At 34.1% G+C, this 115,343-nt stretch carries 100 protein-coding genes and 4 tRNA genes (2 of these 104 running past the window's edge); 62 read left to right on the top strand and 42 right to left on the bottom strand.

Annotation, left to right across the window (positions count from 1 at the left end; genetic code table 11):
- The 12 genes from rpoD to H3T80_RS06635 form a co-directional block, all read left to right on the top strand.
- Positions 1-1,196, top strand: partial view of an RNA polymerase sigma factor RpoD gene (gene rpoD, locus H3T80_RS06690; RefSeq protein ID WP_110447167.1) — the 3' portion only. 643 nt of this gene lie to the left of the window's left edge; 1,196 of the gene's 1,839 nt are visible here — the last part of the coding sequence; its start codon lies beyond the left edge, outside the window; its stop codon occupies positions 1,194-1,196.
- A 62-nt stretch (positions 1,197-1,258) separates the two neighbouring features.
- Positions 1,259-2,230, top strand: coding sequence for a bile acid:sodium symporter family protein (locus tag H3T80_RS06685; RefSeq protein ID WP_198200883.1), 972 nt, complete (start codon positions 1,259-1,261; stop codon positions 2,228-2,230).
- Between the two features lie 68 nt (positions 2,231-2,298).
- On the top strand, positions 2,299-3,813 hold the full coding sequence (gene pitA, locus H3T80_RS06680; RefSeq protein WP_110447169.1) for an inorganic phosphate transporter PitA: 1,515 nt from the start codon (positions 2,299-2,301) through the stop codon (positions 3,811-3,813).
- 64 nt (positions 3,814-3,877) lie between these two features.
- Positions 3,878-4,330 (top strand): universal stress protein UspA, encoded by a 453-nt coding sequence (uspA, locus tag H3T80_RS06675; RefSeq protein ID WP_034901127.1) that lies wholly within the window; start codon positions 3,878-3,880, stop codon positions 4,328-4,330.
- 122 nt (positions 4,331-4,452) lie between these two features.
- Entirely contained in the window at positions 4,453-5,205 is a 753-nt protein-coding gene (locus tag H3T80_RS06670) for an SDR family oxidoreductase (protein WP_198200881.1), read from the top strand.
- 143 nt (positions 5,206-5,348) lie between these two features.
- Entirely contained in the window at positions 5,349-5,678 is a 330-nt protein-coding gene (locus tag H3T80_RS06665) for a hypothetical protein (RefSeq protein WP_034901131.1), read from the top strand.
- Positions 5,679-6,000: 322 nt separating this feature from the next.
- Positions 6,001-8,457 carry a bifunctional aspartate kinase/homoserine dehydrogenase I gene (gene thrA, locus H3T80_RS06660; protein WP_198200879.1) on the top strand — a complete coding sequence of 819 codons (2,457 nt, stop codon included), beginning with the start codon at positions 6,001-6,003 and terminating at the stop codon, positions 8,455-8,457.
- Positions 8,458-9,396 (top strand): homoserine kinase, encoded by a 939-nt coding sequence (gene thrB, locus H3T80_RS06655; RefSeq protein WP_086363837.1) that lies wholly within the window; start codon positions 8,458-8,460, stop codon positions 9,394-9,396.
- Positions 9,397-9,473: 77 nt separating this feature from the next.
- On the top strand, positions 9,474-10,763 hold the full coding sequence (gene thrC / locus H3T80_RS06650) for a threonine synthase (RefSeq protein WP_198200877.1): 1,290 nt from the start codon (positions 9,474-9,476) through the stop codon (positions 10,761-10,763).
- Positions 10,764-10,924: 161 nt separating this feature from the next.
- Positions 10,925-11,377: a transcriptional regulator NrdR gene (gene nrdR / locus H3T80_RS06645; RefSeq protein ID WP_086363835.1), complete on the top strand. Its 453-nt coding sequence runs from the start codon at positions 10,925-10,927 to the stop codon at positions 11,375-11,377.
- 20 nt (positions 11,378-11,397) lie between these two features.
- A complete protein-coding gene (gene ribD / locus H3T80_RS06640; RefSeq protein WP_110447174.1) occupies positions 11,398-12,501 on the top strand; it encodes a bifunctional diaminohydroxyphosphoribosylaminopyrimidine deaminase/5-amino-6-(5-phosphoribosylamino)uracil reductase RibD in 1,104 nt (367 codons plus the stop codon).
- 33 nt (positions 12,502-12,534) lie between these two features.
- Positions 12,535-13,008, top strand: a complete 474-nt coding sequence (locus H3T80_RS06635; protein ID WP_110447175.1) for a hypothetical protein — start codon at positions 12,535-12,537, stop codon at positions 13,006-13,008.
- A 445-nt stretch (positions 13,009-13,453) separates the two neighbouring features.
- Here the strand turns inward: H3T80_RS06635 and H3T80_RS06630 are convergent, their stop codons facing one another.
- Complete coding sequence (locus H3T80_RS06630) at positions 13,454-14,038, bottom strand: PfkB family carbohydrate kinase (RefSeq protein WP_198200875.1); 585 nt, start codon at positions 14,036-14,038, stop codon at positions 13,454-13,456.
- Between the two features lie 144 nt (positions 14,039-14,182).
- The gene (locus tag H3T80_RS06625; RefSeq protein WP_110447176.1) at positions 14,183-15,037 is read right to left on the bottom strand and encodes a tagatose bisphosphate family class II aldolase; all 855 of its coding nucleotides are present in this window, start codon (positions 15,035-15,037) and stop codon (positions 14,183-14,185) included.
- Positions 15,038-15,372: 335 nt separating this feature from the next.
- Here H3T80_RS06625 and H3T80_RS06620 point away from each other — a divergent pair, with 335 nt between their 5' ends.
- Positions 15,373-16,191: a DeoR/GlpR family DNA-binding transcription regulator gene (locus tag H3T80_RS06620; RefSeq protein WP_198200874.1), complete on the top strand. Its 819-nt coding sequence runs from the start codon at positions 15,373-15,375 to the stop codon at positions 16,189-16,191.
- A gap of 5 nt (positions 16,192-16,196) precedes the next feature.
- Positions 16,197-17,162, top strand: a complete 966-nt coding sequence (locus tag H3T80_RS06615; RefSeq protein ID WP_198200873.1) for a sugar kinase — start codon at positions 16,197-16,199, stop codon at positions 17,160-17,162.
- Between the two features lie 229 nt (positions 17,163-17,391).
- Here H3T80_RS06615 and hemW read toward each other — a convergent pair whose 3' ends face one another.
- Positions 17,392-18,525: a radical SAM family heme chaperone HemW gene (gene hemW, locus H3T80_RS06610; RefSeq protein WP_198200872.1), complete on the bottom strand. Its 1,134-nt coding sequence runs from the start codon at positions 18,523-18,525 to the stop codon at positions 17,392-17,394.
- Positions 18,526-18,712: 187 nt separating this feature from the next.
- On the opposite strand from hemW, the gene H3T80_RS06605 reads away from it, so the two are divergent.
- The 21 genes from H3T80_RS06605 to yfbR all read left to right on the top strand — a co-directional run bounded on the left by H3T80_RS06605 (position 18,713) and on the right by yfbR (position 41,429).
- Positions 18,713-19,585 carry a D-hexose-6-phosphate mutarotase gene (locus tag H3T80_RS06605; protein ID WP_198200871.1) on the top strand — a complete coding sequence of 291 codons (873 nt, stop codon included), beginning with the start codon at positions 18,713-18,715 and terminating at the stop codon, positions 19,583-19,585.
- Between the two features lie 186 nt (positions 19,586-19,771).
- A complete protein-coding gene (rplY, locus tag H3T80_RS06600; RefSeq protein WP_198200870.1) occupies positions 19,772-20,056 on the top strand; it encodes a 50S ribosomal protein L25 in 285 nt (94 codons plus the stop codon).
- Between the two features lie 193 nt (positions 20,057-20,249).
- Entirely contained in the window at positions 20,250-21,710 is a 1,461-nt protein-coding gene (gene zwf / locus H3T80_RS06595; RefSeq protein ID WP_198200861.1) for a glucose-6-phosphate dehydrogenase, read from the top strand.
- 13 nt (positions 21,711-21,723) lie between these two features.
- Complete coding sequence (gene pgl, locus H3T80_RS06590; protein WP_198200859.1) at positions 21,724-22,422, top strand: 6-phosphogluconolactonase; 699 nt, start codon at positions 21,724-21,726, stop codon at positions 22,420-22,422.
- A 381-nt stretch (positions 22,423-22,803) separates the two neighbouring features.
- Positions 22,804-23,250, top strand: coding sequence for a division/cell wall cluster transcriptional repressor MraZ (gene mraZ / locus H3T80_RS06585; RefSeq protein WP_110447183.1), 447 nt, complete (start codon positions 22,804-22,806; stop codon positions 23,248-23,250).
- A 15-nt stretch (positions 23,251-23,265) separates the two neighbouring features.
- Positions 23,266-24,201 (top strand): 16S rRNA (cytosine(1402)-N(4))-methyltransferase RsmH, encoded by a 936-nt coding sequence (rsmH, locus tag H3T80_RS06580; RefSeq protein WP_232350106.1) that lies wholly within the window; start codon positions 23,266-23,268, stop codon positions 24,199-24,201.
- Positions 24,194-24,574: a cell division protein FtsL gene (gene ftsL / locus H3T80_RS06575; protein ID WP_198200857.1), complete on the top strand. Its 381-nt coding sequence runs from the start codon at positions 24,194-24,196 to the stop codon at positions 24,572-24,574. Before rsmH ends, ftsL begins: the two co-directional genes overlap by 8 nt.
- Positions 24,574-26,352: a peptidoglycan glycosyltransferase FtsI gene (gene ftsI / locus H3T80_RS06570; RefSeq protein WP_198200855.1), complete on the top strand. Its 1,779-nt coding sequence runs from the start codon at positions 24,574-24,576 to the stop codon at positions 26,350-26,352. The genes ftsL and ftsI overlap by 1 nt, the downstream gene beginning before the upstream one ends.
- A 13-nt stretch (positions 26,353-26,365) precedes the next feature.
- Complete coding sequence (gene murE / locus H3T80_RS06565; RefSeq protein WP_198200853.1) at positions 26,366-27,913, top strand: UDP-N-acetylmuramoyl-L-alanyl-D-glutamate--2,6-diaminopimelate ligase; 1,548 nt, start codon at positions 26,366-26,368, stop codon at positions 27,911-27,913.
- A complete protein-coding gene (murF, locus tag H3T80_RS06560) occupies positions 27,910-29,274 on the top strand; it encodes a UDP-N-acetylmuramoyl-tripeptide--D-alanyl-D-alanine ligase (protein WP_198200851.1) in 1,365 nt (454 codons plus the stop codon). The genes murE and murF overlap by 4 nt, the downstream gene beginning before the upstream one ends.
- 4 nt (positions 29,275-29,278) lie before the next feature.
- Entirely contained in the window at positions 29,279-30,361 is a 1,083-nt protein-coding gene (gene mraY / locus H3T80_RS06555) for a phospho-N-acetylmuramoyl-pentapeptide-transferase (RefSeq protein WP_065578128.1), read from the top strand.
- Between the two features lie 24 nt (positions 30,362-30,385).
- Positions 30,386-31,720 (top strand): UDP-N-acetylmuramoyl-L-alanine--D-glutamate ligase, encoded by a 1,335-nt coding sequence (murD, locus tag H3T80_RS06550; protein WP_198200849.1) that lies wholly within the window; start codon positions 30,386-30,388, stop codon positions 31,718-31,720.
- Entirely contained in the window at positions 31,717-32,868 is a 1,152-nt protein-coding gene (gene ftsW, locus H3T80_RS06545) for a cell division protein FtsW (RefSeq protein WP_198200847.1), read from the top strand. Before murD ends, ftsW begins: the two co-directional genes overlap by 4 nt.
- Positions 32,868-33,920 (top strand): undecaprenyldiphospho-muramoylpentapeptide beta-N-acetylglucosaminyltransferase, encoded by a 1,053-nt coding sequence (murG, locus tag H3T80_RS06540; protein ID WP_198200845.1) that lies wholly within the window; start codon positions 32,868-32,870, stop codon positions 33,918-33,920. Before ftsW ends, murG begins: the two co-directional genes overlap by 1 nt.
- Positions 33,921-34,062: 142 nt before the next feature.
- The gene (gene murC, locus H3T80_RS06535; RefSeq protein WP_198200843.1) at positions 34,063-35,511 is read left to right on the top strand and encodes a UDP-N-acetylmuramate--L-alanine ligase; all 1,449 of its coding nucleotides are present in this window, start codon (positions 34,063-34,065) and stop codon (positions 35,509-35,511) included.
- A 2-nt stretch (positions 35,512-35,513) separates the two neighbouring features.
- Positions 35,514-36,422 carry a D-alanine--D-alanine ligase gene (locus H3T80_RS06530; protein WP_110447192.1) on the top strand — a complete coding sequence of 303 codons (909 nt, stop codon included), beginning with the start codon at positions 35,514-35,516 and terminating at the stop codon, positions 36,420-36,422.
- A 14-nt stretch (positions 36,423-36,436) separates the two neighbouring features.
- A complete protein-coding gene (locus tag H3T80_RS06525; RefSeq protein ID WP_110447193.1) occupies positions 36,437-37,270 on the top strand; it encodes an FtsQ-type POTRA domain-containing protein in 834 nt (277 codons plus the stop codon).
- A 21-nt stretch (positions 37,271-37,291) separates the two neighbouring features.
- Complete coding sequence (gene ftsA / locus H3T80_RS06520; protein ID WP_110447194.1) at positions 37,292-38,545, top strand: cell division protein FtsA; 1,254 nt, start codon at positions 37,292-37,294, stop codon at positions 38,543-38,545.
- Positions 38,546-38,625: 80 nt separating this feature from the next.
- Positions 38,626-39,774, top strand: coding sequence for a cell division protein FtsZ (gene ftsZ, locus H3T80_RS06515; RefSeq protein WP_110447195.1), 1,149 nt, complete (start codon positions 38,626-38,628; stop codon positions 39,772-39,774).
- 66 nt (positions 39,775-39,840) lie between these two features.
- Positions 39,841-40,755: a UDP-3-O-acyl-N-acetylglucosamine deacetylase gene (gene lpxC / locus H3T80_RS06510; protein WP_086363868.1), complete on the top strand. Its 915-nt coding sequence runs from the start codon at positions 39,841-39,843 to the stop codon at positions 40,753-40,755.
- An 80-nt stretch (positions 40,756-40,835) separates the two neighbouring features.
- On the top strand, positions 40,836-41,429 hold the full coding sequence (gene yfbR / locus H3T80_RS06505) for a 5'-deoxynucleotidase (protein ID WP_198200841.1): 594 nt from the start codon (positions 40,836-40,838) through the stop codon (positions 41,427-41,429).
- A gap of 64 nt (positions 41,430-41,493) precedes the next feature.
- On the opposite strand, the gene H3T80_RS06500 is transcribed toward yfbR, so the two are convergent.
- The 9 genes from H3T80_RS06500 to H3T80_RS06460 all read right to left on the bottom strand — a co-directional run bounded on the left by H3T80_RS06500 (position 41,494) and on the right by H3T80_RS06460 (position 50,393).
- Complete coding sequence (locus tag H3T80_RS06500) at positions 41,494-42,165, bottom strand: response regulator (RefSeq protein ID WP_110447197.1); 672 nt, start codon at positions 42,163-42,165, stop codon at positions 41,494-41,496.
- Between the two features lie 4 nt (positions 42,166-42,169).
- Positions 42,170-43,786, bottom strand: coding sequence for a DcuS/MalK family sensor histidine kinase (gene dcuS, locus H3T80_RS06495; protein WP_255547863.1), 1,617 nt, complete (start codon positions 43,784-43,786; stop codon positions 42,170-42,172).
- A 117-nt stretch (positions 43,787-43,903) separates the two neighbouring features.
- Positions 43,904-45,061 (bottom strand): NADP-dependent malic enzyme, encoded by a 1,158-nt coding sequence (locus tag H3T80_RS06490; protein ID WP_198200837.1) that lies wholly within the window; start codon positions 45,059-45,061, stop codon positions 43,904-43,906.
- Between the two features lie 120 nt (positions 45,062-45,181).
- Positions 45,182-46,477 carry a 2-hydroxycarboxylate transporter family protein gene (locus H3T80_RS06485; protein ID WP_198200835.1) on the bottom strand — a complete coding sequence of 432 codons (1,296 nt, stop codon included), beginning with the start codon at positions 46,475-46,477 and terminating at the stop codon, positions 45,182-45,184.
- A gap of 431 nt (positions 46,478-46,908) precedes the next feature.
- Entirely contained in the window at positions 46,909-47,565 is a 657-nt protein-coding gene (locus tag H3T80_RS06480; RefSeq protein ID WP_198200833.1) for a DUF799 domain-containing protein, read from the bottom strand.
- Positions 47,566-47,568: 3 nt separating this feature from the next.
- A complete protein-coding gene (locus H3T80_RS06475; RefSeq protein ID WP_198200831.1) occupies positions 47,569-47,928 on the bottom strand; it encodes a DUF4810 domain-containing protein in 360 nt (119 codons plus the stop codon).
- Positions 47,929-47,959: 31 nt separating this feature from the next.
- A complete protein-coding gene (locus H3T80_RS06470) occupies positions 47,960-48,631 on the bottom strand; it encodes a CsgG/HfaB family protein (RefSeq protein WP_232350105.1) in 672 nt (223 codons plus the stop codon).
- A 282-nt stretch (positions 48,632-48,913) separates the two neighbouring features.
- Positions 48,914-49,498, bottom strand: a complete 585-nt coding sequence (locus tag H3T80_RS06465; RefSeq protein WP_198200827.1) for a hypothetical protein — start codon at positions 49,496-49,498, stop codon at positions 48,914-48,916.
- Between the two features lie 190 nt (positions 49,499-49,688).
- Positions 49,689-50,393: a lipopolysaccharide core heptose(II) kinase RfaY gene (locus H3T80_RS06460; RefSeq protein ID WP_198200825.1), complete on the bottom strand. Its 705-nt coding sequence runs from the start codon at positions 50,391-50,393 to the stop codon at positions 49,689-49,691.
- Positions 50,394-50,661: 268 nt separating this feature from the next.
- On the opposite strand from H3T80_RS06460, the gene H3T80_RS06455 reads away from it, so the two are divergent.
- The gene (locus H3T80_RS06455; protein WP_110447203.1) at positions 50,662-50,967 is read left to right on the top strand and encodes a GIY-YIG nuclease family protein; all 306 of its coding nucleotides are present in this window, start codon (positions 50,662-50,664) and stop codon (positions 50,965-50,967) included.
- Between the two features lie 13 nt (positions 50,968-50,980).
- Here the strand turns inward: H3T80_RS06455 and H3T80_RS06450 are convergent, their stop codons facing one another.
- The 3 genes from H3T80_RS06450 to H3T80_RS06440 all read right to left on the bottom strand — a co-directional run bounded on the left by H3T80_RS06450 (position 50,981) and on the right by H3T80_RS06440 (position 53,867).
- Entirely contained in the window at positions 50,981-51,967 is a 987-nt protein-coding gene (locus tag H3T80_RS06450; protein WP_198200823.1) for a serine/threonine protein kinase, read from the bottom strand.
- 9 nt (positions 51,968-51,976) lie between these two features.
- Positions 51,977-52,579 carry a ribosome biogenesis GTP-binding protein YihA/YsxC gene (gene yihA / locus H3T80_RS06445; RefSeq protein WP_198201180.1) on the bottom strand — a complete coding sequence of 201 codons (603 nt, stop codon included), beginning with the start codon at positions 52,577-52,579 and terminating at the stop codon, positions 51,977-51,979.
- Between the two features lie 76 nt (positions 52,580-52,655).
- Positions 52,656-53,867, bottom strand: coding sequence for an aspartate aminotransferase family protein (locus H3T80_RS06440; RefSeq protein WP_198200816.1), 1,212 nt, complete (start codon positions 53,865-53,867; stop codon positions 52,656-52,658).
- A 193-nt stretch (positions 53,868-54,060) separates the two neighbouring features.
- Between H3T80_RS06440 and H3T80_RS06435 the strand changes: the two genes are divergently transcribed.
- The 5 genes from H3T80_RS06435 (at position 54,061) to pflA (ending at position 59,766) form a co-directional block, all read left to right on the top strand.
- Positions 54,061-54,330, top strand: coding sequence for an oxidative damage protection protein (locus H3T80_RS06435; protein ID WP_110447206.1), 270 nt, complete (start codon positions 54,061-54,063; stop codon positions 54,328-54,330).
- 8 nt (positions 54,331-54,338) lie between these two features.
- The gene (gene mltC / locus H3T80_RS06430; RefSeq protein WP_110447207.1) at positions 54,339-55,409 is read left to right on the top strand and encodes a membrane-bound lytic murein transglycosylase MltC; all 1,071 of its coding nucleotides are present in this window, start codon (positions 54,339-54,341) and stop codon (positions 55,407-55,409) included.
- Between the two features lie 193 nt (positions 55,410-55,602).
- Entirely contained in the window at positions 55,603-56,451 is an 849-nt protein-coding gene (gene focA / locus H3T80_RS06425; protein WP_232350103.1) for a formate transporter FocA, read from the top strand.
- A gap of 64 nt (positions 56,452-56,515) precedes the next feature.
- Positions 56,516-58,798, top strand: a complete 2,283-nt coding sequence (pflB, locus tag H3T80_RS06420) for a formate C-acetyltransferase (protein WP_086364102.1) — start codon at positions 56,516-56,518, stop codon at positions 58,796-58,798.
- Between the two features lie 191 nt (positions 58,799-58,989).
- On the top strand, positions 58,990-59,766 hold the full coding sequence (gene pflA, locus H3T80_RS06415) for a pyruvate formate lyase 1-activating protein (RefSeq protein WP_232350102.1): 777 nt from the start codon (positions 58,990-58,992) through the stop codon (positions 59,764-59,766).
- A gap of 48 nt (positions 59,767-59,814) precedes the next feature.
- Here the strand turns inward: pflA and rarD are convergent, their stop codons facing one another.
- A complete protein-coding gene (gene rarD, locus H3T80_RS06410) occupies positions 59,815-60,711 on the bottom strand; it encodes an EamA family transporter RarD (protein ID WP_198200814.1) in 897 nt (298 codons plus the stop codon).
- A gap of 71 nt (positions 60,712-60,782) precedes the next feature.
- A complete protein-coding gene (gene serS / locus H3T80_RS06405) occupies positions 60,783-62,075 on the bottom strand; it encodes a serine--tRNA ligase (RefSeq protein ID WP_198200812.1) in 1,293 nt (430 codons plus the stop codon).
- A 757-nt stretch (positions 62,076-62,832) separates the two neighbouring features.
- Here serS and H3T80_RS06400 point away from each other — a divergent pair.
- Positions 62,833-63,102, top strand: coding sequence for a DUF4190 domain-containing protein (locus H3T80_RS06400; protein WP_198200810.1), 270 nt, complete (start codon positions 62,833-62,835; stop codon positions 63,100-63,102).
- A gap of 628 nt (positions 63,103-63,730) precedes the next feature.
- Here H3T80_RS06400 and H3T80_RS06395 read toward each other — a convergent pair.
- The 8 genes from H3T80_RS06395 to recA all read right to left on the bottom strand — a co-directional run bounded on the left by H3T80_RS06395 (position 63,731) and on the right by recA (position 68,948).
- Positions 63,731-63,807: transfer RNA gene (locus H3T80_RS06395), tRNA-Arg, on the bottom strand.
- Between the two features lie 19 nt (positions 63,808-63,826).
- Positions 63,827-63,903 (bottom strand) — tRNA-Arg (locus H3T80_RS06390).
- 18 nt (positions 63,904-63,921) lie between these two features.
- Positions 63,922-63,998: transfer RNA gene (locus tag H3T80_RS06385), tRNA-Arg, on the bottom strand.
- 17 nt (positions 63,999-64,015) lie between these two features.
- Positions 64,016-64,108 (bottom strand) — tRNA-Ser (locus H3T80_RS06380).
- A gap of 123 nt (positions 64,109-64,231) precedes the next feature.
- A complete protein-coding gene (csrA, locus tag H3T80_RS06375) occupies positions 64,232-64,432 on the bottom strand; it encodes a carbon storage regulator CsrA (RefSeq protein WP_110447211.1) in 201 nt (66 codons plus the stop codon).
- A 144-nt stretch (positions 64,433-64,576) separates the two neighbouring features.
- Positions 64,577-67,210 (bottom strand): alanine--tRNA ligase, encoded by a 2,634-nt coding sequence (gene alaS, locus H3T80_RS06370; protein WP_198200808.1) that lies wholly within the window; start codon positions 67,208-67,210, stop codon positions 64,577-64,579.
- A 191-nt stretch (positions 67,211-67,401) separates the two neighbouring features.
- Entirely contained in the window at positions 67,402-67,863 is a 462-nt protein-coding gene (locus H3T80_RS12240; protein WP_198200806.1) for a regulatory protein RecX, read from the bottom strand.
- A 38-nt stretch (positions 67,864-67,901) separates the two neighbouring features.
- Positions 67,902-68,948, bottom strand: a complete 1,047-nt coding sequence (gene recA / locus H3T80_RS06360; protein ID WP_110447214.1) for a recombinase RecA — start codon at positions 68,946-68,948, stop codon at positions 67,902-67,904.
- Positions 68,949-69,384: 436 nt separating this feature from the next.
- Here recA and H3T80_RS06355 point away from each other — a divergent pair, with 436 nt between their 5' ends.
- Genes H3T80_RS06355 through H3T80_RS06345 form a run of 3 tightly spaced genes read left to right on the top strand, consistent with a single transcriptional unit; the run spans position 69,385 to position 72,866 of the window.
- A complete protein-coding gene (locus H3T80_RS06355; RefSeq protein WP_181414622.1) occupies positions 69,385-70,629 on the top strand; it encodes a PqiA/YebS family transporter subunit in 1,245 nt (414 codons plus the stop codon).
- A gap of 15 nt (positions 70,630-70,644) precedes the next feature.
- The gene (gene pqiB, locus H3T80_RS06350) at positions 70,645-72,282 is read left to right on the top strand and encodes an intermembrane transport protein PqiB (RefSeq protein ID WP_198200804.1); all 1,638 of its coding nucleotides are present in this window, start codon (positions 70,645-70,647) and stop codon (positions 72,280-72,282) included.
- A complete protein-coding gene (locus H3T80_RS06345) occupies positions 72,282-72,866 on the top strand; it encodes a membrane integrity-associated transporter subunit PqiC (RefSeq protein WP_198200802.1) in 585 nt (194 codons plus the stop codon). The genes pqiB and H3T80_RS06345 overlap by 1 nt, the downstream gene beginning before the upstream one ends.
- 61 nt (positions 72,867-72,927) lie before the next feature.
- On the opposite strand, the gene pabB is transcribed toward H3T80_RS06345, so the two are convergent.
- Both pabB and H3T80_RS06335 read right to left on the bottom strand, forming a co-directional pair.
- The gene (gene pabB, locus H3T80_RS06340) at positions 72,928-74,667 is read right to left on the bottom strand and encodes an aminodeoxychorismate synthase component I (protein WP_198200800.1); all 1,740 of its coding nucleotides are present in this window, start codon (positions 74,665-74,667) and stop codon (positions 72,928-72,930) included.
- 1 nt (position 74,668) lies between these two features.
- Positions 74,669-75,241: an aminodeoxychorismate/anthranilate synthase component II gene (locus tag H3T80_RS06335; RefSeq protein WP_198200798.1), complete on the bottom strand. Its 573-nt coding sequence runs from the start codon at positions 75,239-75,241 to the stop codon at positions 74,669-74,671.
- A 300-nt stretch (positions 75,242-75,541) separates the two neighbouring features.
- On the opposite strand from H3T80_RS06335, the gene manD reads away from it, so the two are divergent.
- The 5 genes from manD to yccX all read left to right on the top strand — a co-directional run bounded on the left by manD (position 75,542) and on the right by yccX (position 80,877).
- Positions 75,542-76,756 carry a D-mannonate dehydratase ManD gene (gene manD, locus H3T80_RS06330; RefSeq protein ID WP_034902860.1) on the top strand — a complete coding sequence of 405 codons (1,215 nt, stop codon included), beginning with the start codon at positions 75,542-75,544 and terminating at the stop codon, positions 76,754-76,756.
- A gap of 22 nt (positions 76,757-76,778) precedes the next feature.
- A complete protein-coding gene (locus H3T80_RS06325) occupies positions 76,779-78,113 on the top strand; it encodes an MFS transporter (RefSeq protein WP_110447220.1) in 1,335 nt (444 codons plus the stop codon).
- 51 nt (positions 78,114-78,164) lie between these two features.
- Positions 78,165-79,673, top strand: a complete 1,509-nt coding sequence (locus tag H3T80_RS06320; protein ID WP_198200796.1) for a mannitol dehydrogenase family protein — start codon at positions 78,165-78,167, stop codon at positions 79,671-79,673.
- Between the two features lie 158 nt (positions 79,674-79,831).
- Positions 79,832-80,515 (top strand): GntR family transcriptional regulator, encoded by a 684-nt coding sequence (locus H3T80_RS06315; protein WP_110447222.1) that lies wholly within the window; start codon positions 79,832-79,834, stop codon positions 80,513-80,515.
- 83 nt (positions 80,516-80,598) lie between these two features.
- Positions 80,599-80,877, top strand: a complete 279-nt coding sequence (yccX, locus tag H3T80_RS06310) for an acylphosphatase (RefSeq protein ID WP_198200793.1) — start codon at positions 80,599-80,601, stop codon at positions 80,875-80,877.
- A gap of 98 nt (positions 80,878-80,975) precedes the next feature.
- Here the strand turns inward: yccX and H3T80_RS06305 are convergent, their stop codons facing one another.
- Positions 80,976-81,569: a CHAP domain-containing protein gene (locus H3T80_RS06305; protein ID WP_198200791.1), complete on the bottom strand. Its 594-nt coding sequence runs from the start codon at positions 81,567-81,569 to the stop codon at positions 80,976-80,978.
- A 415-nt stretch (positions 81,570-81,984) separates the two neighbouring features.
- Between H3T80_RS06305 and lptC the strand changes: the two genes are divergently transcribed.
- The 4 genes from lptC to H3T80_RS06285 are packed head-to-tail and all read left to right on the top strand — an operon-like array spanning position 81,985 to position 85,257.
- Positions 81,985-82,551, top strand: a complete 567-nt coding sequence (gene lptC, locus H3T80_RS06300; RefSeq protein WP_198200787.1) for an LPS export ABC transporter periplasmic protein LptC — start codon at positions 81,985-81,987, stop codon at positions 82,549-82,551.
- A 3-nt stretch (positions 82,552-82,554) separates the two neighbouring features.
- Positions 82,555-83,109 carry a lipopolysaccharide transport periplasmic protein LptA gene (lptA, locus tag H3T80_RS06295; protein ID WP_198200785.1) on the top strand — a complete coding sequence of 185 codons (555 nt, stop codon included), beginning with the start codon at positions 82,555-82,557 and terminating at the stop codon, positions 83,107-83,109.
- Entirely contained in the window at positions 83,110-83,835 is a 726-nt protein-coding gene (gene lptB, locus H3T80_RS06290; RefSeq protein WP_110447227.1) for an LPS export ABC transporter ATP-binding protein, read from the top strand.
- Between the two features lie 6 nt (positions 83,836-83,841).
- Positions 83,842-85,257 (top strand): RNA polymerase factor sigma-54, encoded by a 1,416-nt coding sequence (locus tag H3T80_RS06285; RefSeq protein WP_198201172.1) that lies wholly within the window; start codon positions 83,842-83,844, stop codon positions 85,255-85,257.
- 38 nt (positions 85,258-85,295) lie between these two features.
- On the opposite strand, the gene H3T80_RS06280 is transcribed toward H3T80_RS06285, so the two are convergent.
- The 6 genes from H3T80_RS06280 to H3T80_RS06255 all read right to left on the bottom strand — a co-directional run bounded on the left by H3T80_RS06280 (position 85,296) and on the right by H3T80_RS06255 (position 92,878).
- On the bottom strand, positions 85,296-86,060 hold the full coding sequence (locus tag H3T80_RS06280; RefSeq protein WP_198200778.1) for a class I SAM-dependent methyltransferase: 765 nt from the start codon (positions 86,058-86,060) through the stop codon (positions 85,296-85,298).
- A gap of 39 nt (positions 86,061-86,099) precedes the next feature.
- Positions 86,100-86,705 carry a 3-isopropylmalate dehydratase small subunit gene (leuD, locus tag H3T80_RS06275; protein WP_367274774.1) on the bottom strand — a complete coding sequence of 202 codons (606 nt, stop codon included), beginning with the start codon at positions 86,703-86,705 and terminating at the stop codon, positions 86,100-86,102.
- Positions 86,706-86,713: 8 nt separating this feature from the next.
- On the bottom strand, positions 86,714-88,123 hold the full coding sequence (gene leuC / locus H3T80_RS06270; RefSeq protein ID WP_086363823.1) for a 3-isopropylmalate dehydratase large subunit: 1,410 nt from the start codon (positions 88,121-88,123) through the stop codon (positions 86,714-86,716).
- A 65-nt stretch (positions 88,124-88,188) separates the two neighbouring features.
- On the bottom strand, positions 88,189-89,268 hold the full coding sequence (gene leuB / locus H3T80_RS06265) for a 3-isopropylmalate dehydrogenase (RefSeq protein WP_086363822.1): 1,080 nt from the start codon (positions 89,266-89,268) through the stop codon (positions 88,189-88,191).
- Between the two features lie 69 nt (positions 89,269-89,337).
- Positions 89,338-90,885 (bottom strand): 2-isopropylmalate synthase, encoded by a 1,548-nt coding sequence (gene leuA, locus H3T80_RS06260; RefSeq protein ID WP_198200776.1) that lies wholly within the window; start codon positions 90,883-90,885, stop codon positions 89,338-89,340.
- A 346-nt stretch (positions 90,886-91,231) separates the two neighbouring features.
- On the bottom strand, positions 91,232-92,878 hold the full coding sequence (locus H3T80_RS06255) for a hypothetical protein (protein ID WP_198200775.1): 1,647 nt from the start codon (positions 92,876-92,878) through the stop codon (positions 91,232-91,234).
- A gap of 374 nt (positions 92,879-93,252) precedes the next feature.
- On the opposite strand from H3T80_RS06255, the gene nfsB reads away from it, so the two are divergent.
- Positions 93,253-93,897, top strand: coding sequence for an oxygen-insensitive NAD(P)H nitroreductase (gene nfsB / locus H3T80_RS06250; RefSeq protein WP_110447232.1), 645 nt, complete (start codon positions 93,253-93,255; stop codon positions 93,895-93,897).
- 622 nt (positions 93,898-94,519) lie between these two features.
- On the opposite strand, the gene H3T80_RS06245 is transcribed toward nfsB, so the two are convergent.
- Entirely contained in the window at positions 94,520-94,822 is a 303-nt protein-coding gene (locus H3T80_RS06245; protein WP_198200774.1) for a hypothetical protein, read from the bottom strand.
- A 221-nt stretch (positions 94,823-95,043) separates the two neighbouring features.
- On the opposite strand from H3T80_RS06245, the gene ettA reads away from it, so the two are divergent.
- Entirely contained in the window at positions 95,044-96,711 is a 1,668-nt protein-coding gene (gene ettA, locus H3T80_RS06240) for an energy-dependent translational throttle protein EttA (RefSeq protein ID WP_198200773.1), read from the top strand.
- Between the two features lie 71 nt (positions 96,712-96,782).
- Here ettA and H3T80_RS06235 read toward each other — a convergent pair whose 3' ends face one another.
- The 4 genes from H3T80_RS06235 to H3T80_RS06220 form a co-directional block, all read right to left on the bottom strand.
- On the bottom strand, positions 96,783-98,405 hold the full coding sequence (locus tag H3T80_RS06235; protein ID WP_198200772.1) for a DUF2813 domain-containing protein: 1,623 nt from the start codon (positions 98,403-98,405) through the stop codon (positions 96,783-96,785).
- A 15-nt stretch (positions 98,406-98,420) separates the two neighbouring features.
- A complete protein-coding gene (gene rfaP, locus H3T80_RS06230) occupies positions 98,421-99,224 on the bottom strand; it encodes a lipopolysaccharide core heptose(I) kinase RfaP (RefSeq protein WP_198200771.1) in 804 nt (267 codons plus the stop codon).
- Positions 99,217-100,338 carry a glycosyltransferase family 4 protein gene (locus H3T80_RS06225; protein ID WP_198200770.1) on the bottom strand — a complete coding sequence of 374 codons (1,122 nt, stop codon included), beginning with the start codon at positions 100,336-100,338 and terminating at the stop codon, positions 99,217-99,219. Before H3T80_RS06225 ends, rfaP begins: the two co-directional genes overlap by 8 nt.
- Before the next feature lie 580 nt (positions 100,339-100,918).
- The gene (locus H3T80_RS06220; RefSeq protein WP_198200768.1) at positions 100,919-101,845 is read right to left on the bottom strand and encodes a TIGR01212 family radical SAM protein; all 927 of its coding nucleotides are present in this window, start codon (positions 101,843-101,845) and stop codon (positions 100,919-100,921) included.
- Positions 101,846-102,215: 370 nt separating this feature from the next.
- Here H3T80_RS06220 and glyA point away from each other — a divergent pair, with 370 nt between their 5' ends.
- Positions 102,216-103,472, top strand: a complete 1,257-nt coding sequence (gene glyA, locus H3T80_RS06215) for a serine hydroxymethyltransferase (protein ID WP_198200766.1) — start codon at positions 102,216-102,218, stop codon at positions 103,470-103,472.
- A 60-nt stretch (positions 103,473-103,532) separates the two neighbouring features.
- Here the strand turns inward: glyA and H3T80_RS06210 are convergent, their stop codons facing one another.
- Complete coding sequence (locus H3T80_RS06210; RefSeq protein WP_198200764.1) at positions 103,533-105,704, bottom strand: phage holin family protein; 2,172 nt, start codon at positions 105,702-105,704, stop codon at positions 103,533-103,535.
- Positions 105,705-105,903: 199 nt separating this feature from the next.
- On the opposite strand from H3T80_RS06210, the gene H3T80_RS06205 reads away from it, so the two are divergent.
- Positions 105,904-107,838, top strand: a complete 1,935-nt coding sequence (locus H3T80_RS06205; protein WP_198200762.1) for an ABC transporter ATP-binding protein — start codon at positions 105,904-105,906, stop codon at positions 107,836-107,838.
- A 27-nt stretch (positions 107,839-107,865) separates the two neighbouring features.
- On the opposite strand, the gene H3T80_RS06200 is transcribed toward H3T80_RS06205, so the two are convergent.
- A complete protein-coding gene (locus H3T80_RS06200) occupies positions 107,866-109,032 on the bottom strand; it encodes a sugar transporter (RefSeq protein ID WP_370548269.1) in 1,167 nt (388 codons plus the stop codon).
- A 190-nt stretch (positions 109,033-109,222) separates the two neighbouring features.
- On the opposite strand from H3T80_RS06200, the gene H3T80_RS06195 reads away from it, so the two are divergent.
- Both H3T80_RS06195 and H3T80_RS06190 read left to right on the top strand, forming a co-directional pair.
- Entirely contained in the window at positions 109,223-109,579 is a 357-nt protein-coding gene (locus tag H3T80_RS06195; protein WP_367274773.1) for a DMT family protein, read from the top strand.
- 268 nt (positions 109,580-109,847) lie between these two features.
- Positions 109,848-110,588 (top strand): phosphatase PAP2 family protein, encoded by a 741-nt coding sequence (locus H3T80_RS06190; protein WP_198200758.1) that lies wholly within the window; start codon positions 109,848-109,850, stop codon positions 110,586-110,588.
- A gap of 76 nt (positions 110,589-110,664) precedes the next feature.
- On the opposite strand, the gene apbC is transcribed toward H3T80_RS06190, so the two are convergent.
- A complete protein-coding gene (apbC, locus tag H3T80_RS06185; RefSeq protein WP_198200756.1) occupies positions 110,665-111,732 on the bottom strand; it encodes an iron-sulfur cluster carrier protein ApbC in 1,068 nt (355 codons plus the stop codon).
- Between the two features lie 253 nt (positions 111,733-111,985).
- Here apbC and metG point away from each other — a divergent pair, with 253 nt between their 5' ends.
- On the top strand, positions 111,986-114,013 hold the full coding sequence (gene metG / locus H3T80_RS06180; RefSeq protein ID WP_198200755.1) for a methionine--tRNA ligase: 2,028 nt from the start codon (positions 111,986-111,988) through the stop codon (positions 114,011-114,013).
- A gap of 830 nt (positions 114,014-114,843) precedes the next feature.
- On the top strand, positions 114,844-115,343 hold the 5' end (the start) of the coding sequence (locus tag H3T80_RS06175; RefSeq protein ID WP_198200753.1) for a hypothetical protein. 1,003 nt of this gene lie beyond the right edge of the window; 500 of the gene's 1,503 nt are visible here — the first part of the coding sequence; the start codon lies at positions 114,844-114,846; the stop codon falls past the right edge of the window.

Raw genomic sequence — 115,343 nt, 5'->3', positions numbered from 1 at the left:
AAGTGGCAAGAGCGAAATTTTCTGAACTTAAAGAACAACATGATAAAACCTCAGCTGCAATAAAAAAATATGGCCGAGCCCATAAAAAAGCACAACAAGAAATTGAAAATTTATCTGAAGTTTTTAAACAATTCAGATTAGTTGGTAAACAATTTGATATTCTTGTTAATAACATGAGAAGCATGATGGATCGCGTAAGAGCACATGAACGTGTCATTATGAAGATCTGTGTTGAGCAGTGCAAAATGCCGAAAAAACAATTTATGACGCATTTTAGTGGCAACGAAAATAACATGAGTTGGTATAAAAAAGCCGTTACTGGTAAAGGCGCTTTTGCTGCTAATTTAATGGAATTTGAAGCACCAATTGAGGCTGAAATTAATTGTTTACAACAAATAGAAACAGAAACTAATCTTTCTATTGAGCAAATTAAAGATATTAATAGACGAATGTCTATTGGTGAGGCAAAAGCTCGACGAGCTAAGAAAGAGATGGTAGAAGCCAACTTACGTTTGGTAATTTCAATAGCGAAAAAATATACCAACCGAGGCTTACAGTTCTTAGATCTTATTCAAGAAGGTAATATTGGCCTGATGAAGGCTGTTGACAAGTTCGAATATCGCCGAGGATATAAATTCTCTACATATGCGACTTGGTGGATTCGACAAGCAATTACACGTTCAATTGCTGACCAAGCAAGAACAATACGTATACCAGTGCATATGATTGAAACAATCAATAAGCTAAATCGAATTTCACGTCAGATGTTACAAGAAATTGGTCGTGAACCAACGCCAGAAGAACTATCTGAACGCATGCAAATGCCTGAAGAAAAAATTCGTAAAGTATTGAAAATTGCTAAAGAGCCTATTTCAATGGAAACACCAGTAGGTGATGATGAAGATTCACATTTAGGTGATTTTATTGAGGATACAGCTCTTGAGCAACCATTAGATGCCGCTACATCTGAAAGTCTGCGTAGTGCAACACGTGATATTTTATCAGGCTTAACACCGCGCGAAGCGAAAGTATTACGCATGCGATTCGGTATTGATATGAATACTGACCACACTCTTGAAGAAGTTGGTAAACAATTTGATGTAACGCGTGAACGTATTCGTCAGATTGAGGCTAAAGCATTACGTAAATTACGTCATCCAAGCCGATCTGATGTACTACGAAGCTTCCTAGAATAACAGCATAACTTTAGATATATCGCCACTTTTGTGGCGTTTTTTTTACTAATCAAACTAATATCATGAATATACTTCAACGTTTTAAAATTGATTCATTCTTGCTGATTTTGATTTGTGTTGTGATGACGGCAAGTATTTTTCCATGTGAAGGACAAGCTAAGGTTGTTTTTGAGGATCTCACCACTTTTGCTATTGGTCTATTATTTTTTATGCATGGAGCAAAATTGTCATTTGATGCAATAGTTATTGGTATAAAAAATTGGCGATTGCATTTATTGATATTTGTTATTACTTTCGTGGTGTTCCCTATTCTAGGGATGATGATGCAACTACTTGTACCAACTTTTTTATCTGAAGATCTTTATCTAGGTTTTGTTTACCTTTGTGTTTTACCCGCTACGGTCCAGTCTGCAATTGCTTTTACATCAATAGCAAAAGGTAATGTAGCTGCAGCAATTTGTAGCGCATCGGCATCGACATTATTAGGTGTATTTATTACCCCTGTATTAGTCGGCCTATTAATGCATACTCAAGCGGCTGACTCGATGAATATTTTAGATGCTATAGAATCTATTATGCTTAAACTAATGTTACCTTTTGTGGTTGGTCATTTATCTAGACGTTTTATTGGCAAATGGGTGGATAAATATAAAAGTGTTATTTCAAAAACTGATCGTATATCAATATTATTAGTTGTTTATGTTGCTTTTAGTGATGCGGTAGTTAATGGTATTTGGGCAAAAGTTAGTTTGTTATCTCTTTTAGAAATTATTTTTTATTCAATAATTTTGTTAACCATCGTATTATTAATTACTACTTACAGCTCGCGATTATTCGGCTTTAGCAAAGAAGATGAAATCACAATTGTATTTTGTGGTTCTAAAAAAAGCCTCGCAAGTGGTATTCCTATGGCTAGTGTAATTTTCCCTATGTCTATAACTGGAATAATTATTTTGCCGTTAATGATTTTTCATCAAGTTCAATTAATGATTTGTGCTGTATTGGCTTCCCATTATGCGAAACGAAAAATGTAAAAATTGTTTTGCTCATTATGGTATTCTCAAGGATAATAGAGCCGCTATTAACAACAGAAAGATATATTATGTTTCATCTATTTGCTGATTTAGACTTTTCAACCATTATATTACTAGTTTTAGCACTATTTTTTGTTCTTTTTTACGAGGCAATTAATGGCTTTCATGATACCGCAAATGCAGTTGCGACAGTAATATATACTAGAGCATTAAAAGAACAGCTTGCTGTTTTTATGGCTGGCATGTTTAACTTTTTTGGGGTATTGCTTGGTGGACTTAGTGTTGCTTATGCAATTGTGCATCTTTTACCAACTGATTTATTATTGAATGTAAGTTCTGCACATGGTCTGGCAATGGTATTTTCGATTTTATTTGCCGCTATTATATGGAACTTAGGTACATGGTATGTAGGTATACCTGCATCAAGCTCACATACTTTAATTGGTGCAATTATTGGTGTAGCATTGGCTAATGCATTTATTATGGATACTTCTATTATTGATGCACTTAATATTCCTAAAATGATCCAAATCTTTTTATCATTAATCATTTCGCCTGTTGTTGGTCTTGTGATAGCTGGATTAATGATTTTTTTACTGCGAAAATATTGGACTCGTAAAGGTCAAAGTAAAAAACGTAGTAAAAAAAGAGAGCGTATTTTTATGACGCCAGAACAACGCGAAAAACTCTATGGTAAGAAAAAACCACCATTTTGGATTCGTATAATGTTGATCATTTCTGCTGCTGGGGTAAGTTTTTCTCATGGCGCTAATGATGGACAAAAAGGTATTGGTTTATTAATGCTAGTATTGATGGGAATTGCGCCTGCTGGCTTTATTGTAAATATGGGAGCATCAACCTATGAAATTACTAATACTAGAAATGCCATTCATAATATTGAAGAATATTTTATTACTCATAATGATGAACTTAATACTGTAATAGGAAAACAGTCTGTTGCAGATACTTCTATTCCTGTAAATGATTTGAATCAATATCATTGTGATTACTCTCGTTCGTTTACTACATTAGGGATTGCTAATAATTTGTTTAATAAAATGAATGATTATGGTTCTCTTAATGTAGATCAACGCTCTCAGGCTAGACGTATTTTATTATGTTTATCCGATACGGTATCTCATGTTGCTAAACAACCAAATGTCCCTGCAGAAGATAAGCAATACTTAAAATCGCTAAATAATGATTTATTAAAAACTGTAGAGTACGCGCCAGTTTGGATTATTATCGGCGTAGCTTCAGCGCTTGCTGTAGGTACTATGATAGGTTGGCGACGGGTTGCAGTAACCATTGGTGAAAAAATCGGTAAAAAGGGGATGACTTATGCTCAAGGTGTCTCTGCACAAATTACGACTGCGTTATCAATCGGTATAGCCAGTTATACTGGTATGCCTGTATCAACAACCCAAGTCCTTTCCTCATCTGTCGCTGGTACGATGATTGTTGATGGTGGTGGGGTACAAAGTAAAACAATTAAAAATATTGCATTAACTTGGATTCTTACTTTGCCAATTTCAATTTTGTTATCTGGGTCACTATTTTGGCTTGCTCAAAAATTAATTTAGTAGTAAAAAGGAAGTATAAATTCTAATTTAATTAGAGCGTCAAAAATAGGAAGGAGTGAATATTATGGCTTATAAACATATTTTAGTCGCAGTGGATTTATCACCAGAAAGTGAAGTTCTTGTTGAAAAAGCAGTCTCTATGGCTAGACCATATAATGCTCAAATATCACTAATTCATGTTGGTATCAACTATTCAGACCTTTATACTGGTTTAGTTGATATTAATATGAATGATATGAAAGATCGTATCACTGAAGATGCCCATATTGCATTGAATAAACTTGCTGATGATGCCGGTTATCCAATTGCACATACTCTTTCTGGCAATGGTGAATTCGGCCAAGTATTAATTGAAGCTATCCATGAATATGGCGCAGATCTGGTTGTTTGTGGTCATCATCAAGATTTCTGGAGTAAATTAATGTCTTCTGCTCGACAATTGATTAATAATACCCATATTGATACGTTGATTGTTCCTTTGAAAGATGAAGAGCCTTCCGAAGAACCGGCTAAATGAAATATTGGATGTCAACCCGCTACGTAGCGGGTTTTTTTATATTTAATGCAGAATAATTTATCATTTATTTCAATATTATAAAGGTAAATTCAGACAATTATCATGAGTAAAGGGGATTGAATATGAATATCGCTTTAGTTACTGGGGCTTCTTCTGGTTTTGGTCAAGCTATTTGTCGAAAGCTTATTGCTGACGGTTATAAAGTAATAGGTGCAGCTAGACGGAGTGATAAATTACAGAAACTTGCTGATCAGTTGGGGGATAATTTTTTACCTTTAACGTTTGATGTCACCAAAAAAGATGCAGTCGAAACTATTTTGTTGCAACTACCAAAAGAATTTCAACCAATTGATATATTAATCAATAATGCTGGATTGGCATTGGGATTAGAACCTGCTTATGAGGCGAACTATAATGATTGGGAAACCATGATTCAAACAAATATTATTGGTTTAATTCACCTAACACATCAAATTTTACCGAGTATGGTTGAACGTAATTATGGTTACATAATAAATCTTGGATCGGTGGCGGGTACTTATGCTTATAAAGGTGGTAATGTTTATGGTGCCTCTAAGGCATTTGTTAAGCAATTTAGTGCTAATTTACGGACAGATTTACTGGGTAAAAGAATCAGAGTAACAAATATTGAACCAGGATTATGTGGTGGAACAGAATTTTCAAATATACGATTCCATGGTAATGATGAACAAGCTGCGACAGTTTATAAAAATGTTGATTATGTTACTCCTGAGGATATTGCTAATACGGTGTCATGGTTAGTAAATACACCTAATCATTTTAATGTGAATTCAATTGAAATTATGCCAGTTGCCCAAGCTTCGGCAGGATTATCTGTTTGTAAGCAAGTTTAACATTTAACAAAACTTACATTGATATATATCAATGCGTTAAACAAAAAATAATAAAAAAATAGAATTGAAAATCAAAATAGACTTGCACTTATGTTAATGGATTGCTATTCTTTTCGCTTGTGATTTTGATTGAGGTTTTAGCAATGACATTTTCAGACGTAACAAAAACATTTGCGACAAGCTTACCTGGTACCGATTCGTATGTAAAATTACGTAAGGCTATGAGGACTTTAATCCAAGATGATCCAAAAAATGCATCAGTTTATTTTTTGATCTTTGGATTTGCGCGTACTTATGTCATGTTATATGAAGATCAGGAAGTTTCGCCACAATTTGCTGAAGATAATCAAAAACTAATGTTATCGTATCTCAATATACTTGATGAAGCATTAAAAAAACAGGATGCAGAAAGTATCTACCAAGCTTTAAATAAGGTAGTGAATGAATACGAAAACAGCAAAAAAGTTTTTTAATTTTTACAGCCTGACATGAAAATGTCGGGCTGTTTTGTTTAGGGATTTTTTAGGAAAAATAATGAAAACTGTGATGATGATGATTTCAGGTATTATTGGCACCACCGGCACTATTATTAATTATAGGGCGGGTTGATTTTTCCTTAAAAAATATCGAAAAACCCGCCCCAAAAGGCGGGTTTTTTGTTTTATAAAATAAAAAATATTCAAAAACATTAATAACAGAAAAAAAGAATTCAAAATATTGATTTTATAGGTAATTTAAAAAAATTGCATTTTGAATTGTCATTGGCATAAATTAGAAAAATAAGTAAGGTGTGATATGAAAGTTTTAAAATTTGGAGGAACATCTGTTGCCAACGCAGAACGCTTTTTGCGTGTAGCAGAGATTGTTGAGAATAATGCTAAACAAGAACAAACAGCAACAGTTTTATCTGCACCAGCTAAAATTACCAATCATTTAGTCGCAATGGTTGAAAAAACTGTAGCACGGCAAGATATACAAACAAATATTTATGATGCAGAAAAAATCTTTGCGGATCTCTTAGCAGGAATATCACAAGTACTGCCTAATTTTGCCTATGAAGAGATGAAAAAATTTGCACTCAATGAGTTAAATAATGTCAAACAATTGTTAGAAGGTATTCGATTATTAGGTCAATGTCCTGATAGTATTAATGCTACTATCATTTGCCGAGGTGAAAAACTTTCAATTGCAATCATGCAAGAGGTGCTAAAAGCAAAAGGTCATGCAGTGACCGTAATTAATCCGGTAGCAATGTTAATTGCCGAAGGTGATTATTTAGAATCAACGGTTGATATTGTTGAATCATCTCATCGCATCAGCGAGATGCGTATTCCACCAGAAAATATTATTTTGATGCCAGGTTTTACTGCTGGAAATGAAAAAGGTGAATTAGTTGTTCTTGGTCGTAATGGTTCTGATTATTCGGCATCAGTTTTAGCAGCATGTTTACGTGCAAATAGCTGTGAAATTTGGACCGATGTTGATGGAGTTTATACTTGTGATCCTAGAATTGTACCTGATGCCAAATTACTAAAAACCATGTCTTATCAAGAAGCAATGGAGTTATCTTACTTTGGTGCTAAAGTACTTCATCCAAGAACAATTTTGCCAATTGCCCAATTTCAAATTCCATGCTTAATTAAAAATACCAATAATCCAGATGCTCCAGGGACTTTAATTGGTGCAAATGTTGTGGATAGTTCAACTCCAGTAAAAGGTATAACCAATTTAAATAATATGGCGATGATTAATGTATCAGGACCAGGATTAAAAGGTATGGTTGGTATGTCTGCTCGAGTATTTTCTGCTATGACTTATGCTGGGATTTCGGTGGTACTAATTACCCAATCATCATCTGAATATAGTATTAGTTTTTGTGTTCCTCAAACTGAACTATATCGTGCTGAAGAGGCATTAAGTGATGAATTTTATTTAGAATTAAAAGATGGCTTACTTGAACCTATCGAAGTGATTGACAAATTGGCAATTATTTCTGTTGTTGGTGATGGTATGCGTACGTTACGTGGTTTATCTGCTAACTTCTTTACTGCATTAGCTCGAGCCAATATTAACATCGTGGCAATTGCACAAGGTTCATCAGAGCGTTCAATTTCGGTTGTGGTTGATAATGATGTTGCTGTAATGGGGGTACGTGTAACGCACCAAATGCTTTTTGGTACAGATAAAATGCTAGATGTGTTTATTATTGGTGTTGGTGGTGTTGGTGGTGCATTGGTTGATCAAATTGGTCGCCAACAAAAATGGCTCAAAAATAAACAGATAGATTTACGGGTTTGTGGTTTATTCAATTCCAAACATTCTGTACTGAATCGTGATGGTATTGATTTAGCTAATTGGCGTGATCAAATAAAACAAAGTGATACAGATTATACTTTAAATAGTATTATTGAATTTGCTAAAAACAATCGATTACTTAATCCAATCTTAGTTGACTGCACTTCAAGTAGTGACGTATCAGATAAATATGTTGATTTCCTTGCTAATGGCTTCCATGTGGTTACACCAAATAAGAAAGCTAATACAAGTTCAATGGCTTATTACCTTCGCTTACGGCAAGAAGCGGCCAATAGTAAGCGTAAGTTTCAATATGATACCAATGTTGGTGCTGGTTTACCTGTAATAGAAAATTTACAAAATCTGCTTAATGCAGGTGATGAACTGATCAAGTTTTCCGGCATATTATCTGGATCGTTATCTTTTATTTTTGGTAAATTAGATGAAGGTATGTCATTATCAGAAGCGACTAAATTGGCGAAAGAAAAAGGCTTTACCGAACCAGATCCTCGTGATGACTTATCTGGGACCGATGTAGCCAGAAAATTATTGATTTTAGCTAGAGAAGCAGGATTACAACTGGAATTAGATCAAATTAAAGTTGAATCTGTTCTTCCTGCGGAATATTCTCAAGGTAATATTGATGAGTTTATGTCAAAACTGCCACAACTAGATGCTGAATTTAAAGAAAAATCAGAAAAAGCAGCCAAAGATGGGAAAGTATTACGGTATGTAGGTAGTATTGATGATGGTAAATGTAGCGTCAAAATAGAAGCTGTTGATGCAGATGATCCACTTTATAAAGTTAAAAATGGTGAAAATGCGTTAGCATTTTATACTAGGTATTATCAACCAATTCCATTAGTATTACGTGGTTATGGCGCTGGTAATGATGTAACTGCAGCAGGTGTTTTTGCTGATATTTTACGAACCACATCGGGAAAAATTGGAGGCTAAATGAGTCATAAATCATTAACTGTTTATGCTCCTGCATCAATGGCAAACATTAGTGTTGGTTTTGATATTTTGGGGGCGGCAATCAATCCAATTAGTGGTGCAATGTTAGGTGACTGTATTACTATTGAGTCTGCAACTGAGTTTAACCTTACTTGCAAAGGGCAGTTTGTCAAAAAACTGCCAAAAGATCCCAAGTTCAATATTGTTTATCAATGTTGGCAGCGTTTCTGTAAGGCTATGAATAAAACATTACCTGTGAGTATAACTCTTGAAAAAAATATGCCAATTGGTTCTGGTTTAGGCTCAAGCGCTTGCTCAGTAGTTGGTGCTTTTGTTGCATTAAATAAGTTTTTCAATGAACCATTTAATGAGTTTGAGATGCTTTCGATGATGGGAGAGCTAGAAGGGCGTATATCTGGTAGTGTGCATTATGATAATGTGGCACCTTGTTATTTAGGTGGTATGCAACTTATTTTAGATGAAATGGGTGTTATCAGTGAGTCGATTCCTCACTTTGAAAATTGGTATTGGGTAATGGCCTATCCTGGTATTAAAGTTTCTACAGCAGAAGCCAGAGCTATTCTGCCTGCTCAATACCAAAAAGCTGATTGTGTTGCTCATGGTCGCTATGTCGGTGGTTTTTTACATGCTTGCTATACTAAACAACCTAAACTTGCTGCGGCAATGTTAATTGATAATATTGCTGAACCTTATCGTAAACAATTGCTACCTAATTTTGACGAAACACAAAAGAAAGTAAAACAACTTGGCGCATTAGCTTCAGGGATATCAGGATCTGGACCGACGATGTTTGTTGTGGCGGATAATCTTGAAACGGCACAGCAGATAGAGTCATTATTAAAAAGCTCTTATCTACAAAATGAAGATGGTTTTACCCATATTTGTAAAATAGATCCACAAGGTGCAAGAGTGATTTAAGTTAATTGTTATTAAATTGGACAATAAGATTAAATCAAAAAGAAAACAATTAAAGTATAAAATAGTTGGAACAAATTATGAAACTGTATAACTTAAAAGATCATTCTGAACAAGTTAGTTTTGCTCAGGCCGTACAACAAGGATTAGGTAAAGGGCAAGGATTATTTTTCCCAGAGCAATTACCAAAATTTTCAGATGCAGAAATAGAGTCATTGCTAAACATGGATTTTGTTACTAGAAGTGCCAAAATATTATCGGCTTTTATTGGTAATGAAATTAGTGATAACGATATGCATCGATTAGTACAAAATGCCTTCCAATTTCCAGCTCCAGTCAAATCAGTAGAAGATGATATTGGTTCACTTGAACTCTATCATGGTCCAACATTAGCATTTAAAGATTTTGGTGGCCGCTTTATGGCACAAGCATTAGTTCAAGTCGCTGCGGATAAAAAAATCACAATCTTAACGGCAACCTCTGGAGACACAGGTGCAGCTGTTGCGCATGCTTTTTTTCACTTACCTAATATTCGCGTAGTGATTCTATATCCAGAAGGTAAAATTAGCCCTTTACAAGAAAAACTATTTTGTACTTTAGGTGATAATATCCACACCATTGCTATTCAAAGTGATTTTGATGCTTGCCAAGCATTAGTTAAAAAGGCGTTTGATGATGAAGAGTTAAAAAATATTATTGGTTTAAACTCAGCAAACTCCATTAATATAAGTCGGCTTTTAGCTCAAATTTGCTATTATTTTGAAGCTTATGCTCAATTGACAGCGGAACAACGAAAACAATTAGTTATTTCTGTGCCAAGTGGTAACTTTGGTGATTTAACTGCCGGATTGCTGGCTAAAACTATGGGGTTGCCAATTAAACGTTTTATTGCAGCAACTAATGCCAACGATACTGTTCCTCGTTATTTAGAAACCGGTAAATGGGAGCCACATAAAACTGTAGCTACACTATCTAACGCTATGGATGTAAGTCAACCTAATAACTGGCCAAGAATTGAAGAAATTTATCAACGAGAAGGTTGGGTATTAAAATCATTAGGTCATGCAGCTGTTTCTGATGAGGTTTCTGTACAAACTGTTCAAGAATTGGATAAAAAAGGTTATTTATCTGAGCCTCATGGTGCTATTGCTTATCGAGCTTTACGCGATCAATTGCAAGAAGGGGAGTATGGTTTATTTTTAGGAACTGCACATCCAGCCAAGTTTAAAGAAGTGGTAGAAGATATTCTTGGTAGGTCTATTCCATTACCACCAGCATTAGCTGAAAGGGCTGAGATGCCATTGCTTTCTCATTATATGCCTGATGATTTTGCAAAATTACGCGATTTTTTAATCTCATTAACATGGTAAATCAATTTTCCGTCACCGAATAGGTGGCGGAAATTTAACATTCATTTGAGTTTACTTCCATTAGAAATAGTATGCAGAATTTATATTACTTAGCTTAAATCTTGTTTAAAATAATAATTTCGGCTATTGTAATGTAAGTTAAACGTTTTCAGGATATATTTATGCACTGTCCGTTTTGTAATGCTGATGATACAAAGGTTATTGATTCTCGATTAGTTGGTGAAGGTTTTCAAGTTCGTCGTCGTCGACAATGTGTGGAATGCAATGAGCGTTTCACAACCTTTGAAGTGGCTGAATTAATTATGCCTAATGTTATTAAAAGTAATAAGGTTCGAGAACCTTTTAATGAAGAAAAACTTCGTAATGGTATAAAACGAGCTCTTGAAAAACGTCCGGTTAGTTTTGATGCAATTGAAGATGCTATTACACGTATTAAATCAAAACTTAGAGCTACAGGCGAACGTGAAGTGCAAGCAAAATTAATTGGTGATTTTGTAATTGAAGAGCTCAAAAATCTTGATAAAGTTGCTTATATTCGCTTCGCTTCTGTTTATTTCAGTTTTGATGATATTGAACAATTCAGTAATGAAATAGCGAAGTTGCAACAAAAATAATCTTAATTTAAAAGATAGCTATGGATAAAGATCTATATTATATGCAGCAAGCTATTGAGCTTGCTGAACTCGGTCGCTTTACCACTACCCCTAATCCTAATGTTGGTTGTGTTATTGTTAAAAATGATCAGATCATTGGCAAAGGTTATCATCAAAAAGCTGGCCAACCCCATGCCGAAGTTTATGCATTAAGAATGGCTGGTGACCAATCAAAAGGGGCAACGGCTTATGTAACATTAGAACCTTGCAGTCATTTTGGTCGAACTCCACCTTGTGCTGATGCTCTTATTCAAGCTGGCATAACGCGGGTAATTATTGCTATGCAAGATCCTAATCCTAACGTTGCTGGTAATGGCATTAAACGATTAAAAGATGCTGGAATTGAAGTTCAAGTTGGCATTTTAACTGAGCAAGCTGAGGCAATTAATAAAGGTTTTTTAAAACGCATGCGGACCGGCCTGCCATACGTCCAACTTAAAATGGCCGCTTCATTGGATGGTAAAATTGCTATGGCCTCCGGTGAAAGCAAATGGATCACATCAGCATTAGCAAGACAAGATGTACAACAATATAGAGCTCAAGCTAGTTGTATATTGAGCACCAGGAAAACAGTTCAAGCTGATAATGCCAGTTTAACTGTTAGATTTAATGAATTGCCTGATTCAATTAAAGAAATTTATCCTTTCGATGAAGTTCGTCAACCCGTACGAGTGATAATCGATAGTCAAAATCAAATGATTGGTAATGAAAATATTTTCAACAATTCTGGTGAAAATTGGATTGTTCGTAAGCAAAATCTGCCAATATTATCTTCAAATAGCAAACTTATCATTGAATCATCAACTAATCATCAAGTTGATTTATCAGAGTTGTTATCCATATTAGCTAAGCAACAAATGAATTCTGTATGGGTTGAAGCTGGATCTCATTTAGCCGGTGCGCTAATCGAACAAGATCTGGTTGATGAATTAATCATATATTATGCTCCTAAATTGCTAGGTCATAATGCCCAAGATATGTGCGTATTGCCTAACCTACAAAAACTTTCATTCGCGCCTCAATTCCAATTTGAGTCTGTTGACGTTGTCGGTGATGATTTACGAGTGGTATTAAAAAGAAAATAATAACCTATTTTCGCTGAAAATAAGGATTAAAAAATGAATCGTGATATTGGCAATATGTATGAAAAGCAACGGTTTACAACTCTTGATATTGAGCAATTTCTTAACACAAATGAATACCAGGTAATTGATGATTTTTCTTATGCCGAAATAGAAGGTATTGCCAAGGTCTGTGGTTATCAAATTGTATTTTTTTATCTTTCAGACAATATCGCGGTATTATCGATTGATGATGTTGTAGGGAATCCTTTTTTAGTTGATAAAGCCAATCAAATTTTAAGTTACCTTGACTTTGAGTTTAAAATTGGTCACCCATTTGAATTAACAGAACAATTTAATCATAATTACATATTTAAATATTCTATTTATGAAGATGAAATGAATTATTACTATGACTTTCAAGGAATGTTGTTAGTTTTAGGCATCAATTGGCAAGGTGATTTAGTTTCATTTGAATTAGTTAAGGATGAAAGTATTATCAATAATCGTCTAGAGATTTTTGCTACTTAAAGGGATTTTAATTTCTTTAAATCTAAGCACCATTTTGTTAACAGGTATCATTGATATCGAGTTTAATAGTATGTGGCAAAAAGATTTGCATATTCTTTTTATTAATAATTAATTTTCTTCAAATATTATTTACCTTATTTTGTATATTGCTATATTGATTAAATTATCTAATAAAAACATGGAACTAATCACTGAACTATAAAAATGGATTAACTAATTACCATGGTTTTAATTTTGCAACCTATTATTTTATCTGCATTACTTCAAGTTGATTGATATAGAGACTAATTTTAGCTAGTAGCCCTAAACCATCTGATTCGGCAACATTGGTACCAGTTGCTGATGCTTTTTTTCATAGCTAGTTCATAGTTGCTTTGAGCAGGAAGCCATTTGCTAAGAAATGCGGCCAGTGATGCATCTCCTGTACAAGCTGAACTTAATTGTTTTATGGATACTGAATTACAGAACCAAATATTCTTGCATTTGAAAAATAAAGTCCTTTTGAGCCCATCGTTAATAATATATTTTGTGCGCCTTTCGAATTTATATATTCTAAGGTTATAATAATTCGTTTAGTTGTTTCAATGGTTAAACCAAAAATCTCTGTCAATTCATCATTATTAGGTTTGATAAGTAGAGGTTTATATGTTAATAAATCTTGTAATATAGGATGACTAATATCTAGAATTATTTCGATATTTTTACTTTGGAAAATTTTTAAAATGGATTGAAAATATTCTGGTTTGATATTTTGCGGTAAACTTTTACTAATAACTAAATAGCTATCATTATTGAGAGACTCAATAATAGTTAGCATTTCGGTTTTTTTGTGGTCGGGAACGAAAGGTCCTTTTCCTACCAATTTGTATTCATCTTTCCCATTGCTAATGAAAACATTAATTTGAGTAATATCATCAATTAAGCAAGGGATAGTTTGTATTTGCATCTTGGCTAATTCATCGAGAATATACTTCCCCGAAAATTCCCCAAAAAAACCTAATGCACGACTCGTTTTATTAAATTTATGCAATACAATTGAAACATTGATTGCTTTACCATTTAGGACTATATTCAGTATATGATGTTCGGTTTACTGAATTAGGTTTTAGGTCGTTGCAATAAATATTCATATCAATTGCAGTATTCAGCGTTAAAGCATATATCATTTAACCCTCTATAATTTACCTGCACATCCACAAGTTGTAATGATCTTTTTAACAATTTCTTTCATTGCCGCTTTAGCAGGTTTCATATAGTGCCGAGGATCATTAGCATCTGGATTTTCAATAAAGTATTGTTTTAGGGCATCAGAAAAAGCAATTTTTAATTCTGTTGCAACATTAACTTTACAAATACCACGTTTTATACATTCACGAACATCTTTATCAGGAACGCCTGAAGCGCCATGTAAAACTAATGGAATATCTACTACTGAACGAATTTCTGATAAACGTTCAAAATCAAGTTTTGGTTCTGATTTATACATTCCATGTGCTGTACCTATCGCAATAGCTAACGAGTCTATGTTTGTTTTCTTAACAAATTCTATAGCTTGTTGTGGATTTGTATATAATGCATCTTTAGCATCGACAACAAGATCATCTTCGACACCACCAAGGCGACCGAGTTCAGCTTCAACACTTACATCATATCGGTGAGCATAATCAACAACCCGTTTTACAAGGGCAATATTTTCATCGAAAGGAAAGTGTGAACCATCAATCATTACCGATCTAACACCGGCATTTATTTTGTTAGTTATATCATTGAATTCTTCATGGTGATCTAAGTGTACAGCTAATGGAACATTATGTTTTCTTGATAATTCATTAGCAATAGCAATGATATTTTCAGTTCCTGCATAACTATATGTTCCTGGCGTACCAGCTAAAATGACCGGAGATTGACATTCAGCCACTGTTTCAACAATTACTTGCATTGTTTCTAAATTATGGATATTGAAGGCGGGAATAGCATACTGCTCTTTTTGGGCTTTTTTTAACATATTATGACTTGAGATAATACTCATTTTACTGCTCCTTAACTATAGTGAACCTCATAATCTTTAGTTTCTTTCAAATTGGAATTATTTTTTGTTAATTATGATTGCAAAATGAAAGTTATACTAGTGTAAATATTGTGAGATGGATCACAAATACTGACTTTTATCTCTGAATAAGAAATGTAATTGAGTATTTTTTTTGTCAAATATTTTCGATTAACCTAGAATAGAGAATAACTCTTCATATATATGAAAATTATATAGTTACAGTTTTAAACGGTTATGGTTTGTTGTAGATCATTTATATGATGAGGTTTATGAGTCTTGTACGAAGTATTTACCATTAACATAGGAAGTGAAAATTGGCTAAAGCATCTTCAGCTCTATTGAAACGTCGATTGGATATCGCAAAAATTGTACGCCAAAATGGTGAAGTAAAAGTTGATGAGTTGTCTGATCAGTTAAAGGTTTCTCATGTTACTATCCGACAAGATTTAACTTACCTTGAACAACAAGGATATTTAAAACGTTCATTTGGTGGCGCTATTTATATTTCTCCTGAGGGGCAAGTTCACAATTCTGTTGCATTAAATTCAAGTCAAACTAAGGGCAATTCTGATATTGATTTAGCAAAAGCGTGTTTAAGTTATATTAATGATGGTGATACTATTTTTTTAGGACATGGTTTTTTAACTCGGAAACTAATTCCTTTTTTACATAAAAAAAAATCATTACGTATCATTATGAATGATATAAGAAATGCACAATTAGTACGTGAATTTTCCGATGCAGAAGTCATTTTAATTGGTGGCGTTTTATGTGAAGGAAATATTATAAAAAGCTGTAATGAATTGATTAGCATTGGCAATAAGTATGCCATTTCTCATTTCATTATCGAATTAGCAGCCATAGATGGAGATAATTCTCTGATTATTGAAAATTGTGAACAAAAAGAAATATATCAACAAATCTTAAAATATTCTCAACATACTATTGGCCTTTTATTAGAAAGATCTTTACTTGCTGATAATCATAGTATTGGTAAATTAAAACATATAGATGTCACAATATTATCTAAAGCAGCGGTGACTGAGTATCATCACCAATTGTTAAATTCTAATTTTAAACAAATTGCGATTAATAAATATTGTATGACTTATCATAATCTATTGGGGACATAACTAATATGGAATTTAAAATTTGTACTGTAGGTGAATTGCTGGTTGAATTTTTGGCAAAGGAAAATAATCAACGCTTTGATCAAACAGGTGAATTTATTGGTCCTTATCCAAGTGGTGCTCCAGCAATATTTGCTGATCAAGTCGCTAAATTAGGTTTTCCTGTCATTTTATTTAGCTGTGTGGGAAAAGATAGCTTTGGAAAAATGTGCATTAATCGGCTTAAAAAAGATGGGGTGATTATTGACGGTATTACTTCACATAGTATGGCTAATACTGGTAGTGCATTTGTTAGTTATCAAGACCATAGTGACAGAGATTTTATTTTTAATATTCCTAATAGTGCATGTGGTTTACTATCATTTAATCATATTGATGAAAAATTGTTAAAAGATTGTAATCATTTGCATGTTATGGGGTCTTCGTTGTACTCTTTTCGAGCTATTGATGCGATGAGAAAAGCCTTGGATCTCATTAAAAATAAAGGTGGAACAATTTCGTTTGATCCTAATTTACGCAAAGAGATGTTTAACATTCAAGAAATGGAACAATCTTTTGGTTATATTATGGAGTATACCGATATTTTCTTACCTAGCGAAAATGAGGTTTGTTATTTTGCTCAGAATGATGAAAGTGAACAACAAACTATGTCAAATTTGCTAAACAATGGTATTAAGCATATTGTTGTAAAAGGTGGTGCTAAAGGAGCCAATTATTATGGTTTAGATGAACAAAAATGCTTAAAAATGATTCATGTAGATGGTTTTAATGTCGATTCTGTTGATCCAACCGGCGCTGGTGATTGTTTTGGTGCGACATTTGTGAGTTTATTATTAGCAGGGTACCCTGTTGAAACCGCACTACAATTTGCTAATGTGAGCGGTGCATTGGCTGTATCAAAACAAGGGCCGATGGAAGGAACGTCTTCACTTACCGAAATCCAACAGTTTTTATCAAAACATACAACTATTTAATTTGGTAACGAAAACTTAATTTTCCTTATTACAAAAAAATCCCAATAACATTGTTATTGGGAAAACATAAGGAATAGGAAAAACAATGAAATAAATGCATTGTAGAAGTTAGTATGCTCTTTTTTTGAAAAAATGTAAGTAAAGAAATTTATATGTTTGTTTAAATAGTTAGTATTTTTTTTGTTAATATATAGTAAAGAAAATTGTTGTCTTATTTTAATTAATTTTGTTATAAGAAAATTTCTAGCAATGAATTTAAGAATAACTTGCCGTGATCTGTTATTTGCCAAGTTTTGTCATCTTCAACTAAATAATTTTTTTCTATAGCAAGAGAAATCGGTTGATCAATAGATTGCATAGGTAAAAATGTTCTTTGCTCAAACTCGATTTTAGGTGTTGGTTCAAATAGTCTGAATCTATTCATAAAAAATTCAAAGGCTAATTCATCTTTAGCTACAGTATAAGAGCGCTCTAAATAACGTCCTTGCATATATCCTTGTGGATGTTTTGTTTTCACCGTACGAATAATGGTACCGTCATTTTGTGTTAGTTTGCCATGAGCACCACAACCAATACCGATATAATCGCCGAATCGCCAATAATTTAGATTATGTTGGCATTGATAATTTGGTTTTGCATAAGCCGATGTTTCATATTGCTGATATCCATGGTTAGTTAGCAATTGGTGTCCTTGTTGATAAATATCCCAGAGCATATCATCATCAGGTAAAACAGGAGGTTTAGAACCAAACAAGGTATTCGGTTCAATTGTTAGTTGATACCAAGATAGATGTGGTGGAGCGATTGCAATTGCCTGTTTAAGATCATGCAATGCATCCTGAATTGTTTGATTTGGCAAGCCATGCATTAAGTCTAAATTAAAGCTTTTTAAATTTAAATCATGGGCTAACTTTCCTGCATCTATCGCTTCTTGTGGATTATGAACTCGTCCTAATTTCTGAAGTTTATCTGATTGAAAGCTTTGTACTCCAATCGATATACGGTTGATACCTGCTTGCTGATATCCTTTGAATCTTTCAACATCAACGGAATTAGGATTTGCTTCAATAGTAATTTCTGCATCATGATTAATTGGTATTATTTTGTTTATATTTGCCAATAAGTTATTAATTAATTCTGCAGAAAACAGGCTTGGGGTTCCACCACCTATGAAAATTGAATGAATGGAACGATCATGAGTAAGCAATACATCTTGTTTTAAATCATTAATTAAATGATCAATATATGCAGAGTAATCCGGCGCACTCTTCATTTTGTGTGAATTAAAATCGCAATATGGACATTTTTGCACACACCATGGCATATGTATATATAAACTCAGTGGAATTTTATACTGAAACATATGCCTTTCCTCAAATTTTTTACAAAGCGTGAGTAACTGATAAGAAATAGCTGGCTATATTACTCCAATTTAGTAAAAAAAGCTTTTATTGTCTGTATTCCGTTTTTATAATTCGAGTAATATGCGTACAATTAGATATAGATTATAGGCAGTATTCGCCAAGCAAATTAAATAGTTAGGAGTAAATATGAGTATTATTAAGCAGATTTTAGATAGTTATGCTACCGGTTCGTCATTGAGTTTATCAGTCCATCAAAATATATTTGGTGAATTACCTGTCCTAGTGATTAAACATCCTACATGTTCAGCAGCAGTATCGTTACAAGGTGCTCATTTACTATTTTGGCAACCTTCAACAGAAACTACACCGGTTATTTGGTTGAGTCAAAAAGCGAATTTTAAAAAAGAAATGGCAATTAGAGGTGGAGTGCCAATTTGTTGGCCATGGTTTGGTAAATTGGGTGATCCAATGCATGGTTTTGCTCGTTTAGTTGAATGGCAATTAGATTCTTGTAAAGAAGACAATAATGGTGTGGATTTAACTTTATCATTAACTAATAACCAACAGACAGAACGTTTTTTCACAAAACCTTTTAATGCAAGGTTAACCATCCATGTGGGACAAACTTGTGAAGTGACATTATCTTGCCAAGGAGATTTTGAAGCAACAAGTGCATTACATACTTATTTTGGTATTAATAATATTGATAATGTTACTGTTAAAGGTTTAGGGGATTCTTATCAAGATCGCTTACCAGTTGAAAATAAACCGGCTATTTTAGGACAACTAACCTTTAATCAAGAAGTCGATCGTGTTTATACTGATGCTGATGAAGCAATCACCGTCTTTGATGGTAAGCGAACCATTAAATTAACTAATATTAATGCAAGTGATGTCGTTACTTGGAATCCTTGGATAGATAAAGCCAGAGCAATGGCTGATTTCGCTGATCAAGAATATCAATCTATGGTATGCGTTGAGACCTGTCGTATTAATAAACCGTTAAAATTATCGACAAAACAAAAATCAGTATATGGGTTTAAGATTGAAGTGATTTAAGTATTATATTTTGCTTATTATAAATGCAATCAATATGTGACTTTATCTTTGTAGAGTTGATTATTTGATTGCGTTTACTAACATAACACTTTATAATCCCTAGCGCTTTTTGGAGCACTAATTTTATAACCAACTACTGGGTCGCCTGTAATTGGTTTTTATTTTGAATAAATAAGAGAAATCAATATGTTTACATTTAAAGCTGAAGTAAGAAAAGAGCATGGTAAGGGTGCGAGCCGCCGCCTGCGTCACGCTGGTCAGTTCCCAGCTATTGTTTATGGTGGAATAGAACCTGCAGTTTCTATCGTGTTAGATCACAACCAAGTATTCAATATGCAAGAAAAACCAGAATTTTATTCTGAAGTATTAACTATTGAAATTGATGGTAAAGCAGTTAAAGTTAAAGTACAAGCAGTACAACGTCATCCATTTAAACCAAAATTAGTTCATATGGATTTTGTACGCGCATAATTACTTATTTGTTGAATTGTTATTCAACACATTTTTAGATAAAAGGTCACCAATATGGTGGCCTTTTATTTTTTTATTAGAGTCTAAAAAAAGACAAATATCTATTATTATGATTGATTCTATTAACTTGATGTATACTGGTAATCAAACATAATGAAATAAATTGTAGATGACACCATTTTAGGAGAACTTCATGTCTGATATCCCAGCTTGCGATTTAGTTATTTTTGGCGCTAAAGGGGATTTAACGAGGCGTAAACTTTTACCGTCTTTATATCAATTAGAAAAATATGGAAAGTTACCAAAACAGACAAAAATTCTAGGTGTAGGCCGTGCTGATTGGGATCAAAAGGCTTATGCTGAAGTAGCTAAAGATGCGTTGACCTCATTTATGTCCGAGCCTTTAGATGAAAGTGTTTGGCAACGACTTAGTCAGCGTCTAAACTTTCATAAATTAGATGTTAATGATATATCAGGCTTTGATTCTTTGAAAAATAAACTTGAAAAATCGCATCCTGCTATTTTTTATTTTGCTATGCATCCGAATGCATTTGGGACTATCTGCCAAGGCTTAGCAGCTGCAGGTTTGAACCAATCTCAAAGTCGAATTGTCATGGAAAAGCCATTAGGTTTTGGTTTACAATCATCGAGAGAGATTAATGATTCAGTTGCAAAATTTTTTAGTGAGTCACAAGTTTATCGTATTGACCACTATTTAGGTAAAGAGTCAGTTTTAAATTTACTTGCATTACGCTTTGCTAACCCTGTGTTTGCTGCATTTTGGGATAGAAATTCAATCGATCATGTTGAAATAACTGTTGCCGAACAAGTTGGAATTGAGGGCCGCTGGGGGTACTTTGATAAAGCTGGACAAATGCGCGATATGGTGCAGAATCATTTATTGCAAATTCTTACTATGATTGCCATGTCTCCTCCAGCAAATCTTGACGATAATAGTTTGCGTAGAGAAAAGATTGCTGTACTTAATGCATTACGTCCAATTAATAAAGCTAATATTCGTGAAAAAGTAGTTAGAGGACAATATACTGCCGGATTTGTTAACGGTATCAATGTCCCCGGTTATTTAGAAGAAGATGGCGCAAATAAGCAAAGTAATACTGAAACATTTGTTGCTATTCGTGTAGATATAGACAATTGGCGTTGGGCTGGGGTTCCTTTCTATTTAAGGACAGGTAAACGCTTACCGAGTAAATGTTCTGAAGTAGTCGTTTATTTTAAATCTTTGCCTCTTAATTTATTTAGCGAGTCTTATTCAGAATTACCACAAAATAAACTAACCATCCGTTTACAACCAGATGAAGGTATGGACATTGAAATTTTAAATAAAGTACCTGGATTAGATAGTACTCATAATTTACAAACCACTAAACTCGACTTAAGTTTTAGAGAAACATTTCATCAACATAGTGCTGATGCCTATGAGCGTTTACTATTAGAAGTGATGCGTGGCAGACAAGCTTTATTTGTTCACCGTGATGAGGTTGAAGCAGCATGGAAATGGGTTGATTCAATTATTAGTGCTTGGAATGTAGATAATGAATCACCAAAAAACTATCCTGCAGGTACTTGGGGACCTGTCGCTTCAGTGGCTTTGATCACCAAAGATGGTCATTCATGGCATGAATTTGAATAGAGGAATTACGAAAATGTTTACATTAAATAAATACTCAAACAATCAACTATTGATTGAAGATTTAGCCTCCCATATTGTTAAAGAACTAAAAAAGGCTATTGAGAAAAAAGGACATGCTTCTATTGCCGTGTCTGGTGGAAAAACACCTATACCACTATTTAAATTATTAAGCCAACAAGATTTAGATTGGCATAAGGTTTTTATTACATTAGTTGATGATCGATGGGTAGCTGATACTGATGATGCGAGTAATGAGAAGTTAGTATTAACTTATTTACTACAAAATAAGGCTAAATTAGCTAATTTTGTCGGCTTGAAAAATAGTTGTGATAATCCATTCGACGGCGCAGAAATTACCGATAAAATATTAAATAAAATTCCGATGCCATTTGATGTGTTAATTTTGGGAATGGGTGAAGATGGACATACTGCCTCGCTTTTCCCTGGTGCAGCTAATTTAATGGCGGGCTTAGATATGAAATCCGGTCGCAAAGTTATCGGTATGACACCATTAACCGCTCCACTTGATCGTATTACCTTAACATTACCTACTATTTTAGATAGTGAAAATATCTATTTACATTTAGTCGGTGAAAGTAAGATGCAAGTGCTTGAGCAAGCAGAACAAGGTGATGATATTAATCAAATGCCTATTCGTGCAGTCTTGCAGCAGAATAGAGTCAATGTTATTGGTTTTTGGACCGCTTCTTAACTAAATCAACCTTGCTAGTTTTGACTGGTAAGGTTCTAATTGACAGTCAGGTACTAAAACCTCTTGTTACCTAAATCATTGGCTCTTTATATCTATAATATATTGATAAATAGAATTTTTTATTAGAAAGCATCAATTTTGTATTAAAAACTATATCCATAATTCCTTTTAATATTCTTTACTACTTTATTTCAGTTGTTAGGATTTACTAACAGTTATATACATTTTTTACATTGGTAGAAATAAATTAATTAAACATCTATTATTTTATTAACTTTTGTGGTAAAAAGTGGGGTAAAGTGGTAAAAAATAGGATTGCAATTAACATATTGATTTTTTTATAATTTAAAAATAATAAAAATTGTTAATAATGGTGCTTTCATGTTTAGTGGTGCAATTTTAGTCAGTTTAGATAGTAAAGGGCGAATAGCAATTCCTACTCGCTATCGTGATTTTTTGTCTGACGGCTTAGTTTGTACCATTGGTTTATATCATCCTTGTTTAACACTTTATTCAATGTCTGAATGGCAAAAAATTGAATTACAACTATCAACATTGTCAACTATTGTTGAAGTAGAAAGAAGAATTAAAAGGCTACTATTAGGTTATGCAACGGAATGTAATTTAGATAATGCTGGACGTATTTTACTACCACCAACTTTACGTACTTATGCAAAACTAGAAAAACATACTATGTTTGTCGGCCAATCCAATAAATTTGAGATTTGGGATGAAGGAATATGGTATCAACAAATTAGTGATGATATTGCTGCGTTACCAACAGATATTGAAAACTTATCAGATAATTTAAAAAATCTAACAATTTAATAAGAGTAAATAACAATGGATTATCAACATAAAACAGTTTTGTTAAATGAAGCTGTAACGGCATTGAATTTAAAAAAAAACGGTATTTATGTTGATGGGACTTTTGGTCGTGGCGGTCATTCTCGTTTGATCCTCGAACAATTAGGGGTTAAAGGGAAATTAATTGCAATTGACCGTGATGAGCGAGCTGAACAAGCAGCAGCTAAGATAAATGATCCTAGATTTACTTTTATTCGTGGTGAGTTTTCTAATGTTTATCAATATATTAATGAATTAGGGTTGTTAGGCAGCGTTGATGGTTTTTTGTTAGATTTAGGTGTGTCATCACCTCAATTAGATGATCCAGAAAGAGGATTTTCGTTTATGAGAGATGGACCACTTGATATGCGAATGAATAATCATAAAGGTGTAACTGCAAGTGAGTGGTTACTAAATAGTGATGAAAATGATATTGCATGGGTATTAAAAACTTTTGGTGAGGAAAAATTTGCTAAACGTATCGCACGTGCAATTGTTGAGCAAAATAAGGTGGCACCAATCACTCGAACTTTAGAGTTAGCGAGTTTAATTGAAAAAGCGACCCCGAAGAAAGATAAAAATAAACATCCTGCAACACGATCATTTCAAGCTATTAGGATTTACATAAATAGTGAACTAGAGGAAGTTGAACAAGCATTAAATAGCAGTTTATCGATATTGGCTAATCAAGGTAGACTGGCTGTGATTAGTTTTCATTCCTTAGAAGACAGAATTGTAAAACAATTTATTAATAAACAGAGTAAAGGCCCAGATTTACCTGCAGGGTTACCATTAACAGAACAACAAATTAAACAATATGGTAATGCTAAACTAAAATCACTTGGCAAAATTAAGCCGAGTAATGATGAAATATATGGTAACCCGCGTTCACGTAGCGCGATATTAAGGGTAGCAGAAAGGAAAAATGAATAGTAATCAAAACAATGAAATTTACAATAGAACTGATGTAGAAAAACACAATCAAAAAAGACCAAGCAAAAGTTTATTTGGATTAATCCTTAATGATTTGCTTGGTCATCAAAAAATTTCATTATTGTTATTGTTACTTATTATTATTTCTGCTGGTGCTGTATTAATAACTACTCAGCAGGTACGTAAACAATTATTTGAACGTGAACAATTATTGCTTGAACAAGATGTATTAGAAAGTGAATGGCGTAATTTAGTTATTGAAGAAAATGTTCTTGCAGATCCCAAACGGGTTGAAGAAAAAGCTAAAAATCAATTAGGAATGTCTTATGTGACACCACAAAATGAAACCGTTATTGTGATAAAGAGTAAATAATGAAGTTTGCCAATAAAAATAAAAAAGATAACGTAAGACTTAATACGAAATCGAATAAAGGGAATAAATTAAACAGTAAAAAACAAGTTTTTACGCTTAATAGATTCTACCTTGTATATGGCTTTATTATTTTAGCAATTATTGGTTTGTTGGTGAGATTGGCTGTTTTACAAATAATAGAACCCGATAAACTTATTGCTGAAGCCAATAAACGTTCAATTCGTCATCAAGAAATGATTGCGCCGAGAGCTATGATTACTGATCGTAATGGAAGAGCTTTGGCCGTTAGCGTTCCAATGTATGATGTTTGGGCTGATCCGAAAATAGTTGTGCAAAAAGGTGGTGTTGATGCCAATGATATTCGCTGGCAAGGATTAGCGAAAACGTTAAATATTCCAATATCGACATTAGAACAAAAATTGAGTAATCCATCGATGCGTTTTGTTTATTTATCTAAACAAATTACACCAACCATATCGGATTATTTAAAAAAATTAAAATTACCTGGAATATCGTTTGCTAAGACTTCAAAACGTTATTACCCTGCAGCAGAAAATATTGCCCAATTAATTGGCTTAACTGATATCGATGAGAACGGTACTGAAAAAGGTTCTGAAGGTATTGAAAAAAGTTTTAATAAATGGCTTATTGGAGAATCGGGACAACGTATAGTTAGACGAGATAGAGTTGGTCGTGTTATTGAGGAGCTCGAAAGAACAGAAAGTGAAATTGCCTCTGATTTAACGTTAAGCATTGATGAGCGTTTACAGTCGCTAGTTTATAGCGAGCTTAGCCAAGCAGTAGCATTTAATAAAGCTGATAGTGGTACAGCTGTTTTGATCGATGTTCATTCTGGTGAGATTTTAGCGATGGCAACCAGTCCATCCTATAATCCAAATAATCGAACTTCAATTGATTATAATTTGTTACGAAATCGGGCCATAACAGATGCATTCGAACCGGGTTCAACAGTTAAACCTTTAGTTGTTATGGCTGCATTAGAAAAGAAAATAGCCGACTTGAACACTATCATAGATACTAGACCTTTTTTAGTTAACCGCTATGAAATAAAAGATGTCTCTTATCAAAAAGCACTAAATTTGGCTGGTATTTTGGAAAAATCAAGTAACGTAGGGGTAAGTAAATTAGCACTACAAATGCAATCAGGTGATCTGGTTGAGTTTTATAGTCGTTTTGGCTTAGGTCAACCAACAGAACTTGGTTTAGGTGGTGAAGTTAGTGGTTCTATTGCTGCCGATAGAACAAGAAAATGGGCTGATATAGAGCGTGCAACATTTTCTTTTGGTTATGGTTTAAGCGTTACTCCATTACAATTGGCGAGAGCTTATGCAACTATTGGTAGCTATGGTGTTTATCGACCAGTTTCAATATTGAAAGTGAACGAACCAGTAGAAGGTAAACGGGTTGTAAGCGAAAAAATAGCTAAAACTGTAGTGCAATTGATGGAAGCTGTAGCCGTAACCGGTGGCGGTACTAAAGCTTCTGTTCCAGGGTATAGTGTCGGTGTTAAAACAGGGACAGCTAAAAAATTAGCTGGTGGTCGATATGTTAACCAGTATTTAGCTTATACCGCAGGTATTGCACCGGCAACAGGGCCAAAATATTCACTAGTTGTGGTAATTGATAATCCAAAAGCAGGGCAATATTATGGTGGCTCTGTTTCCGCACCTGTTTTTAGTCGAATTATGGGAGGCGTTCTTAGAACAATGAACGTTAAACCAGATCGCCAAGTAGATGGCCAAATGATCGTATATTAGTAGGTAACAAATAATGGTAACAAACACATTTAAAACGTTATATAAATTATTAGGTGGGAGTGATCTGGAAATAGATGATTTCTCACTTAATCATTTGGTTATTGATAGTCGAAAAGTAAATAAAGATGATGTTTTTATTGCTATTAAAGGGTATACCGTTAATGGTCGGGATTTTATTCCGCAAGCTATCTCATCTGGTGCTGCTGTAGTTCTAATTGAAACAAATAGAAAATCAAATGATTTGAAAATTGATTATCTTAAACAAAAAAATAAGAAGGTTATTCCACAAATTAGTATATTTCAGCTTTCTCAAAAATTATCAAAAATTGCAAACGATTTTTATTTTTCACCATCTAAAAATTTATCGGTTATTGGTGTAACTGGAACTAATGGTAAAACAACGGTAACTCAGCTTATCGCACAATGTGTAACTTTATTAAATCAAAAAGCTGCGTTATTGGGTACGATAGGTAATGGTATTTATAATCAACTTGAACCTTCAGTAAATACGACTTTATCTGCTATTGAAGTTCAATCAGCTTTAGCCGAATTTGTTACGCAACAAGTTCAAGTTGTCGCCATGGAAATTTCGTCCCATGGTTTAGCGATGAATCGAGTAAAAGCACTAAATTGTGCGGCAACAGTGTTTACTAATTTAAGCCGTGATCATCTTGATTATCATAAAACCATGAATAAATATGCTAAAGCAAAATGGTCATTATTCAGCGGTGATGAACACGAAAAGCAAGTTGCTAGTTCAGGTAAATCAATTATTAATTATGATGATGAATACGGACGGCGTTGGATAGATAAATTATCAAGTGTTACGGTTGTGTCATGTCAGCCTAAATCATTGCGCCGTTTAAAAACATTAGATAAAACCTATGTTGGTGTATCAATGATTGAATATCATGATAAAGGGGCCAAAATTCATATGGAATCGAGTTGGGGTAATGCTATTATTCACAGCCGATTATTAGGCGAATTTAATGTATCAAATGTACTGTTAGCAATCGCAACCTTGTTGACTCTTGATTATCCATTTTTTGCTGTTGTTAATATGGCATCATATCTTAAGCCGATCTGTGGTCGTATGGAAGTGATACATATAAAAAATAGTCCAACAGTCATTATTGATTATGCACATACCCCAGATGCATTACAAAAAGCATTACAAGCAAGTCGTATTCATTGTAAAGGCCAATTATGGGTGATTTTTGGTTGTGGTGGCGATAGAGATACCGGTAAAAGACCTTTAATGGCCGAAGTCGCGGAACAATTTGCTGATAAAATTGTATTAACAAATGATAATCCACGTACTGAAGATGAGACTAAAATTATTCATGATATAGAGCAAGGTTTAAGCAATATTAAAAATATACAAGTTATTACTGATAGAGTTACAGCTATTCGAGAAACGCTTGCTCAGGCTAAACCTGATGATGTTATCTTAATCGCCGGAAAAGGACATGAAGATTACCAAATTATTGGTAAAACCAAGCATCATTATTCAGATCAAGAAACGGTAAAACAGATTTTAGGAGTAGAGAATCTATCATGATTCCTTTAGTTATTAAACAAATTGCAACAATCGTCAATGGTACATCTTATCATCTTCCAGATGAAGAATTGGCTATTAATGAAATTTGTACTGATTCACGAAAAATTACTGATCAATCACTATTTATTGCATTGGTAGGTGAAAAATTTGATGGTCATTTATTTGCTAAACAAGCTATTGACGATGGTGCTATTGCGGTAATTGTAAATCGTAAAATCGATGATGATATTCCTCAAATAGTGGTCAATGATACTTATATAGCATTAGGTCAACTAGCTGAATTTGTAAGAGATCAAAGTTCAGCAAAATTTGTTGCGTTAACTGGTTCATCGGGCAAAACCTCCGTCAAAGAAATGACTGCCAATATTTTACAACAATGTGGTGAGACTCTTTATACTCAAGGTAATTTTAATAATGATATAGGAGTGCCACTAACTTTACTACGATTAAAGAAGCAAGATCAATTTGCGGTTGTTGAGTTAGGTGCTAATCATATAGGTGAAATTGCTTATACTACACGCTTAGTTAAACCAAACAGTGCACTAATTAATAATATAGCTTTGGCGCATATTGAGGGATTTGGTTCTCTTGATGGTGTAGCAACAGCTAAAGGTGAAATTTTTGAAGGATTAGCTGATAACGGAATTGCAATTATTAATTTGGAAAGTTGTTCTGATAAATGGTTAGCAATGCTCAAAAATAAAACTGTCTGGACCTTTTCGATACATAATTCTGCTGCTGATTTTTATGCTAGTAATATTGAAATTATGGATCAGACTACTTTCACATTACATACACCAATTGGTGATAGTGGAATTACCTTACCATTAGTTGGTGAGCATAATATATCAAATGCCATAGCTTCGTCTGCTTTAGCAATATCTGTAGGAGCAACGTTAACACAGGTTAAAAAAGGTTTAGCTGCGTCAAAATCGGTAAAAGGACGATTGTATCCTGTTAGGTTAAATCAAACACAGTTAATTTGGGATGATTCTTATAATGCTAACGTAGGCTCAATGTCTGCTGCTATTCATGTTTTAGCAACACAGCCCGGATATAAAGTATTAGTCGTTGGTGATATGGCTGAATTGGGTAACGATGCAAGCATTTATCATCAACAAATCGGCGAGTTAGCTAAACAACAAAATATTGATTGTGTTGTTAGTGTCGGCCAGTTAAGTGAATTAATCAGTCAATTTAGTGGTGTTGGTCATCATTTTATTGATAAACAAAGTGCTGTAGATTATTTATTAAACTTACTACGTCTATATCCAACTTTAACTATGTTAGTCAAAGGATCACGTAGTGCAAAAATGGAAGATCTTATCGTGGAAATTCAAACAAAAATAGGTCGGGATTAAAATTATGTTGGTGTGGATATCAGAATATTTAGTTAAATATTTTACTTTCTTTAATGTTATTTCTTATCTTACGGTAAGGGCTATTTTAGCGCTATTAACTTCATTGACCATTTCGCTAATTATGGGGCAAAAAGTCATTGATTGGTTACAAAAATTGCAGATTGGTCAAGTTATCCGTAATGATGGTCCGGAATCTCATTTAAGTAAAAAAGGAACACCAACAATGGGGGGAACGCTTATATTGGCCTCCATTTCAATTTCCGTATTTTTATGGGCTGATCTGCGAAATCCTTATGTTTGGGTAACATTATTTGTATTACTTGGTTATGGTATTGTTGGTTTTGCAGATGATTATTTAAAAGTTATACGCAAAAATACTGCGGGGCTAATTGCTCGATGGAAATATTTTTGGCAGTCAGTTATTGCATTAATTGTTGCTTTTGGTCTTTATGCTTATGGAAAAGATAGTTCTGTTACAGTTCTAGTTGTTCCATTCTTTAAAGATGTGATGCCACAATTAGGATTGTGGTTTATTTTACTAACTTATGTCGTCATAGTTGGCGCTGGTAATGCAGTAAATTTGACCGATGGTCTCGATGGATTGGCAATTATGCCAACAGTTTTTGTTGCTGCTGGTTTTGCACTTGTTTCTTGGGCAACTGGTAATGTTAATTTTGCTGCCTATTTACATATTCCATATATTAAATTTAGTGGTGAATTAATGATTGTTTGTACTGCAATTATTGGTGCTGGCCTTGGTTTTTTATGGTTTAACACTTATCCGGCAATGGTCTTTATGGGCGATGTCGGTTCATTAGCTTTAGGTGGTGTGTTTGGCATTATTTCTGTTTTACTTAGACAAGAGTTCTTATTGTTAGTTATGGGAGGTATTTTTGTTATTGAAACCTTATCTGTAATTTTACAAGTAGGATCCTTTAAATTAAGAGGGAAACGAATTTTTCGAATGGCACCAATTCATCATCACTATGAATTAAAAGGTTGGCCTGAACCAAGAGTTATTGTTCGGTTTTGGATTATTTCACTGATGTTAGTGGTAATTGGGTTATTAACTTTGAAATTACGCTAAAGAATATTAGAGCAGGATTAAATCATGGTTGATTATCAAGGTAAAAAAGTTGTTATTATCGGATTAGGTATTACAGGATTATCCTGCGTTGACTATTTTCTTGCTCAAAATGTTATACCAAAAGTAATTGATACTCGTACATCTCCTTCTGGATTAGAACAACTAGATGAGCGTGTTAGGTATCATTTAGGTAATTTAAATACTGATTGGTTGTTTGAAGCTGACTTGATTATTGCCAGTCCTGGTATTGCTTTATCTACACCTGAATTACAAAAAGCAGCAGAACTCGGTATTGAGATTATTGGCGATGTTGAACTTTTTTGCCGTGAAGTCAATCAACAAAAAAATAAAAAAGTTATTGCTATTACCGGGGCAAATGGTAAAACGACTGTCACAACTTTGGTTGGTGATATTGTAAAAGCCGCGGATATAAAAGTTGGTGTGGGTGGCAATATTGGTGAACCCGCTTTATCATTATTGCAACAAAACTGTGATGTTTATGTTCTCGAACTATCAAGTTTTCAATTAGAAACAACATCAAGTTTACAAGCTTCTGTGGCAACGATTTTGAATATTTCTGAAGACCATATGGATCGTTATCCACTAGGATTGATGCAATATACTGAAGCGAAACAACGAATTTATCATAATGCAAAATGTTGTGTTATTAACTATGATGATAAATTGACTAAACCGTCTGGTAAACAACACCATTGTGTCTCATTTGGATTAAATAGTGGAGACTATCATTTAGATGAGAATTATGAACATTTAATTGCAAAAAATCAGCCTGTTTTATCAACTAAATCAATGAAACTAATCGGCTGTCATAATTATCTGAATGCATTAGCAGCCTTAGCTATTGCTGATAATTTACAGATCCCACGTGATTCAAGCTTACAAACAATTTCTAATTTTCAAGGTTTACCACATCGTTTTGAATTAGTCTTTGATAGCAATAATGTCAAATGGATTAATGATTCTAAAGCCACTAATGTAGGTAGTACCGAAGCGGCATTGAAAAGTGTTATATGTAATGGAAAACTATTTTTATTGTTAGGTGGCGATGGTAAATCAGCAGACTTTACCCCTTTGATTCCTTATTTAAAAAGTAGGAATATCGAAATTTTCTGTTTTGGCCGAGATCGAGATTTGCTAGCAAATTTAGCTCCTGAAATCACAACTGTTACGTTAACTATGTCCGAAGCCATGCAGTGTATAGCTAAAAAAATAGTCGCAAATGATGTTGTATTACTCTCACCGGCTTGTGCAAGTTTAGACCAATTTAAAAATTATATTGAGCGTGGAAATCTATTTGCACAACTTGCCAAACAGTACGGTTCAAGGAGTGATGAATGACATTATTTTGGATAAAAAAACAAGTGAATCCAAATATTCCATTTGATAACCAATTACTTTGGACTGTAATTGGTTTAATGGTATTTGGTTTAATTATGGTGACATCTTCATCAATGGCGTTTAATGAGAGTGATCCATTCTTCTATACGCAACGAGAGTTGATTCAAATTGGAATGTCGCTCTTTTTAATGTGTATAACGTTATATATTCCGATGCAACGTTGGCAACAATTTGGATCAGTTTTATTAATTCTTTCAATTGTTATGTTGATAGTTGTTTTAGGGATTGGCTCTTCAATTAACGGTGCGTCTCGTTGGATCCCATTAGGTGTTTTTAATTTTCAGCCAGCTGAACTTTCTAAATTATCGTTATTTTTATTTTTAGCTGGTTATTTGGCCCGTAAGTCAGAAGAAGTCCAAAGTGGCTTTTGGGGCTTTTTTAAACCTATGGTTGTTATGGCGGTTTTGTCAATTTTGTTACTCAAACAACCTGATTTAGGTACTGTAATTGTATTATTCATGGTAACAATAGGCATCTTGTTTATTGCTGGCGCTCAATTATGGCAATTTATTGCGATTTTACTAACTGGAGTTGGGGCTGTAGTTTGCCTTATTTTATATGAGTCTTATCGTTTAACACGTTTAATGACTTTTCTTGATCCGTGGCAAGATGCAACTGGTGCTGGTTATCAGCTAGTTGCATCGTTAATGGCAATTGGTAATGGTGGTATTACTGGACAAGGCATTGGTAATTCTATTTTTAAATTACGTTATTTACCTGAATGTCATACCGATTTTATTTTCTCAATTATTTCAGAAGAGTATGGATATATTGGTGTTGCTGCATTATTGTTATTACTCTTCTTTTTAACTTTTAAAGCATTAGCAATCGGTTATCGAGCTTTGAATGAAGGTTCCCAATTTTCAGGCTATTTGGCTTGTGAAATTGGTATTTGGTTTGGATTTCAATCTTTTGTTAATGTCGGTGTCACCTCCGGTATGTTACCGACAAAAGGTTTAACCTTGCCGTTTATTAGTTATGGAGGCTCAAGCCTTATTGTGATGAGTATTGCGGTTGCAATATTACTGAGAATAGATTTTGAGTTTAGACAACAACAAACTCAAGCAAGAATAAGGTCGATAAAATAATGAAAAAATTATTAGTCATGGCAGGTGGAACAGGTGGTCATGTATTTCCAGGTATTGCCGTTGCTCATTATTTAATGAAGCAAGGTTGGCAAGTGAGATGGCTAGGCACTGCTGATCGTATGGAAGCACATTTAGTGCCAGAAAATGGTATTGATATTGATTTTATTCAAATATCAGGCTTACGAGGAAAAGGTAAAATGGCCTTATTAAAGGCGCCTTACAAAATATTAAAAGCGGTTTTGCAAGCAAGAAAGATCTTAAAAAATTATCGTCCTGATGTCGTTTTAGGTATGGGAGGATATGTTTCCGGACCGGGAGGAATTGCGGCTAAATCTCTAGGTATTCCAGTTGTATTACATGAACAAAATGGTATAGCAGGTTTAACTAATAAATCCTTAGCTAAAATTGCGACCAGAGTTTTACAAGCTTTTCCAACAGCATTTCCTAATGCAGAAGTTGTTGGAAATCCTGTTCGTAGTGATTTATTAACAATTGAAGAACCACGCGAAAGATTTAAAGATCGACAAGGCCTAATTAGAGTTTTGATTATGGGCGGAAGTCAAGGAGCTAAGGTCATTAATGATGTTGTACCTCAAGTAATTACAAGATTATCTGATAAGTATGTTGTTTGGCATCAAACAGGAAAAGGTATGTTAGATGAAGTACTTAAATCATATCAGCATTATGATATGACAAATAATCGTGTGACAGAATTTATAACAGATGTAAAAGAAGCTTATGATTGGGCTGATATCGTAATTTGCCGTAGTGGAGCATTAACTGTAAGTGAGATTGAAGTTGTTGGTATTGGAGCTATTTTTGTACCATTTATGCATAAAGATCGCCAACAATTTTGGAATGCGAAATCTTTAGCAGATATTGGTGCGGCAAAGATAATTGAACAACCAGATTTCAATGTTGATTCTCTATTTACGTTACTTGAACATTTGAGTCGCGAAGATTTAGTTGAAATGGCTATTAAAGCAAAAAGTTTATCAATTATAAATTCGACGGAAAGAGTAGCCGAAACGCTTATTTCGGTGGTAAAATAGTGAATTTTATATATAATTTTAAGTAATTGTCTTGTTGATGTGTTTAATATTTAATCTTAATTTGTTTGATAAATGATTGTCCAATAAATTTTTAAATACCAAATACTAAACAAGAAGTAACTAACTAGTTAGGGGTTTAAGTGTGAATACTAAGGAATTAGCTGAATTAAGAGCAATCATTCCAGAAATGAAACGAGTCAAACATATCCATTTTGTTGGTATTGGTGGCGCGGGCATGGGCGGTATTGCTGAAGTTCTTGCTAATGAAGGATATCAAATTAGCGGTTCAGATATTGCTGAAAATCCTGTAACTCAGCATTTAGAAACATTAGGCGCTAAAATTGTCATTGGTCATGCTGCTGAAAACGTCCTGAGTGCTAGTGTTGTGGTTATCTCTTCGGCGATTTCTCAGGATAATATAGAAGTTATTGCAGCTAGAGAGGCTCGGATACCAGTGATTCAAAGAGCTGAAATGTTAGCTGAGTTAATGCGTTTTCGATATGGTATTGCTATCGCTGGTACCCATGGTAAAACAACCACTACAGCAATGGTTACTTCTATATATGCAGAAGCTAAACTTGATCCAACTTTTGTTAATGGTGGATTAGTAAAAGCGGCAGGAACACATGCTAGACTAGGTAGTAGCCGTTATTTTATTGCTGAAGCGGATGAAAGTGATGCTTCATTTCTACATTTACAGCCTATGGTCTCTATAGTTACTAATGTCGAACCTGACCATATGGATACCTATCAAGGAAGTGTAGAAAATCTTAAGCAAACCTTTATCTCTTTTTTACGCAATCTTCCTTTTTATGGTTTAGCCGTAATGTGTTATGACGATCCGATTAATCGCGAGTTATTACCAGTGGTTGGTCGTAAAATTATCACCTATGGATTTAGCGAAGAAGCCGATGTAGTAATTAAAAATTATCGCCAAGAAAGAGGTGTTAGCTATTATACCGTTTGCCGTCCAGATAGAGATGATTTACACATTGAATTGAATGCTCCAGGCAAACATAATGCTTTAAATTCTGCGGCAGCGATTATTGCGGCAACAGAGGATGGAATTGATGATGATTCAATTGTACGTGCGCTGGCTAAATTTGCCGGTACTAGTCGACGTTTTGATCTATTAGGTATTTTTCCTTACGGAAATGATAAAGATATAATGATGGTTGATGATTATGGACATCACCCTAGCGAAGTTAATGCTACAATTCAAGCGGCTAGAAATGGCTGGCCAGATCGGCGTTTAGTTATGTTGTTTCAACCGCACAGATATACACGAACTAGGGATCTATTTGATGATTTTGCCCAAGTACTTTCTCAAGTTGATGCATTAGTGATGTTAGATGTTTATTCTGCCGGAGAACAACCTATTGCTGGTGCTGATAGTCGTTCACTTTGTCGTTCAATTCGTAATCGAGGGAAAGTGGATCCAATTTATGTTTCAGATTTAGATCTTCTACCGGAAATTATGAAAGAAATATTACAAGGTGGAGATTTGTTATTAACACAAGGCGCTGGTAGTGTTGGTCGGATTGCCCGTCAATTAGCTGGCAGCCAATTATTTTCAAAAGGGGTTTTATAATAATGGTTGATAAAGTTGCTGTATTGTATGGAGGAACCTCTGCTGAACGTGAAGTATCACTAAAATCAGGACAAGCTGTTCTAGCAGGATTAAAAGCAAATGGTATTGATGCTCATCTTGTTGATACAAAAGAGTATTGTATAACTAATTTAAAACAAGATGGTTTTTCAAAAGCATTTGTTATTTTGCATGGACGAGGTGGTGAAGATGGTATTACCCAAGCTATTTTAACTTATCAAAATATTCCTTATACCGGAAGTGATGTTTTATCCTCAGCATTAACTATGGATAAGTTAAAAACCAAACTAGTGTGGAAATCACTTGGTTTACCTGTTGCTGATTATGTAATGGTTGATAAATCACAATCAATTGATGTTGATAATATAATTAAACAACTTGGCTTACCATTGTTTGTTAAACCTAGCCATGAAGGTTCAAGTGTCGGTATGTCAAGAGTTAATCAAGCAGATGAATTAAAAGCAGCTGTTGATATTGCCTTTAAATATGATAATACTGTAATGATCGAATCATTTTTAGCTGGTCCAGAGTTTACTGTAGCTATTGTTGGTGATGATGTTTTACCTGCAATTTACATTAAACCGGCTACTAATTTTTATGATTATGATGCAAAGTATTTGTCAGATAAAACCCAATATTTTTGTCCAAGTGGATTAAGTGATGCTAAAGAGCAAGAAATTCGTAAATTGGCATTAGACGCTTATAAAGCCGTAGGATGTAGAGGTTGGGGGCGAGTCGATATTATGTTTGATGAAAATGAAAAGCCATATTTGCTTGAGGTAAATACAGCTCCAGGCATGACAGATCATAGCTTGGTTCCAATGGCGGCAAAAGAATATGGCTGGTCATTCAGTGATTTGGTTAACCGTATTTTACAATTAGCAACCATTTAATTGGCTTTATTTTTATGAAAAAAGTCCGACAAGCAGCGCATAAACATCAAAACCAGAGTAGAAGAAAGTTGCTTGTTTTTCGCAATACAGAACAAATGCTAGGCTTTTTGTTCTTACTTGTAATAGTTGTTATTTGTGGATGGGCTGTCAATTGTATTAAAGATTGGATGGAAGATCCTGATCAGATGGTATTATCACAATTGACCTTAAGTGGTGATTATACTTATACGACAGAAGATGATCTTAGACAAGCAATTCTGGGATTAGGTTTACCAAATACTTATATTGGCCAAGATGTTGATGATATTCAGCAAGAAATTATGCGATATCCTTGGGTAAAACAAGCAAGTGTTCGTAAACAGTGGCCCGACAGGTTGATTGTATACATTGAAGAATATAAACCTGCGTTTTACTGGAATGATTTATATTTACTTGATAAAAATGGTAGTACTTTTAGTGTGCCATTGGATCGTTTGAAAGATTTATCATTGCCGAGACTTTATAGTCCTGAAGGTAAAGCCAAGTCAATGTTAGAAACTTATTTTAGATTAGAGGATATCTCTAAAAAATGGGCTAATAATAAATCTACTTTGACAATTCAGGCGGCAATATCGGATGAACGTAATGCATGGCAATTAATGGTAAAGCAATGTAAAGTTGATTTATGTTCTGAAAATGAGGAAATAAAATTGATATTAGGTAGTGAAAAAATAGAACAACGTTATCAACAATTTATCAAATTATTTCCAGAAATTCAGTCAAGAATACCCGATGGTGAAAAAATAACGGCTGCTGATTTACGTTATGAAAATGGTATTTCAGTGCAACGAGAAAAAATCTCTCAATAAGGAATAAACAAAGGCTGAAGTATGAAAGCAACAGAGAAAAAATTGGTTGTTGGACTTGAAGTTGGCACCTCGAAAGTTCTTGCCCTCGTTGGTGAAGTTCTTCCTGATGGTATTGTCAACATTATTGGTGTTGGACATTGTCCATCAAAAGGCGTTGATAAAGGTGGTGTGAACGATCTTGAATCAGTGGTTAAATCAATCCAACGGGCCGTTGATCAAGCTGAATTAATGGCTGATTGCCAAATATCTTCTGTTTATTTAAGTCTGTCAGGTAAACATATCCGTTGTCAGAATGAAATTGGAATGGTGCCGATTGCAGATGAAGAAGTGACAGCAGAAGATGTTGAAAATGTTGTTCATACCGCTAAATCTGTGCGTATTTTAGATGAACACAGAATTTTACATGTTATTGCCCAAGAGTACTCTATTGATTTACAAGAAGGTATTAAAAACCCAATTGGATTATCTGGTGTAAGAATGAAAGCGAAAGTTCATTTGGTCACCTGCCATAATGATATGGCAAGAAATATAGTTAAAGCAGTAGAACGTTGTGGATTAAAAGTTGATCAGCTTATTTTCTCTGGTTTAGCATCGAGTTATGCTGTATTAACTGATGATGAAAAAGAGTTAGGTGTTTGCGTCATAGATATAGGTGGCGGAACAATGGATGTCTCTGTTTATACTGGTGGAGCATTACGTCATTCTGTAGTTATTCCTTATGCTGGTAATGTTGTTACCAGTGATATTGCTTACGCATTTGGTGCACCACCAATGGATGCAGAAAATATTAAAATTCGTTATGGATGTGCTGTTGGTTCACTAGTAGGTAAAGATGAAGTTATTGATGTTCCAAGTGTGGGTGGACGTCCGTCTCGTTCATTACAGCGACAAACATTAGCTGATGTCATTGAGCCTCGTTATTCAGAGCTTTTATCACTAGTCCAAAAAGAGCTATTAGTATTACAAGACGAGCTTAAAAGACAGAATGTTAAATATCAATTGGCAGCAGGGATTGTGTTAACAGGCGGTGCTGCTCAAATTAAAGGTATGGTTGAATGTGCTGAAAAAGTTTTTCAAAATCAAGTGCGTATTGGCCAACCTTTAAATATTTCAGGATTAACTGATTATGTACAAAAACCATATTGTTCAACAACTGTAGGGTTATTGCATTATGGTAAACAAAGTTTATTACATGATGATGCTAAAGACAGCAATAAATCATCATTAAAAGGGATAGCTAAACGTTTGACCGGTTGGTTCAAAAAAGAATTTTAGCTAATATATTTAATAACTTCGTAGACATTGTAGCTGGTTATCTGTACAATGTTCTTAGATCGTAAATTTGGAGATAAGTTATGTTTGAGCCTATGGTTGCGGATGATGAGCCAGCAGCTGTCATTAAAGTTATTGGTGTCGGTGGCGGCGGCGGTAATGCTGTTGAGCATATGATTGCTGAACATATTGAAGGCGTTGAGTTTTTTGCAGCAAATACTGATGCACAAGCATTAAAAAGAATAAAAGTTGGTCAAACTATCCAAATCGGAAATAATGTTACCAAAGGACTTGGTGCTGGTGCTAATCCAGAAGTTGGCAGAAACTCAGCAGAAGAGGATCGTGATGTTATTCGTAGTGCAATTGAAGGTGCCGATATGGTCTTCATTGCAGCCGGTATGGGTGGCGGAACAGGTACTGGTGCTGCACCAGTTGTTGCTGAAATTGCGAAAGAACTAGGTATTCTAACTGTTGCTGTAGTTACAAAACCTTTTGGATTTGAAGGTAAAAAGCGCATGGCTTTTGCTGAGCAAGGTATTGCTGAGTTAGCTAAACATGTTGATTCGCTTATCACAATTCCAAATGATAAATTATTAAAAGTTTTAGGTCGTGGCGTTAAATTATTAGATGCATTTGCTGCGGCAAATGGTGTGTTAAAAGGGGCTGTGCAAGGTATCGCCGAACTAATTACTAAACCTGGTCACATCAACGTTGACTTCGCTGACGTTAGAACTGTAATGTCTGAGATGGGCTATGCGATGATGGGTTCTGGTCGTGCAACTGGCGATAATCGAGCTGAAGAAGCTGCTGAAATGGCTATTTCAAGTCCTTTACTTGAAGATATTGATTTATCAGGTGCTCGTGGTGTATTAGTTAATGTTACCGCAGGCCTTGACCTTGGTCTTGAAGAGTTCGAAACAGTAGGTAGCACTGTAAGAGCATTTGCTTCTGATAATGCTACTGTTGTTGTGGGTACAACTTTTGATCCTGATATGTCAGATGAGATTAGAGTGACTGTGGTTGCTACTGGTATTGGAATGGATAAACGTCCAGAAGTTAAAATAACTAAACCAGCTGCTCATCATGGCTCATTGTTTGGTCAAACTAGTCATTTGCCTTTACAACAAGAAGAAGCATCAATATCTAAGGTTGTAAACGAACCTGATGTATCTCCTATTGAGGAGCGTAAAATTTTAGATATTCCTGCATTTATTCGTAAGCAGGCTAATTAGTATTGAACTTATTTGATTTATTATTGTCTAATAGCATAGTAACAAATAAAAAAAAGTAGGTGCGAAGTGAAACAAAGAACATTAAAAAAGACAATTCAAGCAACTGGTGTCGGTTTACATACTGGTAAAAAAGTTACTTTGACATTACGTCCTGCACCGGAAAATACAGGTGTTATTTATCGCCGTACAGATTTAAATCCGTATGTCGATTTCCCTGTGGATGCAAAATCAGTGCGAGATACAATGCTTTGTACCTGTTTGGTTAATGAAGATAATGTTCGGATTTCAACTGTCGAACATATTAATTCAGCATTAGCTGGGCTTGGTATCGATAATATTATTATTGAAGTAAATGCTCCGGAAATTCCAATTATGGATGGTAGTGCAAGTCCGTTTATCTATTTATTACTAGATGCTGGAATTGCTGAACAAAATGCATTGAAAAAGTTCTTACGAGTGAAAGAAACTGTTCGTGTTGAAAATGGTGATAAATGGGCCGAAGTGCGACCATATAGTGGTTTCCGTTTAGATTTTACTATTGATTTTCGTCATCCGGCTATTGATAGTAGTTCGCAACGTTACCAGCTGGATTTTTCTTCTGAATCTTTTATTCGCCAAATTAGTCGTGCCAGAACTTTTGGCTTTATGCGAGATATCGAAGCTCTACAATCTAAAGGCTTATGTTTAGGTGGTAGTTTAGATTGTGCGATTGTTGTTGACGATTATAAAGTTCTTAATGATGACGGTCTTCGTTTTGAAGACGAATTTGTACGTCATAAGATGCTTGATACCATTGGTGACTTATATATGAGTGGTCATAATATGATTGGTGAAGTCGTTTGCTATAAATCAGGTCATGCATTGAATAATCAATTATTGCAAGCTTTATTGGCGAAACAAGATGCTTGGGAATATGTGACATTTACTGAAGAGCAAAGTGTTCCTGTTGCTTTAGGTACTAGACAACTTGTTCTAGCATAAATCCTTAAACGAGAATAATTGCTTTATTAACGCTTCCGAATTGGAAGCGTTTTTTATTTTTATAATTATGAGATATTAATATGAATAATAGCCATTTTTTTGCTCATTTATCACGTTTGAAATTAATTAATCGCTGGCCTTTAATGCGTAATGTGAGAACAGAAAATGTATCTGAGCATAGTCTACAAGTTGCTTTTGTTGCACATGCTTTAGCAATCATTAAGAATAAAAGATTTAATGGCAATGTTAATCCTGAGCGAATCGCATTATTAGCGATGTACCATGATGCATCAGAAGTATTGACGGGTGACTTACCGACACCAACTAAATATTATAATCCGCAAATCACATCTGAATATAAAAAAATTGAAAAAATAGCTCAAAATAAACTCATTAATATGTTGCCTAAAGAGTTGCAAGACGATTTTAGATCATTAATTGATGATGATTATTATGATGAGTCTGAAAAGAGTATCGTAAAACAAGCAGATGCTTTGTGTGCATACCTTAAAACCATTGAAGAACTTAGCGCTGGTAATAATGAATTCAAGTTAGCTGAGCAACGTCTGAAAAAAACATTATCTGAACGCAATAGTCCTGAAATGGATTACTTTTTAGATATATTTGTACCAAGTTTTAGTTTATCTTTAGATGAAATCACTATGGATAAATAGCTTTATCTATTTTTTAATAGCTAATTTATTACATAGTAAGACAAAAAATTAAAGTGTATCTTATCTATTTTTGATAAACATAACGCTTTACTGGACGACCAATTGGTAAGTAAGTCAAATGACTTTCTATCTCTCCTAGTTCTTCTAAGTAATCAAGATATTTCTTAACTGATATTCTAGATAGTGAAATTAATTCAACAATATCACTCATTGAAAAATCTTGTTGATAATTAGCGATCACCTCTCGTACTGATTGTAATGTTTGTGAATCGATACCTTTAGGTAACCTAGTTGAGGAATTAACGTGTTTGGTAAAAATCCGATCATCTAATTGATCTTGATTTAGTATTTCTGATGATGATAACAATCGAACTCGTTCTTGATAGGAGATTAAGGCTGTACGAAATCGTTGAAAAGTAAAGGGTTTAACTATGTAATCAATGACTCCTAAACGTAATGCTGTCTGAATGTCGTTGGTATTACATGCTGCTGTTACCATTATGATATCTATTTTGGGATAACTAATGCGAATGTATTTTAATAATTCAAGACCATTTAATTTTGGCATAAATACATCAAGCAGTAACAGGTCAATGTGGTTATCATGAATAAAATGTAGTGCTTGTTCTCCATTACTAACAACAGATGCCAAATTGAAACCAGGTAACATTTGTAAATATTTTTTATTTAATTGAGCCACCATTGGATCATCTTCAACGATTAAAACTTCTACCATTTGCTTATTTATTCCTATATATCTCTTTTAGTGGTAATAGTACCTTAAAACAAGTCCCTTTTTTATTATTAAGATCACATAATTGTATATGCCCATCTAATTCATCAATACTAGCCAATACTAAATAGAGTCCAAAGCCACGGTTATCACCTTTAGTCGAATAGCCTTTTTGAAAAATATATTGAATATCTTTTTCTGAAATACCTTCTCCGTTGTCATTAATTTCTATTTCAAAATTAGAGTTATCTATGACCAAACTTACTTTTATTTGTTTATCATCTAAAAACTGTACAGCATCCAACCCATTATCAATTAAATTACCAAGTATTGTGACTAAACTATGAATAACAGAAGTGTCTGTTATGGGGGCTAAAACACCATCAATATTGAACTCTAACGTAACATTTAATTCCCGTGCTCGACTAAACTTACTATTTAAAAAACCGGCAATAATGGGATCTTTTATATATTGACTAACAAGTTGAGATTCAGCCTGTTGATTGCCAATAATTTGCTCAATGTAGTCCATTAATTCTTGTTTATTATCATTGAAAGCTAAACCATAAATAACATGTAATTTGTTGTTGAATTCATGTGATTGTGAACGTAAGGCGTCAGCATATCGATTTACTCCTGTTAAATTTTCCGCCAATTTACGAACCTCTGTCATATCTCTAAATGAGGCAATGGCTCCGACTAAAGCATCATTAACAAATAAAGGTGTTCGATTGGTGAGTATTACTACTCCATTGATATTTTGTTCACAATCATATTCAGCATTACCACTCATCATCACTTCATGTAAACGAGTATTAGGAATGAAATTGTTAATAGGTAAGCCAATAATATTTTCTTTATCATCATCTATACGCAAAATTCTAATCGCTTCATCATTAATTTGGGTTATTAAAGCGTTGCGATTGATAACGACAATCCCTTCTTTTACTGTTCTAATAATTGCATTTCGTTCTGCAAATAACTGAGCCATTTGAATTGGTTCAAGACCATACAGGATCTTCTTTATATTATGGGATAACAAGTAGGCTAAAATAATGGCGATAGTTAACGAGGCAAATAAGGATAACCAAATCGGTTGGCTTGTTCTCGATGCTAAATGATTAATTTTCTGCAACGTCTGACCAACCAAAACGGCACCTATTTGTTGATGTTTTTCATTCATTATCGGTTTAAATGCTCGAACAGAATCCCCTAACGTACCCTTTGCGATTGAAGTATAAGACTCACCATTTAACGCTCGTTGTTCATCTCCTCCTACTATAGTTTGGCCGATTTTATTTTTATCTGGATGTGAGTATCTAACACCTTGCATATTGAATATAACAATAAAATCGGTTTGAGTGAGAGTCCTAGCTTGCTCTGTGGTTGCCTGAATGGCGGTGATATTTTGTAAAGTAGGCTTTTGTATTTCATCAATGATAGTCTGAGAGGTTGAGATAATACTGGCAATATTTTCTACACGTTGTCGAGAATTAATAAGATATTCGTTATTGACTACATGAACAATATAAATGTTTTGTGCAATAACTGAGAGTATAAAAACCAAACAAATTAAGCTTATTAGCTTAACTTTCAATGGTAATTTGTTAAATAGGTATCTCATTATCATTTAATATATAAAAAATAAACGTCTAATTATATTAACTGATTAACAGGCAAAACCTACTAATAAATTTATTAGTAGGTTTTTTAGTTAATCTAATTTATTTTCAAGTTATCACTACAATTTTGCTGCATTTTTGACACTTTCAGCAACAACTTTCGCTACATTAGGTTCGAAAGCATTAGGTAATATGCAATCTACTGAAAGTTTTTCTGGTGTAATGATATTAGCTAATCCTTTGGCTGCGGCTAGTTGCATAGCTAATGTAATATTTTTTGCTCTAGCATCTAAGGCTCCTCTAAATATGCCAGGGAACGCTAACACATTATTGATTTGATTTGGGTAATCACTACGCCCAGTTCCAACAATATAAGCACCTGCAGCTTTGGCCTCATCAGGGAATATTTCTGGTGTAGGGTTTGCCATAGCAAAAATAATCGATTTTTCGGCCATTGTTTTAACCCATTCAGGTTTCAGTACTCCCGGCGCAGATACACCAATGAATACATCAGCACCTTTAACTGCATTTTCTAATGTACCTTTTTGTTTGGTTTTATTGGTTCTTTTCGCCATAGCTAAATGATGAGGTGGTAACGAAGTATCATCTTCTGATAATATGCCAATTTTATCAACAATTTTAAGATCGGAGACGCCAGCAGCTAATAACATATCGGCGATCGCTAAACCAGCTGCTCCTCCGCCATTAATCACAACTTTAGCTGATTCTATCGATTTGCCAGCAACTTTTAAGGCATTATATAGTGCTGCTAATACCACGATTGCTGTGCCATGTTGATCATCATGGAAAACAGGTATATCCAATATTTCTTGTAATCTTTTTTCAATTTCAAAACATCTTGGTGCACTAATATCTTCTAGATTTATTCCACCAAATGAAGGAGCTAATGCAGCAATATGTTTAACTAACTCATCTGGATCTTGTGTATTAATTGATAGTGGTATTGCATCAACATTAGCAAATTGTTTGAATAAAATTGCTTTTCCTTCCATTACTGGAATAGCTGCTTCTGGTCCAATATTTCCTAAACCTAATACAGCAGAACCATCTGTAATAACAGCTACTAAATTACGTTTACTCGTATATTCGTAAACTGATTCAGGATTTTTAGCTATTTCAGTACACACTGCGGCAACCCCAGGTGTATAAGCAACACTAAGATCTGCCATTGAATTAACAGGCACTTTAGAATGAGTTTCAAATTTACCATGCATTTGCTTACTGATTGCTAATGCTTTTTCTTGTACTGTTGTCATAATATTTACCTTTTTAAATATATTAAATCTATGTTAGATATTTTGTAAAATTAAATTAACGTAATAATTTTTCTAAAACTTTTTATAAATTAAATAATTAAATCTATATTTTATATGAATTTACATATGTAAATAACGCATTAGTGCTGTAGTACATATCACCATTAAAGCTCCTCCTAATCTGGTTGCGACCTGAGCAAAAGGCATTAAGTTCATTCTATTTGCTGTGGAAAGTATGGCGACATCACCAGTCCCGCCCATACCACTTTGGCAAGATGAAATAATAGATGCTTCAACAGGATACATTTTTAAGAAGAAGCTACAGACAAATCCTGTCATTGAAACAGTAAAAACAATAGCGATAATGGTAATGAAATACGGGATAGTTAATACATTAACTACACTGGCTAAATCGATATAAAGTAGACCTAATCCAGCCATTAAAGGGAAAGTGAAATTGCCCGAAATAAATTTGTACCATTGTTGGCTACCACGTTCTACACTTTCTGGTAATAAACGGAAGTATTTAACTACTGCAGTAGCAATAATCATTAAAACAGGACCAGGGAAATGAATCATTTTTTCTAAAATCATTCCAAAAATGAATAAAGTGGCTAAAATCATTACTGCACCACTCATTGATCGAGCATCAAGTGGAGTTTTATCATCTTTTAATGCTTCAGCTAATCCATCAAACTCAATTTTTACCAATTGACCATGACCACTTAAATGAGGTTTAACTTCACCAATTCTGCTCATAATGGCTGTAAAGGTAATTGCAAAAAAATTACCAACTACTGTAGCTGGAATTAATGCACTAACGAAACTATCATAATCTTGATTTAGGATATTGCTATAAGCATTAGAAAGTTGTAAAACACCTTCACCAATTCCTCCAGCCATTACTGGTGAAACAGTATAGAAAAAGGCGTGTTCCCAAGTATCACCAAAAGCTACAGCGACAGCTACACCAACTAGTGCTGCTAAACACATTCCTAATAACATCGGGATCATCATGCGAATAAAGCCTTGAACTAAAATGACTCTATGCATACCAAGAATACTACCACATACCAAACTGGCGATATAAAAGAGCAAAAAGTTAGATTCTTTCATTAACATTTTTGTGGCCGATAGGGTATTTTCGTCAAATACACCATAGTAAACTAATAATGAAGGAACGATTAATGACAGAATAGCAGGGGCTCCAAACTTTTTGAAAAATGGAATATTTTGTCCGACAGTTCCCAAAAACCAACCTAAAGGTAATATCACGGCAAAACCACCAATTAATGTTCTTGGTAGCATGTCCAGTTGGGCGGCAATAATAACTATAATGGAACAAACTAAAAATATAGGAAGGGGGAGTGAACCTATATATATCTTATTTTCTTTTATATCTTGAAGTATGCTCATAACTAAACCTCTTTATGTTTTTATAGTACATAAGCAGTATAGTTAGGTAGATATAAATCAGAAGAATAAGAAAGTTATCTAACTAATTTTGTAATTAATGTAAGTATGTTACTAATATAATTATTGATTTATAAAGACATTTATATTTAAACCATTTTTAAAATACTAAAATTAGTAATGACTAATTTATTAGGATGCTCTTATATTCATTAAGCTAATGAAATCAACCAATCCTTAATTTTTGCCCCTTTTAGGTATATCAAAACTTGTTCCTTAATTTTTTATATAACCATTTTTTGCTAAACAGTGTTGTCTTTGGTGACTAATCAAAAGATGAATATGATTAAAAAAGGTAATATTGATATGTGTAATTAGATCAATGAAAGAGCGGTAAATATTACCGCTTTTTTATAAAGTAATAATCAAATTAGTTATTTTTGTTTAGCATAAGGACCATATAAAATCCCGTTACTTTTTACAGGATTTGGTGTAAATAAACGAGCTGTTGCGACGCTTGATATTGCTACACTACGATCCCTAACAGTATCACTTATTTGAGTGATAGCAGCAGAAATTAACATACCTAATAAACTATTATTTGATTGTTGGTTTTCAAGACTAGAAGCCGTAGCATTGCCTGTCCAAATAACCTTTCCAGTTCGAGCATCGAGTAGTTTTGCTTCTAATGTTACACGTGTATCACTTTGGATCAGTTGATAATTAGTTCCATAGTTTTTCACATCAATATATAAAACTGCATCAGGATTAAAGGTCTGCTGTAATTTAGATAAACTAACTGCTTGAATATCATTAGCTACCGTTAAGCCATTTTGTTTAAATACTTCATCAGTAAACATAACAGGAAAAACATAATAACCAGCTTCAGCTAAAGGTAAGGTTACTTGAGATAAAACCCCATAACTCGCATTGATTTCATTTGAGTGATTGACTGGTAGTAAAACTAAAATTGAAGCAGGTTTACTTTCTTTGAATGCTGTATAGTCATAACTTTCTTTATTTACTGTACATCCTGCCAACATAAATAGCCCCAGAAATGTTCCGAGTAGAGCAATAAATTTATTATTCATTGATTATTTCCCTTGATATTTTCTTTCAATAAAATCAATAAAGTGTTTTGATTCAGGGAAAAGAGTTTTTTCCTTTTCAAATTGTTCAAAAGCTTTATTTGTATCACCAGATGTTGCATATAACAAACCTAAATGAGCATATAATCCTGGTGGTACAGATTTATTAGTTGATTTAGCTCTTTCTATAGTTTTTTCTAAATCTTGAATCTGCTCAGTGTAGCTTCTTTTATCTGATTGAGTATAGTTATAAAGTACTTCTTGATAGTCACCCCAGTAATAAATAGTATTAGATGATTGACAACCATTTAATACAAATAATATTCCTGCGAACAATAAATATACAAAGTATTGTTTTTTTAACATTGTTAAGATCCTTATATCATTAACGTTCATTTTATTTGGTATTAGGTTTCCAGTCGCCGTTATCTAAACCTCTGACTAAATTATTAATTGCTTCTCTAATAGCCAAATCTAATACTTTGCCATTTAAAGTAGAGTCATAACTTGCTTTACCACCAAATCCAACTACTTCACGATTGGATAAGCTATATTCACCGGATCCTTGTACTGAATAAGCTACTTGAGATGTTCTGATATCAATTATGTTCAAACTTACTTTTGCATAAGCAATTTGTTCTTTACCTTTGCCAAGGATTCCCCATAGTTGATGATCACCGACTTCTTTTCGACCAAACTCTGTTACATCACCAGAAATGATGTAATTTGCACCGATCACGTTTTGCTTTTGTTTTCTATATTTAGCTTCAGTTGCTAATTCTTGCATGTTAGTTCTATCTAGAACATTAAAACGATTGGTTTGTTGTAAATGACTGATAAGCAATGTCTTTGATTGATTGCCCAATTTATCTACACCATCAGAAAAGATACCATTTTGATAACTTGAACGATTTTCAAATTTACCTACAGCAATATTGGTTTTAACACCATTATAATTTGAATGATAGCTATTTACAGTTGGTGATTCGATTGTTCTCGAAGATTCTTTAGCACAGCCAAATAGTAGACCACTAACAATTATAACTCCTAACAACTTATTGATTTCCATCATTATTCCTTATATTTTTATTATAGCACTACTGCATAATTGAATTTTATGAGAATTAAATAATATATTATTAATAATTGTTATCAATAACTATTTTACAATTATTGTTTTATTTAATGATTTATATTTTCAATTAGCTTTTTTTATTATTCCACAGTATTAGTAATGATAAATAATTTATAGTCAAAGATAGTTATTTAAGGAAAGAAAATATATATAAAAATAATATATGTTGGTTAAAAAACCCCTTTCCTCAAAAATTTTTTAAGGAAGGAGTGAGGATTAGCGTAATAAGCAAGCTTGAATTTTATCGACTTCTTTATTAAGTGCATCAATAACTAAATCTGGATGTGATCTTTCTAGCGTTTTTACATTTTGAAATCCATCATTAGCGATCGATCCGGTATGTTGTTGAGCTTGTTTGATGTTACTAAATAAATAATGAATATTTTTAGCATTACGAGTAGTTGTTAAGGTATAACTGATAAAGTACTTAGATTGTGATTGATAATCGGTAACCGCATTGGCAACAATATTATTACCTTCAACTAATTTGATGGTATCACCACCATTGATGGTAATGGCTTGTTGCGTAGGCATATTATAGTATGGCCACCATGCTGACCCCAAATAGTTGTCGCTATTTAAAACTACAGGACTGTTATCAAGTTCTTGGGCAATACAAACAGATAATGAAGAATGAAGAACAGTAATAGGACGAGAAGTACTATATTTATTTATTATATCAACACCGTCAGCATTTTGGGCAATTTCTACTCCTTGAGCTTGATAGATTGATTGCATCTTTTGAGAAGCACAGCCAGTTAGTAACATTACTAAAACAGTAAAACCAATTAACTTTCTCATATCTCATCCTAGCTTGATTAACTTGTTTAATTCTAGCTGGTTATACAAGGATTTACTAGTATTTAAAAGATGAAAATATAAATATTTTTTAGTATTAAAAATTAGTCAGTAATTTGTTTTATATAAAATTAAAATAATAATAATTTTGGCGAGAAATTGAGAGAAATTAGTTTTTCTCTCAATTTTATTATTAGTCTTTTTTACCACGAATTTTTCGTGATAATCGTTTAAAACCATGAGTGAATTTTTTTATTGCCATTGCCATAACTGGTACTTTAATTTTAATACCAAAACGTTCACGCAACTCAATAGCATCATTAGCTTTGGTAAGCCAAATAAAACCAGAGTTAGTTAAATCGATCGCTTTGATTGTTCCTTCCGGTGTTAAAATAAAATTTCCTCCATGAATGTCATTGGAAACTAAATTATAACTATGTAATTTCTCAATGCAGTTTTTTATTTGTTCACCATAGGTTGCCATTTCTTCCCATTTTAATGATCGGCCTTCAATAAAATTAAAAATCATATAATGGCGTTTAGTCACTTTATCAAATGCGACTAGATAAAGTTCATAAGCTATATCACATTTGTCCAATGATATTTTTGCTAGCTTATGAATTAAATTGAAATAAAAGTCACCAGTGAGCTTGGCTATAATACGGCGTTCTAAACGATGTTCAACACCACCATCAATTTTAAAAATGAATTTAGTTTTCTCATGATTGATCAAATAAGTATATCGCTCAATTCTATCACTTGGATCGAGTAATTCATGATGGCCTTCTTCAGCCAGAAATTGGTCAAAAAGGTCTAAATAATTGATTTCATCATTTTGCACATAGGCAAACTTTATATTGCCGCGTTCAATTTCAATAATTTTTGCAAAGTTATTCAAATTTTGTAGTCCTAAGCTTAATAAAAAATTAAGCTATCTTAAACATTATCCCACTTAAAGTAAATCAATCACTGACAGTTATTAATACATACTTCGAAGTTAAATAAGCAGAATATTAAATAGTTTTAAAGCCTTTCAACTAAACTAATATAAGCAAATTTTAGTAAAGTGAGTAACCTAGTTAGTTTAATAGAAAAAATAGATTTAACTATTTATAAAAATTAACTTAATGATATGATCTGTTTATTATTAACAGCGACTATTTTTTATGCAAACCAAAGCTGCTGTGTGGTTTTTATATATCATAAGAACCGCAAAACAATCTTTATATACTGGTATCACTACTGATGTTACTCGAAGATTACATCAACACCAAATGGGTAAAGGGGCAAAACATCTAAAAGGACACAAGGATCTTGTTATTGTCTATCAACTAAGTGTTGGCGATAGATCAACTGCGTTGAAAGTAGAATATCGTATTAAACAGTTAACCAAAATTCAAAAAGAAAAGTTAGTTTCTATCTCTCCAAATCTCAATGAGTTATTTATTTTTCTGAATATGAAAACTATTTAATATTATTTGTTGTCTACATAATTGATAATAACTGTAATGGCGGAGCTTTAATTGCTTCAATTTGTTGGTTAAATTGTTTTAATTGTTGTTGCCAAAAATCAATATCGGTTAACCAAGGGAAAGCACGAGGAAACGCTGGATCTTGCCAGCGTTCGATAATCCATGCCAAATGATGGACTATTCGCATCGCCCGTAACGGTTCAATTAATATTAATTGATCATGATTAAATGGGAAAAATTCTTCATAAAGTTCAATAAAACTTGATAATTGAATTCTCTGCTGTTGTTGATCACCATTGAGTAGCATCCAGATATCTTGTATTGCAGGGCCATTTCTAGCATCATCAAAATCAACAATAATAGCTTTATCATGCCATAAAATATTTCCCGGATGACAATCGGCATGTAATCGAATTGGTTGCCAATCGTTATGCCAATATTGTTCAACAGTTTTAATTAAATTGCGGAGGATGATTTTAAGATCTGTTTGGATTTTATTCGGGACGATTGCGTTAGATAACAAAATTTCTTGAGGTTGATAAAGATATTCTTGCAAACCTATGGTTGGACGGTGTTCAAAAGGTTGTTTTGAGCCAATTTGATGAATTCGACCGAGCATAGTTGCGACGGAATCAAATTGCTCTAAATTATCGATTTCATATTGTCGTGCGCCAACGCTTGGAAATAAAGTAAAAAGATAACCTTGATATTCATGCACGGTATTATTATTAATTGTTGTTGGTGCAATGGCTGGAATATCGGCTTGGACTAATTGCTGAGTAAATTGATGTTCTTCAATAATTTGTAATTTATCCCAGCGATGAGGACGATAATATTTAACGACATAACGAGTGCGATTTTCATCAGAAAATTGATATACACGATTTTCATAGCTATTTAAAGCCGTAAGGCCTGAATCAACGTAGATACCTATGACGGCTAAGCTATCAAGAATCAGCTCCGGCGTTAATGTTTGGAAAGAAAATGCACGGTTATTCATAATGTTCCATTATTGTTGGCTAAACCATTCATCTAGTTTTTGCTTTAAAGCTTCTAAACCAACACGTTTTGGCGATGAGAAAGGAGCAACAGTAATATCACCTTGAAAAGGTAAAATGGCTTCTTTGACCATATTAACTTGTTTTTTTTGTGCACCAGAAGCCAGTTTATCGGCTTTAGTTAATAATAACATTACAGGAATATTTACAGATACAGCCCATTCAACCATTTGTTGGTCCAAATCCTTTAATGGGTGTCTAATATCCATTAAGACAACTAAACCTTTTAAACTTTCTCGTTTTTGCAAATACTCACCTAGTGATTTTTGCCACTTACGTTTAATCGCCTCAGGAACTTGCGCATAACCATAACCGGGTAAATCAACTAAGCGGCAGTTTTCTTCAACTTCGAAAAGGTTGATTAGTTGTGTTCGTCCTGGAGTTTTACTGGTTCTTGCTAGGGCTTTTTGATTGGTTAATGTATTGAGTGCACTTGATTTCCCCGCATTGGAACGTCCGGCAAATGCAATTTCAACGCCAGTATCAATTGGTAAATGTGTAATGTCAGGGGCACTTAAGATAAAATGCGTTTTAGCATAATTTAATGGTCGAATGTCGGGCATAAACAATATCCTTTAAGTGCATTAACGGCACTTAATCATTTAAAATGCCGTTACTGTATAGAAAAACTTAAGAATTGACAACTTTTTCGACTGCTTTGCCAAATCGGTTCATGCCTTCTTTTATTTCATCTTCCGAGATAATTAAAGATGGCGTAAAACGTAGTACATTTGGCCCTGCATTAAGTATCATTACTTTATATTCGGTAGCAACATTTAAAAAATCTCGTGCCTTACTATGAAATTCAGGTTGTAATTCAGCACCTAAAAGCAAGCCTTTACCTCGATACTCTCGAAATACTTTGAATTTATCATTAATAGTTTCAAGTTGTTCAATAAACATTGCCCGACGTTTTTGAACACCTTCAAGTACTTCTGGGTTATTAATGATATCGAAAGCAGCACAACCAACGGCACAAGCCAGTGGATTTCCACCATAAGTGGTACCATGAACACCAGGATGCATTACCGATGCAATCTCATTTGTAGTTAGCATTGCACTAATAGGAAAGCCACCACCGAGAGCCTTAGCGGAAGTTAAAATATCAGGAATGACATCATATTGTTGATATGTATATAAACTGCCTGTTCGCCCCATACCGCATTGTACTTCATCAAAGACTAATAGGGCGTTATTTTGATCACAAAGTGCTCGTACACCTTTTAAAAACTCTGGTGTGGCAGAAGTTAATCCTCCTTCACCTTGCACTGGTTCTAAAACTACAGCACAAGTATGATCATCCATTACGGCTTTAACAGCATCTAAATCATTAAAAGGAACATGAATGATATCAGCAGGTTTCGGCCCAAAGCCATCGGAGTATTTAGCTTGCCCGCCGACTGATACAGTAAAAAAAGTACGGCCATGAAAAGATTGATAAAATGCGATAATTTTCGTCTTATATGGACTATACTTTTCAGCAGCATAATATCTTGCTAATTTAAAAGCTGCTTCATTTGCTTCGGCACCTGAATTAGCAAAAAACACACGTTCAGCAAAAGTATTTTCAATAATTTTTTGGGCAAGTCGTAGTGCCGGTTCATTGGTAAAAACATTACTAACATGCCATAATTGTTCGCTTTGTTGCTGTAGAGCATTGATCAACTGAGGATGACAATGACCGAGAGCATTGACAGCTATACCTCCAGCAAAATCGATGTATTCTTCACCATTTTGATCCCATACTCGACTACCATTTCCTTTCACAGGTATAAAGTTAGCGGGCGAATAAACGGGTAGAATTACTTTATCAAACAGATCTCGTGTAATTTCGGGCTGCATTATTTAATCCTTATTTTAACCAACAATCCTTTTATATTTTATGTTATTTAAAAAGATAGTAAAGTTAATATTTATTCATAATTATTGAATTTATATTCATTTTAAAGAAAGTTATATATTTTGTTCTTTTCTATAATTATTTTCGGGTATAATCAATGGTTAATTAATAATTGTCGATAAGATAGGAATAAATATGAGTCGCATTGTTTATTGCCATTATTTAAAAAAAGAATCCGAAGGATTAGATTTTCAGCTTTATCCAGGTGAATTGGGTAAACGTATTTATAATGAAATTTCAAAGATTGCATGGCAAGAATGGCTTAAAAAACAAACAATGTTAATTAATGAAAATAAATTTAATATGATGAATTTAGAACATCGTAAAAAAATTGAAACTGAAATGGTTAAGTTTTTGTTTGAAGGTGAAGACGTTGTTGTTGATGGGTATAAACCTGAAAATTGAGAGCTAAAATGAAAAATAATTATAAAATTATTACGTTACTCGTTTCCGTAACTTTATTAACAGCTTGTCCTGGTTCAAAAAACAAAAGTACCGATGAAGATTATTATATAAAGGATACCAATGCATTTAATATTTTAATCAGTCAGTATGCAAATAATATAGAACAAATTTGGGGGCCTAAAGAAATTCTTATTGCCGGACCAAAAGATTATGTTCAGTATGAAGATAATTTGCAAACACGCGTCCACATCAATTTTGTTTCAGGCGTAATAACAATTGAGACTTTATCTGATACCCCACTTGCCCATTTAAAAGATGCTATTGTTTCGACGTTACTTATGCCAGAACCGGTTGATATCATCCGCCGTGATAAAATAAGTCAGAACTTATCAGAAGAACCATTTTTATATAATCAGGTTCTTGACCAAGAAAGACAACCCATTCGTTGGAGTGGCAGGGCGAACAGTTTTGCTGATTATTTACTTGCCAATAATCTAAAAGCTCGTTCATCTGGTTCTCATAAAATTACCTATGTTGAAATCAAGTTAGTTCCAAATCATATTAATGAACGTGCAAGAAAATTCTTACCACTTGTTACGGAAGCATCAAATCGTTATTTTATTGATGAACGATTAATTTTAGCCATTATGGAAGTAGAATCTGCATTTAACCCTTATGCAGTCAGTCGTACTGATGCGTTAGGATTAATGCAAGTTCAACAACATACCGCTGGTCGAGATATATTTAAATCTCGAGGCAAATCAGGCGAACCCAGTCGCCAATTTTTACTGGATCCACGTAATAATGTTGATATGGGAACCGCTTATTTATCACTGTTAAAAAATAAATATTTAGCCGGTATAAATAATCCAATTTCATTAAGATATGCAATGATAACTTCCTATAATGGTGGTGCTGGTAGTGTATTACGTACTTTTTCTAATGATAGGAATGAAGCCATTAATATTATTAACTCAATGACACCCCAACAAGTTTATCGAAAATTAGTGACCTCACATGTTTCCCAAGAATCACGTAATTATTTGGTGAAAGTGAGTAAGATCTTAGATAACAAATAATTGATGATTATTAGCCACTTTTTTAAACCTGAATAAAAGATATGAAGAGTGGCTATTTTATATACATTTCACAATGTTAATAACTAATGATTTTTTAAGTTTTAAAGATTTTTAATAAAAAAAACGTGATCTACTTCAATTTTTGAGTATACTATGCGTCTCATAAAACCCTAGTTTTTTTGAGGATGTCAACTTGAGTAATGATAAGCTTGTGGACTCATTTTCTCCTGCACAAATGACCCAAATTGCCGAAGAAATTGGCAATTATAAAGTAAATAAACACCCTAGTAGTACTATCTTATCTGCCATCATCGCTGGTGTATTCATATCAATAGCTTTTGTCTTTTATATCACTGTTACGACTGGGACAGCTACAGTTGCTTTTGGTTTGGCTAAATTAGTTGGTGGTATCTGTTTCTCGTTAGGATTAATGTTAGTTGTCTGTTGTGGCTCTGATCTTTTCACTTCAACAGTATTAACTATATTACCTAAAATGACCCATAAAATTAGTTGGACAAAAATGATTCGTAATTGGATTTTTGTCTATATTGGTAACTTTATTGGTGCTATACTGTTTGTAACAATTATTTGGTTTTCTGGACAATATATGGTAGCCAATGGTTTGTGGGGATTGAATGTATTACAAACTGCAGATCATAAATTACACCATACCTTTATTGAAGCCGTATGCTTAGGTTTACTCGCTAATTTAATGGTTTGTTTAGCGGCTTGGATGAGTTATGCGGGTCGTAGTTTACTTGATAAAATGTTAATTATGATATTACCTGTAGCTATGTTTGTCGCCAGTGGTTTTGAGCATAGCATTGCAAACATGTTTATGATTCCGATGGGCATTGTTATTAAAAACTTTGCATCACCTGAGTTTTGGACGGCGGTAGGCGTATCTGCTGATACGTTTAATTCATTAACAATTGAGCATTTTGTCTTAAATAATTTAATCCCGGTAACAATTGGGAATATATTGGGTGGTTTAGCTGTAGCGCTACCTTATTGGGCTTTATATCTTCGTAAGCCACATTGATTTTATAATATTTACCCTTATATAAGAGTAGATAGGTATTTATGTAAACCTGAGGTTAATAATTATGAGTAATTTAAACGAAGTACAAGCAAAAGCTTGGAAAGGATTTAAAGAAGGTGATTGGCAAAATAATGTCAATGTTCGTGATTTCATTCAAACAAATTACACACCTTATGAGGGTGATGAATCTTTCTTAGCTGGCGCTACCGATGCTACCACTAAATTGTGGGATAAAGTTATGGAAGGCATCAAATTTGAAAACTCCACTCATACACCAGTTGATTTTGATACCAGTGTAATTTCAACTATTACTGCCCATGATGCAGGTTATATTGAAAAAGATTTAGAGAAAATTGTTGGTTTGCAAACTGAAAAACCACTAAAACGTGCGATTATCCCGTTTGGTGGTATCAAAATGATCGAAAACTCTTGTAAAGCTTACGACAGAACTTTAGATCCATTAGTCAAAAAAATCTTCACTGAATATCGTAAAACTCACAACCAAGGTGTGTTTGATATTTATACTCCAGATATTCTTCGTTGTCGTAAATCAGGCGTTATTACCGGTCTTCCTGATGCTTATGGTCGTGGTCGTATCATTGGTGACTACCGTCGTGTAGCTCTTTACGGTATCGATTACTTAATGCAAGATAAATTTGCGCAATTCACTTCATTACAAGCTGACTTTGAAAATGGCGTTGATTTACCAATGACTATGCAACGTCGTGAAGAAATTGCTGAACAACATCGCGCACTAGGTCAAATTAAAGAAATGGCAGCGAAATACGGTTTTGATATTTCAGCACCAGCAACTACAGCACAAGAAGCTGTTCAATGGACTTATTTTGGTTATTTAGCGGCGGTTAAATCTCAAAATGGTGCGGCGATGTCTCTTGGTCGTACTTCAACATTCTTCGATATTTACTTCCAACGTGATCTTGCAGCTGGCTTAATTACGGAAGAAGAAGCACAAGAAATTGTCGACCATTTCGTTATGAAATTACGTATGGTTCGTTTCTTACGTACTCCTGAATATGATGAATTATTCTCTGGTGACCCAATCTGGGCAACTGAATCTATCGCGGGTATGGGTGTTGATGGTCGTACATTAGTGACTAAAACATCATTCCGTTTCTTAAACACTTTATATACCATGGGGCCTTCTCCAGAGCCAAATATGACAATTCTTTGGTCTGAACAGTTACCTTCTGGATTTAAAGAATTTGCTTCAAAAGTATCTATCGATACATCTTCATTACAATATGAAAATGATGATTTGATGCGCCCTGATTTTAACAACGATGATTATGCTATCGCATGTTGTGTAAGCCCAATGATTGTTGGTAAACAAATGCAATTCTTTGGTGCTCGTGCTAACCTTGCAAAAACTCTTCTTTATGCAATCAATGGTGGTGTGGACGAGAAATTAAAAATGCAAGTTGGGCCTAAAGAAGATCCAATTACAGACGAATATTTAGATTTTGATAAAGTATTCGCTCGTTTAGATCATTTTATGAATTGGTTAGCTAAACAATATGTAACTGCGCTAAATGCTATTCACTATATGCATGATAAATATAGTTATGAAGCTTCATTAATGGCGTTACATGACCGTGATATTATTCGTACTATGGCATGTGGTATTGCAGGCCTTTCTGTTGCAGCTGACTCTTTATCTGCAATTAAATATGCGAAAGTAAAAACTATTCGTGATGAAGATGGTCTTGCAGTTGATTTTGAAATCGAAGGTGAATATCCACAATTCGGTAACAATGATCCACGAGTTGATGACATTGCTGTTGATTTAGTTGAACGTTTCATGAAGAAAATTCAAAAACTTAAAACTTATCGTAATGCAATTCCTACACAGTCTGTATTAACCATTACTTCAAACGTTGTATATGGTAAGAAAACAGGTAACACTCCAGACGGACGTCGTGCAGGTGCTCCATTTGGACCAGGCGCTAACCCAATGCACGGACGTGACCAAAAAGGTGCGGTAGCTTCATTAACTTCTGTTGCTAAATTACCGTTTGCTTATGCGAAAGATGGTATTTCATATACTTTCTCAATCGTTCCTAATGCATTAGGTAAAGATGATGATGCACGTAAACGTAATCTTGCCGGCTTAATGGATGGTTATTTCCATCACGAAGCAACTGTGGAAGGTGGTCAACATTTAAATGTTAACGTATTAAATCGTGAAACATTATTAGATGCGATGGAACATCCTGAAAAATATCCACAATTAACTATTCGTGTGTCTGGATATGCAGTACGTTTTAACTCATTAACTAAAGAACAACAAAAAGACGTTATTACACGTACTTTCACTCAATCAATGTAATTTAGTTAATAATAAGCTTAAATTAAATAGCGTCCTTTAAGGGCGCTATTTTTTTGTAATTGAAATTTTCTGCTTAAAAAGTTATTGAATTAATATCGTTTCTCACTTATTGGTGTAATTGGTGAAAGCATTAGCATAACTGAGTTAAAATAAGAAATAAGAGCAATGTAAGCAATTATCAGAGAATTGTTATGGAAAAAAATATTATTATGACAACAGAACAACCGATTAAAGGTCGTATTCACTCTTTTGAGTCTTTTGGTACAGTTGATGGGCCAGGTATTCGCTTCATTGTTTTCTTTCAAGGATGTTTAATGCGCTGCTTATATTGTCACAATCGTGACACATGGGATTTAAAAGCAGGACGTGAAATTACTGTTGCTGAGCTGATGAAAGAGATCATCACTTATAAAAATTTTATTATGCCTAATGGTGGTGGCGTAACAGCATCTGGTGGTGAAGCAACCTTACAATCAAAATTTATCACTGAGTGGTTTAAAGCTTGTCATGCTGAGGGTATTCATACCTGTTTAGATACTAATGGTTATGCAAGACAACTTGATCATACCGTTGAAGAGTTAATGGAAGTAACTGATCTTGTGATGCTTGATTTAAAACAAGTGAATGATGATATACACCAAAAATTGGTAGGTGTTCCAAATAAACGGGTTTTAGAATTTGCTAAATATCTTCAAAAAATAAATAAACGAACTTGGATCCGCTATGTTGTTGTACCAGGATGGACGGATGATGATAATTCAGCCCATTTACTTGGTCAATTTATTCAAGGAATGGATAATATTGAAAGAGTTGAATTACTCCCATACCATAAGCTCGGTGCATATAAATGGGATACACTGGGTGATAAATATATGTTAGAAGGTGTAGAAGCTCCACCACGAGAAACATTGGATCGAATTCAAGCAATTATTGAAAGTTATGGTCAGTATGTGACATTTAGTAAATAAAGTTAATTAACTAGTAAAAAGGCATCTATTATGGAGCCTTTTTATCTACTATTTTAATCTTTTTCGTTTTACTGTTCGTAGTATATAAATAGTTCCCTCCAGAGCTAGCACACAAACTGATAACCAAATAAGCCCATATGGTAAAATATGCTCTGTGGATATTGATTCATGTAAAAATAATACAGAAACAACAGTAAGTAATACGGGCTCTACATATCCTAGTAATCCAAATAGTCCAAGCGGTAACAGCCGTCTAGCGACAAAATACATAGCAAAGGCGATGGCAGTAATAATACCGAGCATTGGAATAAAAATATGAAAATGAGATAAATCACTTATAATCTTATTACATGGATAATGTAAAAGAAAATAAATCAGACAGCCTATAAATATAAAAAAGAAGTCCGAAAAGGTTCCTGCAATACCTTCTATCTGTAATTTGCGTCGTGTCATAAAGTAAATAGGATAACCCAAGGCGATGATGGCAGTTTCCCAAGAGAAAGCGCCAGTAATATAGATTTCTGATATAACACCTATGCTAGCGAGTAATACCGCAATTTTTTGAAAAATACTTAGCCTTTCTTTATAGAAAATTTGCCCAAAGACCACCATACTTAATGGTAATAAAAAATAGCCAAGTGAAGCCGATAATCCATGTCCATTAATTGGTGCCCAAATAAAAATAAGCATTTGAATAGTTAGTAGAAAAGAAGAAAATAATAACCCAACTAAAAGAAATGGCTTATCTTTAATTCGAATAAAAAGGGCAGATATAGATGACCATTGCTTTTCAATCAGAATTAATACAATAATAGCCGGAAAAGATGTTAACAATCGCCAGCAAAAAATATCTACTACAGATAAAGGTTGCAATAATACTGGATAGTAATACAGCAAGCCAAAAAGACATGATGCTAGGATTGATAATGCAACACCTTTTATCATCTTATTTACCTTAATTAATAAAAAAATAGCGCTAATGAATAGCGCTACAATGAATATTTGAAATTATAAAACTAACCAATAACTTCAAGGCCATTCATATATGGTACTAATACTGATGGTACTTTAATTGTTCCGTCTGCTTGTTGATAATTTTCCATTATAGCAACCAGTGTACGTCCAACGGCTAAACCTGAACCATTTAGGGTATGTACTAAATAGGTTTTATTATCAGCTTTATTGCGATAACGAGCTTGCATACGACGTGCTTGGAAATCCCACATATTTGAGCATGAAGATATTTCACGATAAGTATTTTGTGCTGGTACCCAAACTTCTAGATCATAGGTTTTGCAAGAACCAAAGCCCATATCCCCAGTACAAAGTATAATTTTACGATATGGCAATTCTAATAATTGTAAAACTTTTTCAGCATGTGCAGTTAATTCTTCTAATGCTTGCATTGATTCTTCTGGTTTAACAATTTGCACTAATTCGACTTTATCAAATTGATGCATACGAATTAAGCCACGGGTGTCTTTACCATATGAACCAGCTTCAGAACGGAAACAAGGCGTATGAGCTGTCATTTTTAATGGTAATACGCTTTCATCAAGAATTTCATCACGTACTAAATTAGTAACAGGTACTTCTGCAGTGGGAATTAGTGCATAATTACTGCTTTCTGACTCTTCATCAAGCGGTTTGGTATGGAATAGATCTCCCGCGAATTTAGGTAATTGACCTGTTCCAAAAAGCGTAGCTTGATTCACTAGATATGGTACATAAATTTCAGCATAGCCATGTTGTTCAGTATGTAGGTCTAGCATAAATTGCGTAATTGCACGATGTAAACGGGCTATTTGTGATTTCATTACCACAAAACGAGCGCCAGTTAGTTTTACACCAGCAGCAAAATCAAGACCACCAAAACGTTCACCTAATGCAACATGATCTTGAATAGGAAAATCGAAGGTTCTTGGCGTGCCAAAACGAGAAATTTCAACATTATCATTCTCATCTTTACCATCTGGCACAGCATCATTAGGAATATTGGGAATGTTGGCAGAAATGTCTTTAATTTGATTGAGGAGCTTATCAAGTTCTGTTTTTGCACTGCTAAGTTTTTCACCTAATTTGTTTACTTCTTCGCGCACAGTTGAAATATCTTCACCGCGTGCTTTTGCTTCACCAATTGCTTTCGAGCGAGCATTACGCTGCGCTTGTAAGTTTTCTGTTTCAACCTGTAGTGTTTTACGTTTTTCTTCAAGTTGTCGAATAGTCTCAACATCTAATTTAAATCCACGGCGAGCTAATTTGCTAGCAACGAGATCTAATTCATTTCGAAGTAAATTTGGGTCCAACATAAAAAGAGTCCATTATTGTTTATAAATGTTATTTAATTTCTTATTTTAGTACAGCTAACAAAACATATAAATAAAAAAGTATGATTAATAACACATATGAAATTCGTGAGTTAAGTATACTAGAATTGTTTCGGGATTCAACCGAAGTGGCTGGTCCGAACAATGCTAAATGATATTTATAAATTTATTTTTTGGATAAGAAAATAATTACTCGTTATATGTCAAAATTCTATACATATAAAATTTATTATTTTTGTGTTTGTTACTGCTGCGTATCTTACTTGATATTTTAAGGTGACTATTATTATTAAAAGCAAATACAAATACAAGTTATTAACAGTTATTTTTTAGAAAATATGTAATATTAAAAACGTTGTTCTATAGGTAATCTTTTATTCTATTTTTCAACAGTATTAAATCAAATTCCAAATAATTTATTTACTGCAGGAACTATATTTTTCTAATTTATCTCTTATTAAAATTTTAAGCTGTATCGTTTGGATTATTATTCTGAATAATTTTTTCCTCAAAATCCTATATAAAAGTCAAAATAATCAATGAAAAAAGCCAAAATGCTTTTTTAGATTCTTTTCTCATCAACTATCCTTTATAAGTTTTTTGAGAAATTTAGTGAGATATTTGATAATTGGTGATAGTTCGCCTTGAATGGATCTTATATTGATCTGCAAAAATGACAAGATTATACTTAACTGCTATTTATTTTAACTTTTCAAAAATTTTACAGGGTAGAAGGTAAATGGAACAAGAACAGAACAAGGCAACAAGTGGTTTTGCTATAGCAGGAATGGTTTGTGGGATTGTATCATTAATTCCTATGGGGCTTTTTAGTATTGCTGTGGCTATTGTTGCTATAGTGTTAAGTGCTATTGCTAAGAGTGATATAAGAAATAATAATAAAAATGGTGCAGGTTTTGCTACAGCCGGGATGGTTTGCGGAATTATTGCTATTGTACTATGGGTTTTATTGATAGTTGTGATTAGTACGGCAATATTATCATTTGCCTAATTATATAACTAAAAGATAAAATCATTATTAATTAAAGCTGACAAAGTCGGCTTTTTTTAATCTAAAAGTAAAATATAATAAATTTGTTACTTTTCTCTCTTTGCAAATTTACATTCGTATTTATGTTGTAATCTTATTTAATAATAAAACTATTTCTTTTTAATCCATAAAACGTTTTATCTAGAGTTTTTTGCATGTTTAAAGAGTGCCTTTTGAGCTTTTTTATTTATCTCGCCCTATTCGAATTTTATAGCAATGATTAGGGGCGGATAAGGTTAAGAGTATAGCTATAGATTAAATGCTTTGTAAAAGGCTCTAAATGAGCATTATTAGCCGTTTTTGTGTTAGTTAAGGGATCAGGATAGGGTAGTTAATCAAGTGTATTATATTTAGTGTTTTATTGGATATATATTTAAAGCATTATTCTTTAATACTTGTCATTTTAATTCATAAACTGAGGTGATGAGTATAACAAAATAATTTTCATATTTTAGTATTCTATTTTTATCAAAATATACAAAGAGAAATATCTAATGAAAATTAAGTCATTGCTATCAGTTAAGCTGATAGTTGATATAAATTATTATTTTTTTGATTATAAGAAACCGAAATGCTTTTGGATGCTTAATGGCGCACCCGAAGGGATTCGAACCCCTGACCGCTCGGTTCGAAGCCGAGTGCTCTATCCAGCTGAGCTACGGATGCGTGTAAGTTCGTAAAAAAATGGTGCATCCGAAGGGATTCGAACCCCTGACCGCCCGGTTCGTAGCCGGGTACTCTATCCAGCTGAGCTACGGATGCGTATTGAATATTTTAAAATGGTGCATCCGAAGGGATTCGAACCCCTGACCGCCCGGTTCGTAGCCGGGTACTCTATCCAGCTGAGCTACGGATGCATATTTTAATTTTTAAATGGCGGTGAGAGAGGGATTCGAACCCTCGATGCAGCTTTTGACCGCATACTCCCTTAGCAGGGGAGCGCCTTCAGCCTCTCGGCCATCTCACCAAAACATTATGACTTTGCTTCAACAACAAAATCATAATGTGTGGCGCACATATTACGTTCTAGAAAAAATAAGTCAAACATTTTTTTAAGAACTCGTGCTAGTTGTTTATTTCGTGCCCAATATTACTCTTTGGGCTGAACTGATTCATCACTTTTATCTTGCGATTGATGAATTCTGTTGTATATTTCTTCTCTATGAATAGAAACTTCTTTAGGTGCATTAATACCGACTCTGACCTGATTACCCTTCACGCCTAAAACGGTAATAACAACATCGTCACCAATTATAAGTGTTTCACCTACTCTCCGAGTTAAAATTAACATTAGATCTCCTAATATCAGTTAAGTATATATCCAAACAATTTTAAGATATAGCTTCGTCAGCCCCCCATCAATAAGATAGAAAGACGGAATTTTACAGAAATACACTAATGTTTAATTAACAAACAAACACTGGAGCACATCTGGCTAACTTGCTTGTAATTTATTACTGATTTCTTTTTTTACAGAAGATAACGCTTCTGGTAACGCTGAAAGATCCATTCCACCTGCTTGAGCGAAATCAGGCCGCCCACCACCTTTACCACCTACTTTTAATGCTAATTGAGATACTAATTCGCCAGCTTTAACAATGCTTAATAAATCATTAGTTACACCAGCAGCTAAATTGATTTTGTCTCCATTAACAGCCGCTAAAATAATTACGCCGGTTTTTAATTGATTTTTCAAATCATCAATCATTGTGCGTAACATTTTTGCTTCGACATTATCAAGTTTAGCAATTAGCAAGTTTTTATTATTTATTTTTTCGCATTGATCAAGCAATTGCCCACTTTGTTGGCTAGCTTGTTGGGCCTTTAGTTGCTCCATTGCTTTTTCTAATGCTTTATTTTGATCGAGCAATTGCTCTAATCGTGATAACACCGCTGATTTATCACTTTTAACCAATTGTCCAATTTGGTTTAATAAATTGGATTCATGATGTATGTATTCCATCGCATTTTGTCCAGAAGTGGCTTCAATACGACGTACCCCTGAGGCAATACTTGATTCAGAAGTAATTTTAAATAGGCCTATATCTCCAGTTCTATCAACATGTGTGCCACCACAAAGTTCGATAGAGAAATCGCCCATGGTTAATACTCTAACAATATCTTCGTACTTCTCACCAAATAATGCCATAGCACCTTTATTTTTAGCCTGATCAATTGGCATCAGTTCTATGTCAACTGGTAAGTTACGACGTATTTGTTGATTAACTAGATTTTCAATTTCAACAATTTGTTCTTGCGTAATAGGTTGATTATGCGAGAAATCAAATCGAAGGTAACTGTCATTAACTAGTGATCCTTTTTGATGTACATGATTTCCTAAAATACGTTGTAGAGCAGCTTGCAATAAATGTGTCGCCGAATGGTTACGACGAATACGTTCTCGTATTTCTACATCTATTGCAGCGGTTACGATATCACCAACTTTTAATGTACCTTTGGTGACTTTACCAATGTGACCAATACTTTTACCATATTTTTGGCTATCAGTCACACCGAACACTAGATTAGCTGAGCTTAATACACCTTTATCACCAACTTGACCACCTGATTCACCATAAAATGGTGTTTTGTCTAAGATGACAATTGCGGTATCGCCGGCATTGATAGCATCAACTTTATTCCCATCTTGGAAAATTGCAATGACTTTTCCTGATGATTCGGTTAGTTTATAACCTAAAAATTCAGTTTTATCATCAAGTTTAATCATATTACTATAATCAACAGTAAATGAACTTGATTCTCTAGCTCGTTTTCGTTGTTCTTCCATACATTGATTAAAACCATCTTCATCAATAGTGATGTTTTTTTCACGACACACATCAGCAGTAAGATCTAATGGGAAACCGTAAGTATCATATAGTTTAAATGCAACATCTCCCGGTAGTATTGCATTAGTAATCTTACCTAGCTCTTGATCAAGTAAAAATAAGCCCCGTTCTAATGTTTTTAAGAACTGTTCTTCTTCTATTCTTAGGGTTTCTTCAACTAATTTTTGGTTATTTGCTAATTCATTAGCGGCGCTTCCCATTACATCAATTAATGGTTTAACTAACTTATAGAAGAAAATATCTTTAGCACCTAGCATATGTCCATGACGTACTGCTCGGCGTATAATTCGACGTAATACATAACCTCGGCCTTCGTTTGAAGGTAACACTCCATCGGAAACTAAAAAAGCACAAGAACGTATATGATCAGCAATAACTCGTAATGATTTACTTTCTAAATCGTTGGTTTGGATGATTTGTGCAGCATCTTTTATTAATTTTTTAAACAGATCAATATCGTAATTTGAATTGACATGCTGTAACACTGCCGCTATACGTTCAAGTCCCATGCCTGTATCAACGGAAGGTTTAGGTAACGGTTCCATTGTACCATCAGCATGACGATTGAATTGCATGAATACGATGTTCCAAATTTCAATAAAACGGTCACCATCTTCTTCCGCACTTCCTGGAGGCCCCCCCCAAATATGATCACCATGATCATAAAAAATTTCAGTACAAGGTCCACAAGGTCCAGTATCGCCCATTTGCCAAAAGTTGTCAGATGCATATGGCGCACCTTTATTATCACCTATACGAATAATACGCTCTTTTGGAATACCAATTTCGTTTTCCCAGATTGCATAAGCTTCGTCGTCGGTTTCATACACGGTTACTGTTAAGCGATCTTTTGGCAGGTTAAACCATTTTTCACTAGTTAGTAATTCCCATGCAAAATGAATCGCGTCATGTTTGAAATAATCGCCAAAACTAAAGTTTCCTAGCATTTCAAAAAAAGTATGATGCCGAGCCGTATAACCTACATTGTCAAGGTCATTATGTTTTCCTCCAGCACGCACACAACGTTGTGATGTTGTTGCTCTGGTATAAGATCGTTTATCGATACCAAGAAAAACATCTTTAAATTGATTCATTCCCGCATTGGTGAATAAAAGTGTTGGATCATTATGTGGAACAAGGGAACTACTCGCAACAATTTCGTGTCCTTTGCTATGGAAAAAGTCAAGAAAATTTTGACGAATTTCTGCAGTGCTTTTCATTTATGCTTCCATATTAAACGATAAATTTTTAGACATAGTAATATACCCGTTACAACTTAAGTTGAAAAGTAAATATTCTTAATACAGCGATTGATCTAATTACTATTAGTAAGGAATAAAATTAAAAGATCTTGAGAGCTTTTTACGCAATGGGCATTCATAATGCTTAGTATTGTAGGGACTATAATGGTTTAAGTCAATAAACTATACGCAGTTTTTATATCATTTTGTGTAAAACCTCTGGAGGTTAAAAAATGTACTACCTTTTGTTTTTGTTGATTATTTTTAGAATCGATAACTTTAAACTTTTTCAACAATTGTTGATAAGCTATCTCAGACCAATTAATATCAACTATGCTTAAAAGCTTTTTATTGATATCAGATGATAAACCTCGTTGCTTTAATTCTAAACTAATTTTATATTTTCCATACCCTTTATTAGCACGCATAAATATATATTTTTCAATATATTGCTCATCATCCATCCAATGTTTCTGGGTACAATGTTTAATGACATGCTCTATTTGTGTCTTTAATTGAGTTAATTGTTCTGGGTAATCATCTTCTGCACATTTTATTTTTTTACTAAAAAATAAAGTTAATTTTCTGGTAAGTTCATATGAAGAGTGATCACGCTGTGCAAGTAATTGCACAGCTTTGGCTAAAATTAATTTATTAAGATTGTGTGACATTATTCGAAATTTTCATCTTCTATTGTAGATTCTTCGTCCTCTGCAGAGAAAACAGCAGGGCTATTTAATAATAAATCACGTAATTTTGTTTCAAGCTCGGTAGCAATTTCAGGATGTTCTTGTAAAAACTTAATTGAATTAGCTTTACCTTGTCCAACTTTCTCGCCATTATAGCTATACCATGCGCCGGCTTTATCAACTAATTTATGTTTAACACCCAAATCAATCAATTCACCTTCTTTTGAGATACCACATCCATAAAGAATTTGGAATTCAGCTTGTCTAAATGGCGCAGCGACTTTGTTTTTAACCACTTTTACCCGAGTATCACTACCGATAACATCTTCGCCTTCTTTTACTGCACCAGTACGGCGGATATCTAAACGCACCGAAGCATAGAATTTTAATGCGTTACCGCCAGTAGTTGTTTCAGGATTACCAAACATAACACCAATTTTCATACGAATTTGGTTGATGAAAACGACAAGGCAATTTGCATTTTTGATGTTAGCGGTTAACTTACGTAATGCTTGAGACATTAAACGTGCTTGTAATCCCATATGAGAATCACCCATTTCACCTTCAATTTCCGCTTTTGGTGTTAATGCTGCGACAGAGTCGACAATAATTACATCTACAGCGCCAGAACGAACCAATGCATCACAAATCTCAAGAGCTTGTTCACCAGTGTCTGGTTGTGAAACTAATAAATCGTCAACTTGTACCCCTAATTTTGCAGCATAGATTGGATCTAAAGCATGCTCAGCATCGATAAATGCACAGGTTTTACCTTCTTTCTGTGCTTGTGCAATAACAGATAATGTTAATGTTGTTTTACCTGATGATTCAGGTCCAAAGATCTCAACAATTCTGCCCATTGGTAAGCCACCAATACCCAATGCTATATCTAATCCTAAAGAACCAGTTGAAACGGCGTCCACATCTAAAGTTTGTGTGTCGCCTAAACGCATTATTGAACCTTTACCAAATTGTTTTTCGATTTGACTTAATGCTGCTGAAAGTGCTCGTTGTTTGTTTTCATTCATATAATTAAATTCCAATAAGTAAGGATATGAGATACATTATACTGTATTGTTATACAGTATCAAGTTTTTTTTATAAACAGTATTAAATTGATTAATTATGTGAAATTATTCACAAATTTTCTTAATATTTATTACTAAATCCCGTTATGCAATTAATTAAACATTATCTTGAGAGTTATTTAGAATAACGATCTTCATATCGCCATTTGAAAAATGATAATAATCAAATTATGCTAATTTAATTAGGTAATACTTTCATAAAAAAGAAGCATTTGATATGATTGGCATCAAGAAGCTTTTTGGCCATTATTAATTTATTAAATTAATTACCACAGAACATAATCGTTTAACAAATATTGGCAATTTTTTATATATAAACGTTATGCTAATCAAAAACATCTTTACTAATTAATACACAATCAAATAAAGGAAAATGATGACTGTTGATAATCAAAATTATGTATTGTGTTCCCATTGTGATTTGGTTATCGGATTAACAGATGTTGCAATTGGACATAAAGCTACTTGTCCTCGCTGTACTACGACATTGTTTAAAAATCAGAACAATATGAAATTTCGTGCGGCAATGTATGCATTTTGTTCATTAATTATGCTTATCGTCGCTTGTGGGTTTGTGTTTATTGATATTAATTTAGTCGGTAATGTTAATGGTGTAAGTGTTTTAGATATACCCAAAATACTTTTTTTTGATAGATATAGCTATATTTCCGCATTATTTGTTTTATTTGTGCTTGTTTTTCCATTACTCAATTTATCTATTATTGTATTACTTTGCTCCAAAATAAAACTGACTAAATATCGAAAAAGAGATCTTTTGATTGTTTATGAAAAATTTCAGCATTGGTGTATGCCTGAGATTTTTTTGACAGGAATTTTAGTTAGTTTTGTTAAATTAATGAGTTATGGCAGCCTTGGTGTTACAGGGACCTTTTGGGCATTTTGTTTATTTGTTTTCTTTTATATCAAAGCAGTAGTTATTTTTACACCAGGTAAAATATGGAATGAAATCCATCGTAATAATTTTACTTTAAAACCATTAGAAGTAGGTAAAACGGGAATTTATCAAAATATAAAATTGTGCAGCTGTTGCCATGCAATTATTCCTGCTGAGTATGCTAAGTGTCCAAGATGTAAACAAAAAAGTCAACTTAGAGGAAGAGATAAAGTACAGTGGACGATTGCACTTTTAGTTACTTCACTGATTATTTATATACCAGCTAATTTATTTGGGATCATGATTACTGAAGTCTTTGGTGCACCATCGAGTTCGACGATTATGGATGGAGTTATCTATATGTGGCAAGCAGGGGATGTGCCGGTAGCATTAATCATTTTCGCTGCTAGTGTAGTTATCCCTATTTTAAAAATTATTTCTCTTAGCTGGCTTTGTTATTTTGCTTTGGCAGTTAAGAATAAGAAAAAACGTAATTGTCTAAAAATGAAGAAATTATATAATGCTGTTGAATTTATTGGTAAATGGTCAATGATCGATATCTTTGTGGTTTCGGTAGTGTGTTCTTTAGTGAGAAATCAACAAATGATGGGCGTATATCCTGATATAGGGGTAAGTTTTTTTGCTACTGTCGTTATCATTACAATGATTGCATCCCAAAAATTTGATCCACGTTTGCTTTGGGATCGAGTACCAACTAGAAAATAAAATAATAGGAATAATATGGCAAGCTCAAATAAATCAGCAAAAATAATTAAAATTAGAGCAATTTCAGCAATATGGATTATTCCCATAGTTACCGCAGTTGTTGGTTTATGGATTATCTATGCCCATTTTGCTGATCGAGGTACTCCTTTTACCTTATTGGCTAAAGATGCAAGTGGTATTGTAGCTGGTAAAACAGTCATAAAAAATCGCAGCGTTGATGTTGGTATTGTTGATGAAGTGACATTATCTGATGATTACAAACAAGTCGTAATCAAAGGTCGAATCTATAACGACATGAATCCGCTTTTGAAAAATGATTCAATATTTTGGGTGGTTAAACCTGAAATTGGTCGTGATGGTGTGACAGGGCTAGGAACTATTTTATCGGGTGTCTATATTGAGCTTGTTTCAGGGAATGATACTCATAGCTTTAAAAATAATCCATTTATTCTATCTGATGCACCGCCCTTATCAGATCCAAGCATAAAGGGAATTCGTTTAAATTTAGATAGCGATCAAAGTGGTGTTGTGCCACGCGGTGCTAAAGTGATGTTTCGTGGCTATCATGTAGGTAATGTTGAAACGTCACAGTTTGATGTTGAAGCGCGTAAAATGAAGTATCAAATTTTTATTACGACACCTTATGATGCATTAGTTACTGAAAACGTACGGTTTTGGAAAGAAGGGGGAATCAATTTAACGTTATCTTCTCGTGGTGCCAGTTTAGATGTGCCTTCTTTAGATGTTCTAATGTCAGGCGGTATTAGCTTTGATTTACCTGATGGGGCAAAATTAGGACAACCGGCTAAGCAACATGATGTATATAAATTATATGAAGATAGAAAGTCGATTCAAGATTCACAATATACTGAATATAAAGAATTCCTACTTATGATTACGGACTCAATATCGGGATTAACCGAAGGTGCACCAGTTGAATATCATGGCATAAGGCTCGGTACAGTAAGTAAAGTACCGTTTTATACCACAGAAATGTTGCAAGAAAGATCAATTCTTAATCAAAGAGTACCGATACTAATTAAAATCGAACCTGACAGATTAGCTGAATTGGTAGAAGATAAGATAGATATTGGTAATTTAATTATAAATGAGCAAAAAAATGGTTTGCGAGCATCATTAAAGACTTCAAATATGTTTACGGGGGCACTTTATATTGATTTAGATTTTTATCCAGAGTTAAAAGATAAATATGATAGTAAATTAGCTAAACAATATGGGTACGATACGATTGAAACTACATCAACTGGATTTGCACAAATACAAGCAAAAATCCTGCAATTATTAGATAATTTTAATAGTTTACCTGTTAACAATACTATGGAGCAATTTAATAAATCCTTAGAATCGAGTCAACGCTTAATGAATACCATAAATCAAATTATGGCAAGTAAAGAGATGCAAAATATGCCTAAAGATTTACAAAGAGCTATGCGTTCATTAAATGAAGCGATGAAAGGAATACAACCAGGTTCACAACTTAATACACAAATGAATGAAAGTTTACAGAAAATTCAGCAAATGATGGATGAATTAACTCCTTTACTTCATACGTTAAATAATAAAAGTAACGCATTGATTTTCTCTTCACCAAACAAAAAAGATCAAGAACCAAAAGCCAGAGGAAATAAATAATGTTCAAATCGATTCGATGTTTTAAAATTACACTATTGATAGCATTATTAGCGGTAATGGTGGGTTGTTCATCAAATACCGAAAGAAAAAATTATTTTCAATTAACGAGTAATTTAGTTAATGTTGATTCAGTGACGACTCACTCGACCAATAAGTTTATTTGGATTGAGTCTATTGAAGTAGCCAGTTTTTTAAATAAATCAGGCATTGTTTTACAAACACAAGATATAAAATATGTTACAGCAACTAATAATTTATGGGCCTCAACATTGTCTCAACAATTTGCAGATAGATTATCGCAGGATCTAACTCAACTTTTACCTAATTATTTAGTCTCAACCAAATCTATTACTACACCTACCTTAATAATTAAGCTTTTTATTGATGGTTTCCATGGTAGTTATAAGGGGGATGCAGTGATAAAAGGGCGCTGGGTAGTGACAGATAATAAAGGACAAATTAGGACTAAAGTTATTGAACGCAGTGTTCCGTTGGCAAAAAATGGCTATAGCGCACTGGTAAAAGCCTTATCGCAAGGCTGGCAAGATGAAGAGTTAGAATTTGCGAATTCAATCAAATATTAGTTATTGTTTAACATTCCGCCGATATAATGGCGGAATGTCATAGATAGTTAATTTCAAATTATTATAACTGTTTTTTCAATTCACTAAATACCTGCTCTTCAATTTCAACCCAACCTCGAACACTATTAATAAATGCTATTTTATCGGCCTGTAAAATATCTTTTTTGTTTATCGTTTTCTCAATTAATTTATGCTGATCTAAATAATGTTGTCGCATAGTGCCAGCTAATAGTCCTGATGTAATGGCAGGCGTTATCCACTTATCATTAATTAATAGGGCGATATTACCATTAACAAACTCGGTAATTTCATCATTTTGATTATAATTGATATATTCTTGACCAACTGTCAATTGAGGAAAATGTTGTCGATTGGTTGTTTTATGATAGAGAAAAACATTATGTTTATCGACACTTTTAGGCGCAAAAGCTATATTATTAATCACCATTGAGGTGGTAAGCAAATCTATACTTATTTCTGATTGTCCTGATTTTGATTGCAGAAGTCTAACTTTATATTTTCCTAATGGATATTTTTTGGCTAGCTTCGTTAATGTCTGTTTGATTGTTTGAATATCACATGTAAAATCAAAATATTGTGTTGAGTTGTCCAATCTGTCCAAATGTGCATTAAGTAACAAAAACTCTCCATTTTCTAACAATAAGGTTTCAATAATATATTCAGGTATAGATAAAGTTCTATGCAAAATAGCTGTTTTCGCTAGGACTTCGTTATATTCATCATTGGCGCTTGAATCCCAAGTAATGCCTCCACCAACACCATAATTCAACTGTTGATTATTAATGGTTAAGGTACGTATTGGAATATTAAATATCGCCTTTTTCATAAAAGGGTCAATATAACCAATTGCGCCACAATACACGCCACGAGCTGAATTCTCAATATTACTAATAATATGCATGGTACTTGCTTTAGGTGCTCCAGTGATTGAGCCACATGGGAACAGTGCTTGCAATAGTTGATATAGGTTAATATTATCTTTTAATATTCCTTGAATTGTCGAGGTTAGTTGCCATACGGTTGGGTATTTTTCTGCGGTAAATAAGTGTGGGACGGTGATCGATCCTGGTTTTGAAATTCTGCTCAAATCATTACGCAGTAAATCAACAATCATCATATTCTCTGCAAGATTTTTTTCTGATTTCAACAACTCTACTTGTTGTTTATCTTGTTGTGTCGTCAATCCTCGGGCGGTAGTACCTTTCATTGGTTTCGTTGTAATAGTTTTATCTTCTAATTTAAAAAATAGCTCAGGAGAAATAGATAAGATATGATAATTTTCAAATTCTATATAGGCACAATAATTGGCAAGATTATTTTTTTGTAGAAAGTAATAATAATCTAAAGGATTACTATTAAATGGTGCACTAAATTGAATGGTATAATTGGTTTGGTAAGTATTACCTAATTCAATTTGCGAGTGAATATAGTCAATTTTTTGCTGATATTCGTTAATATCAGTATCACAAGATAACTTTAACGATAGTGGTGAAAAGTGATTTGAATCTGGAATCGGCTCACTCGTATACTTATCAAAAATACCAAATAATAGTAATGGTAAATCAAGATTTGAGCTTTTTATAACTTTGGTTTTATTGTTTTCACTAAACCCCATAGCACTTTCATAAGCAAGATAACCACAAGCGTAATAACCTTTATTTGTGAAGCTTTCTATTTCATCAATGCGTTGTTTAATAGCTCTATAATCGTTTGATTTTATAATTTTGATTGGATCACAAAAATATTTACGTTCACCTTCAAAATCGATATAAATTTTCATATTAATTACCATTAACAAAGTTACTAATTATTTTTAAACCAGATTCTGTCTTAATTGCCTCTGGGTGAAATTGTACCGATTCAATTGGCAGTGTTTTATGTCGTAATCCCATAATCAATCCTTGCCTATTTTTAGCGGTAACTATTAAAGGTGACTCATTTAATGGCAAATTAGGGTGGGCAATTAGAGAATGATACCTAACCGCGGAGAGTGGATTTTTAATCCCGACAAATAAGCCTTGCTCATCATGTGTAATTTCATCAATTTTACCATGCATTGGTACTGGGGCTTTAACAATGCTATAACCAAAATATTGGGCAATCGCTTGATGACCTAAACAAATGCCAAGTATTGGGCAGTGATTAGCAAAACAATTGATCGCCGATAATGATATTCCGGCATTATCGGGTGTTCCCGGCCCCGGAGAAATGACCATTTTGGAAAACGATAATCGCTTTAATTCATCAATAGATTTTTCATCATTTTTGATGACCATAACTTCGGCTCCTGCACGGCAAAGGTAATCATAGATATTAAAAGTAAAAGAATCGTAATTATCAATTAGAAGAATCAAAATAGTACCCAATGCTTAATAATTATAAATAAAGGAGGTTTTAACGAGTGACTGGTGATTTTATTATAAAAAGCGATGCTATATAAAGTAATTAATTACTTATTAAAAAAACTATCTACGACTATACTAGACATTTAAAAACCCTGTTCCTCAAAAATTTGAGGAGCGGGGTTTTTTATTACTTATTTCTCATAAAGTTAATATTTATGTGATCAATATCACATAATTTTTCTAATCTACTTGTATGGTAGTATGATTAAAATTAAAGTTTACTCATTAATCATTTTTCAGAGGTATCAAATGAAAATCGTAAAAGCAGAGGTTTTTGTGTGTAGTCCAGGAAGGAACTTTGTCACATTAAAAATCACTACAGATTCAGGCGTATATGGAGTTGGTGATGCGACACTCAACGGACGAGAATTATCTGTCGCATCATATCTCAAAGATCATCTTTGTCCACAGTTAATCGGCCGAGATGCTAGTCAAATTGAAGATATATTTCAATATTTCTATAAAGGTGCTTATTGGCGTCGAGGGCCAGTGACCATGTCAGCGATATCAGCAATTGATATGGCGTTATGGGATATCAAAGGTAAAGTAGCCAATATGCCACTTTATCAGTTATTAGGTGGAGCTTCACGTACTGGTGTCATGGTCTATTGCCATACCACTGGTAAAGATATTGAAGAAGCGTTGGATGATTATGCCAAACATAAGGAAATGGGGTTTAAAGCCATTCGTGTTCAGTGTGGAATACCAGGAATGAAGACCACATACGGCCAAAGTAAAGGTAAAAATTTAGCTTATGAGCCGGCTACTCGAGGTAATTATCCTGAAGAGCAATTTTGGGCAACCGATAAATATCTTGATTTCACACCAAAATTATTTGAAGCAGTAAGAAATAAATTTGGTTTTAATGAACATTTATTGCATGACATGCACCATCGTTTAACCCCAATTGAAGCAGCACGATTTGGCAAAAGTATTGAAGACTACCGACTATTTTGGATGGAAGATCCGACACCTGCAGAAAATCAAGAGTGCTTCCGTTTAATTCGTCAACATACCGTAACACCAATTGCTGTCGGTGAAGTATTCAATAGCATTTGGGATTGTAAACAATTAATTGAAGAACAACTGATTGATTATATTCGAACCACGATAACTCATGCTGGTGGTATTACACATATGCGCCGGATTGCTGATTTTGCGGCTCTTTATCAAGTTAGAACTGGTTCGCATGGTCCATCTGATTTATCACCAATTTGTCATGCAGCGGCGCTGCACTTTGATATGTGGGTACCTAACTTTGGTGTACAAGAATTTATGGGTTATTCCGAACAGATGTTAGAAGTTTTCTCGCCTAATTGGACCTTTAATGATGGTTATATGCATCCAAGTGACAAACCCGGATTAGGAATCGATTTTGATGAAAAACTTGCAGCAAAATATCCATACAATCCTGCTTATTTGCCAATTGCTCGTCTAGAAGATGGCACATTGTGGAATTGGTAATTAAAAAATGAAGGAAATTAATATGTCAACTTTAGAAACAATGGAAGAAAAAGAAAAACGGAATATTATAAGGCGTGTAGCTGTTGCATCATCTATTGGAACTGCTGCAGAATATTATGATTTTTTTGCATATGGAACGGCAGCAGTACTCTTTTTTGGTCAACTGTTCTTTCCTAGTAATGATCCTTTTATTAGCACTCTTGCAGCATTTGCTACTTATGCAGTAGGTTTTTTTGCTAGACCTATTGGCGGTATTGTTTTTGGTCATATGGGCGATAAAGTAGGAAGAAAAAAAGCGTTAGTCATTACTATTTTAATTGTTGGATTAGGAACATTCGTTATTGGTTTATTACCAACTTATGCATCAATTGGTTGGTGGGCTCCTGTAATTCTAATTTTAATTAGGGTTCTGCAAGGATTTGGTGTTGGTGGCGAACAAGCAGGTGCGGTGTTGATGACAGCGGAATATTCTCCGCCTGAAAAGCGCGGATTTTTCTCTAGTTGGGTGCAAATAGGTGCACCACTTGGTTTTTTGTTACCTTCAGCGCTTTTTGCTTTATTAACATCATTACTTTCAGAAGAACAAATGCTTGATTTTGGTTGGAGAATACCATTTTTATTAAGTTTACTTTTAGTTATATTGGGATTATTTATCCGATTACGTATTGACGAATCACCAGTTTTTGAAAAAATTAGACAAACTAAAGCTGTTGAATCTTCAATGCCGTTGAAAGATGTTATGAAAAATTATCCGGGGATTGTTGCTAAAGGGGTTGGCGCAAAACTAATTGAAGCATGTTCATTTGCTATGTTTACAGTGATTGTTTTAGCCTATGTAAATGTAAATCAATTTAATAAAAGTTATGTATTAGATGCAATAATTGTTGCTGTAGTCATCGAGATTTTTACTATCCCGTTAATGGGTGCTTTATCGGATAAATGGGGAAGAAAAAGAGTCTATATACTTGGCGCTCTTCTGCAAGTAATTTTTATAGTTCCATTTTTCTTAATGGTCAATACACAGAATTATATATTAATTCAGTTAGCAATGATAATTGTTTTACCTATAGGTCATGCTATGTGTTATGCACCACAAGCATCATTCTTCCCAGAATTATTTCCGACAGCAATTCGTTGTAGTGGTATAGCGTTGATATGGCAGGTTGGTTCATTAATTGGAAGTGGTATTTTAGGGCTTTGTGCAGTTAAGATTTTACAAATGTGTAGTGGACATTATTCTGGATTAGCCTTATATGTTGGTACATTAGGTATTTTATCTGTTATTGGTATTGCGTTATTGCCTGAAACAGCACCTAATAAAATTAAAAAAGAATATCAGCAATGGGTAGGAAAATAAAACTACAAAATAAATGATTATTGTTTAATTAATTATTAATTAGAGACTTTTATGAGATTATCAAATCAAACTTTATCACAACTACCTAAGGGGGTAGTTGTTCCAACTTATGATAGAAGCAAAATTAAAACCAAAATTGTTCATCTCGGTTTTGGCGCTTTTCATCGTGCTCATCAAGCTGTTTATACGGATATACTAGCTACACAGCATGATAGCGATTGGGGATACTGTGAAGTTAACTTGATTGGTGGTGAAGCTCAAATTCAAGATTTAAAACAACAAGATTGCTTGTTTAGTGTTTGTGAAATGTCTTATGATAATTGGAATACCCGCGTTGTTGGTATTGCAAAAGAAGCATTACATGCAGATATTGATGGAATACAAAAAGTCTTAGCAGTGATGACTCGTCCTGAAATTGCGATTGTATCGATAACCATAACTGAGAAAGGCTATTGCTATCTACCTTCGACAGCATCCATAGATACTAATAATCCATTAATTAGTCATGATATTTCTTATCCTTATGCACCCAAATCTGTTCCGGGCGTCATTGTTGAGGCATTACGTTTACGTAAAGAACAAGGATTAAAACCATTTACGGTGATGTCTTGTGATAATATGCCTGAAAATGGGCATGTTACACGTAATGTTGTTTTAGCATTGGCTAAACAGCGAGATCCTGATTTAGCCCAATGGATCAATGATAATGTTACATTTCCATCTACAATGGTTGACCGAATCGTACCAGCTGCAACGCCTGAAACTATGGTAAAAATAAACAAACAACTAGGTGGTATTGATGACCCTGCGGGCATTGCTGGTGAACCATTTAGGCAATGGGTTATTGAAGATAATTTTGTGGCAGGGCGCCCCCAATGGCAAAAAGTGGGTGCAGAATTAGTTAATGATGTATTACCATATGAAGAAATGAAGTTACGCATGTTAAATGGTAGCCATTCTTTTTTTGCATATTTAGGCTATCTAGCCGGTTATTTACATATAGATAAATGTATGCAGGATAATAATTATGTTACAGCTGCTAGACATTTAATGCTAAATGAACAAGCAACAACGTTGCGAGTTAAAGATGTTGATCTTTCTGCTTATGCTGATTCATTACTTGATCGTTATCGAAATACCGGTTTAAAACATCGTACATGGCAAATTGCAATGGATGGAACATTGAAGCTACCTCAACGAATGCTTGATTCAATTCGTTATCATGTAGCTAATAATACTGCATTTGATTGTCTTGCTTTAGGTGTTGCTGCTTGGATGCGCTACGTTAGTGGGGTTGATGATGCGGGTAAATCTATTGAGGTAAGTGATCCTTCAATTATGCAAATAAACGAGCTTGTCGCAAATAGTGCCGATGATGAAAATAGAGTAGAAGCGTTATTGTCTTTAACTCATGTGTTTGGTAGTGACTTACCGCATAATCAACTTTTTGTCGATAAGGTAACAAATGCTTACCTAGCATTGCGAGATTTAGGTGCTAAACAGACAGTTAAAAATTTAACTGAACTTTTTAGTACTATAAATGCAACTAACAATAATTGATAATAACTAAGGTGTAATAGCTTATTTTAGTCATTACACCTTCTATAATCATATTTCTAGTTATTTAAAATATATAGTATTTTTTAAAAAAACTTTTCTTATATTTAAAAATCACCTACTATTTATTGTAATTTAATTTTATTACATAAAAATGGTATATGTTTAAACTTATTGAATTAAATATTTCTGAGCCGGTTAATCAGCAAGTTTATCGTGCATTAAGAAGAGCGATTATTACTTGTCAGGTGTTACCGGGAGTTTTACTTTCTGAAAAAGAGATTTCAAGTCAATTCAATGTATCACGTCAGCCAGTTCGTGAAGCATTTATCAAGTTAGCCGAAGCCGGGTTAGTTAAAATTTTGCCACAGCGAGGCACATTTGTAACAAAAATCTCCATTAAAAAAGTGATTGATGGGCAATTTATCCGTGAAGCCGTTGAGTGTGCAATTATTAAACGAGTAGCACAAGAAATTACCGAATCCGATCTGGTATTATTGGATAAAAATCTTGCCGAACAAATAGATGCCAATAAGCGAAAAGATATTCGATCTTTTTTGGAAAAAGATGACGAATTTCACCAAATTATAATGAATGTTATCGATTGTCCAATGGCTTGGGAAACGGTCGAAAATATCAAAGCAATGATGGACAGAGTTCGATATCTCACCTTAGAAGATATTTCTCCACCAGAAGACTTAGTAAAGCAACACAAAAAAATCGTTATGGCACTAAAAAAACATGATCCGGAAATGGCGGCATTGGCGCTGCATGAACATTTATCTACTATTCTACAAACAATAAATATAGTGTCACAACAGCGTAATGATTGGTTTGTTGATTAGCTTAGGTAAATAATAAGGTTAAGTTAAGAAAAAATATTTATAATGAGATTAATTATTATAAATAATAATTGAGACTTTCTATTATGATACGACAAGTTAAAATTCGAGTGTGTGGTCGTGTACAGGGTGTTGGTTTTCGCTTCTTTACTTATCAACAAGCTACCAAACTGGGTTTAGTTGGTTATGTTAAAAATTTAGATAATGGTGATGTAGAAATACTAATACAAGGGGATAGCATATCAATTGCTAAATTAATACAATGGTTTGAACAGGGCGGACCAGTTTCAGCCCGTATAACGGCGATAAATGTTACAGAATTAATTCCTGAAAACCAATTAAATGCTTTTAATATCAAATATTAATTTTATACCTAATAAGGTATTTTATAATAATAGCCTATTGTTAAACAAAGTTAACATTGATAGGTTTATTATTTATAAACCATTATTTAATTAATTGTTTAACGTTTACGCAAATAACCGAAAACACGATAACCTTCTATTTTCCATAATCCATCTTTATAAATTAACGGAAAAGTCACCCGACTGCTTGCGTTAGGTCCTGGATTTTGCTGAACAATTTCGATCTCATTGTCGCTAACTTTACTGATAATAGCAACATGGCCATATTGAGACCAGCCTAAAACAATAATATCTTCTACTTTAGGTTTGGTAGTTGATCCATTATGGAACTGAAGTAGATTACGTCTGGTATTCATTTTGCCATCAGGAATAGAATCATCGAAAAAATCTTTTGCATGGCCATAACTATCCGGCATTTTATGATTGAAACGTTCATAATAGTAACGTTTAATAAATTCAACACATTGATATTTAAGACCTAAATTATAACCATCTTTAGCTACATTGCGACTACTGACATGATTTATATTACCATTATAGTAAACTTTAACTCCATTGAGCTCGTCGACAACTGTGCCAATTTTACTCTCATTAACATTTAAATCAGCATAAGCATAATGATAAAAACTAGCTACTTCCAGCATTAATAAAACAGTTAATAAATAGAGACTGTTTTTTAATCTAAATAACATATTGATTTCCTATTGATATTTTTAATCATTATTAAATGATTATAGCTAATTTTCAGACTTAAAAATTAAACATAATAGATCTATATTACTAAAAATTTTATATATTAATTGATATATTATAGTAAATAATTAATCAATCAATGAAGAGCATTATATTTTCTTTAAATTCAAATAGATGATAATTATTATTAATCTATTATCAAATACATTAAAATATATTTATTGGTATATTTTGAGGTATTTATGGTATTAATATTAAAGTATCTGAATTATTATCAGAATGTCATTTAACTTCTTGCAATGTCAGATATTAATTTAATAAAAAATAAAGTAAAATAAATTAATATTTAGATGATTTGTCATAATGATATGCCTGCGTTATTGATTAATCTTATTCAGGTAATTAACGTAAACTATGAATAAAAAAAATTTAATCTGTTTCTTGCTTCTTATTTTAATAGTTGGTGTTTATTATAGTTATCAAAATGATGATGACGTGTTGAGTACGCCATCAAATGCAAATCAGCCTGAAATGCCAATTTATCAAAGTGAAGATATGGTTACCAATGTCTATGATTTATCCGGTAATATAGTATATAAAATTGAATCGGGTAAAGTAGAGCATTTTGATAATAATGAAAATACTGATTTTGATTTACCTAAAGTTACACTTTATGATCAGGATCATACCGCAACATGGCATATTCAAGCAAAACGAGCGACTTTGACAAAAGATAAACTAATTTACCTTTATCAAGATGTAACATTAACTAATTTAATAGCCGATTCTCAATTACAGCAAGTATTAACTGATGATGCAGTGGTTGATTTAACAACGCAACTAGTCACCTCTAAAGATCCAGTAAAAATCAAGGGAACTGGCTTTTTCTCAACAGGTGTGGGATTGGTTGGTAATTTGCGCGAAAAAACAGCAAATATACTTGAAAATGTAAAAACTTTTTATAATAGTGAGGCTCAATAAAAAATGAGATCAAAAAAACAGACATTTTTTCCATTATTTTTTATGCTATGTGTATCATTTACTTGTTTTGCTGATGAGACTAACGTAGATACTTCATCCGCCTCAAAAGATCAAAAGATGTTTGTTGATAATAAGCCAATTACCGTTGATGCAGATAACCAACAAATTGATATTGATAAAAATATTATTACTTTTAGTGGTAATGTTCAGATTATTCAAGATGGTTTGACGATATGGGCAGATAAAGTGGTGATTACAGATATGCAAGATACAAGTAAACAAAAAATAACTGCATATGGTAAACCGGTAAAATATAAACAAATTCTTCCACAAAATAAAAAAATTGTGACCGGTCATTCACAACAGGTTATCTATAATGTTAAAGAAAATAATATAGTATTACAAGGTAATGCAGAGTTATTTCAACAAGATAACCATATCAGTAGCTCAATTATTACTTATGATGTGAAAAAACAGCAAATAGTTGCACAACCAGGTAAAAAAGGCCGAGTGAAAAGTACTATCATTCCAAGTCAAGTAAAAGAGATGAATAAATAAATGGCAATTTTAAAAGCGGAAAATCTTGCTAAAGTTTATAAAAAACGACGAGTTGTTGAAGATGTTAGTTTAACTGTAAACTCTGGTGAAATAGTTGGTTTACTTGGTCCTAACGGTGCTGGTAAAACAACTACTTTTTATATGGTGGTTGGTATTGTGACTCTAAATGCCGGAAAAATTTACCTTGATGATCATGATATCAGTATTTTGCCATTACATGAGAGAGCGCAAAAAGGAATAGGTTATTTGCCTCAAGAAGCGTCAATATTTAGAAAGCTTTCCGTTATTGATAATATTATGGCTATTTTAGAAACTCGCAATGATATTGATAAAAATGAAAAGATTAATCGCGCAGAAGAGTTACTTGAAGAGTTTCATATTACCCATATCCGAGACAATATTGGTCAATCATTATCCGGCGGAGAACGACGACGAGTTGAGATAGCTAGAGCATTAGCGGCAAATCCTAAATTCATTTTACTTGATGAACCATTTGCGGGTGTAGATCCCATTTCGGTAATTGATATTAAAAATATTATTAAACACCTACGTGATCGTGGTTTAGGCGTACTGATTACCGATCATAATGTTCGTGAAACACTTGATGTTTGTGAACGAGCCTATATAGTGAATAAGGGACATTTAATTGCTGAAGGTACACCAGATAGTATATTAAATAATGACTATGTTAAACGTGTTTATTTAGGACATGAATTTAGATTATAGATTATGATGAAACAAGGCTTACAACTGAAGGTTTCGCAACAGTTGTCAATGACGCCACAATTACAATTAGCTATTCGATTGTTGCAATTGTCGACTTTAGAATTACGTCAAGAAATTCAAACTGTACTCGAAAACAATCCATTATTAGAGATTGCCGATCAGTATGATGAAATTAATATTGAACAAGATGAACTAAACGAAAATATTGATACTCGTGAAGCATTGGATAGCCAAGAAATCCCCGAGGATATTCCATTAGATGCCTCATTAGATGATATTTACACAGCTGGTACTCCCTCAGGAACTCACTCAGATTATCGTAATGATGAGTTACCAATCTATCAAGGTGAAACACATGAAACATTGCATGATTACTTAAAATGGCAATTAGATTTAACACCATTTAGTGACATTGATCGTGCAATTGCTGTTTCGATTATTGAAGCTATTGATGACAGAGGTTATCTAACCGTTTCAACTGAAGAAATTCTAGAGGAACAAGGCAATAGTCAAATTGAACTTGATGAGGTTGAGGCAGTTTTAAAGCGAATTTGGCATTTTGATCCAATCGGGGTTGGAGCGAGATCTTTACAAGAATGTTTGTCTATTCAAACTCAGCATTTAACTTCGCCTGTATTAGTTAAACAGATTATTGATAACTATTTAGATTTATTAGCAAATCATGATTATCGAACATTAAAAAAACGCTTAAATGCGACGGATGAACAGTTAAAAGAAGCCATTAATTTTATTCAGCATTTACAACCTTATCCTGGTGATTCGGTCAATACCTTACCTCCGGATTATGTTATTCCTGATCTTGTGGTAAAAAAGATGGATGGGAAATGGATAGCTGAATTAAACAGCGATACCGTTCCGACACTGCGCATTAATCAACAATATGCGGCAATGGAAAAAATTAGTAATGAAAGTGATAGCCAATACATTCGCGCACATTTGCAAGATGCAAATTGGTTTATTAAAAGTGTCGAAAATCGTAATGAGACACTATTAAAAGTGAGTCAATTTATTGTTGAGCACCAACAAGAATTTTTTGAAAATGGTGCTGAATATATGAAACCAATGATTTTGTCAGATGTTGCTATGGCGATTGATATGCATGAATCAACAATTTCACGCGTTACAACGCAAAAATATTTACAATGCCCTAATGGTATATTTGAGTTGAAATTCTTTTTCTCTAGCCATGTTAATACTGAATCTGGTGGTGAAGCATCATCGACAGCAATTCGGGCTTTAATTAAAAAATATATTTCTGAAGAAGATGCTAAAAAACCTTTAAGTGATAGTAAACTAGTTTCAATTTTAGAAAATCAAGGGATTATTATTGCCCGTCGAACGGTTGCTAAATATCGTGAATCTTTATCGATACCACCGTCAAATCAACGAAAACAGCTTTGATAATAATTGGCTGTTTTCGATTCTTTTACTATTAATTTTTAAATCACTTTTTGTGTTTCGATAGTCATCATATCAGAGGTAAAAGATCCATCTGATTGTAATTCGAAGTAAGATTTTGTATCTTGAGATGCACTTATTTGATAAGTTCTTATCGCATCCACTAAATTATTCGGTGTACGCATACGTTTTATCCAACTATCAAAAATCAAGGGTAAACGATGGCGTTGAATCTTATCAATAGTAAATCCAGCTTCGCTTAAAAATGTCAACCATTCGCCAGGCGTATAGTCGCGTACGTGGGATGTATCACGTAGTGCTTCAACTGTTTGTAACCAAATATCTAAAATAGGTTGACCAGGAGAAACGACATCCATAATAATTAATTTACCATTTGGTTTGGTGATCCGATGTAATTCACGCAAACTTTTACCCACATCCTGCCAATGATGGGCAGAATAACGGCTGACGACAATATCAAAATAGTTATCGTCAAATGGTTGATGTTCAGCATAACCTTGTACGGTGGTAATATTTTTTAAGTTACGTTCATTCGCAGTTTGTTCAACCACCGCTAACATTTGCTCCGATAGATCGTAAGCTGTTACGTGTTTAACCTGTTTTGCTGCAATAAAACTAACATGGCCTGCTCCACATCCCATATCTAAAAATTCAGCATTAGGATAATTAGTTAAAAAACTGGCTAGATATTCAAGATCAGCACCTTGAGCATGAACTTTACTGGTTAAGTAGGCGTTAGCTTGCTGGCCGAACTGTTGATTTACTTTATCATGATGGGTTGTCATTAATTATTCCTATACAAGGCGCTTGCGCGCCTAAATAAATTAATTTAAGAATGTAGGAATTTTATGCTCAAAAGAGCTGATAGCATCTTCATGTTGCAGGGTTAAGCCAATGTTGTCTAAACCATTTAATAAACAGTGGCGTTTGAAGGCATCAATTTTAAATGAATATTGTTTATCACCCGCGATCACGACTTCATTTATTAAGTCGATAGTGAATTCGATTCCATCATTGGCTTCAACCAATTTAAACAACTCATCTACTTCTTCTTCAGACAAGTTAACTAATAATAGTTGATTATTGAATGAGTTATTATAAAAGATATCAGCAAAGCTCGAGCCAATAATAGTTTTAAATCCATAGTCAGTTAATGCCCAAGGAGCATGTTCTCGAGATGAGCCACAACCAAAGTTTTCACGAGCTAATAAAATACTCGCGCCTGTATATCGTGGTTTATTTAGTACAAATTCAGGATTAGGTTGTTTACCGGCATCATCTAAAAATCGCCATTCATGAAATGCATGTTGTCCAAATCCAGTACGAGTAACTTTTTGTAAAAATTGTTTAGGAATAATTGCATCGGTATCAACGTTCGCTGCATCTAAAGGAACGACTAATCCTGTATGTGTTGTAAACTTTGCCATGATAAGCCTCCTTAAAATGGTTTGCGAATATCAGTAAAATGACCAGTAATGGCTGCTGCGGCTGCCATTGCAGGGCTGACGAGATGTGTTCTTGCATCACGGCCTTGTCGACCTTCAAAATTACGATTACTGGTAGATGCACAGCGATCACCTGGTGCTAATTTATCATCATTCATCGCTAAACACATTGAACATCCTGGTAAACGCCACTCAAATCCAGCATCGATAAAAATTTTATCTAATCCTTCCGCTTCAGCTTGTTCTCGTACTGGACCTGAACCTGGTACGACAAGGGCCTGAACTCCATCGGCAACTTTACGACCTTTGGCAACTTCAGCTGCGGCGCGAAGATCTTCAATACGGGAATTAGTACATGATCCAATAAATACTTTGTTGATCTTAATATCAGACATTTTAGTTCCAGCGGTTAACCCCATATAGGCTAATGCACGTTCTGCTGAATGTTTTTCAATTGGATCAGAAAAATCTTGAGGATTTGGTACTTGAGAATCAATAGCGGTTACTTGGCCGGGATTAGTTCCCCAAGTTACTTGTGGCGCAATATCTTTACCTTCCAAAGTAACAATGGTATCAAAGTGTGCACCTTCATCGGTTTTTAAGGTTTTCCAATAGGCGACAGCTTGCTCAAAGTCATCGCCTTTAGGAGAGAATTGTCGTCCTTTTAAATATTCAAAAGTGGTTTCATCTGGTGCAACTAATCCAGCTTTAGCCCCCATTTCAATTGCCATATTACATAATGTCATTCGGCCTTCCATTGATAAAGAAGTTATTGCTTCTCCACAAAACTCAACTACATGACCAGTACCACCTGCACTGGTTGTTTTACCAATGATCGCTAAGATAATATCTTTTGCGGTAATACCATCAGCTACTTTACCTTTGACTTCAATTTTCATTGTTTTAGCTCGACCTTGTTTCAACGTTTGAGTGGCTAAAACATGTTCAACTTCCGATGTCCCAATACCAAAAGCTAATGCACCAAAAGCACCATGTGTTGCTGTATGAGAATCACCACAAACAATGGTCATACCAGGTAATGTCATCCCTTGTTCTGGACCAACAACATGCACAATACCGCGTAATGGACTTTGTAACCCATATAAAGATACACCAAATTCTTCTGCATTCTTGGCTAATTCAGTTAATTGGATTCGCGCCATTTCACTACAAGCACTTAAATCATTGCTTTTCGTTGAAGTATTGTGATCCATAGTAGCAAATGTTTTGTGTGGTTGACGAACTTTACGATTCATTGCTCGTAAGCCATCGAATGCTTGTGGAGAAGTAACTTCATGGACTAAATGGCGATCAATATACAAAATAGGCGTTTCATTAGGTGCTTCATAGACAACATGTGCATCGTATAATTTTTGATACAATGTTTTTGGTTTTGTAGACATTGCTTATATTCCTTTAATATTCTTGCAAAAGGGTTAATAAGATATATTAACCCTTACTTTAAAAATTAAATTAAACGACAAATGGTATCGCCCATTTCATCGGTAGAAACATAACTACCACCACGAGCAAGATCAATAGTACGAGTACCTTGTTCTAAAGCTTTATTAACTGCATTTTCAATGGCTTTAGCAATATCATCACGTTTTAAACTATAACGAACTAACAGTGCTAATGATAAAATTTGTGCAGCAGGATTAGCAATATTTTTACCTGCAATATCTGGTGCACTACCACCAGCGGGTTCATATAAACCAAAGCCATCTTCATTTAAACTAGCAGAAGGTAACATTCCCATTGAGCCAGTAATCATAGCGCATTCATCTGATAGAATATCACCAAATAAGTTAGAACAAAGTAATACATCAAATTGTGCAGGATCTTTCACTAACTGCATAGTGGCATTATCAATATACATATGCTCTAATGTGACATCAGGGTATTGTTTAGCTACTTCACTTACAACTTCACGCCACAAAATGGAAGTTTGTAGAACATTTGCTTTATCTACTGACGTTACTTTTTTACGACGGATTTTGGCTGCTTCAAATCCCATACGGGCAATTCGTTCAATTTCAAAGCGGTGATAAACTTCAGTATCAAAAGCTCGCTCTTGTGGACCTGTTCCTTCACGACCTTTTGGTAAACCGAAATAGATACCACCAGTTAACTCGCGCATACATAAAATATCAAAGCCACGCTTAGCAATATCTTCACGTAACGGACATAATTCTTCTAAACCTTGATATAAACTAGCAGGGCGCATATTGGCGAATAATTTAAAATGTTTGCGTAATGGTAATAGAGCACCGCGTTCAGGTTGTTGGTCTGGTGGTAAATTTGTCCATTTTGGACCGCCAACTGAACCAAATAAGATAGCATCAGCTTTTTCACATCCTTCTAACGTCTCTTTTGGTAGCGGACAACCGTGAATATCAATTGCAGCACCACCTACATCATATTCACTAGTTGTAATGGCTAGGTTATATTTTTGACGAATTACATCTAACACTTTATAGGCTTGTTTCATCACTTCTGGGCCTATACCGTCACCAGGTAATACTGCAATATGGTAATTTTGTGACATATCTATTCCTTAACAATCTAATTATATTTTAAGTATTTCGTTATTAAGTAACGAAACAATGTTTACTTTTTAGTCTTGCTGCAATTTCTGTTTTTGTTCTGCAACCTGATTTGCTCTATAAACATTATTTAACACATTAATTAATGCTAATGCTGATGAATGAACAATGTCGGTAGCAAGCCCAACTCCATGGAATTTACGTCCTTTATATTCGGCAACGATATCGACTTGACCCAAGGCATTTTCACCCTGTCCTTTAGATGCTAATTGGTATTTCACAATTGAAATAGGTTCGCCAGTAATACGATTTATCGCTTGATAAACAGCATCAACAGGGCCATTACCTGTTGCTGCATCTGAATATTTTTGATCGCCGATGATCAAACTAACTGAAGCTGTTGAAACGACAGTAGAGCCAGATTGTACATTAAAATAATCCAATACATAATGCTCTTCATCATCTTTTAGTTGATTAATGAAAATCAATGCTTCTAAATCATAATCAAAAACTTGGCCTTTTTTATCGGCGAGTTCTAAAAAAGCTTGGTAAACTTGATCTAAATTATAATCATTATCTTGATAACCTAATTCCGCTAAGCGATGTTTTACCGCTGCTCGGCCTGAGCGTGAGGTTAAATTTAGTTGAATTTGATTTAAGCCAATTGATTCAGGGGTCATTATTTCGTAGGTTTCACGATTTTTTAGCACACCATCTTGATGAATTCCTGAGGAATGAGCAAAGGCATTACTACCAATTACCGCCTTATTCGAGGGTATTGGTGTATTAGTAATTTGGCTGACGATTTGACTGGTACGATAGATCTCTTGATGATTAATATTTGTGTGAACGTTTAAGATATTTTGGCGGACTTTAATCGCCATAATAACCTCTTCTAAAGCAGTATTACCAGCTCGTTCACCTAAACCATTCATCGCCCCTTCAATCTGCCTAGCACCTTCTTGAATCGCGCTAATCGAGTTAGCCACCGACATGCCCAAGTCATCATGGCAATGAACAGAGATAATCGCTTTATCAATGTTCGGGACACGTTCAAATAAGGTATGAATAATGCCACCAAATTGATAAGGGACAGTATAACCGACAGTATCCGGTATATTGATCGTGGTTGCCCCTGCTTGAATTGCTGCTTCAACAATCCGACATAAGTTATCAATTGGGGTACGGCCTGCATCTTCACAAGAAAACTCCACATCATCTGTATAATTACGTGCACGTTTAACACAGTGCACTGCCTGTTCAACGACATCATCAAATGTCATTTTTAATTTGTCTTTAACATGTAACGTTGATGTTGCCATAAAAGTATGAATACGAAATTGATCGGCTACTTTTAAGGCTTCAGCTGCTACATCAATGTCTTTATCAATACAACGAGATAATGCACAAACACGACTATTTTTAATGGTTTTAGCAATAGTTTGTACTGATTCAAAATCACCTGGAGATGAGATAGGAAAACCGACTTCCATGACATCTACCTGCATTCTTTCTAATGCTAAAGCTATTTGAAGTTTTTCTTTAACACTTAAACTTGCTTGTAACGCCTGTTCACCATCACGTAATGTTGTGTCAAAAATAATAATTTGATCGCTCATTGTTATTTCCTTTATATTTTAGCGCTATCCCGGTATTTCAAGTTAAGAAAACAAAAAACCCGCACTTTAGCGCGGGTTCTTGTAAATTTGTTGAGTCAATTATTAAATCACTTTTACTCCACACACAAGCTATCCGCGCAAACCGATGCGAGGAGGAGGCTGAGTAGGAGGTTAGTACATTTAATCATTAACTTCTCAATTGTTATCTTATGAATAAAATATTGGTACTATTTCTATCAAAAAAAGGCGTTAATGTCAATAATAAATATTGATTAAATCAAATAGTAATCAGAAAGTAATATAGCTATATTGTTGAAAAGCTTTTAAGTAAAATGAATTACAAATATTAATCAGATACACAAATTACTCTTAAGCCTTCGGTTTCTTTTGGTATCTTTTTAATACTACCATCATTGAGATCAAATGCGTAAAAATGTGTATAGTAGGGGTCGTAATCACGTGGTTCCCCCTTGCATTCGTCATCGTCATCGTCATCGTCATCCCAGCCATCATCATCCCAATCATCATCGTCGTCATCGTCACCAGTAATACGTAATTTTGGTTTAACTTTATGACTTTTTCTAATTAAATTGTTGTAATCATCATCGTAAACTCTACTCGATGTCCAGACCATATTTGACATCATATTACCTAAATCATCACTTGGGTAAACTTCATTAATTGTATTACCCCATTCACCTAAGAGAGTTTCGGTTGTACGGATATAATGATTTCTTTTATTATTTTCGTCAATTTCGGTGTGATAAAGAGCATTGGTTGCCTGATATCTTTCTATAGGATACATAGCGATTCCCCCTTTACACTGACAATATTGATAAGCATAATTAAAGTCTTTGGCAGTATTAGTAGAGATAAAAAACCAATACTCTAATTCAAAACTATAAATAACCCTATTACCTACTTTTAATGAAAACCCCAGATCCCATAATTCATCAAGAATGGCATCGTCAGGTTTTTCACTAAAAGTTGGACCATTAAACTCAACCCTAAGTATATTGTTTTTACCGCTTAATTTTAATCCAACAGCCTGACTTTCTCGACTTTTTGTATAACTCACATCCTGCCATTTTGCACCTGATAACACAACATTAAAATATAATTTATCTGCAGCGGTAGTTGGAAAATTTCCCCACGGGCGTTCTAAGTGTTTTTCGGCCGGCTTAAACCCTTTAGTTGGCGACCAAACTATAGTTTCGTCTTTATAACGTGGCCATTCATTGAAATAATCATCATATTCTTGCTGTGTATAGGAATAGGGAGGATAACCTTTTTCTAATGAAGGTTGTAACCAACAAACATGGGGCAAGCCACCACTTAATGATCTAACGTAGTAAGTTTTGCTAGCACTAGGATAGTTTTTATTATTAGGTAAACCATAAGTGGTTGAAAGTTCTGAATCTGAGGTAGTTAAAGTTACAGCATAAAAGCCAACGCAATCATCTAATTTATCACTTAATTTAACAGCCTTATTGTCACTATCTTTAATTTCAATTTTGAACGTCCCTGTTGCTTTAAATCCATCATCACCATCATTATCTTCAAAATATTGTTTGTCAGTTAAAATTGTTTCGAGCTCTTCTTGTTCCTTTTTATAATCTGATACCAACGTGATAATTTTATCAAATGTGTCAATAGAACTAGGTAAGTCGATTAATTCATCAGGGGAAGAGTTAAAATCAGGGCGATAATAGATTAAATTTGGGTCTTCAACTGGTCCTTGTTCATTATTGGATGGTGCTATTTGCGTTTGGTTATCGTCTTTTTTTACCGCTATCCATAGTAAATCGATGATATCGGAAGGAGATCTATCTTGATTTATTGTAATATAGGGTGAATTACCATTTATATTAGAAGCGGTTACTTCATTTAATGCGAGAACAGGGATGCTATAGAATAGACATAGTATAATAACAAGTGTGTATAATTTTATTGCTACAGCTTTACTCGTAAAAATAACGTATTTTCTATCCATGATAACGTCTTCTAATTATAATTAGCGCATTTTCCGTTGCATTGCTTTTAAACGAATATGCTTATTAAGTACTTATATTATAATAATATTAATTTATATTAATGTAAATGATTTCATCTTTTATTTTGTTTAAATTATATTCTTAAAAAAACTAAAATGCTCGTATCTTTTAGCAACGATGAATTGTTTAAGTAAAAAATATTTCTATATAATAATATTCAGTTATGATAACTAAGTTTCTACTAATTAAATTTGATTGGTGCTATATTTCTATAAGCATTTAGATCGTAATTTTGACTAAGATATCTGATTAATCAAATTTAAAATTCATACTAACTATTATTTACTCACAATTAATAAGATGGGGTCAAAAGATGAACATTGTCGAAATTTCTCAAAAACGTTATACCACCAAACATTATGATAAAAGTAAAAAAATTCCCAAAGAAAAAATAGAACAATTACTTACAGTTTTAAGAAACAGTCCATCTTCAGTTAATTCACAACCTTGGCATTTTTATATTATTGATAATGATGCAGCTAAAAATAAAATTTTACCTGCTATAGCTGAATTTAATCAGCCACGAGTAACCGATTCATCTCATACTATTTTATTTTGTATTAAATCACCTTTAGAAGATGCCCATTTAGTTAATTTGCTTAACCAAGAAGAGAAAGATGGCAGATTACCATCATCCGAACTAAAACAAACTCAGGATGAGTCAAGACGTTTCTTTGTCACTAAAAATAGTAAGACAATTGAGTCACAACAGAGTTGGGAAGGTAAACAAACTTATTTAGCATTAGGACAATTACTTTTTGCCGCTGCTGCTATTGGTGTTGATTCTACCGCAGTGGAAGGCTTTGATTGTGAAAAAATGGATGAAATTTTAAACTTAAAACAAAAGGGGCTAAAAAGCCTAGTTATTGCAACGTTAGGTTATCGTTCTGAAAATGATGGTAATGCCCATCGTCCAAAATCACGTTTACCAGAAGAACAAATCTTCACTTTTTTATAACAAATTACCGCTATAACTTATCCCACCAGATGAACAGTGGGGTAAGTTTACGAGTGTTATTTTAAATAAAAATTATTATATTGCATTAGTTTATCTTCAAGAACTTGTCGTTGTTGGGATGTAAAATCCTCGTTATAAAATAGATAACCACTATTACAATTTATAATAAACAGATAACCTTTTTTTGTCTTTCTTATTTTGTGTAATTGCTCATATTTTATAACTGTAGTACTTAATTGGGTTTTAGCTGTCATTGTAAATCTATCTTCATAAAAAATTACCTTTGAACAAATAAAAATTTTATTACTTGTTTTACACCAATTTTCAGCTGAACATTTTAAACCAGGTTTGATACTGAAGTAGATTGCAATTGAATATATAATTGTAATACAAACGAAAAATAATGCATGGCTAGAATCTTTTATTAAAAGATAGCATGGTAAAAACATTACAAGTATATAAATAGGGGCCATTATAGATTTTTTAAATAGTAAATAATAAAAACAATAATAGATTCTATTAATATCCATTTTATAGGTGTCTATCTCTGCTATTTGCGTTTCTAAATTTTTTCCTAAATAATCACATAAAAAATCATAAATGATTTCTAGTTCGTCGGATTTTAAAGATTGTTGACTAACAAAATAAAAATCTTGATTATTGATAAAAAATAAATAGCCATTTTCAGTTTTTTTAATGCAAAAAAATCCTTATAATAGAAAGTATTAATTTCATTTTTATCTTTATTAAGAATGACTAATTTTTCATTATTAAATGACATAGTAAAGTGTCGCATATTGTCTGGTGTTGAATCATTCAATTTTTGCGCGAAATCATGATCTAATACGCCATATTTTGCATAATAAGCATCTAACCAATACTGGGTATTAACATAATATTCAATAACTACAGTTTGTTTTTCCATTTTATTCCTTATAAATTATTTAGTATGCTTATACAGATTATTCAGTAAACAATCATAAATTAATTGAATATTGAATTATATGTTAGTTGATAGTTTTTCTACATTTATAACATAATTCATAAATAACCCTAGACCATACAGCTAGAATCATTACAATATAGGCCATCAATCACATAGCATTACTTTTTGCTAGTTTTAATTAATTAAACGGATAATGTTTTATGGCGCAATATGTCTATACCATGAACCGCGTGGGGAAGATTGTTCCTCCTAAACGCTATATTTTAAAAGATATTTCTTTAAGTTTTTTTCCGGGAGCTAAAATTGGTGTTCTCGGTTTAAATGGAGCCGGTAAGTCTACATTACTACGAATTATGGCTGGAGTAGATACCGAGATTGAAGGTGAAGCTCGTCCTCAACCAGGCATTAAAATCGGTTATTTACCTCAAGAACCTAAGCTTGACCCTAAACAAACTGTACGTGAAGCAATTGAACTGGCTGTTGGTGATGCTAAAAACGCATTGGCCCGCTTAGATGAAGTTTATGCCGCTTATGCCGATCCTGATGCCGATTTTGATAAATTAGCGAAAGAACAAGCCGAGCTTGAAGCAATAATTCAATCGCAAGATGCCCACAATCTTGATAACCAATTAGAGCGTGCAGCTGATGCCTTACGCTTACCAGATTGGGATGCTAAGATTGAGAACTTATCCGGTGGTGAACGACGTCGTGTTGCAATTTGTCAATTATTACTTGAAAAACCTGACATGTTATTAATTGATGAACCAACCAACCATTTGGATGCTGAATCTGTTGCTTGGTTAGAACGCTTTTTGCATGATTATGAAGGAACTGTAGTTGCAGTTACCCATGACCGTTATTTCTTAGACAATGTTGCCGGTTGGATTTTAGAGTTAGACCGTGGTGAAGGCATTCCATGGGAAGGTAACTACTCATCTTGGCTTGAACAAAAAGATCAGCGATTAGCTCAAGAAGCGGCAACCGAATCGGCTCGTCGTAAATCAATTGAAAAAGAATTGGAGTGGGTACGCCAAAATCCAAAAGGTCGTCAAGCAAAAAGTAAAGCACGTTTGGCTCGTTTTGAAGAATTAAATAGCAATGATTATCAAAAACGTAATGAAACTAATGAGCTCTTTATTCCGCCTGGGCAACGTTTAGGTGACAAAGTCATTGAAGTGGCTAATTTAACCAAATCATATGGCGATCGCGTATTAATTGATAATCTTTCTTTTAGCATTCCGAAAGGAGCCATTGTGGGTATTATTGGGCCTAATGGTGCTGGTAAATCGACGCTATTTAGAATGTTATCAGGTAAAGAGCAACCGGACTCCGGTACGATCACTTTAGGTGACACAGTACAACTTGCCTCTGTTGATCAGTTCCGTGACAGCATGGATGATAAAAAAACCGTTTGGGATGAAATTTCCAATGGCCAAGATATTATGCGTATTGGTAATTTTGAGATCCCAAGTCGTGCCTATGTTGGACGCTTTAATTTCAAAGGCGTTGATCAGCAAAAACGTGTTGGTGAGCTGTCTGGTGGTGAACGCGGGCGTGTACATTTAGCTAAATTATTACAAGTTGGTGGTAATGTACTATTACTTGATGAACCGACTAATGATCTTGATGTCGAAACCTTGCGTGCGCTTGAAAATGCGTTATTAGAGTTTCCGGGCTGTGCATTAGTCATCTCGCATGACCGCTGGTTCCTTGACCGTATTGCTACTCATATTTTAGATTATCAAGACGAAGGGCATGTTGAGTTCTTCGAAGGTAACTTTACTGAATATGAAGAGTGGAAAAAACGTACCTTAGGGGCAGAGGCGCTTGAACCTAAACGAGCTAAATATAAACGAATTAGCAAGTAGCTTTTAAGTTCCATTTTATCTACCGCCGATATTATCGGCGGATTGTCTTATCATAGCCATATAATCAACTTTTAAAGCAATGATTTTGATGTTTTAACTAACTTAGCGAAGGTATCGGTTAATAATCTAGGAATGGCTGTAATACCACGAGCTTTTGCATCATCACAAACGGCAATCGCTAAATCTGGTTTAGAACTTTTGTGGATCGCTTTTTGAATAATTTTTGGTACCGACATATCAATATGAGCAACGGTATTATAAGCAGCTAATTTATATACGTGACTAAAACCATGTTTAAATAGAAAATTTTCAATGTCACGGGCTGGCAATACGGTGATATAATCATTTAAATTTTCGCCGGGTGCACATTGTGATTGTACCGTCTCAGCATATTTTTTTCCTGCCATATCACCATCAGTAATGACATACCAGCGGATCCCCATTTTATTAGCATAGTGAATTAATGGTTTTAAACCACATTGTGCAAATTCTAACAATTGGATCCCCTCTGAACTTAGATGATAGCCACTTTGTTCGGCAAGCTCTCTGAGTAACCATACTTCAGTCTCACCTTCAACCAGCAACCAACAACGGGCAAATAGCGCAGTAGGGCGTCGATAAAGAACATGGAACAAAATACGTCGGCTATCGCCAACACTTAATGAATGAGGAGCAATGTACTTACTCACAATTTGATCTGGTTGGCGGATCAATCGGTAAATACTCTCTAATGGAAACAGAGAAACTAAATCACTTGAGTTAGAGGTAATAATTTTTTGGGTAGGTAAATTTTTTAACAGTCGGAAGCCAACCGATAAAATAATTGGATGTAACTGGCTTTCTGGTTCTTCTAAAACTAAAATTGGCACTGAACTATGAGAGAGAGGATTATCCCCTTTAGCATTAACAATCGAACCAAATATACCTAAAAGTGCGGTACGAAGATAATCATTATCTAAATCATCTAATACATTATTGATTCGTTCGAGCGAATTCCAATCTTCGGTTTTGGGATTACTTTTTTGTGCTAATTGTTTATAGTTAGATCGTTGTTGAGAATCAACAAAATAGTATTCTAATAACGAACGAGCAGCTTGTAAGCCACGATTAAGCTCATCTTGACTTAATTGTGCCGAGTGTGCTTTTAATTGATCAGATAGTTGTTCAATAAAGTATTGTGATAAAGGTTCATTTGTAACAGGTAAATCCTTAGCATTCACTGAATTTTTAAGCGGCATGACTGGATTTAAGTTAATCAGAATAGCAATTAATAATTTTGGATTATCCAGATTTAACCTTTCGCCATGTTCATTCAACAAATTATGTTCAGTGATAATAGTATCACCATTTTTTTGGGCATTAATCTGGTAAGTAATTCGATATAGATTATCTGCTGGTGAGCGATAACTAACTGCTGTCAAAGGTTGATAAGCTTGTTCGGTTAATTGAGTTGCATAAGATTCACAATAAACAACATTTATTGAGATGTGATTACCATCATCTTTATCATAATAGAAATCTGAATTAACAAATTGATAAAATTTATTATCAAGAGTTAGCAATTTTAATGCACTGATTAAACTCGATTTACCCCATTGGTTTTCACCAATAAGTACACTAGATTTAGCATTAAGCCTTAATGAAAGTTGCTTAATCCCCCTAAACCCTTTGATATCAATTTGTTCAATAAACATGTCATTTCCTTATGATTAAAGATGATACTTTTCAGTTCTTCTCGCGATGCGCTCAGCTCTTCGCTTAGCACTATCAATTAATTTATGTTCATCGCGCAAAATGGTTTTAATTGGTTTATTAAAATAGTTTCTTAAAAAACGCCAAATATCACGTTGGTTAAGTCCAATATTGGTTGATGAAAAATAGAGCCCAATTAAATCTTTATCACGCCAACGAGTTGGAACTTTTTTACGTGTTTGTGCACGATGAAGATCAATCACAGAAAGTTTTATTTGCTGATTATTTTCAAACAAAGGTAAATCCAATAAAAAATGACATAAATAACAATCACGATGATTTACGCCAGCACCATGCATTTTAGCGGTCATATTTGCTAAATAAATAGTTAATGAACGTTTTAAATGATAGCTAGGTGGGTTGGTTAGCCATGGTTTTGTGAAATCTTCTAAACTAATAGTCGGATTAAGGTCTTTGGTAATAATAAATGAATGCCGAGTAAGTGGATTTAATCCTTTCCGTCCAAAAGCTCGCCCATCCATGGTGTTGACACCAACTTGTTCTAAACGATGAATTGCATCCCACTCTTGTTTAGCATCTAAAACCGGTAAACGTAGTGAAATAAGGTTTTTTACAATCTCTTTTACCGTTGTACCACGATGAATTTTAATGAAATATGATTGATCTTCTAATTGAAAATTAAGGGTTTTACGTTGTTTGACTGCACGGTAAACTTTACCTGAAATTAATTCCACTTCATTAAATGGATCTTTACCTTGCCATAATTGTTGAAAGGGTGATTTAAGTTTAATCTCATTCATAATGACATCCTAAAATAATGTCTGCTGCTCGTTGGGCTAAATGATATAAATCTTCATTATTACTATAAGTAATGGCATTGTTATGCCAATTAAGCCATTGCTCTTTATCTCTAATTGATTGTTCTAGCGCTTGATCTAAAATGTTTTGCTTATAAGGTTCTGATAATACAATACCAGCATTAGCTTGGCTAATGTGATAAGCATATCCGGAAATACCTGATACGATCACAGGAACCCCTGCCGCTAACGCTTCAATCAAAACCATACCGGCCGCTTCTTGCCTTGCAGGATGTAGTAATAAATCAGCTGAAAATAAGAAATCAGGGATATCATTGCGACCAGAGAAGAATCTCACCTGTTTAGCAATACCTAATTCATCTGCTAACTTTTGATATGCCTCTGGTTTATCTTGCCCAACCACCAAATAAATAACTTTTTGTTTTAGTTCATTAGGTAAGGTTGCGATTGCTTTCAAAGAGCGATCAACGCCTTTACGTTTAAAATCAGAGCCAATTTGCACAATCATAAAATCATCTTGGCCAATTTGATTAGATTGTCGAAATTGTTCACGTTTGTTAGGGGCATCAATGTTATATTTACGATCTAAAGCAATGCCGGGTGGTAATAAAAAGAATCGTTCATCTTGAGTATGATAGTGGTTTTTAAAATCTTGAATCTGTTGTTTGGTTAACGCCATAATCTTAGTTTGTGAACTAGGGGAAAATACCGCCTGCTCAAAAGCTAAATAATGTTTACAACGTTTCGACAGTTTATAAAAAAAGCCTTTGTGTGCGGCTTTTTCAGCAAAACATGTATCGCCAGCAAAATAGACATCCAATCCAGGCATTTTGTTAAAGCCTACCACACAATCTACAGGATTGCTTTGTAAGTGAGCCTTTACCCAGTGGTAATAAGCTTGATTACGGCTATGGTTAGATAATCCTTTATTAGGAACGATGATGATATCAAAACCAGCTGGTTTATCGCCTTGCCAATCCAATACATAAACACGAATTTGATGACCTTGAGCTTGGCAAGCAGTAGCAATTTGCAAAAAATCGCGTTGCAAACCGCCAAAAGGGAAAAATTTATAAATACAAAAAGCTAGTTGCATGCAGATTATCTCAAATGATAAAACATCATTATATACTTGTTGTTAATAAAGGTACAAAAATACTCAGATGTTAATAATTATTTCAAACATACCTCTATGTGGCAATATAAAATAAACTTATTATTTGAACCGCAACGAAACGAAAAAAAACAGATTAAATAGCCTATTGTGGCGAATACATTGCTATATTTTAATTTATTATTTTTATTACAAATAAAGCCAATTTAAGTGGCAATCAAATCTAGAAATAGCTTTGATTAGCATCTTTGCTATCTAATAGTAATCGATAAAAATTAAAGCTTTTATTTTGAACGGATGTTATTAGTAGTAGGTACGCTAAGGTTAGCCATAATAGTAAAAGTAAATTGACTATAGTATTTTGCTGATTTTATTTTCAAAACGTATTCTGATGAATTTATAAGTTCAATATTTAACGAGTAAATATGTCGGCTAAAAAATTTGAGGAAAGGGGTTTTTGAAGTGGAAATTTATATAATTTAGTTAACAAATGTAATTGTTATCGCAATTATAAGGACTAAAAATAGGCTTTCCTCAAAATTTTTGTCATGTTGATGGTATTTTATTGTTTGAAAGAGTAAATATCACCAATAGCACTACCTTGTGCACCAAACTGTCGTAAATTATGATCAACTGCATTCATTGATTGCCAATGGTTTTCACACCAATCAGGGGCCAGTAAGGTTGGTTTTCTGGCATTGGCTGAAATCCGATGATATAAAATACTGGCGGGTGTTTGTCGAATAATATCACCGGCAATATCAACATAATCTTCAAGAGATAACACATTGATCCGCCCAGCTCGCCATGCTTTGGCCATAATGCTGCCTTCAACAATATGTAAAGGATGAATTTTTAAACCATCCACTCCACTGTCTAATACTTTGTTTAAAGTGATGAGATTGTCGGGTTTATTCTCTTTGGGTAAACCAATAATAAGGTGAGTACACACTTTTATGCCTAATTGTCGTGCTTTTTGTACCGTTTGGTGATAATCCGCAAAGGTATGACCACGATTAATATGATGTAATGTATTGTCATGTGCGGTCTGTAATCCGAGTTCTAACCAAACTTCATAGCCGCTGGATTGGTAATGTGCCAGCAAATCAAGAGCTTCATCGGGAACGCAATCAGGACGAGTGCCGACGCAAAGCCCGACAATATCAGCACTATTCAGCGCTTCTTCATACATATTCTTAAGTATTTCAACTTCAGCATAGGTACTAGTATAAGCCTGAAAATAAGCAAGGTATCGTTTCGATTTTTTCATCTGTTGCGCTTGCGACATAAGCTGCTGTGAAATTGATTTCACCTGTATAGACTCATCAATGATTGACGCTACATTGCAAAAGGTACACCCACCTTGCCCGATGGTACCATCACGATTGGGACAGCTAAAACCACCGTGTAAAGTGAGCTTATAGATTTTTTCACCATAACGACGTTGTAAATCGGAACCAAATGTATTAACGACTAAATGAAGTTGCATGCTATACCAAATAAAATTTTTGCTTATTCTACCAAGATATTCCAGATACTCAATTGCAATTGAGCTAGAGATAATGATTAATAAAATTATTATTCTCTAATAGATTGTTTGCATTATCAAACTAGGTAATTTATCAATGATAATGGTTTTAAAAATTTTGAGGAAAGGGGTTTTTAGTAGGCTAAATGATATTGTGCTGTAAAGCATTTTAATTATTATTCTAACTATCTATAAATATTATTTATAACTTCAAAAAAAGATTGAAATTAAAGGTCGATTAAGTAAGGATAGTAACTCATGATGTTTTTTTGTGCTAATTAAATACTGTAACAAATCGTTACGTTGATGTAATTGCCTACAAGGAGCCAATATGTTTACTAAACAAATGACAATTGCCGATTATGATCAAGAGTTATGGGATGCCATTAAAGGCGAAGAACAACGCCAAGAAGATCACTTAGAACTTATTGCATCGGAAAACTATACAAGTCCAAGAGTGATGCAGGCACAAGGTACTCAACTAACCAATAAATATGCTGAAGGCTATCCTGGTAGGCGCTACTATGGCGGTTGTGAATATGTTGATATTGTTGAGCAGTTAGCTATTGATCGTGCTAAAGAACTATTTGGTGCTGATTATGCTAACGTTCAACCGCATTCTGGCTCACAAGCCAATTTTGCTGTTTATATGGCATTGTTAAAACCGGGTGATACGGTACTGGGCATGAACTTGTCACAAGGGGGGCATTTAACGCATGGTTCTCCGGTCAGTTTTTCAGGTAAGTTGTATAACGTGGTTGCTTATGGCGTCGACGAAACGGGACATATTGATTATGAGCAATTAGCGAAAATTGCTTTAGAGTCAAAACCAAAAATGATTATAGGTGGTTTTTCTGCTTATTCTGGTGTAGTTGATTGGCAGCGCATGCGTGAGATTGCTGATAGTGTAGGCGCTTTCTTATTTGTTGATATGGCTCATGTGGCTGGTTTGGTGGCGGCTGGTGTTTATCCAAATCCAGTGCCTTTTGCTCATGTTGTGACGACAACGACGCATAAAACCCTTGGCGGACCACGTGGTGGACTTATTTTAGCCAAAGGTGGTAGTGAAGAACTTTACAAAAAATTGAATTCTGCTGTATTCCCTGGCGCACAAGGTGGTCCATTAATGCATGTGATAGCGGCAAAAGCAGTTGCTTTAAAAGAGGCAATGGAGCCAGCTTATAAAGAATATCAACAACAAGTTGTGAAAAATGCCCAAGTGATGGTTGATGTGATCATCAAACGTGGTTATAAAGTCGTATCTGGTGAAACAAAAAATCACTTATTCTTAATAGATTTAGTTGATAAAAATATCACCGGTAAAGAGGCTGATGCTGCTTTAGGTAGTGCTAATATTACCGTGAATAAAAATAGTGTGCCAAATGATCCGCAAAGTCCATTTGTAACATCTGGTGTGCGGATTGGTACACCTGCAGTGACTCGTCGTGGTTTCAAAGAAGAAGAGTCTCGTGAATTAGCTAATTGGATTTGTGATGTATTAGATAACATTGATGACGAACAAGCTATTCAAGCGGTTAAACAAAAAGTGTTGGCGATTTGCCGACGATTACCTGTTTATCAACATTAATCATAAAATATTCGCCGACGTAATGTCGGCGAAAAATTATTAAGCATTATTCAACAGTTGTTATTGTTTTTCAGTAGTGTTATTTTGTTGCTGATTTAACAGCTGTTGTTGCTGTTTAAAATAATTGGCAATATCTTTTTTAAACCAAAAAGCCGTACCGACGATTACTACGCCTAGTAAAATTGCTGACCAGAATAGTATTCGCGCTTTTTTATTACGTTTTTTTAAAGGGTCAGTTAAATTACGTCTTGCATTGGCAGGTAATTCGGCTTTACTGGTAAGCAGACCACCAAGCAGTAAATTGATTTTAACTTGTCCATTTATCGCCCAACCAGAAGCTTCAAGTAATGGCCCAAGTGTTCTTCTTCTTAATTTTAACCAAGCCAATATTACAGATGGTCCCGATATAATCAAGAACAAGCCGAAAATCACTAATGGGAATTGCCACCATGTAAGCGAGAAGATAGCTTGAAAAATAGTTGCTAAAGCGGTGCCAATGGCGCCAATAGCTAAACCAATAGCTGCAAAGATACCAACACTTTTACCAATATCAAATTTGCTTTCTGGATTTTGTACCGCTTGTGTACTGGTTTTCTCAATGTCAGCATCTTTATTGCTTGCCCATTTATTAATTTGTTCAGTAATTAAACGGCCAATACGTTGATAAGGTGCCCAAATAGCTTGTTGGATACTAATTGGTTTAGTAATCAGCTTAACAACACTTGCATCCCAATCATTGCCTTCATTATCAATAAAAACGCCATTGCGGCCTTCCATTAATAAATCACCTTGTCCAGCGGTAATTGCTGCAGCAATTGTCTGCTTTTTACCATGCCTTGTACATTCACAATATAATAAACATAGTTCAGAATAATTAGCCATAGTTGAATGTTTAGCTATATTATCTACGGCAACACAGAGAGTAGCACAACGACCGTCAATATAAAGTTTTCCTAATTGAAATGCCGCATAATGGTCAAGTGAAAAGAATTCAGCAAACGAAGCAAAGTTAATCAATAAACGATAGAGATGTTTTTGAAATAAGACTAGCTTTTCTAATACAAAAACATCTGAGGCTGAAATTGGTGTTTGGTTATCCTGTTCAACCATGCTTTCAAATTCGTTTAGTAAATTATCATCAACTAAATTAGCAATTTGATTGCCAGTAAGATCCTCAATGCTAGCGGTTGGTTTAGTTGTTACACTTAATTGTTGCATCTCAGGTTTAGAACTGATTAGTGTTGTGTAAGCATTAAGACCTGTCTGAATATCTTGCCATTCTTGTGCAGTTAGTTGTTTGGGATCGGCTAAGTGTGAAGCGATTAAATCTCTAAATCGAATGATTTTAGTTTTCCACAGTGGATTAAGGCCATTAACCAGATCTAATGTGTTATTGGTATCTATTTTAGATAGAGGTAGCTCAGATAAAGCTTCATCAGAAAGTAATCCGTTTTGGGATGGGACAATATATTTCTCGTCAACATTTAACGCCGTTTGTGCTTGAGGTGCATATTGTGCTAATTCAACACGCAAAAAGTAGTCATCAATTTTCGGCTTTAATTCTTGAACTAATTTCCATATTTCTGAGCGGTTTTCGCCAAAAGGTGTTTGGGTATTACTGATATCGTTTTGCCATTTTTGCCAACTTTTTAAGTTTTTAACAAAAGTTTGCGCAATCTCTAGATTAATTCCATCCTGACCACTCATATCTTTTTCCGCACCAGTTGTTTTTATTGCTGCTTGAATAAAATTTTGCAGCTCTGGCGATAATTCGGCTGAAGGAGGAAAAATTAAATCACCATTGTAGAGTTTGCTGGCATTAATTTTAAGTGATTGTTGCACATCATCTTGCGTTAAATAATCAGCTTGGCTTTTATTTAAGTTCGCTAAAATGCTATGGGCGGTAATTAATAATTTTTTACCTTGTTCGTTTGAATCATCAATTTGCGATAATGATAAAGTTTGTGATGATTGAACAATATTATCAAAAGAAACTATTTTATCTTTAAGCCAATTAATTGCCTCTAAAATATCGGGAATACGAATGCGACCATCGTTATCTGAATCTAATAATTGTAATGTTCTTTGATCAAAATCTAGCCCTGTGGTTGGGCAACTGAGTGCAACCCATAATTTAGGATCTAAATTGGGTAAATTGATAATGTCATCGGCATTTTTTAATACGACTTGATCTAATCCACCAACACGTTGAAATGTCCAAGTATGACTCATAATTACCTCCATACCGAAATATTATTAATATATTCAATTATTAATAATTATAACAGTATTCATTTTTTTAGAAGAGAATTGGAATGCTCACGTTTTAAGAGCCGTTAATTGTATCTTTGATAATTGATTTTGGTTGCCAACCGCAACTTTATGATAGAATACAGCCTTATTATTTAATATCCAAATAAAAACCACAAATATGTCATTAATTAATCTTACCAATGCCTATTTATCATTTAGTGATGCGCCACTTCTTGATCATATTGATATGTCGATAGAAACTAACGAGCGAGTATGTCTTGTTGGTCGTAACGGTGCCGGTAAATCAACTTTGTTAAAAGTGCTAAATAAAGAAGTACCGCTCGATGAAGGACAAATTGTTTATGAAAACAACGTTATTGTCTCTCGATTGCAGCAAGATCCTCCTCGAGATATTCAAGGAAATGTTTTTGATTTTGTTGCGGAAGGTTTAAAAGAACAAGCGCAATTATTAAAAGATTACTATGCATTGTCACACTTGGTTGAAACTAATCCAAGTGAGGGTAATCTATCTAAATTAGCTAAAATGCAAGAACAGCTTGATCACCAAAATGGTTGGCAATTGGATAATCGTATTCGTAATGTCATTTCCTCATTATCGTTAGATGGTGAGGCATTATTGTCTTCGTTATCGGGTGGTTGGTTGCGTAAAGCGGCATTAGCAAAGGCGCTAGTTTGCCAACCATCAGTATTATTATTGGATGAACCAACTAACCATTTAGATATCGATACCATTAGATGGCTGGAAGAGTTTTTAAAAAGCTTTAATGGCAGTATTGTTTTTATATCGCATGACCGATCCTTTATTCGGCAAATGGCGACTCGGATTATTGATTTAGACCGTGGTAAGGTTGCTTCTTGGGGCGGTGATTATGACAGTTATTTGCTAGGTAAAGAAGAAGCGCTGCGTGTTGAAGAGTTACAAAATGCCGAATTTGATAAGAAGTTAGCACAAGAAGAAGTCTGGATCCGTCAAGGTATTAAAGCTCGTCGAACTCGTAATGAGGGTAGAGTGAGAGCATTAAAAGCGATGAGACAAGAATATTCACAGCGTCGTCAAGTCATGGGCAATGCGAAAATGCAGATCGAGGAAGCGCTGCGTTCAGGTAAAATTGTCTTTGAGCTAGATAATGTCAGTTATCAAATCGATGATAAAGTGTTAGTTAAGGACTTCACGGTACAAGTGTTACGTGGTGATAAAATTGCTCTAATAGGCCCCAATGGTATTGGTAAAACCACATTATTAAAACTGATGCTAGGTAGTTTAGCACCGACCTCAGGAAGTGTTCATTGCGGAACCAAACTTGAAGTGGCTTATTTTGATCAGTATCGATTAGAGCTTGATCCAGAAAAAACCGTTATGGATAACCTTGCAGAAGGTAAGCAAGAGGTGATGGTAAATGGTCGCTCAAGACATGTGCTTGGCTATTTACAAGATTTCCTATTTCCACCAAAACGAGCTCGAACACCGGTTAGAGCACTCTCGGGTGGTGAACGAAATCGTTTACTATTAGCAAAATTATTTTTAAAACCAAGTAATTTATTGGTGCTTGATGAACCAACTAATGACCTTGATATTGAAACTTTAGAGCTATTAGAAGAACTTGTGAATGATTATCAAGGAACAGTTTTATTAGTTAGCCATGATAGACAATTTGTCGATAACGTGGTTACTCAGTGTTGGTTTTTTGAAGAACAAGGACGAATTGGTATTTATGCTGGTGGTTATACAGATGCATTACAGCAACAACAGCAAGCTAAACCAGTGAGTGCTCAAGTCACCAGTAGTAAGAGCAATGAATCAGCTAAAAGTGACACCAACAAAACCAATAGCTCAGACCTAACGCCAGAGCAAGCGACTAAAAAGAAGGTTAAATTAAGCTATAACGAACAACGAGAACTCGCCCAGTTACCTAATAAAATCGAGGAATTAGAAACAGCTATTGCGGATCTTCAAGCACAAATTGGTCATAGTGACTTTTTCAATCAACCTCATGAAGTAACGAGCCCAATATTGCAATCTTTAGCCGATAAAGAAGCCGAGCTTGAAGTGGTATTTGAACGTTGGGAACAGTTAGAAGCATTAACTCAATAAGCGCTCAATGTGAGCGCTTATTCATGACTACCAAGTTTTTCTTGATAAAAAGTAAAAAAGTATTAAGGCAATAATCACAAAAATAGCGCCAACAAAGCCAATATAATGGGTGGATAAGTAAACTAGCACTTGGCTACCGACAAAGGCGCCACCACCTATACCGATATTATAAATACCCGAATAAACCGAGGTCGCAATATCGGCAGCATCAGGTGCAGCATCAATAACTTTACTCTGCATCACCATACCAATAATAGTAATCGCAAGCCCCCAAACCATACCTTGTAGTATTGCGGTTATGAGACTAAAAGAACAAACATAAAGCGATAATAAACAGATAATTAATAATATCACCGGCATGACTAAGATGGCGGTTGGGTGCGGTTCAGCATATTTAGCAAAAATTAAACTACCTATCATGCCTGAAAAACCGACAGCTAATAATAAGCTCACGACAATTTGTTCGCTAAAGCCACCAACATTAAGCATAAATGGGGTTATATAAGTATAAGCGGTAAAATGGCCGGTAATAATAATAGCAGTTAACAAATAAATGTTTAGTAATACAGGTCGTTTAAGTACTTTAGGAATGGCTTTTAGTGAAATTGTGTTCATACTAGGAACAGCTGGTAATAAACAAAGTAATGAAGCCATTACACAAAATGCGATAAACCCGATACATAAAAATGTGACTCGCCAGCCAACTAATTGGCCGATCATTGTTCCAATAGGAATCCCTAATACTGTTGCCATTGAGGTGCCAACTACAATAAAGCCCATCGCTTTAGCTTTTTTACCATTGGGTGCTAATCGAACCGCTAAAGGCGTGGTAATTGCCCAAAATACAGCATGGGCGCAAGCAATGCCGATTCTAGCAACCATTAAACTATAAAAACTCCAAGCAAAGCCAGCCAGGATGTGACTACCAATAAATAAACAAAATAAAAATATAAGTAGTTTACGGCGTTCCATTTTTGCGGTTAATACCGTTAAAGGTAAAGATAATAACGATACGGCCCAAGCATAAATAGTTAATAACAGCCCGGCATGCGCAACATCCATCGAAAAACTTTCAGCAATATTCGGCAGTAATCCAACTGGTACAAACTCTGTGGTATTGAATATAAACGCAGCAAGGGCAAGGCAGAGAATCGACGACCAGATTCGAGACCGTTTATTAGCATTATTCATGATTAATGTTATAGAAGGGATTGAGATTCAATAAGCTGATTATAGCTGAATATTAATGACTATTAAACAACGATGGCAAATAAATCATCAGATTAAATTAGTTATTTTTTTTTTAATCAGTGAACTAATTTGCGACATTAAAACCTATAAAGGTATGTAATATCGCCACCTACAATTAATCGTTCGATTAAATATCAAGAATCAACTTTTGAACACAGTTTGTCTACTAATCTATAGTAATATTTTTATGACTTTTGCTTGGTACGGTCATTTACGGTTTTTGCATAATCAAGTTTGGATTGTCGCCGTATTTATCAGTTGGGGTTTTGCACTGTTTGAATATTTACTACAAGTCCCTGCAAATCGGATTGGCTTTCAAGTCGCCAGTGCCGGGCAATTAAAGATACTTCAAGAAGTGATTAGTTTGTCTGTATTTATTCCCTTTTCAGTTTACATTCTAAAAGAATCATTTAAAACCGATTATATTTGGGCGGGTTTATGTTTGCTCGGAGCAGTATTTTTTATGTTCAAGGATAAAATTATCTCTTAATAGCGATATTCATAGTCGGGATATTATACAATATGTTTATCCATCGCCATAAATTATTCGGTTATCAAAAATCTTAAGTAATAAATAGTAATGTGCTGTTCTTCATAAAAAGATTTTTGCTAACTAATGTTTACTGTTTTATTAACAAACAGTGCTGTATTTATAATAATTATTGCTAATCTCATTATATATAAAACTTGTTGTTTCTTTATTTGTTCTATTAAGTTGCGTTGTCATCACTAATTAAAATAGTACTTAGGAGATATCTATGCGTAAAAATTTTTTATATTTATTAGTAGTATCTATTTTATTTTGTTTTAGTGTCCATGCCATTGACGTTAAAGATGTAACCACGAATTCGAATGATTTTTATCTTACCCAAGAACAAGCACCAGATAGTTTACATTTATTACCGCCACCACCAGCATTTAATAGCATTGATTTTTTAAGAGATAAAGCAATGTATGATTGGGGAAAATCCATGCGAAATACTGAGCGAGGTAAACAAGCTTATCTTGATGCTGATTCGAGTAAAAATAATGTTACTAAACAGTTTTCAGCCGCTTTTGGATATGATATTTCAATTGATACCTCGCCTGAGATTTATAAACTTATTACCACAATGAAAGAAGATGCTGGTGATCTTGCTACTCGATCGGCTAAACAGTATTACAACCGCATTAGACCATTCTCATTCTTTAATGAAACCACTTGTCGACCAGAAGACGAAAAAACATTATCGACTAATGGCTCATATCCTTCCGGACATACCACAATGGGATTTGCTATAACCTTAGTTTTAGCTGAAATACATCCAGAACGGCAAAATGAAATTTTAAAACGAGGTTACGAAGTTGGTGAAAGCCGAGTTATTTGTGGTTATCATTGGCAAAGTGACGTTGATGCTGCAAGAGTCATGGCGGCGGCAGTAGTTGCACAATTACATACTAATTCTGCATTTATTGAGCAACTAGCTAAAGCAAAAGCTGAACTAAATCAATTTCTATAACTATAGGGTGTTAATAGACAACTAAATCATTTATTTATATTGGTTGTTATCCTTTAACAACCAATATAAATTTCCGTTATAACGCCTTAAATGATATATCTGGCAAAATTGTTTCTCCTTGCCAATACAGTTGACTAGCAACTTGTGCGGCAATATTACAATATAGTTGTGTAAATTCACTATCAGGATGGCTGACTACCGTTGGTTGTCCAGAATCAAGATCTTGGCGTAATAAACGATGAAGCGGCATTTGACCAAGTAATTTTGTTTGGTATTTTTCAGCTAATCGCTTAGCACCATCCTCACCAAAAATCGCTTCATGGTGACCACAATTTTCACAGATGTGATAACTCATATTTTCAATAATACCAATGGTTGGAATATTCACTTTATTAAACATCGTGATGCCTTTTTGCGCATCAATTAATGCAATATCTTGTGGTGTGGTAACAATAACTGCTGCTGTAACAGGAATGTTTTGTGCCAATGTTAATTGGATATCACCAGTACCTGGTGGCATATCAATAACCAAATAATCAAGTTCAGGCCAGAGTGTATCTTGTAAAATTTGCAAAAGCGCTTTACTTGCCATTGGTCCTCGCCAAACCATCGCACCATCGGCATCAACTAAATAGCCAATAGAATTACTAGCAAGGCCATAAGCCATAATCGCTGACATATGTTTATTGTCAGGCGTTAATGGTTGTTCTTTTTCAGTGCCAAGCATTGTTGGGATTGACGGGCCGTAAATATCAGCATCTAAAATACCTACTTTAGCCCCTTGTTTTTGTAACGCTAAAGCTAAATTAACTGCAGTTGAGGATTTACCAACTCCCCCTTTACCGGAACTTATCGCAATAATATTTTTGATATTCTTAATAGCATGATGACTATTGGCTCGCTTCAATGTGGCAATATTATAGTTAATATTCCAATTAACATTTTCAACATCATCTAATTCAAGTAATAATGGCGTAACTGTTGTTTTCAGATCTTCAAAACCAGTTTGCCAAGCAAAAGGCATGGTCAAGCTAATCATTAGTTCTTGATTAACCCGTTCACATTGGGAAATAGCGCCAAGTTCAATCAAATTTTTCTGTAAAGTAGGGTGACGAAAATTCTCAAGAATTTTTTTTGCTTCCATGTTAATAAACCTTGTATCTAGCTCGTTGGTATATATTTAGTTATTTTACTTCAATTTGTTATAGATATTATCAATAACTTTAATGGACAATAAATTACAAAATTATCTTTTTTACATTCCAATAAAAATACAACCAGTTCAAAATTGATTGGTTTTATAAAGAAATTTAGGCAAATTATGGCATAAATCTAGCGATAATCACACGATTGTTGTACTATTTCTGCCATTATGAAATTAAAGGTAATAATTTAACATGACAACTCAACGCAAAATATTGGTGACTTGTGCGCTTCCATACGCAAACGGTTCAATTCACTTAGGTCATATGCTTGAACATATTCAAGCTGATGTATGGGTTCGCTACCAGCGCATGCGTGGTAATGAAATCTATTTTATTTGTGCCGATGATGCGCATGGAACGCCGATTATGCTAAAAGCTCAGCAATTAGGCATTACTCCTGAGCAGATGATCGCTGAAGTAAAAGTCGAACACCAACGTGATTTTGCCGGATTTGACATTAGTTTTGATAATTATCATTCAACCCATAGCCCTGAAAATCGTGAAATATCAGAACAAATATATAAACGTTTAAAAGCGAATGGTTATATTAAAACGAAGGTTATTTCACAACTGTTCGACCCTGAAAAACAGATGTTTTTACCTGATCGTTTTGTAAAAGGTACATGTCCTCGTTGTAAAGCAGCAGACCAATATGGTGACAATTGTGAGGTTTGTAGTGCTACTTATAATCCTACTGATTTAATTGATCCTAAATCGGTTGTTTCTGGTGCGACGCCAATTTTGAAACAATCTGAGCATTTCTTCTTTGATTTACCTGAGTTTGCCACAATGTTACAAACTTGGATACGTTCAGGAACTTTACAAGAACAAGTTGCTAATAAAATGCAAGAATGGTTTGAAGCTGGTTTACAACCTTGGGATATCAGTCGTGATGCACCATATTTTGGTTTTGAAATTCCTGATGCGCCAGGTAAATATTTTTATGTTTGGTTAGATGCGCCAATTGGCTATATGGGCTCTTTCCTTAACTATTGTAATAAAAATAATAAAGCGATTTTTGATGAATTCTGGAATAAAGATTCAACGACAGAGCTTTATCATTTTATTGGTAAAGATATTGTTTATTTCCATAGTTTGTTTTGGCCAGCAATGTTAGATGGTAGTGAACATCGCAAACCATCAAATATTTTTGTACACGGTTATGTAACCGTTGATGGCGCTAAAATGTCAAAATCACGTGGTACTTTTATTCAAGCAAGTACCTATCTAAAACATTTGGATCCAGATTGTTTACGTTACTATTATGCCGCTAAATTGTCGCCACATATTGATGATATCGATCTTAATCTTGAAGATTTTGTTCAACGAGTTAATAGCGATTTGGTGAATAAAGTGGTTAACATCGCATCGCGTTCGGCTGGATTTATCAGTAAAAGATTCGACGGCAAATTATCTGATAATATTGCTGCACCAGAACTTTACGCCTTATTTGTGGAAAAATCGCAAGTTATTGCTGATGCTTTTGAAAAACGAGAATCAGGTAAAGCGGTACGTGAAATTATGGCTTTAGCTGACGAAGCTAACCGCTACATTGATGAAAAAGCGCCGTGGGTGGTTGCTAAACAAGAAGGGCAAGATCAGCAGTTACAAGATATTTGTTCAATGGGGATCCATTTATTCCGTATTTTAATGACCTATTTAAAACCTATCGTACCTTCATTAGCTGAACGTAGTGAAGCATTTTTAAATAGTCAATTACAATGGCATACAATTGATAAAGCCTTAACCGGTCATAAAATTAACAGTTTTAAAGCGTTATTCAACCGAATTGATATGGATAAAATCACAGCCATGATTGAAGAAACTAAACAGCAAGCGGCAGCAACCACACCAGCAAAAGAAAAGGTAGCCGAACCAATTGCGGAAACTATAAATTTTGACGATTTTGCTAAAGTAGATATGCGCGTTGCCTTAATCAAAAACGCCAGTTTTGTGGAAGGCTCAGATAAATTATTGCAATTAACGCTAGATATTGGCGATGAAACCCGAAACGTCTTTTCCGGAATCAAACAATACTACCCAGATCCGCAAGTATTAATCGGCCGTTTAACCATTATGATTGCTAACTTGGCACCTCGTAAAATGCGTTTTGGTGTTTCAGAGGGTATGGTGCTTTGTGCTAGTGGTAAAGATGACAATGAAGGTGTTTATCTATTATCACCAGATAGTGGTGCTAAACCGGGGATGCGAATCTCGTAAAGATATGTAATCAATTCTTTAATCTGTATCTTAACAAGCTATTAGGCTTGTTAAGATGCTTAAATAAAATAATATTACAAGTATAAGTTTGTTCTGTTACTCAATTGATTGTTTGTTAAAACAATAATTTGCAACCATTTTAGTTTTGCCTTGTAAGCGAATAAAATCCCATTTAATTGCTATAGTTAATCAGAATCTTGATAATATACATGAACCAATAACCAACTAGTCACTATAGTTTTCATCATATATTGTTAAAATATTTCAGGATTTAAATAAAAAATTTGAGGAACGGTTTTTTTTGAAGTCAAAATCTCGCCAATGAATTGCTAAAGTGGTTATAGAATTAGTTAGTGCCAATAATAAAAGTTTATTTTTATAAATCAGTTTGGTGTAATTAATTTAGCAACATGCTGACAACAGAGAGATGTTAGCATGGCAAACAGGAAAGTTTGGCCAGATTATTGGTTTATCAGGAATAAAGCACAGCAGGTGCTTTAAAAGCGAACGAAGGCGGAAGGCAGTCATATTGTGATCACTTGCGTGTTTGCCGCGGGCGTTGATAAAGAGGATTCGCACAAACTTTCTTTACTCGGACGTAATCAGCGTAAAAAAATAGCCACAAAACACCAAAACGTTCGAAACTCAACGAACAAAAAATAGATTTTAAGACGTAATATTGCATTAAACTTTACAAAAGTTAACAATTAAACGGTTAAAATAGGTTGCATGGTTTTTTTCAATCACTATACTTTTATAAAATATTTATATGAATGGATGAGTTTTTATGCAAAAGGATTTAAAATTTCAAATAAATCATTAGGTTAATAATGGCTTCGGGTATGTATTATAATTTACAACACCAAACCTGTCCAATCTCTAAATTAACGTTAGTAAAGTTAAGCTCGCATCGTCTAGTACTTCACTATAGTTTATTTTTCCAGCAACTTCGGCAAAATTTTTCAAAATTTATTGGTTTAGCTTTTTTATCTAGGCAAGTTTTTTTTGTGTTAACTATGGTTGTTTTATTACCTATCTCTTTTTCTAATCACGCATTAACCTCTGAAACTGCTAATATCATACATGGCTCAGCCCCATATTTAACGTTTGATGGAGGGCGTACACGAGTGACTGATACTGACGGTCTGCTTGGAATATTTTTATCTAATGGCGAACAATATACACCATCGGATACTAATTCCAGTATAACAAAACCAATTGAATTGCCTATTGCGGGTCAAACTTTTGCGGATATTGGTATGTTAGTGCCAACAAATACTAATTCTATTGCATTAAGTTCACTTATTGGTACGCCTTATAATTATTGGGG

Source organism: Gilliamella sp. W8145, from assembly GCF_016101145.1.
Lineage (GTDB): Bacteria > Pseudomonadota > Gammaproteobacteria > Enterobacterales > Orbaceae > Gilliamella > Gilliamella apis_A.
This window is presented reverse-complemented; position numbering and strand designations above follow the sequence as displayed.

Excerpts from the sequence above, each read along its gene's own strand:
- H3T80_RS06480 (WP_198200833.1), bottom strand. The coding sequence starts at position 47,565 with ATGAATAATAAATTTATTGCTCTACTCGGAACATTTCTGGGGCTATTT.
- mraZ (WP_110447183.1), top strand. The coding sequence starts at position 22,804 with ATGTTTAGTGGTGCAATTTTAGTCAGTTTAGATAGTAAAGGGCGAATA.
- nrdR (WP_086363835.1), top strand. The coding sequence starts at position 10,925 with ATGCACTGTCCGTTTTGTAATGCTGATGATACAAAGGTTATTGATTCT.
- H3T80_RS06440 (WP_198200816.1), bottom strand. The coding sequence starts at position 53,867 with ATGCAGCCCGAAATTACACGAGATCTGTTTGATAAAGTAATTCTACCC.
- lptC (WP_198200787.1), top strand. The coding sequence starts at position 81,985 with ATGAATAAAAAAAATTTAATCTGTTTCTTGCTTCTTATTTTAATAGTT.
- pflA (WP_232350102.1), top strand. The coding sequence starts at position 58,990 with ATGGAAAAAAATATTATTATGACAACAGAACAACCGATTAAAGGTCGT.
- uspA (WP_034901127.1), top strand. The coding sequence starts at position 3,878 with ATGGCTTATAAACATATTTTAGTCGCAGTGGATTTATCACCAGAAAGT.
- rsmH (WP_232350106.1), top strand. The coding sequence starts at position 23,266 with ATGGATTATCAACATAAAACAGTTTTGTTAAATGAAGCTGTAACGGCA.
- H3T80_RS06225 (WP_198200770.1), bottom strand. The coding sequence starts at position 100,338 with ATGCAACTAGCTTTTTGTATTTATAAATTTTTCCCTTTTGGCGGTTTG.
- alaS (WP_198200808.1), bottom strand. The coding sequence starts at position 67,210 with ATGAAAAGCACTGCAGAAATTCGTCAAAATTTTCTTGACTTTTTCCAT.
- yccX (WP_198200793.1), top strand. The coding sequence starts at position 80,599 with ATGATACGACAAGTTAAAATTCGAGTGTGTGGTCGTGTACAGGGTGTT.
- H3T80_RS06315 (WP_110447222.1), top strand. The coding sequence starts at position 79,832 with ATGTTTAAACTTATTGAATTAAATATTTCTGAGCCGGTTAATCAGCAA.
- recA (WP_110447214.1), bottom strand. The coding sequence starts at position 68,948 with ATGAATGAAAACAAACAACGAGCACTTTCAGCAGCATTAAGTCAAATC.
- H3T80_RS06530 (WP_110447192.1), top strand. The coding sequence starts at position 35,514 with ATGGTTGATAAAGTTGCTGTATTGTATGGAGGAACCTCTGCTGAACGT.
- ftsL (WP_198200857.1), top strand. The coding sequence starts at position 24,194 with ATGAATAGTAATCAAAACAATGAAATTTACAATAGAACTGATGTAGAA.
- H3T80_RS06615 (WP_198200873.1), top strand. The coding sequence starts at position 16,197 with ATGGAATTTAAAATTTGTACTGTAGGTGAATTGCTGGTTGAATTTTTG.
- H3T80_RS06305 (WP_198200791.1), bottom strand. The coding sequence starts at position 81,569 with ATGTTATTTAGATTAAAAAACAGTCTCTATTTATTAACTGTTTTATTA.
- murG (WP_198200845.1), top strand. The coding sequence starts at position 32,868 with ATGAAAAAATTATTAGTCATGGCAGGTGGAACAGGTGGTCATGTATTT.
- pitA (WP_110447169.1), top strand. The coding sequence starts at position 2,299 with ATGTTTCATCTATTTGCTGATTTAGACTTTTCAACCATTATATTACTA.
- H3T80_RS06485 (WP_198200835.1), bottom strand. The coding sequence starts at position 46,477 with ATGAGCATACTTCAAGATATAAAAGAAAATAAGATATATATAGGTTCA.
- H3T80_RS06500 (WP_110447197.1), bottom strand. The coding sequence starts at position 42,165 with ATGGTAGAAGTTTTAATCGTTGAAGATGATCCAATGGTGGCTCAATTA.
- nfsB (WP_110447232.1), top strand. The coding sequence starts at position 93,253 with ATGAACATTGTCGAAATTTCTCAAAAACGTTATACCACCAAACATTAT.
- H3T80_RS06190 (WP_198200758.1), top strand. The coding sequence starts at position 109,848 with ATGCGTAAAAATTTTTTATATTTATTAGTAGTATCTATTTTATTTTGT.
- murF (WP_198200851.1), top strand. The coding sequence starts at position 27,910 with ATGATTCCTTTAGTTATTAAACAAATTGCAACAATCGTCAATGGTACA.
- H3T80_RS06285 (WP_198201172.1), top strand. The coding sequence starts at position 83,842 with ATGAAACAAGGCTTACAACTGAAGGTTTCGCAACAGTTGTCAATGACG.
- rplY (WP_198200870.1), top strand. The coding sequence starts at position 19,772 with ATGTTTACATTTAAAGCTGAAGTAAGAAAAGAGCATGGTAAGGGTGCG.
- H3T80_RS06525 (WP_110447193.1), top strand. The coding sequence starts at position 36,437 with ATGAAAAAAGTCCGACAAGCAGCGCATAAACATCAAAACCAGAGTAGA.
- thrB (WP_086363837.1), top strand. The coding sequence starts at position 8,458 with ATGAGTCATAAATCATTAACTGTTTATGCTCCTGCATCAATGGCAAAC.
- H3T80_RS06475 (WP_198200831.1), bottom strand. The coding sequence starts at position 47,928 with ATGTTAAAAAAACAATACTTTGTATATTTATTGTTCGCAGGAATATTA.
- H3T80_RS06625 (WP_110447176.1), bottom strand. The coding sequence starts at position 15,037 with ATGAGTATTATCTCAAGTCATAATATGTTAAAAAAAGCCCAAAAAGAG.
- ftsA (WP_110447194.1), top strand. The coding sequence starts at position 37,292 with ATGAAAGCAACAGAGAAAAAATTGGTTGTTGGACTTGAAGTTGGCACC.
- ftsW (WP_198200847.1), top strand. The coding sequence starts at position 31,717 with ATGACATTATTTTGGATAAAAAAACAAGTGAATCCAAATATTCCATTT.
- hemW (WP_198200872.1), bottom strand. The coding sequence starts at position 18,525 with ATGTTTCAGTATAAAATTCCACTGAGTTTATATATACATATGCCATGG.
- csrA (WP_110447211.1), bottom strand. The coding sequence starts at position 64,432 with ATGTTAATTTTAACTCGGAGAGTAGGTGAAACACTTATAATTGGTGAC.
- H3T80_RS06455 (WP_110447203.1), top strand. The coding sequence starts at position 50,662 with ATGCAAACCAAAGCTGCTGTGTGGTTTTTATATATCATAAGAACCGCA.
- pabB (WP_198200800.1), bottom strand. The coding sequence starts at position 74,667 with ATGAAAATTTATATCGATTTTGAAGGTGAACGTAAATATTTTTGTGAT.
- zwf (WP_198200861.1), top strand. The coding sequence starts at position 20,250 with ATGTCTGATATCCCAGCTTGCGATTTAGTTATTTTTGGCGCTAAAGGG.
- H3T80_RS06280 (WP_198200778.1), bottom strand. The coding sequence starts at position 86,060 with ATGACAACCCATCATGATAAAGTAAATCAACAGTTCGGCCAGCAAGCT.
- H3T80_RS06400 (WP_198200810.1), top strand. The coding sequence starts at position 62,833 with ATGGAACAAGAACAGAACAAGGCAACAAGTGGTTTTGCTATAGCAGGA.
- ftsI (WP_198200855.1), top strand. The coding sequence starts at position 24,574 with ATGAAGTTTGCCAATAAAAATAAAAAAGATAACGTAAGACTTAATACG.
- rfaP (WP_198200771.1), bottom strand. The coding sequence starts at position 99,224 with ATGAATGAGATTAAACTTAAATCACCCTTTCAACAATTATGGCAAGGT.
- H3T80_RS06235 (WP_198200772.1), bottom strand. The coding sequence starts at position 98,405 with ATGTTTATTGAACAAATTGATATCAAAGGGTTTAGGGGGATTAAGCAA.
- pflB (WP_086364102.1), top strand. The coding sequence starts at position 56,516 with ATGAGTAATTTAAACGAAGTACAAGCAAAAGCTTGGAAAGGATTTAAA.
- dcuS (WP_255547863.1), bottom strand. The coding sequence starts at position 43,786 with ATGAGATACCTATTTAACAAATTACCATTGAAAGTTAAGCTAATAAGC.
- H3T80_RS06605 (WP_198200871.1), top strand. The coding sequence starts at position 18,713 with ATGAGTATTATTAAGCAGATTTTAGATAGTTATGCTACCGGTTCGTCA.
- rarD (WP_198200814.1), bottom strand. The coding sequence starts at position 60,711 with ATGATAAAAGGTGTTGCATTATCAATCCTAGCATCATGTCTTTTTGGC.
- H3T80_RS06435 (WP_110447206.1), top strand. The coding sequence starts at position 54,061 with ATGAGTCGCATTGTTTATTGCCATTATTTAAAAAAAGAATCCGAAGGA.
- H3T80_RS06450 (WP_198200823.1), bottom strand. The coding sequence starts at position 51,967 with ATGAATAACCGTGCATTTTCTTTCCAAACATTAACGCCGGAGCTGATT.
- ribD (WP_110447174.1), top strand. The coding sequence starts at position 11,398 with ATGGATAAAGATCTATATTATATGCAGCAAGCTATTGAGCTTGCTGAA.
- lptB (WP_110447227.1), top strand. The coding sequence starts at position 83,110 with ATGGCAATTTTAAAAGCGGAAAATCTTGCTAAAGTTTATAAAAAACGA.
- H3T80_RS06635 (WP_110447175.1), top strand. The coding sequence starts at position 12,535 with ATGAATCGTGATATTGGCAATATGTATGAAAAGCAACGGTTTACAACT.
- H3T80_RS06320 (WP_198200796.1), top strand. The coding sequence starts at position 78,165 with ATGAGATTATCAAATCAAACTTTATCACAACTACCTAAGGGGGTAGTT.
- pqiB (WP_198200804.1), top strand. The coding sequence starts at position 70,645 with ATGGCAAGCTCAAATAAATCAGCAAAAATAATTAAAATTAGAGCAATT.
- H3T80_RS06325 (WP_110447220.1), top strand. The coding sequence starts at position 76,779 with ATGTCAACTTTAGAAACAATGGAAGAAAAAGAAAAACGGAATATTATA.
- H3T80_RS06255 (WP_198200775.1), bottom strand. The coding sequence starts at position 92,878 with ATGGATAGAAAATACGTTATTTTTACGAGTAAAGCTGTAGCAATAAAA.
- murD (WP_198200849.1), top strand. The coding sequence starts at position 30,386 with ATGGTTGATTATCAAGGTAAAAAAGTTGTTATTATCGGATTAGGTATT.
- H3T80_RS06470 (WP_232350105.1), bottom strand. The coding sequence starts at position 48,631 with ATGGAAATCAATAAGTTGTTAGGAGTTATAATTGTTAGTGGTCTACTA.
- murE (WP_198200853.1), top strand. The coding sequence starts at position 26,366 with ATGGTAACAAACACATTTAAAACGTTATATAAATTATTAGGTGGGAGT.
- thrC (WP_198200877.1), top strand. The coding sequence starts at position 9,474 with ATGAAACTGTATAACTTAAAAGATCATTCTGAACAAGTTAGTTTTGCT.
- thrA (WP_198200879.1), top strand. The coding sequence starts at position 6,001 with ATGAAAGTTTTAAAATTTGGAGGAACATCTGTTGCCAACGCAGAACGC.
- pgl (WP_198200859.1), top strand. The coding sequence starts at position 21,724 with ATGTTTACATTAAATAAATACTCAAACAATCAACTATTGATTGAAGAT.
- serS (WP_198200812.1), bottom strand. The coding sequence starts at position 62,075 with ATGTTGGACCCAAATTTACTTCGAAATGAATTAGATCTCGTTGCTAGC.
- H3T80_RS06210 (WP_198200764.1), bottom strand. The coding sequence starts at position 105,704 with ATGAGTCATACTTGGACATTTCAACGTGTTGGTGGATTAGATCAAGTC.
- H3T80_RS06345 (WP_198200802.1), top strand. The coding sequence starts at position 72,282 with ATGTTCAAATCGATTCGATGTTTTAAAATTACACTATTGATAGCATTA.
- H3T80_RS06670 (WP_198200881.1), top strand. The coding sequence starts at position 4,453 with ATGAATATCGCTTTAGTTACTGGGGCTTCTTCTGGTTTTGGTCAAGCT.
- ettA (WP_198200773.1), top strand. The coding sequence starts at position 95,044 with ATGGCGCAATATGTCTATACCATGAACCGCGTGGGGAAGATTGTTCCT.
- leuB (WP_086363822.1), bottom strand. The coding sequence starts at position 89,268 with ATGTCACAAAATTACCATATTGCAGTATTACCTGGTGACGGTATAGGC.
- H3T80_RS06665 (WP_034901131.1), top strand. The coding sequence starts at position 5,349 with ATGACATTTTCAGACGTAACAAAAACATTTGCGACAAGCTTACCTGGT.
- mltC (WP_110447207.1), top strand. The coding sequence starts at position 54,339 with ATGAAAAATAATTATAAAATTATTACGTTACTCGTTTCCGTAACTTTA.
- yfbR (WP_198200841.1), top strand. The coding sequence starts at position 40,836 with ATGAATAATAGCCATTTTTTTGCTCATTTATCACGTTTGAAATTAATT.
- lptA (WP_198200785.1), top strand. The coding sequence starts at position 82,555 with ATGAGATCAAAAAAACAGACATTTTTTCCATTATTTTTTATGCTATGT.
- manD (WP_034902860.1), top strand. The coding sequence starts at position 75,542 with ATGAAAATCGTAAAAGCAGAGGTTTTTGTGTGTAGTCCAGGAAGGAAC.
- ftsZ (WP_110447195.1), top strand. The coding sequence starts at position 38,626 with ATGTTTGAGCCTATGGTTGCGGATGATGAGCCAGCAGCTGTCATTAAA.
- H3T80_RS06490 (WP_198200837.1), bottom strand. The coding sequence starts at position 45,061 with ATGACAACAGTACAAGAAAAAGCATTAGCAATCAGTAAGCAAATGCAT.
- leuC (WP_086363823.1), bottom strand. The coding sequence starts at position 88,123 with ATGTCTACAAAACCAAAAACATTGTATCAAAAATTATACGATGCACAT.
- H3T80_RS06220 (WP_198200768.1), bottom strand. The coding sequence starts at position 101,845 with ATGCAACTTCATTTAGTCGTTAATACATTTGGTTCCGATTTACAACGT.
- H3T80_RS06685 (WP_198200883.1), top strand. The coding sequence starts at position 1,259 with ATGAATATACTTCAACGTTTTAAAATTGATTCATTCTTGCTGATTTTG.
- H3T80_RS06245 (WP_198200774.1), bottom strand. The coding sequence starts at position 94,822 with ATGGAAAAACAAACTGTAGTTATTGAATATTATGTTAATACCCAGTAT.
- mraY (WP_065578128.1), top strand. The coding sequence starts at position 29,279 with ATGTTGGTGTGGATATCAGAATATTTAGTTAAATATTTTACTTTCTTT.
- glyA (WP_198200766.1), top strand. The coding sequence starts at position 102,216 with ATGTTTACTAAACAAATGACAATTGCCGATTATGATCAAGAGTTATGG.
- leuA (WP_198200776.1), bottom strand. The coding sequence starts at position 90,885 with ATGAGCGATCAAATTATTATTTTTGACACAACATTACGTGATGGTGAA.
- metG (WP_198200755.1), top strand. The coding sequence starts at position 111,986 with ATGACAACTCAACGCAAAATATTGGTGACTTGTGCGCTTCCATACGCA.
- H3T80_RS06205 (WP_198200762.1), top strand. The coding sequence starts at position 105,904 with ATGTCATTAATTAATCTTACCAATGCCTATTTATCATTTAGTGATGCG.
- H3T80_RS06355 (WP_181414622.1), top strand. The coding sequence starts at position 69,385 with ATGACTGTTGATAATCAAAATTATGTATTGTGTTCCCATTGTGATTTG.
- apbC (WP_198200756.1), bottom strand. The coding sequence starts at position 111,732 with ATGGAAGCAAAAAAAATTCTTGAGAATTTTCGTCACCCTACTTTACAG.
- H3T80_RS06465 (WP_198200827.1), bottom strand. The coding sequence starts at position 49,498 with ATGAGAAAGTTAATTGGTTTTACTGTTTTAGTAATGTTACTAACTGGC.